A 115,343-nucleotide genomic window follows, 5' to 3' on the forward strand; every position below is an offset into this window, starting at 1 on the left:
GCCGAATTCGAGAAGATGTTTTTGGAAATCCTGCGTTCCAGGTACCAGAAAGAAATTCTCGACCCGCTGAGCAAAGGTATTCTGGACGAGAACGTTTCCAAGCTGCTGGAAGAAGTGGCGGGCGACGTGGCACAAACGTTTAATTAGTTTATAAAGTTCATCGAGTTTGTAAGGCTTAAAATGGCTTTACAGGCTTTACGAACTTTATAAACCTTATGAACTTATAAATATGGCATCAACACGAGAACTGAAAGGGAGGATAGGTTCGGTACATTCTTCTCAAAAGATTACCGGGGCGATGAAGATGATTTCGTCGGCGAGGTTAAGGAAGGCTGAGAATGCGTTAAACAACGCTCGACCTTATATGGAGCAATTACAAAATATATTGGATCACATCGCGACAATGACGTGTGAATATCAGTCGCCGTTGAGTCAGGAAAGAACGGTTCAGCGGGTGGCAGTTGTTATTTTTGCTGCCAACGAGGGATTGTGTGGTGCCTTCAACTTGACGCTGTACAAGAAGTTGTTGGAAACGTTGAAGGAGTATAGCACACAAGTAAAGTCCCCGGTACAGGTCTATCCGGTAGGCAAAAAGATCGTGAACGAGGTAAAACGGACTGCAGGAGTGGAAACGATGGAGATTCCCGAGTTCTTCGATGCGAAACAGTATGCAGCGGGATGTACGGCGTTGGCGGACGAGTTGATCCGTCGTTTTATAGTCAAGGAAATCGACCGGGTGGACGTGATCTATTCCCATTACAAGAGTATGGGGACGCAGATTATTACCCGGGTACAATTACTCCCGTGGATTCCTCGAGAAACGAAAACCCTTTCCGGGAGCGAACTGAATAAGGTGTATATCTACGAGCCGGGGTGCGAAGAGATTTTAGAAACGGTCTACCCGTTGGTGATTCATTCCATCATGTACCGGTACCTGCTCGAGAATCAGACCTCTGAGCAAGCATCCCGTATCCTTTCCATGCAGATGGCAAACGACAATGCTATCAAGCTATTGAAGAGCCTTCAGCTGGAATACAATAAACTTCGGCAGCAGAATATCACCGCCGAGTTAATGGACATCGCCGGGGGGGCGCTGGAATAAAAAATTTATTGATTTTAGATTTTCAATTGATAAGTTTTCAATTGTTTAAAATTTTAATTTTGTGAGGTTTAAGGTGAGATTTAGAAACATAATGCTGCAAATATAATAGTATATGGCTGTAACCCTGATTATTTTAGCTTTATCGGCTTTCTTTTTTGTGAATGGTAAAATCCGGTCTGATGTCGTCGCCCTTTGTGCTTTAGTCCTTTTGATTTTATTTAACGTGTTGACCCCGGAAGAAGCGCTTTCCGGTTTTTCCAATTCGATCGTGATTATGATGATCGGGTTGTTTGTTGTCGGGGGAGCGATATTTCAGACGGGATTGGCTAAAATGATTAGTAGCAAAATATTGAAACTCGCGGGAGAGAGCGAGTTGAAGTTGTTCATTCTGATTATGCTGGTGACCTCGGCTATCGGAGCTTTCGTGAGCAATACAGGGACGGTAGCGTTGATGCTTCCCATCGTGGTGAGTATGGCGGTGAGTGCGAAGGTCAGCCCGAGCCGTTTTCTGATGCCTTTGGCTTTTGCCAGTAGCATGGGAGGTATGGCAACTCTGATCGGTACCCCGCCGAACTTGGTGATTCAGAATGTTCTGGTGGGAGCTGGATACGAGGGGTTGTCGTTCTTTTCGTTCACGCCCGTGGGTATTATTTGCGTGCTCGTGGGTATCGTGGTGTTGATCCCGTTGAGCCGGATTTTTTTGGTGAAGAAGGATAATAAAAAGGTGGAGAAGAAAGTAAAAAACAAGTCGGTGAAGGACTTGGCTTACGAGTATCAGATTGCACAGAACCTGTTCCGGGTGGGGGTGAAGAAAAGTTCGGCATTCTGCGGGAAGACGCTGTCGGAATTGAATATAACGGGGAAGTATAACTTGACAATCTTGGAAATCCGCCGGGAATCGAATACCCAGAATCCTTTTATGAAGACGATCGACCAGCGATTGGCAGGTCCGAATACGGCATTGCAGGAAGGTGACGTTCTTTACGTGTTGGGACAGTTCGCGCGGGTAGAATTGTTGGTGGGCGAGAACGGGTTGGATTTGCTGGATGCGCATACCGTCGAAATCTCTGATAAGCACACCAAACGGGATGTTAACTTCGGGGAAATCGGGATTGCCGAGGTGTTATTGATGCCGAATTCGCAGTTGATCAACCGTGCCGTGAAGGATTCCGGTTTCCGGGAGAAGTATAGTGTCAACGTCCTGGGAATACAACGGGGCGGAAGGTACATATTACAAGATCTGAAGGACGAGAAGATGCATTCCGGGGATGCCATCCTGGTACAGGGCACATGGCAGGATATTGCCCGTCTGAACGAGATGCAGTCCGAGTGGGTTGTGGTCGGTCAGCCGTTGGCTGAAGCGGCTAAAGTTACCCTCGATCACAAGGCTCCTGTTGCGGCGGTGATTATGTTGTTGATGATCGTGGCGATGGTTTTCGATTTTATCCCGATTCCTCCCGTGGCAGCGGTGATCGTGGCGGCATTATTGATGGTACTGACGGGGTGCCTGCGGAACGTGGAGGATGCGTACAAGACAATCAACTGGGAGAGTATCGTGTTGATTGCCGCCATGCTCCCGATGTCGTTGGCTCTGGAAAAGACGGGAGCTTCTTCTCTGATTTCCTCCGGACTGGTAAGTTATTTAGGGAGCTTCGGTCCCGTGGTCCTGTTAGCAGGTATTTATTTTACCACGTCGCTGATGACCATGTTTATCAGCAACACGGCGACGGCGGTACTTTTAGCCCCGATCGCATTGCAAGCTGCGGTAAGCACGGGGGTAAGCCCTTACCCGTTCCTGTTTGCCGTGACGGTTGCTGCGAGTATGTGTTTCGCTTCGCCTTTCTCCACGCCGCCTAACGCACTGGTAATGTCAGCTGGAAAATACACGTTCATGGATTACGTGAAAGTGGGTCTGCCCTTGCAGGTCATCATGGGCGTGGTGATGGTACTCGTGTTACCGCTGTTGTTCCCGTTTTAATAATTGAAAATGAACTCCTCTGTCAGCGTAGCTGACATTTTCTCTATAAAAAGGGGGCTGAAAAAATCCTTACAGGAAATTCGCCCCCCGGTTGAATATGCTCTCGAAGGCGGCATATAGCAATTCCGGGGTTGCGCCCGTGTTCGTCGGGAACGGATTCTGGTGCGAGTATTCATACGGGAAGTCCAGTTCTTCCAGAATCTTCCCGGCGCTGCGGGAGCCTAGGGCTTCCACGACGCCGCAGGTTGGCATGACCGAATCTTTTTTCAAGCTGATGATCCGCAGGCGGTCTTGTGCCCGTTCAAAGAAGGTTTCCCGGTAATCTTGCATGATTTCAGGGCGTATCATCGCTTTGAAGGCTTTTTCCATGAAGTCTTCTTCGTATAGGACGGGAAGCATACGATGTTCTTCGTCCTGCTTCAGGAAATCGTTCATGAAATAGTTTTTCACCCGTCGATATGCCTCGTAATCCATGATGTCCCGTGCGCTGCCGTCCATTTGGCTGAATATCGAGCCCCCGCAAAACAGGAACAGGCGGCTTGCGTCCAGTAGCCCGTCGGGGTTCGCTATCATCAGTATTTGTGCGAGAAAAGCCCCGATAGAGTAAGCAAAGATGTTTACCGAGGTATCCCTTTTGAACAAGGGATGCTGCCCGGTTTTAATCTCCGAGAGTAGTTGCCACAGGTTAAACATGGATTCCTTGCCGGAAATAAAGAAGCGGAGGGGTGTAGCCGAAAGTCGGTAACTTAATGCCACATTGACAAAGGTGGAATTATCTAGGTATTTCACTTCTTGCTTCCGCCGTGCCACCCAGGGCATCAATGCCCGCGGGTTGTACCAGTTGCTCGGGGTACGATTCATGTGGAATGCAATTGGGAATAGAATTACAGCTTTGCCTGTGGCAAGCGCCAGGTATTCTGCCCACGTCAGGTATTTATCCCAATTTCGCTCGTTCAGCCCATGCAAGAGCAGGATCGCCTGATTCATCTTTCGGGCTCCTTTCGGGGTAAAAATAGTGTAGGGAAAACTTTTGTTCTCTTGGATATTGTTGTCCGGGACGGAACAGAATTCGCTCGTCGGGATTAATTGCTGGTATTGTTCGATCTCCTTTACCCCGATGTTCTGGGTGAAGTGATACGGGCGGATTTCTAGAGGTCTGTCCTCTATTTCTATCTTCCTTTCATAAGAGAAAATAGCTTTTAATTGTTTATTCCTAGTGTTGATTTCCATGGTGTTACGATTATATTTTAAAACAAGGACGAATATGGGGTCCTTGTAATGAAATTTACGTGTAAAGGGTAAAATTGTTGGCAAAAAAATGTACTTTTGTGGAGAAAAAGTTAAAATTATAAAGCCGTGGGGAGAAAAGACATAACGGTTTCGAATAGAAGTGAGAGGCGGAAATCACGTTCACCAAGAAGATTAAAGGTTGTGAAGCGTATTTTCGTGTACGCGTTCGTGTTGCCTCTTTTGCTTTGTTGCCTGGGGATTCTTTTTTGCAATTACCGGATTACCGGTTATGCCAAAGGTCGGATTTTCCGTGACACGACGCTAATCCCGTACAACAAAGTCGGATTGTTGTTCGGTACTTCGCCCCGTGTCAGAAGCGGGAGGAGCAATCCTTATTTTGACAACCGTATTGCTGCTGCGGCAGCTCTGTACGAGGCGGGCAAAGTGAAATATATCCTGATTAGCGGTGACAATCGTCGCCATAATTACAATGAGCCGCAGGCAATGAAAGATTCCTTGCTGAAAAGGGGCGTGCCGAAAGAGGCACTCGTGCTCGACTTCGCCGGGTTGCGCACGCTGGATTCCGTGGTGCGTTCCAAGGAGATATTCGGGCAGGATAGCGTGACGGTAATTTCCCAGCAATTCCATAACGAGCGGGCCATCTTTCTCGCCCGGCATTACGGGATTCATGCCATTGGCTACAATGCCAAGGACGTCGATATTCAACAAGGCTTTAAAACCCAACTACGCGAATTGTTGGCTCGGGTAAAAGTGTACGTTGATTTCTTCACCAGCAAACAACCCCGCCATTTAGGTGAGAAAATAGAGATTCCGGAGTGAAAAAGAATAAAATGAAAGGAGGTGTGTCTTGACACACCTCCTTTCATTTTCAATTGTTTATTTGACCCACACGTTGAGGATTTCCCCGATGAACATCTTGTGCATGGCTTTGCCCGCCCATTGTTTTTTGAGTTGCGGGTCGGAGATGCCGTCGATGTTGATGGTTTGGGAGATCATTTTGCGACACTCGATAATCATCCATGCTTCTGAGAACGCCTTGCTTCCGGAAGGGGTGGTGATGGTGGTCAACCCGGCTCCTTTCACTTTGTCGGCGTCTTTGCCGGAGTTGTGACCGCAATAGTTCAACGCTTCCCGGTAGGTTTCCGTGTAGAAAGTGAGCGTGTAGGTTTCGCCGTTATCCATGAGGTCGTAGGTATAGCGGGCGGGGGAGATGAAACAGAAAGCCACGGGTTTGTTGTACAGGTATCCCAAGCCGCCCCAGCTTGCTGTCATGGGATTGTATTTCTCGCCGTTGCCTCCGGTGATGAGCATCCAGTCCTCGGAGAGCATTTTGATAATGTTGCCGGGGATTTTGTCCGGGGCTATCCGTTTGTATCCTTGCAGGGCGTCGCCCGACGTGGCGGCAATGTTTTCCACGGTTTGTGCCGGAGGGGCCACTACCGGGGCTGCGGCTATCGCTTGGGTTGCCGAGGGTTGTACGCCGAGGCTCTTTTCCGCGCCTTCGAATAGGTTCTCGACCATATCCACGGTTTTGATGCGGAATTTGGCGATTCGCTTGATTAGTTTCGTCTGGTCTTTGTTCATGGCTTGCTCGTCGGTGATCCAATCTTCGGCGGGAAGGCGGTCTTTGCTGTCTTCCGGGTAGATATAATGGATGTTCGTGATTTCCATGTCACATTTGCCGGGGGTGCAGATGAAGTTCACCCGGTAGTTCACTTTTGCCCGGTCGAGGGAGAAGGTCTTGTCTGCGAATACCATGTGTTCGCTGCCGTAGCAGGCGATTTGCCCTTCTTCCTTGTTCGAGTACGCTACTTGTCCCCAGTTGCCCTTGTCGGTTTTGAACCGAGTGTTCGCCCATGCTTGCACGGCGTCAAAGATTTGGTCTTTGGATAGGTTGGGGGCTTTGATTTCTTTTTTGAACAACACTTTGCCATTCACTACCGGAACGGCTCCTGCCATGTATTTGATGTCAGTTTCTTCCTGCGCGAACGCGAATGCCGGAAGGAGGCAGAGAATAAATAAAAGACGTTTCATCATAGTATGTCTGTTTTAATAAATATTTCAGTACGGGTAATGCCCTACACCACTTTATTGCCGCCCCGTCAGACCGGGCGAAACAATAGAAGCTGCACTCAAAGTTAAAGAAATATTTTGTATTCAGCCAATAGAATTTGTAATTTAAGATTTATGATTTACGATTTACGATTATAGACGGTTTCGGGCATATTTTTTGGTACGTGGGGAAATAGAGGTGTTTTTCCACAAGTTGCGGGGAGATTCCACATCTTCCCGCGGATTCTTTATTTTATATATTATTGAAGTCAAGTTCGTTGTATTCTTCCTGTTATTCACGGTACAATCTTTGAGCGATACTCGAGTAAGGTTATAGAAAATAGATTATAAAAAATTGTATGAAAAAAGTGAAATCTACATTAGCCAATTCGTTTTTATGGATCTTTCTTTTATCGGCATTGCCTTTCACTTTATCCGCGCAAGAGGGTGAAGCGAAAGAATTGCGACGTTCCATAAAAGGCAGGGTTCTCGATGAGAATAGGGAGCCTATGGCGGGAGTTCTTATTTTGATAAAAGGAACGACAAGAGGAAGTGCTACCGGAGAGGATGGCAATTATACCTTGAATTTAATGCCACAAGACAGTATCCTTGAATTTAGTTTCCTGGGATATGAATCCAGAACCTTCAAGTTGTCGAAGTCACAGAAAACGTTGAACGTGACCTTGCGCCCCGTCCGCATCCGGATGGACGAGGTGGTAGTGGTGGGTTTCGGAACGCAGGCACGCGAGAAGGTAACTTCCGCCATCACGAAGTTGCCGCTGGCGGCATTGGAGAACGTGCCCTACACGAATCTCGCGTCAGCCATGCAAGGAAATGTTTCCGGGGTGCAGGTGCAGAGTATTTCCGGGCAACCGGGGGCGGCGCCGCGGGTGATTGTTCGCGGGGGTACTTCCATTAATAACATGAACGGCGCGACGCCGATTTATATCGTGGACGGGATTATCCGTACCGACCTTGCCGACTTGAACAGCAATGACATTGAGTCGCTTCAAGTGTTGAAGGATGCCGCTTCCACGGCGATCTACGGGGCAAGGGCTTCCAACGGGGTGGTTATCGTGACCGCGAAAAGCGGGAAGCCGGGAAAGATACAGGCGAATTACTCGTTCGGGCTGACGGTGTCCGAGCCGGGGGAAAAGTACGATTTGGCTTCCGGGCGGGAGTATATCGAGTTGAACCGGAAAAGTATGCAGTATGCTTCCCGCTACAATGCCAGCGCGATGGGGCGGCTCGGGGCGGCTCTCGGTTTCGGGACGGGAAACGACCTGACGAACAACACGGCTTACACGACGCAATACCTGACGGACGCGAATAAGCACAAGCTGAATGAGGGGTGGGAGAGTATGCCCGACCCGATCGATCCTTCCAAGACGATTATTTTCAAGGATACGGATTACCAGGATTTGATCTACCGGACGGCTTACACCTATTCCCATAACCTGACCGTGTCGGGAGGGAACGATAAAGCCTCGTTCTATGCCGGGCTCGGGTACATGGATAGCGAAGGTACGGTAATCACGACAAAATACCGCCGTCTTACGTTCAGTTTGAACGGTAGTCTAAAATTGCGGGATAACCTGAACGTGTTGGGACGGGTGATGTACACCACGTCGAGCAACAACGAGGTGTACGCGCTGGCTGATATTTTCTACCGGGCGGCATCCCTTCCTCCCACGGCGAAATACACGTACGAGGACGGTACGCTGGCGCCCGGGCAGAATCGAAGTATCGGTAATCCCGTCTACCACCTGAATAACGATAAAGCGAAGAACAGCAAGGATAACCTGGCTCTCTCGATTGCAGCCGACTGGGAGTTCCTGCCGGGATTCAGGTTTACCCCGCAATTATCTATGTACAAGTACACGACGGACGGTTATTCCTTCATCCCTTCCTACTGGAACGGTTCGATGACTTTCAACGATACGCGGGAGGCGAAAGGTTTTTTCACGAAGACGTTGCAGGGACAGATGGATTTGGTGTTGGGGTATAACAAGCTGTTTGCCGAAACGCATAACGTGGACGTGAAAGCCGGGTTCTCTTATTTTGGCAGGGAAAAGTCGACGCTGAACGCCGTGGGACAGGGTGCGGCAACCGACCTGATCCCCACGTTGAACGCTTCCGCCTCGGCAAAAAGCGTGAAAGGGGATGAAAGCACGCAAGTGATAGCCGGATTTTTCGGTCGCGTGAATTACGATTACAAAGATCGGTACTTAATCTCGCTGAGCGCCCGTTTCGACGGGGCTTCCAACCTGGGTGAAGACCATAAATGGGGATTCTTCCCGGGGGTATCTGTGGGTTGGAACGTGCACAACGAGAAGTTCTGGGAGCCATTGAGTGCTTTCCAGCTGAAATTGAGAGGTAGCTACGGGGTGACTGGAAATATCAGCGGGTTGGAAGATTTTCAAGCCCGGGGCACCTATGCCGTGGGTAAAATCTATGACGGCACCTCGGCAATACAGAACACCGTGATCCCGAACTCGGAATTGAAATGGGAGCAATCCAAGACATTGGATATTGGTGCGGATATCGGTTTGTTCAACCAACGCGTGGGTATCCTGATCGATTACTACCGCCGTGTAACGGATAACCTGATTACCCAACTTTCTTTGCCTCCTTCCACCGGATTCCCTAATATTTATACCAATTTGGGACGTTTGGAGAATAAGGGGCTCGAGTTGGAAGTGAACGCTAATATTCTCCCGGGGTGGAGTGCCGTGCAATGGACTATGGCTGCCACGGTGACGAAGACAAAGCACAAGATATTGAAATTGCCGGAAAACGGGGTAGAGAATAACCGCATCGGTGGGGAATACGTGTGGGTGCCTTCCCGGGGTGAATACGCCTGGATGGGCGGCACGCAGGAAGGCGGGTGCGTGGGGGATATATACGGTCACGTGATCGACGGCATTTACGCTACCGACGAGGAGGCACAAGCCGACCCGACCGTGAATACCTTGATCCCGGGTAACGATAAGACCAAGTACGGCGGTTATTCCATATTGCGGGATGTCGACGGGGACGGGCAGATCGATTCCAAAGACAAAGTGTATCTCGGGAATTATTATCCCAAGTGGACGGGAGGTTTTTCAAGCAAACTCTCGTTCCGCCGGTTTACTTTCTCTTTCCGTTTCGATTACACGCTGGGGCACAAGATATACAATTACGCCGCCCGTTTCATGAACAGTAACTTACAGGGTGACGGTAACCTCACGAAGAATATGGCGGTGAATTCGTGGAAAGAACAGGGCGACGACGCTTCCATGCCTTGCTATATCTGGAACAATTCGTACTGTCTGCCGGAGAGAGTGAATATTTACGTGGAAAAGGGTGATTTCCTTTGCTTGCGGGAGGTTTCCTTGAGTTACGAGTTCCCCAGGCGGTGGTTGCGGAAAGTGGGGCTTGCCGGGGTGCGCGCGCACGTGACGGGAAATAACTTGCACTATTTCACGAATTACTCCGGATTGAACCCGGAAGAAGGCGGAGAGGACAAAGGACGTTATCCTATCCCGAGAAATATCATTACAGGAATCTCTATCACATTTTAAACGAATCGAGCCATGTGTAAATTGAAAAGACATAACTATTTGGTAGCCCTGGTAATGGGTATGGGACTCACGATGGGGGCTTGCGACATACTGGACGTCGATCCCACGAGCGTTATCACGGCGGATTCCTTCTGGAAGACCGAGGCGGATGCGGAAGGCGGATTGGCAGGAATGTACGTGTACCTGCGGGATAATACCACGGATAATCTTTTTATCTGGGGGGAGATGCGAAGCGAAACGCTGGAATCGGAGGCTATCGTGGGCGATAATTACAAGAAATACCGGGATAACGACTTGAGTGCCAGTTTCGGTCCGACGTGGGAGAAATTCTATGCCACGGTGAACGCCGCGAACCTGATCTTGACGAAGGTGCCGGAAATTCCTTTCACGGATGAGTCCAAGCGTAACTTGATTCTGGCACAAGCCCATGCCATGCGGGCGTACGTTTATTTCACGATGGTGAAGATATGGGGCGGGGTTCCCCTGCGGACGGAGGCAATGGAGGGATACGATGCCTCGAAAGTGCAAAAAGCGAGAGCCACCGAGGAAGAGTTGTTCACGTTTATCAAGGACGATATCGAGGATGCCTTGAAGTTATTCCCCTCCACGGATTTCGAGAAGGGAAGAAACCATTGGTCGAAAGCATCGGCTTACGCCTTGAAGGCGGATGTTTACCTTTGGACGGCTCGCAGGAAAAACGGGGGTGATACAGATTTCCGCGAGGTTCTGGCGGCTTGCGAGGAAGTGCAGAAGATCGCGGGGATTCGCCTGTTGCCCGAGTTTAAAGACGTGTTCGCTTACGAGAACAAAGGGAACGACGAGATATTGATGGCCGTGAGTTACAAGCTGAACGAGGCGGATAATAACTATTTCGACATGATGCATATTTCGCCAGCTACCGTTTCTCCCGATATTGAACCGGATATACTGGCGACAATCGGTGCCGGGGGCGGGCTGATGGAACAGTCGCCATCCAAGCACTTGCGGGAGCAATACGCCCCGGGGGATAGCCGGAAAGATGTTACTTTCTTGGAAATATACAAGAATATAGAAGGACAACGCACGTATTACGGGACGATGGCTATGAAGGGACGAGGTACGGTTGTTTCGGGGGTACGTTATTTCGTGGACGACATTATTCTCTATCGTTATGCCGACGTGTTGTTGATGAAGGCGGAAGCGAAAAACGGGTTGAAACAAGACCCGACGGATGAAATGAAAGAGATACGGGAACGTGCTTACGGGGAAGACTACGGGAATCACGAGTTCGTGAACGGCAGCCCCGAGGAAAACGACGTTGCCATATTGCAGGAAAGATTGCTGGAATTCGCGTTCGAGTGCAAGCGTTGGTGGGATCTGGTGCGCTTCGACAAAGCATTCGAGCTGGTGCCCTCGCTCGTGGGACGCGATGACCCGGATTTGCTCTATTTCCCTATTCCTAACACCGTTCTGAGCCTTGAACCGCTGGTGGAACCTAATCCGGGATGGCCGTTGTAATGCGGGCTAATGCCTTAGCCCGCTGGGTCGAAGGTTTGTAAAGTCCCGGGTGTCCTTCGGACAGTATTGACTTTACGAACGAATCGGTCGGAAGTTCTTTTTGAATTTTCGACCGATTTTCATATTTTAGCACTTTGAAATAACTGAAAAAAGATGTAACTATGAATGTAGAGGTGCTTGAAAGGCTAAAAGAAGAATACGGGGAAGACGGCGACGTGATTCAATTGTACGAGGATTGGGGGGATACTCCCTATTTACACGAGATTTTCCAAATCTTGGATGGCATTGAGCCCGATTGGACGCTGGAACGGGAGTTGGGTAGTTGGGCGGCTGAGTTTATACTGGATATTTTACAAGAGCAGGAGGACGAGTTGGATAGTTTGTCCGCGGAAGAGCGGGTGAAGTTATTTCAGGAAGAGGTCGACGAACGCTATGCCGATTTTAAAAGTTGCCACCAGTTCGCGCGCGTGAACAATCTCTCCATGCAATTTGAAGAAGACGAGGACACCGATTGCCAAGAATTGGACGAGTATATTGCCGAGGACGGCGAGGAAATAGGTTTTCCCAGGTATTAGCTAGAATCCTGTGTGTTTCCCCGTGTCTTCTCCTACTCTTCTCCAACTTTTACCTATCTTTTGAACGGTTGTTATTCGATTGTTATTCGATTGAAAAACGAAATAATGCGTTTAATACTTGTTGTATAATGGAATTTTTCCTACTTTTGAGATAGGGAAGAGTGGGGGAAGGATTAGGGAAGTGAGCGGGAAGAATGAGTAATAACCTTTAAACGATAAAACGATGGCAATCATAAAAAGCGATCTTTTCAATGAAATGTCGGGACGTGTGGGACGCAACCTGTTCGCGTATACCCGTATGGGGCAAGTCATCCTGCGGCGGGGACCGGGACCGCGAAAGAAAAGCAGCCAGGCGCAGGAGGTATGCATGAGTTCCGTGACGTGCATGAATATGTTGTATTCGGCTGTGCGAAGGATCATGAAGTGGGAGGTGTGGAAATTAGCGGGAGCCCCGCACGGGAAGATGGCGAACAATTATTTCGCGCGGGTAAACAAGGGAATATTCGACGAGCGGCGGCAAATCAGGAGCTATTCCCAGCTGGTGCTGACAGAAGGAACGTTATGCAATCCCGCGGGGATGGCGGTAAACTACACGGGGCAGGGACTACGGTACGAGGTAACCTGGGTGGCGGAAGACGGTCCCGGGGCGAGAGCGGGGACAAGCGAGTTACAGGTAATCCTTCTGTTGGATCACCCGCGAGAAGATTTTTTCGGCTTTTACCAAGATTGGGCGATTGACGTGGAGGGAACGAGGGACGGGGGATGCGGCGGCTTCACCGTGGCGGAGGATTTTGCCGACTTAGCTCGCCAGAAAGGCATAGCGACGCTGCAAGTCTATTGCTTCTTTGCCGCCCCGGACCGGAAGGCTTTTTCCCGGAGCACGCATTTTGAGATACGGTTGGACAACGTTGCTGTTATTCACCAGGAATAATTATCTTCGCGTCAGTTTAAATTTATGTGATTATGAAACGAATTTGTAGTATTTTATTCATTGCTTTTTTCGCGTTTTTTGTGTCTTGCTCGGACGACGACAACGACGAGGTGCCGGTACCCGACCGGAAGGCGGAACAAATCCTCTCGACGAGTTCCCTGTACCAGTCCTTGAGCCGCCAGCCGGAGATGTCCGGGAGTTTGATGATTGCTACCGCCAAGCTGGCACAATACGATGACATCACGGCGCTTCTTCCCTTGGACGACAAGGCGGAGGAGGAGCGGGGGATCGCCCGCGGGCGATGCCTCTCCGAGTGTTTTGAGGCTATTGCGCGCCAGCCGGAGGCTTACGACCTGATCGACAAGGCGGCGGAGAAATTCCTGGGGAGTACGGCGACGGAAACTATGTCCGCTAAGATACTGGAGTATTCCCGCCTTTACGCGCTGGCGGGCTTGAACTCGGGTTTGTCACGTGACCCGGAGATTGTGGAACTCTACGGCAAGTTCAGCCAGAAGTACCTTGGCGTGGCGCTAGAGTTATAAAGCTTGTAAATTGTTGAAAAGTGAATAGGGTGTGTTTTTGATACCACACCCTATTTACGTTATAAATTTCGTTGAACTTGTTAATCGAACCTGCTGTTTGGGAGGAGGAAGGGAAACTTGTGCTCCGTGCCGTCCTTGAACGTGCATATCCAGTTATCGGATTTGTCTCCGCTTCTCCGGATTATCATTCGCCACTCGCCGATTTTCTCGTCGCGGTCGGTGAACACGACCACGTTTTGGCGCATGTTTGCCTGGAAGAGCTCGTCGCACATGTCTAGGGTGCGCTCGTCGTCCTGGCCAAGCACGTTATTCAGTAACGAGACGATGTTATTGAACTGGAGAAACTTCGAGCGGAGGCGGACGTTGTTGTATTCCATCGTGATGTTGGCGTCGTTCTCCGTGGAGTCCAGCCGGAACAAGTAGGAGCTTCCCCCTTCTTTGCTGTAGTTTATCTCGTTGATGGTGTATCGGGCCCTGGAAACGATGTCGCTAGAGGATATCGTGTGCTCGATGTGCATGTAATAAGGGGGATATTCTCCCGTCATGCCGGTTGTTTTCCCCGAGTTCGTTTCTTGACGCGTGAGCGCGCACAGGAGTTGCCCGTCCTTGAATGTCTTTTGTGACACGTACAGCCCGGAAGAGTGGTCGACCGCAAAAACGAATTCCAGGTCATTCCTCGAGTCGTCGGTGACGGACGAGGGGAGCAGTGCGGTCATGAACCCGTTGGCGTCGATCGTGGTGTCGAAGTCCTGCTTCTGCCTGTTCCAAGTCAACCGCACGCCGGTGAAGCCCGTCGTTGCGCTTGTTTCCGGGGCGGCGGAGCGTGCCAAGGAGTATATAGGCATTTCCAGCCCGTAATGGTCGATGACGTCTTGCAACTTGGTGTCGGTTTCCCTCATGTGTTCGTTTATTTCCTTGTATAACTCCTCGCACGAGTGGATGTTTCCATTGATGAGCTCGATGAGTTCGGCGGGGGTGTGGTTGCCGTACGGTTTGTCAAAATCGGTGATGACTTTCTCGTCATCGTCGTCGTTGCATGCGGCGAAAGCGAGCAGGCATAACGCGTACAATAGTTTTCTCATGAATGTTCCGTTTTAAATTGTTTATCAATACGTGTGATCGGGAGGCAAAAATAACGATAATTATTGGTATCATGAAATAAGGGGTTGTGTTTTGACACAACCCCTATTTCTATTTTGGAAGTTAAGGTTATAGTTTTTCGATTTCGATTAATTTAGCCCCGGCACTGACTGATTTGCCTTCTTGGGTAAGAATACGTTTTACTTTACCGTTGTAGTCGGATGTGATGTTGTTTTCCATCTTCATGGCTTCGAGTACAAGCACGTTCTGTCCTTTGGTCACCATGTCGCCCGGTTTCACCAGGATCTTGAAGATGTTTCCCGGCATGGGAGCCTCGATAACCTTTCCCGTGATGGGTTCGTCTTTTTGAATATCTTCTTTCTGTTGAGTTTGTCCTTCCTTGTGTGTGGCCAGGTAACGGGCTTCTTTTTGTTTCGTCAGGAAGGTCTTGGCAACAGCGGGGAAGAGTTCCAGCAAAAGAACTTCTTTTTCGTTCTCGGCTAATTTCACGCCACCGAATTCGGTCAATACAGGATTTTCCTGCATTTTGTATTTAGAAGTGTCATACGGGGTTTCCTCGCGGGTACCGGCAATTTTCAGACGGAATTCCGGATCAACCGGCACGGGAGTTTTACCGTATTCTCCTTTTACCAGGGCAACGAATTGGTTGGAGGTGTTGGAGTACATTTGTTTTTTGTTTTTGATATCCAAAGCGCAGTTCACGGCTTGGGCGCCCACGATCTGGCTGGTCGGGGTTACCAGTGGAGGAAGACCTGCCGCCAAACGAACGGTGGGGATCAATTTCATGGCGTCCTCGAGAATGTCCATGGAGTTCAGTTGTTTCAATTGGGCAACCATGTTGGTGTACATACCCCCGGGAACTTCGGCTTTTTTCACGAGTTCGTTCGGTTTCGGGAAGTTGAAGTAAGCCTCGATGGCGTGGCAAGCTTGCAACAAGGCTTCTTCGTTGTTGCTCTTGGCGGCGGCGATGGCATCGTCGAACAATTTGTCGATGTTAGCCGGCAACGTGTCCGTGAGCGGGTTGAACGGATTCGGGAATTGTTTAACAGCGTCGAACGCTTCCAATTCTTTCCGGATGTTGTACAGCTCTTTATTGATTTTGGCAACAGCTTCCATGTTAACGTCCATCTCGATGCCTAATTTCTTGCAGAAGATGTAAATCAACTCGATAGCCGGGGCCGCGGGACCACCCGCGAAGTTCCAGATATTGGTATCCACGATGTCCACGCCGTTCACGATAGCGCTGAGCACGGCGCCCAGACCGTAACCGGGGGTACAGTGGGTATGGAAATCTACCGGGATTTTCAGGTTTTTCTTGAAAAGCGGAAGTAATTCGGCAATGCGGCTCGGGTTGATCAATCCACTCATGTCTTTGATGGTAATCATGTCAGCGCCGAGGGCTTCCATTTCTTTTGCCTTATTCAGGAAATATTCATTCGTGAACACGGGTTCCGGGTTCTTTTTGCCTTTCAGCTTGTCCATTAGGCTAAGCTTCGGGTATTTGGGGTCGATCGTGTAGCAAACGGCGCAATCCGCCATGCCACCGTATTTTTTCACGTATTTGATGGTGGATTTCACGTTGTTCACGTCGTTCAAAGCATCGAAAATACGCATGATACCTAGACCGGATTCGATGGCGTTCTTGCAGAATCCTTCGATAATCTCGTCGGTATAAGGAGCGTAACCGAACAGGTTACGACCTCTGGATAGGGCTGTCAATTTGGAAACATCACCGACAACAGCTTTGATTTTTTCCAGACGGTCCCACGGGTTCTCGTTCAAATAACGCATCACGGAGTCGGGTACAGCACCGCCCCATACTTCCATCGCGTAGAATTTAGCGTCTTTATAGAAAGGTAACACGCGGTCCACTTGATTTTGATTCATTCTGGTAGCGAATGAAGATTGTTGACCGTCTCTTAATGTCAAATCTCTGATGAGTAATTTTCGTGTCATGTTTTATAAGAATTTAATTGTTATGTGTTTATTCTATTTTTAATGCTTCAAATCTATTGAAAAGAAAGGAGTTTTCCTAATAAAATTCTCGAAAAAACGAAGAAAAACTAACAAATTTTTGGATAATTGACAAAGATGATTTTAATTTGTAACTTGAGATCGGATGTTTTATTTTAAAGCATCAAGTGAATTATAAAAAATGCGTCATGGAAAGAATTGCTGTGTTCCCGGGATCTTTTGATCCGTTTACTATCGGTCACGAGGAAATCGTGAGAAGAGGGTTGAAAATCTTTGATAAAATCATTGTTGCCGTGGGTATTAACGCTGTAAAGCGAGAGTTCTTGGATGTCGATACCCGTATCGCAATTATCGAAAAGGTATTCAAGGGTGAGGATAAGGTAAGCGTGATGAGTTATTCCGGTTTGACTGTGGATTTCTGTGAGCAACAGCATGCCGGTTTTATTATCCGGGGATTGCGTACGGCTGCCGATTTCGAGTACGAGCGGGCAGTGGGACAGATTAACAAGGCGATGGATTCCAATGTGGAGACTATGTTCTTGCTGACCTCGCCCGAGCATACTTTTATCAGTTCGACGATTGTCCGGGATGTGTTTATGAATGGTGGCGATGCGACTAAATTTCTGCCTTCTCATGTTACAACGGAGGATTTACGACAATAAGGAGACCTTTTGATTTAGATGGGTTATTATCGGATATAAGCTAAAGAGGGCGTTCGGAAACGCCCTCTTCACGTGTGAAATTGAGTAATTGAATATTAAACGAGAGTATTTATATAGTTGTCTAGAAACTAAATCCGCTCTGGAATATATTCGACTGGCTATATGGAACCAGATTGCCCGAGAAGGTTAATTCCCGTCCGTTCGTGTTGGAACTTACGGTGGCGGTAGCGTAGTTACTGCCGTAACTCATACGCACGGTTACTTGGGCAAAAAGGGCGGCTCCCATGACGTTGAACGTGTAGGTGATGTTGCCGTTTTTATCCACTCTCTGGTTGATGCTGGAAGGCCAGCCGGTCAACGTGATTCCGCCTAGCCCGTTTGGTCCGGGGTTAAACCCGTTGAATGCCAGTTGCACGGATACTTGGTTGTTGTCCATGGCCACGAAGTTCGTGTTGTTGGTAACAGGTATTGCTCCCCCGAAATTGTTGAACAGGGTGTTGGCTTGTAATACCCAACTGTTGCTTTTGAGGGCTTTTACGGCATCCTGATAAGCGATCATATTTTGTTGTTCACGTACCATTTTCCGGTGCATACGCATACATGCCCTGTGTGCTTTTCTCTTTTCCCTTGTTTCTTTTTTGGTTTGTGCCTGCATGGCAAAGTCACTGAAAAGGAATGTAGTCATTGCCAATAAAAAAATAACTTTTTTCATAGCGTCTCTTTTTTGTTTTTATTAATTAGTTTAGCTTGTTCTATGGCATATACGACAATAAGAGCGAGAGGGTTTAATTTCTCGTTGAAAAAAAGTTTAATAATTTATGGTTTCTGTGTTTTAAAGCGGAAAAATAATTTCTAAAGTTGGAAAGAGAGGAAAAAAGTCTATTTTTGTATTCTTGATGAGGGATAGGTTTCGGGGGTGATGATTTGGGGTCGTAAATCGATGGGCTGCATGGAAGAAGCGGATAAAATATTGGTGCTTTTGAAGCAGGGGGATAAACATGGGCTGGAATTACTTTTCCGGCATTTTTATCGTCCCTTGGTGATGCATGCCTTGAAATTTTTGCCGCGGCAGGAGGAGGCGGAGGACGTGGTACAGGAAGTGTTTATCAAGTTTTGGGAACGGAAGCGTTTCGATATGATCGATCATTATTTGCGCTCTTATTTGTACCAGGCTGTGCGGAATCGTTGCCTGAATATTTTGGAGTCTCGGGCGGGAATAACCATGAAGCCGGTGGAGTCGCTGCTAGAGTTTTCCGACACGGAAACCCCGGACGATGCGGAATGGAATGACCGGGTCGAGGAGATCTACCGTGAAATTGACCGCTTGCCCGACCGTACACGGGAGATTTTTACTGCTATCGTTCTGGATGACAAGCGCTATAAAGAGGTGGCGGAAGAATTGGGCGTTTCCGTTAACACGGTGAAGACGGCGCTTTCCCGGGCTTTGGCTACATTACGGTCTAATTTAAGCGAGGGGGCTTATCTTGTTGTTTTATTGTTGGTTTTAGGAGGTAATTGATTTTTTTCGTAATTTTTTATTGATTTTTGTCACCCATTTTTTTCTTTTTCCTGTCGTAGGGGCAAATTTATAGGATAACCAAAACCAATAGGATTATGAGGAAAAATAGAAAATGGTGTTTATCTTTTGTGTTTTCCGTGTTAGCCGCGGCTTGTACCGTAGATGCTTACAATGTATCCTCTTCGAAGTCGGAAGCGGAGGAAAACAAACCTTTGAGTGAAACCTGGAGCGCGAGCCCGGAAGATCATTATTGTCTGAATGTGGTGTATTACGTGCCGGCGGATATGGACACGTTGAGTTTGTGGCACAAGCGCTTGTCCGGACTTACCTTGAACACGCAAGCCTTTTTCAAGGACAATATGGCGCGTTATAAATATGACAAGACGTTCGGGTTGGTCGTGAACGACTCGAACAAGAATTATATCCAGATGTCGTATATCAAGAGCAAGCGGGAATCTGCCATGATGAAACTTGCCGATGCGCGGGAGATGGCGAATGAGGTGATGGAATATTTCACGGCGAATCCTTCGGAAAAGCGGAGCAATCATTTTTTGGTGTATATGCCCACCTATACCGGGTCGTTTATCAACACGGTGTACTTGGATCCGAGCGGGAAGGGAGTGACGGATCACGCGATTACTTTTGCCGGGTGTGATGCCGAAAAATTCGATTCCAAGTTTTTGAAGTCTGCCCGGGGACGTGCGGCTTATCTGAGGAGTTTAGGCCAAGTGATGTACGAGCAGCTGTATTCCTTCTTGATTGCCGGCAATAATGGTCTGGTGACGGATTCCCGTTTTTCTCTCGGGGGAAGAGTGGGCGACGTGGTTAGTAACATGCTTAATTATACCAGATATTATGACGTTCCGGACAAGATTACCTTGACGCCGATCGACGCCTTTTGGTTGAATGAGATACAAGTGTTTAATAAAATAAGCGACCAACACGAATATATACCCGTGGAAGACGTGGAGATTGACGACGTGAAGTTCTCGTGGCTGGATGCCGAAGAAGGTATTTTCGGGCGGGATTCCTTGCTGGTGGAGTGTACATTCCGCAGTTCGGATGATTTGATCGGGGCGGTGATGTATCTTGACCCGTGGAGAGGCTTAACTGATGTCGCGCATAAAGACCCGAACCAACGGACGGATGAGGATGCCATGGCTTATTTGAAGAATAGCAGTGAATTTGAAAAGGTGGGTGAGAATACGTATAAAGTTTCCTTTTTGTTGTTGTGGAGCGAGATGAATCCGAGGAATGTAGACTATGTTCCCGGGACGACCGATCCGACTTTGTCAAATGTAGACGATCCTTCCACTCCATACATTGAAACATGGCAAATTTGTAAAGCCGAAATCCGTTTCCGGTTTATCGGGAAGGGCGGAATGGCTTACCCGCAACCGGGCGTGTCGTTGAAAGGAGATTGGGACTCTAATTTCCGCTGGTATTTCCAAATTCGACGTTACCGTACAAATATTATTACGATAAATGTAAATGTGCCGGATATTGTAGAACGTTATACAGAATAATTTAATATAAAAAGGGATGAATAGAATTTTGTTTTTAGTAGTGTTCGCGTTTATCGGAGGAAGTTTGTACGCGAACAGCGGAAAGAGTTTGTCAGAAAGAGAGTGTAAATCGGTTGCAACGGATACGGTCAAAAAGGGAAATGTAGATTTCCAGAAGTTGTTCCAAGCGGTGGCGGCTTCGGGGCAAAAGCCGAAGTTCCGTTTGACACAGAATATTACCCCGGTGAACGTCTCTTCCACGAATAAGCAAGTGAAGGTGTTGAAGTACGTGATCAACGATTCGATTTGCATGGTATGCCTGGATGTGAGCGGTTGCAAGGGAAAGCTGAGGGGGATTGACACGACGGCTTATTTGCGGACGGGAAGCCCGGAACGGACGTATAAGATTAAATCCGTGCAGGAAGGGAAGTTGCCCGTGAACACGAAGACGGCGTTGACATGGGATGCCAAGCATGACGTGGTGACGCTGGTGTTTCCCCCGGTAAAGTTTGTTCCCGGCGAGTGGGATTGGGATCTGGTGTTGTCGACGGCAAAAGATGGCGTGAAGATGAAGACGACATTCCAGAAAAGGTAGAGTCCTGGGGAAGATAGAGTTAAAGAATTAGCATGATGAATAAAAGTATTTTTATTGTGCTGCTGTTACTATCCTGTTTCAGCGGCATGGGGCAGACTCGTGTTATCGAGAAGCCGTTGTTCACATGGCGGACGTTGGATAACGTGGAGGTCCGGAAGGTGGTGTTGGGTCCCGAGGAGACGGTGGTGACCTTGGATGCCTCGGCTTGCGGGGGACGGTTGACGAAGGTGAATAGCGGGCTTTACTTGCAAGCGGACGGACAGCATTACGCGTTGCGGGAGTGCCGGGGAATAACGTTGCCCTCGAATATTATCAGTGAGGTGAAAATGGATGCGGCTCACCCGTGTTTCGATCTGGTATTTCCCGCTTTGCCGAAATCCGTGAAGTCGGTGGATTTGATTTTTTACAAGAATCTAAAAGGGGGATCTTATGAAATTCTGGATATCCAGTTGGAAAAGAAGCGAGCCGACGTGTTGAAACGGGTGCCTGCAGATTTGAAAAAGTATAAATTTGACCATACCCGCTCGTGGGAGAAGCCGGTGTACCGCTCCGGGCGAACCCGGTTGGAAGTGCATTTACTGGGTTACAAGCCGGAGATGGGCGAGTTGTTGAAGATTTCGTGGGACGGGTTGATGCCGGGCATGGAGGAGATACTGGTGGGCGAGGACGGTTCGGTGGTGTTGGAGGTGAACCAGTATATGACCACCTTGTTCCAGGTGCATTGCGGTGTCCGGAATATCGGCGTGGTGGTGGATCCGGGGGAGAATGCCGAGTTGTATATCGACTTGCGGGAAGCTAATTTGCGGTACAGCACTTATTTCCGGGACGGGAAGCGTCGCGCCGCGGGGTATTTCCGGGGTAATCGGATGGATTTGAATCAACGGTTGTTGGCTCGCCTGGATTTAAAGGCGGATACCGGTGATTTGTCCTGGGATAAGGATGTCACGGTGGATTTCGATAAGTATATTGATCTTTGTTTGAAGGCGTACCGGGAGGCTCAGGAGGCATTGGCGAGTGATCGTTCCTTGAGCGAGGAGTACCGCTATTATGCCGGCTTGGAGCTCCAATTGGCTTGCGTGAATCGAATTCAACGTGTTCGGGCGTGCATGGTGAACGTGTATGGATGGGGAATGGGTGATGAGCGTTTGCCACGGGTCACGTCGGGGTGTTTCGAGCGGTTAGGGGGGATTGATTTGAATAATTATGATTTGATGTTGGCGGATTGGCCGGGAAAAGACAATTTTTTCCGGTTGTTCAAGTCGGAAGAGGACGTGAAAGATGTTTTTGGAACGGGGTATATATTAGATGCTTACAAGGCATTGGCGTGCCAGAACCGTATCGCTCTCCGTTTGCCGTTGCGGGAACAGGAGATGACCGTGGCGCGTACGATGTCCAATCCGGATGTGGTGAAGGCATTTGAGACGGCATACGCGGAGGGGCCTGCCTTGTGGAAGAAGCATATTTCCAAACCGGGTTACCGGATATGCACGTTGCCCAAAGATATACCGGGCGAGCGGGTGTTCGAGGAAATTTTGAAGAATTACCGGGGGCGGGTGGTGTTTATCGATTGCTGGGGTACGGCTTGTGTGCCTTGTATCAAGGCCATGAAGATGATGCATCCCGTGGAGGAGGAGTTCAAGGACCGTGTGGCTTTCGTGTTTTTGACGAATGAGGCTTCGCCGGAGGAGTTGTGGCAACAGATGATTCCCAATATCGGGGGCGATCATTACCGGTTGCCGAAAAAGCAGGATCGAGCATTGGTGAAGCAATTTAATATTCAGGGAAATCCTTATTATATTTTGGTGGGGAAAGACGGGAAGGTACGGTACGAGTCGTTGGGATTCATGGGATGCGAGACGTTGCGGAAGGTGTTGCGGGAGGCGGTGGAGGATTTATGATTTAAGATTTATAATTTAAGATTTAGGATATGAAAAAGTTTGTATTGTTTGTATTTGCGGTGATGTTGGTCGCTGGGGTGAAGGGACAGGAGAAGTTGGAGTGGTATTTTGAAAAGGGAATGGTGAAGTCGTTTCTCGGGAAAAAGGCTCCTAAATTGGTCGTGGAGGAGTGGGTGTCAGCCAAGGCGGATACGGCAGGGAAGTTTATCGTGTTGGAATTGTGGAAGATCAATTGCAATCCCTGTGTGAAGAATATGCCTCATATGAATGAATTGAGCAAGAAATTCAAGCAGGAGGTGGCTTTTATCGCTTTGGGGTCCGACCCCGCGGAGAAGGTGAGGACGACGGATCGAGTGAAGATCGAGTTTTTCAATGCCGTGGACACGAAAAAGACGACCATGCAGGCATTGGGGTTGAAATTCGTGCCTTACACGCTGGTGATTGACCCGAAAGGAATCGTGCGTTGGGAAGGAAGTCCGGCTAATTTGACGGAAGAGGTATTGAAAGAAATTATTAAAAAATACAAGAAGTGATGAGAAGGATTGTTTTGCTATTATTTGCCTTGATCCTGGGTGTGTCTGTTTCCGCGCAGAAGAAAAAGGATAATAAAGATCAAGTGTACAAGTACGTGAAGTCTTACTTGAATCAGCCGGCGCCGCCGTTGGTGGTGCGGGAGTGGTCGACGGAAGTTCCGGATACCACGGGGAAGTTTATCCTGTTCGAGGTGTTTGGGACACATTGTCCGCCTTGTTGGAAAGCGGTGCCGAGGCTGAACGGGTTTCACGCGAAGTATAAAGACCGGATGGTGATTATCGGGGTGAATCGAAGTAACGCTCGTTTGCCCCAGGAACCGCATGCCGATTATTATAAAGGGGTGGATAAGGAAGGGACGACGTATAATGCTTTGCAATTGAAGTTTGTTCCCTGGGCGTTGTTGGTCGATCCGAGCGGTATCGTCCGCTGGGAGGGGAGCCCCAATGATCTGACGGATGAGATTATCACCAAGATATTGAAGAAGTATAAAAAGAAGAAAAGCAGAAAGTAGTGTTCACCGGAACGCGGATTGTAAATTTTGTATGTGATGAATAGATATTTATTATGGATAATCCCTTGTCTGTTCGCCCTTTCGGGAATGGGACAGAAGGTCAACTACAAGTTGGCGGAACGGTTCACGGAGCAGAGTTTGAAAGCGCTGGTCGGCACATTGCAAGTATCGCCTACTTTCATCAATCATGGAGATAAGTTCTGGTATCGTTACACGACGACGGAGGGATGCCGTTATTATATTGTCGATCCCCGCAAGAAGTCGCACCGGGAAATGTTCGATCGGGAATACATGGCGGGAGAGATTAGTAAAGCAACGGGGGACGTGTTAAATCCGAAGGATTTGAAATTGTTTTTTAAGTTTTTCGAGGGTAATGACGATGTTTGTTTCATCGAGTGGGGGAATAAGGCTTTTAAGTATGATCTGAAGAGCCGGAAGGTGGTTTGCCTGGATTCGATGCCCAAGGAACCACGGAAGGTATCAGCGTCCATGCCGAAGAAAAAAACGTACGTGGGGACGTATTCCCCGGACAGCACGTACGTGGTGTACGTGAAGGAACATGACCTTTATTTGCTTTCCGTGGCGGACTCGGTGGAGACCCGCTTGACGACGGACGGGGCGAAGGAGTGTTCGTTTGCGGTGCATGACAAGGGGAAAAATCCTGCCAAGGGGAATGTCACCTGGTTTGCCGGAGGAAAAAGTTTTATCGCGGAACGCACGGATTACCGGAATTACAAGCCGCAGAAGTTCGCCGTGGTGAACAGTTTGGGGAAGCGTCCCACGTTGAATGAATACGAGTTTGCCGTTCCGGGGGATGATTTCGGGAGCCAGCCGGAGGTGTTTTTCTTCCGCGTGGACGAGAAGAAACCGGTGAAGGTTGCCACGGAGAAGTGGAATAGCCAGAAATACCAGCTTTATCTGCCGGTCAAGTACGCGACCGTGACGAAGCACGTGTTCTTCACCCGGAAAAAGCGCACTTGCGAGGAGATGGAATTTTGTAAAATCGATCCGGAGACGGGCGAGGTGAAGGTGCTCATTCATGAGGTGAGCCGGCCTTATTTGAGTGATGACTATTTCCATGTTTCATTTTTGCGTGAAGGGAATGATATTATCTGGTGGTCGGACCGTACCGGTTACGGGCATCTGTATCACTATGACAGTGACGGGCGTTTGTTGAACGCGATCACCGCGGGCAATTGGACAACGAGCCGGGTGTTGAAGACCGACACGGTGCGCCGGGAGGTTTATTTCGAGGCTTACGGGCAGGTAGAAGGAGGCAATCCTTATTGTGCCCGGGTGAATAAGGCTTCGATCGACAAGGAGAAAGTGGTGATGTTGACCCCGGAAGAGGGTATGCACGAGGTCTATTTCTCGGAGTCGTTTCGTTATTTGGTGGACAATTATTCCCGTCCGGATTTGGAGCCGCGCAGCGTGGTGAGAGATAATAACGGGAAATTGATATGCGAGTTGGCTTCTCCCGATTTGTCCCGTTTGTACGCGACGGGGTGGAAGATGCCGGAACCGATCAAGGTGAAGGCCGCTGACGGGGTGACCGATTTGTACGGTTACATGTGGAAGCCGGTGGATTTCGATTCGACGAAGAGCTACCCGATTATTTCGTACGTGTATCCCGGTCCACAGGCCGATGCTGTGCCGAGGAGGTTTAATCTTACCGGGTATTTCAATATGCCGTTGGCTCAAGTGGGATTCGTGGTGGTAACGTTCGGCCACCGGGGCGGAGTGCCTTTCCGGGAAAGATGGTATCACACGTTCGGGTACGGCAATTTGCGGGATTACGCTTTGGCAGACGATAAATACGGCATCGAGCAATTGGCAGACACGTATTCCTTTATAGACCGTGACCGGGTGGGAATATTCGGGCATTCCGGGGGAGGATTCATGTCGGCGGCGGCTATCTTGACTTACCCTGATTTCTATAAGGTGGCGGTGTCGGCTTCCGGGAATCATGATAACACGATCTACAACAAATGGTGGGGCGAGACGTTCCACGGGATCAAGGAGGTGGCCGCGAAAGAGACCAAGCGGGAAAAGAATATGAAAACCGGTAAGGATTCGAGCACGGTGACCGAGAAGATGAAGTTTGAATTCAAGGTGCCCACGACCATCGAGTTGGCGAAGAACCTGAAAGGGCATTTGATGCTGGTGACTGGCGATGTAGACCGGAACGTGCACCCGGCACACACGCTTCGCCTGGCGAATGCTTTGTTGTTGGCGGGAAAGAATTTCGATCTGGTGATTTTGCCGGGGCAGGAACATGCTTACAATGGCACCCATTTGGATTTCTTCGAGCGGAAGATGTGGTTCCATTTTGCCAAATACCTGTTAGGGGATTATTCGTGCGAGGAGTTTATCGAGTTGGATGATTATTTAAGAAAGTAAGATATAGTATAGTATGGATACGAGAATATTTATATCGTGTGTTAGTTTCATTTTTGCGGCTTATGCCGCTTCTGCCCAGCCGAAAGGCGGGCAGAAGCCCAAAGTCTTGCCGGCGCAATACTGGCAGATGGGATCCATGGATACCGAGAAGGTATTCGGGGCGGAGATTTGGAAAGCGTATGATTATTTGAAAAAATACGAGCCGAAGGCAAAGACGGTCGTCGCGATTATCGACGGGGGTGCGGAATTGGACCATGAAGATTTGAAAGATGTGCTGTGGGTGAACCGGGACGAAATTCCGGGAAACGGGATTGACGATGACGGGAACGGGTACGTGGATGACGTGCACGGGTGGAATTTCGCGGGACGGAAGGATGGCACCCAGCTGGAAACCGGAAGTCTGGAGGCGGACCGGGAATACCTTGTCCTGTCAGAAAAATTCGAGGGAAAGGATATTGCCCGTTTGTCGAAGAAAGAGCGTCGGGAATATCGTTATTTCAAAGAGGAGGTAGAACCGATTGCATCTATCGGTCAGGCAAAACGAAACATCGTCGGGGCAAAGGCAGCCGAGCGGTACGCGGAGCAATTTGAAAAGGAATTGCGGGCGACAGACCCGGATCGGAAAGCCTTTTCCGGTAAGGATTTAGCCTCGATCATGAAGGAAGATGAACCGGATGCCGACCGGGTTGCGGCTTACGAGTTTTTTCTCCGGAAATTGCGAAGCAATCCGCTGATGTCCTGGACGAAATTGTATGCCCAACGGGGCGGTTTCGTGCAGGAAGCCGAAAAGGAGTACCGGAAACGGATCGAAGTGACGAAGATTTCCGAGCAGGAGCGCGCGGCTTTGGGTGACCGTCTTCACGATGGTGCCGACCGGAAATACGGGAACAACCGTCTTGACGGGAAAAAGAGTTCGTTGCACGGGATGCACGTGGGAGGCATCGTGGGGGCAGCCCGGAATAACGGTGTCGGCATGGACGGCGTCGCCGACGTGGAGCTGATGTTTATCCGCCTGCACGAGGGAGATGGCGATGAGCGGGATAAGGATGTGGCGGCGGCTATTTATTACGCGGCGGACAACGGCGCCCGGGTGATCAACATGAGTTTCGGGAAACGTACTTCACCCGGCCGGGAGATGGTGGAGAAAGCGTTGCGCTATGCCGAGAAGAAAGGCATTTTATTGGTACACGCGGCAGGAAATGACGGGGCGTCGATCGAGAAACATCATTTATACCCGTCGAAACACGCAACCGGGAAAAAGGATTTGAAGCATTGGATTGCCGTGGGTTCTATCGGGATGTCGGGACAGCCGGCAAGATCGTCCAATTACGGGAAACGGGAAGTCGATCTTTTCGCTCCCGGGGATGGCGTTTATTCCACCGTACCGGGCAATAAATACAAGAATTTACGGGGAACGAGCATGGCGGCTCCGGTGGTGACGGGCGTGGCAGCCCTGATTTGGAATTATTTTCCGGAATTGAGCGCCCGGGAAGTGAAACAGGCGATACTGGAAGGAGTGACTTCCCGGAAAGGGGAGATGGTGACCCGGCCGGGATTGAGCGGTACGCTGGAGCAAGTTGATTTCGGGGAGTTGTGTGCCACGGGGGGCGTGTTGAATGCCTTGGGAGCCGTGAAGATCGCGGAAGAGATGCATGTAAAAAAGTCAAAATAGACGGCAGATGAAGCGGACATTATTAATTATCGGAATAGTTGTTCTTGCCGCTGTCACGGTTGCCGTGTTCCGGATTTGTACCCGGGAGAAAGGGGCGGTGGTGGAGGATGTTACTCCTCTGCTGGGTATTTACGAGGGGGAAGCGACGATCGTTTTGCCCGATCATTTGAAGAAAATGGCGGCAAATATGACGGCGAACGGGCAGAAACTTTTGCCGGACGGACCGATTCCTTGTAAAGTGGAAGTGAAGTTGAACGGGAAAAAGGAGGTGTGCATGGAACTGGTGGATTTTAAGATGCCCGTGGAGGGGATTACTCTGGAACCGTCTGTCTGTACGGTGACTCAGGCTGAATCGATTTACCGTTTGGAGGGGAAGGGGAGCGTGAATTATAACACGCAAACCTTGAATTATTCCCACCAGGGAAAGATTCAAAACCGGGAAATGGAGGTTTTGTTGACTTTGGTGGTTGTCCCGATGGTGGCGGAACCGAAAGTCGTTTTTAAAGGGAAAAAAGTATAATGTTTTATTTTAACCGATACATACTTATGAGAGAAAATTGTACCTATTTTTTACACGGGAAAAGTTCGGCATCTGCTCGATGGAGCGGGATGGTGAAACTGATCGTGGCGTTTGTGATGCTTTCCGTCGGGACGCTGGCCCACGGTTCGACCGGAGCGGGGTATTCCGCCCTGAAATTTGACGGGCAGGCATTGCCGCAAGCGAAATTGAAAGTATTGACGGGCGTGGTACTCGGGCAAGACCGGGATACTTTGCCGGGGGTGAATGTGGTTATCAAAGGGAGCACGCGGGGCGTGGTCACGGATGCCCATGGGAAATTTGTACTTCCGTTGCCGGAGAAGACGGACGGAATAATTATTTGTTTCTCTTTTATCGGAAAAAAGCCAAAAGAGATTAAATTTACCGGGCAAACCGATCTGCAAGTAATCATGGAAGATGAAACCCAGGAAATAGAAGAGGTGGTGATCACCGGATACCAGAAAATCGAGAAACGGCACTTGACGAGTTCCGTGACTTCATTGAAGATGGACGACATCATGATGCCGGGGATTACTACGGTAGACAAGATGCTGGAGGGGCATGTGCCGGGCATGATCTTTATGCAGAATTCCGGGCAGGTGGGTGCCGCCCCGCGATTGAGAATCCGGGGTACTTCCACGATACTGGGGACACAGGAGCCGTTGTGGGTTTTGGACGGTATTCCATTGACCGATCCCGTGAACGTGAGTCCGGAACAGATCAATGACTTGGATTTCGTGAATCTGTTGGGTAACGCGATTGCCGGGTTGAACCCGAATGATATCGAGCAGATCGACGTGTTGAAGGATGCTTCCGCCACGGCATTGTACGGAACGCGGGCGGCAAACGGGGTGATCGTGATCACCACGAAACAGGGAAAACCCGGTCCCCCGACCGTGTCTTACGGTTTTACGGGAACTTACACGAGACGTTCCCGTTATTCGGACCGGAATGTAAACGTGATGAATGCCTTGGAGCGTATCGATTATTCCCGCGAGGCGATAGAAAAAGGATTGAGTTATTCGAACATCAGTTCGTGGGTGGGGTACGAGGCAGCTTTGATGGATTATTATAGTGGTAAGCTTACTCACGATGAATTCGTGGAGAAGGTTAGTTTTTACGAGAGTAATAACACGGATTGGTTCGATATTATTTGCCGGGATGCGTTCTCTCACAATCACAGTTTGTCGATTTCCGGAGGATCCGCCAATATGAAGTATTACGCCTCCTTGGGATACAGCCGGGAGAACGGGGTATTGAAAAAGGAACAAGGAGACCGTTATACCGCGATGATGAGGTTGAATTTGAATTACGATAAATTTTCCATGTCATTCGGTTTGTCCGGGAATGTGCAGGAAAAGCACTATACCCCCAACGAGGTGGGGTTGATGGGCTATGCTTACAATACCAGTCGCGGTGTACCTGCGTACAACGAGGACGGGTCGATGTGGTATTATCCGAAACGGTTAGAGGGAAGAAATTTTGATGTGAATTATAATATTTTGCAAGAACGGGACAATACGTCACAGGAAATGAATTCCAGCGGATTGTCTTTGACGACACAGTTAGGATATAAGATTTTCCCGAATCTGAAGGCTGAAGCCACATTCTCGTACACGATCAACAATTCGGACCAGGAAACCTATTTCGGGGAGAAATCGGCATACGCGGCTGCTTTGGCGGGTAAGGTATATAACGGAACCCAGTTTAAGGAAGTGTTGATGCCTTTCGGTGCCGAATTGCGGAAAGAGAACACGAAGAACACGAACTATATGTTGCGGGGACAGTTGAATTACTCGAAATTCTTGGATGAAGCACAAAATCATATGATCACGGCTTCCGTGGGAGGAGAGCTTTCCTCCACGAAATACACGGGAATCAAGCAAACGCACCGGGGATACTTGAAAGAGCGAGGCCTGTTGATTTCCACGTTTGATTCCGGTAGTTATCCGGATTTTGAAAAATGGCTGGTTTCCACGCAGGATGCCCGCGGAATACTGAAAGACCAGTTGACGAACTCGGTGTCGGGGTATGCCACGGTGTCTTATTCCTACCAGAACAAGTATATCCTGAATGCCAATATGCGTATCGATGCTTCCAATAAGTTCGGTAGCCGGGCGAACGATAAATTGTTGCCCGTGTGGTCGGTTTCCGCCCGTTGGAACATGAAGGAGGATCTGTTGCCGAACTGGGGATGGGTGAATGATCTCTCCTGGCGGGCTTCGTTCGGGTACCAGGGAAATATGTTGGATTCGGAGAGCCCGGAACTGATCATCAAGAAGGGCGATCTACATACTCAGATGGATAATTACCGGTCAACGATTTATAAATTCCCCAACCCGAATTTGTCGTGGGAAAAGACAGCCAGTTTAAACACGACCGTAGATTTTGCCTTCTTTAAAAACCGGGTGAAAGGTAGTTTCTCCTATTTCTATAAAAAGACCCAAAATGCTTTCCTCTCGAAAAAGATATCCGTGATCAACGGTGTACGCCAGTACACGGTGAACCAGGGAACGGTGGAAAATACCGGGGTGGAATTTGCTTTCCAGGTGTACCCGATTCCCCCGGGGTTGGGAGCTGCCGGCGGCGGGAAACGGGGTTTTACGTGGCGTATCGACCCGCAGTTGGGGCAGGTGTTGAACAAGTTGATCAACAAGGTGACGGAGAACAAGAAAGGGGATCGGACTTTGCATGATGATTACACGTATGAAGATTACCTGAACGGAAACGCACAGGTGTCGGGAAGACCGTTGAATTCGTTCTTCTCGTATGAATTTACCGGCTTGGACCCGCGGAACGGGGCGCCTACTTTTGCCCGGATCGGGGAGGAAAATTGGGAGCAATATGCCGAAATGACGAATGACGAAGTGTGCCTGACGGTGATGGATTATTCCGGGTGCCGGGTGCCTTATTTGCAAGGTAGTATTTCCAACACATTCGGTTACCGTCAGTTTACCTTGAGTTTCAGTTTGGCTTACAGCATCGGTTCCAAGATACGTTTGATGAAGCTGTATGACAACACGAGTTCCAACGTAAGCGCCCCGCAACCGGTGCAGAACTTGCGCCGCGAGTTAGTGGACCGTTGGAAAAAGCCGGGAGACGAGAAAAGGACCAATATCCCGGGCATTTTGTCCTCGGCGGATTACGCGGAAACCGTGGACAAGCCTTGGTGGAAAAATGAAAACTCTTATAAATTCGGGGAGAATATCTGGCAAATGTATAATAATGCCGATATTCGGGTCGTGAGCGGTAATTATTTGAAATTGCAGAGTCTTAATTTTCGGTACAATCTTCCGGAGGAGTTGTGCAAGAGAATGCGGGTGAGCGCCATGTATCTTTCGTTCTCGACTTCCAACCTTTTTACCTGGAGTTCCAAGAAGTTGAAAGGACAGGATCCGACCTCCCAATCGGGATCCGCATCGTCGATATCGGTTCCGGTGCTTCCGAGTTACACGTTAAACCTGAATGTATCATTTTAAATAGGGAATTATGAAAAGATATACGATTTATATATGGTGTTTTTGGTTCCTGTTGAGCGGGTGCGGGGATTTTTTGGAGGAGCAGTCACAAGATTTGACTTATGCCGTGAATTGCGCGGATTTGGAGGAGTTGTTGGTCGGGAACGCTTACGCATACGGTTTGCCGGCGTCGAAAACTTTGACGTCTGCTGCCTTGAAGAGTACGGATCCGAAGACCGGCGGATATTATTTCCCGGGTCTTCACGTGATGGACGATGACGTGACTGCCAACGTGTTCGGGCAGGAACAGAAGGTGTCCACCCAACCCTATTCGCTTTTGGGGGCGTTTTACCGGTGGGATGAGAACACGAACCACGACGGCAGTTCGGAGTATGACGACCCGAACTGGATCCGGTTGTACACGCATATCGGGGTGACGAATGCCGTGTTGTCAAAGGTGGATGAGTTCACGGAGGAGCCGGAGGCAGACCGGAACCGGGTAAAAGGTCAGGCCCTCTTTTTGCGGGCGTATTACTACTATTTTCTGGTGAATCTGTACGCGAAACCTTATTCAGCCATCACGGCGGACACGGACTTGGGAGTTCCCTTGAAGACGTTTGCTTACGTGGATGACCGTTACTGGGGGCGTGCTTCGGTGGACAGCGTGTATCACCAGATCGTGCGGGATTTGCAAGGAGCGGTGGCTTGTTTGGAGGGCATGGAGATGAAAAATCGTTTTTGGGCGAATGAAGATGCCGCCCGTTTGCTGCTGGGACGGGTGTACTGCTACATGGGCAAGTGGGAGCTGGTGCCTGAATTGTACGAGAAGTTGTTTAGAAAATATGCATTGGCAGACATTGTTGCCGATAATAAAGCTCCTTATATTTCGGTTACGAGCCCGGAATTGATATTCACCATGGGGCAGGATTGCCGGGAAGCTATTTTTAAAGGTCCGTCGAATTCGACCGGTACTTCCGCTTTCGGCATTTCGAGCGAACTGGAGCAATTGTACAAGACCGGGGATGCTCGATTGATGGTGCGTTGCTCGACGGAACTGGAATCGGGCCGGATTTACCCGAAGAGGATGGACCCGTACGCGTCGGATATGTTCACGTTGCGTATCTCGGAGGCGTATCTGAACCAGGCGGAGGCGCTTGCCATGACGGGGGATGAAGCCGGAGCGCGGGCGTTGATCCAACAGTTGAGAGAAAAACGGATCGCGGCAGGAAACGTGGGTACCGTGACGGAGAGCGGGGAACAATTGATCCAATTTATCCGGGAAGAGCGGAGGAGGGAACTTTGCTTCGAGGGGCACCGCTGGTTCGATTTGAGAAGATATGCCGTTTGCCCGAATTACCCGGAGAGCAAGGAAATACGCCATATATCCTACGTGCACACGAGCGGGTCGAAATATCAACCGGGAATGAACGAGGGGTATTATTTGCTGGACGCTTACCCTGCCAAAAACTGGGTGTTGCCTATTCCTGCCTTTGATGTCGAGGAGAATCAGGGCCGATTGGAACAGAATGAACGAAATAAAAGTATCCTTTACTAAAACGAACGCTTATGAAAACAAGAATATTAGTGATTAGCCTGTTGTGCCTGCTGGGGTTAGCGGGATGCGAGGAGGACGATGCTTTGGCGCCTTCTTACAAGGACCGGAACTGGTTGACGGTAGAAGACGATCCGAATGACCCGTTGACGCATTTGCGGTACCGGGTTTACACGGAGCAGGGGGTGAATATTTTGTATAATGACACCTTGGGAAGCGAGGAACGGTATGACTCGCAGGGAAATTTGTACATGTATTATGAGGTGTGGCGGCCGGGATATGCCGTATCCAGTAACAGCAAACCGAAATACGTTTTGCCAGACGACCGGGCGGATGTGCTGGCTATGGCAGAGATGATGGATAAGTATTTGTTTGATTATTTGCGCAAGGATAAACGTCCGCTGGTCTATTTGTTGGCGGATACCCTGTGGCAAAGTTCTTTTAACACGACAACTCCCCCGGAACGGTATATGAAATTCCTGACCACGGTTTGTATCGGGAGAATCGAGGAAGCCCGGCAGATGAGCGATAGCGCACAGAAGAGTTTTATGGCGGAGTTGGCCGGTTTGGAATACGTGGACGACGTGAAAGGGTGTGAATTGAATGAGAAGTTGTATGCCGAGTTTGATTCGGTCAGGTATAGGGTGCAATTGTCGAATGACTATAGTCCGGTTAATTGGTTGAGGGGTATCTTGAGCAAAGGGACGAGTACGGTCAAAAAAGTGCCGGAGCCGGAGCTGTTCGGATTCCTGTTCTATTCTTACCGGGCCGTAAATCGGATATATGCCCCCTCGGAGCAACAGGAGAGGGCAAGTTATATCGGGTTGATATTGAGTTGCACGGATGCGGAGATCCGGGAGAGGTACAAAAAGTATCCTGCCGTAATCGCGAAGTATGAGGTGATGCGGGAGATGATGGTGAATGCGGGTATATTGGAGAAATGATGAAGAGGATAAATCGGTTAAGGCATCCTTTGGCGGGATGCCTTAGCAAAACCCTTGGCCTTTTTTTCGGGATTTTGGTCAGCGGCGTGCCCGGACGGGTGGCCGCACAGGAGCGGATCACGATAGAACAGTGCCAGCAATGGGCCCTGGAGAATTACCCTGCCATCCGGCAGCACGGGTTGTTGGAGCGGGCGCGGGAATACACGTTGTCGAATATTTCGCGGGCGTATATGCCGGAGTTCAGCCTGACGGGGGTGGCATCGTGGCAGTCGGAGAAGACGGAACTGAAGTTGAAATTGCCGGAGAAGGTGAATATCGCGGTGGATTTGAATCAAGTGGCTTCTGATAATAATACGACGTTGCCCGGTAATGTGACGACGTTGCCGACCGTGAATGTGCCGGTGTCGATCCCGAATATGACGATTCCCGTGAGTGACCAGGACCGTTACAGCGTGTCGCTGTCGTTGAAGCAGGCGTTATGGGCGGGAGGAAGAGTGAAAGCCGGCAAAGAGATGGCAACGGCGGAAATTGAGATGATGCATGCCGGGCTGGACGCACAATTGTACGAGATCAAAGATAAGGTGAAACAATTGTATTTCGGGTTGCTGACGATAGACGGGCGGGAAAAGCAATTGAACCGGGCGGACGAGATCCTGGACAGTTTGCGGAGGCGTGCCGAGATCGCGTTGAAAGAGGGTATCATTTATGAAACGGATTTGGACGTGATTGACGTGGAGCGCATTAAATACAGGCAGTTGCGGATGGAGTTGAATGCCAAGCGAGAGGCTTGCCTGGGTGTGTTGTCGAGTTTGATCCATCGCCCCCTGACGAAAGAGACCTTGCTGGAGATGCCTAGGGGAATGGCTTCTTTGAGAAAGGAGGAGATCAAGCGTCCGGAACTGGAGTATATGGACCGGAAGATCAAACGCCTGGATGCCGACCTGAAAATGGTGAATGCCGAGAATATGCCGAAGCTGGGGCTGTTCGCCCTGGGAGGATACGGGAAATCGGGATTGAACACGTTCGACAGTGATTTTAAACCTTATTTTGTCGGCGGTGTATTGCTGAGTTGGAATTTCGGAAAGTTGAACACGTTGAGGAATGACCGGAGGCTGGTGAAAGTGCAGCAGGAAAGCGTGGAGATCATGAAGGAGAGTTTCGTGTTTAACACGCGGATGGAGGTGTTGATGCAGGACGCGGAGATCCGGAAGTTGCAGGAGATGGTGAAGAGTGACGAGGAAACCGTGCGTTTGCGGGAAAATATCCGGAAAGCGTCCGAGGTGAAGTACGAGAACGGGGTGTACACAATATCGGAATTAATCATGGATGTGAATCAGGCATTGATCGCGCAACAAGAGAAAGTGCTGCGGGAAGTGGAGCTGGAGATGATGGTGTATTCCAAGAGGGTTACGATGGGGGATTTATGATTTATGATTGACGATTGACGATTGACGATTGACGATTTACGATTGACGATTTATGATTGACGATTGACGATTTATGATTGACGATTGACGATTTATGATTGATGATTTACGAATTTAGAGCTAAATATTTGGGGAGATGAAGAATAAGATTTTGAGTATAGTGGTTTTGGTTGTTCTGGGAGTTGGTTGCAAGGATCAGGCGGAAGAACGGGATGGTTCGGGAATGTTCGAGGCGAGGGAGATCATCGTGTCGTCGGAGATTAGCGGAAGGCTTGAACGGCTGGATGTCATGGAGGGGGATTACATCGAGGCGGGCAAGGTGGTCGGGCTGGTTGACACGATGCAGTTGCATTGGTTGAAGGTGCAGGCGCAACAGGCGGTGAAGGCCGTGGACGAGCGGATACCGGATTTGAATAAAGTGCTGGAAGTGTACCGGTTGAAGTTGGCGAAAGGGGAGAGAGAGCTGAAGCGGGTGGAGCGTCTGCTGCAAGGAAAGGCGGCGACGCAAAAACAGTACGATGACGTGAAGGCGATGGTGGATGAGGGACGTTCGATGTTGAAGGGACAGACCCATCAGGCGGAAGTCATGATCGCCGGAGCCCAAGCGGAAAGTGAGGCGATCGCCTTGAAAATCGATCAGGTGAATGACCAGATCCGGCGTTGCCTGGTGGTGAATCCGATAGACGGCACGGTGCTTGCCAAATATTCGCAGGAGAAGGAACTGGTGGCCCCGGTGAAGGCGTTGTATAAAATAGGGGATCTGAAGAACATGCACCTTCAGGTTTATTTGGAAGGAAAACGCATGGTAGGTTTGAGAGTGGGTGATCCGGTACGGGTGTTTGCCAAATTGGGTGGCGGCCAGGAACGGGAGTACCGGGGAAAGATCGCCTGGATCGCCTCGGAAGCGGAGTTTGTACCGAAAACCGTACAGACGGAAGATGACCGGGATAATCTGGTGTATGCCGTGAGGGTACACGTGGAGAATGACGGTTTCCTTCGGATAGGCATGTATGCTGACGTGAAGTTTAATACGTTATAAACGGTGTATGATTGTAGCGGAGAATATCGGGATGGTTTACCGGCAGATGCTGAAAGAGGTCGTTGCCTTGAAAAATGTTTCCCTGGAGGTGAAAAAAGGGGAAGTGTTCGGTCTGATCGGTCCCGACGGCGCGGGAAAAAGTTCGTTGTTCCGGATATTGACGACCTTGTTGTTGCCCACCGCGGGTCGGGCTTTCGTGGGGGGGCATGACGTGGTGGACCAATTCCGGGAAGTGCGGAATATCGTGGGGTATATGCCGGGAAAGTTTTCTCTGTACCAGGATTTGTCGGTGGAAGAGAACCTGCGCTTTTTTGCCCGGGTATTTGATACCACGGTGCAGGCGAATTACGGGCAGATTAAAGATATATACGAGCAATTGGCCCCCTTCAAGAACCGGCGGGCGGGCGCCTTGTCGGGCGGGATGAAACAGAAACTGGGGTTGTGTTGCGCGTTGATCCACAAGCCGGAGGTGTTGTTCCTCGATGAACCGACCACGGGGGTCGACCCGATTTCGAGGCAGGAGTTTTGGGATGTGCTGAAGCGCCTGAGCGGGGACGGGATTTCGGTGTTCGTGTCGACACCTTACATGGATGAAGCCCGTTTGTGTGACCGGATCGGGTTGATATTCAAAGGGGAGATCCTTGCCGTGGATGAACCGGACAAGCTGGTGAAAAGGCATGACCAGAAACTGGTGGCTTTCCGGGGACGGAATATGTACACGTTGTTGCAGGATATCCGGCAAGAGGCGGCGGTGTATTCCTGTTTCACGTTTGGCGATGCGTTGCACGTGACATTTCACGATCGGGAATATGTTGTCGACGAGTTGGTCCGGCGTTTGGAGGAGCGGGGGCATGAAGGCGTGGAATGGTGGCCGATAGAGGCGGGCATAGAGGATTATTTTATGAAACTAACTAATGACAGGTGTGATGGAAAAGGTGATTGAGGTGGAACGCCTGGCGAAAAAGTTCGGAAGCTTTACGGCTGTTGACCACATCTCGTTCGAGGTGTACCGGGGGGAGATCTTCGGATTCCTCGGGGCAAACGGGGCGGGGAAGACGACGGCGATGAGGATGTTGTGCGGGTTGAGCAAACCGAGTTTCGGGACGGGACGCGTCGTGGGTTTTGATATTAGCCGGGAAACGGAAAAAATAAAGAGCCGGATCGGATACATGAGCCAGAAATTCTCGTTGTACGAGACCCTGACGGTGAGGGAAAATATACGTCTTTACGGGGGAATCTACGGCATGAGCCGCGCGGATATCCGGAAGAAAATGGATTTGGTTTTAAGTGATCTCGGGTTGTCGGAAGAACGGAATACGCTGGTGCGTTTGTTGCCGCAAGGGGTGAAACAGCGTCTGGCGTTTTCCGTGGCGACTTTTCACGAGCCGCAGATTGTTTTCCTGGATGAACCGACCGGCGGAGTGGATCCTGCCGTGCGGAGGATGTTCTGGGAATTGATCTACCAGGCGGCGGCGAACGGGATCACCGTGTTCGTGACGACTCATTACATGGACGAGGCGGAGTATTGCGACCGGGTGTCGATCATGGTAGACGGGCGAATCGAGGCGTTGGACACGCCGTCTGCATTGAAACAGCGATATGGGGTTCCGGGCATGCAGGAGGTGTTTTACCTGTTAGCCCGGAAGGCACAAAGAAAAGACGGATAGTATGAAGATAAAGACATTTATAGATCAGTTTTTTGCTTTCACGCAGAAAGAGTTTTTCCATATATTACGCGACCGGAAGACGTTGCTGGTGTTGATCGTGTTGCCCATCACGCAGTTGTTGATCTTCGGGTTCGCGCTGAACAGCAATTTGACGGAGATGCCCACGGCTGTACTGGATTTGTCGAATGACCCGTTGAGCCGGCAAGTGGTGGCGGAACTGGATGCCAGTACCACGTTTCACGTGATCGGGCGGGTGAATTCGATGGAAGAGGTGGACGAATTGTTCAAGGCGGGCAAATTGTCGCAGGCATTCGTGTTTATGCCGGGGTTCGAGAAAAGTATCAAGCAGACCGGGACGGGAAATATGCAGGTGATCATGGATGCCAGCCTGGGGATCAATTCTTCAACCTTGGAATCGCATATATTAGTGATTCTACTGAAGTTCCAACAGCGGATGAATGCCGACCGGGAGATCCCGATACAGATCATCCCGGAAGTGAAGATGCGGTATAACCCGGAGTTGAGCAGCGCCTTTCATTTCGTGCCGGGAGTGATCGGCATCGTGTTGATGCTGGTGTGTTCGATGATGGCTTCCCTTGCCATCGTGAAAGAGAAAGAGTCGGGGACGATGGAAGTGTTGCTCGTGTCGCCGATACGTCCGCCCGTGATTATTCTGGCGAAACTGGTACCTTACCTGATCGTGGGCATGTTCAATATCGTGATCATCCTGTTGATATCGGTATTCATATTGAAAGTGCCGATCGCGGGGAATATTATCCTGCTTTTCTTTATCGGCACGATATTCACGTTGTCGTCCTTGGCATTGGGTATCATGGTTTCGGTGTTGACCAAAACGCAACGGAGTGCCATTATCGTTTCCATCGCGGGATTGATGCTCCCGGCAATCGTGATGTCCGGGTTTATATTCCCGCTGGATGTGCTGTCGCCCGCGATGCGTGTTGTCGTGCATTGCATGCCGGTGACGTTGTTCATCTCGGCGGCAAGAAATATAATGATCAAGGGGTTGGGGATGGTTGCCGTTTACCGGGAATTGATCTGGATGGCAGTGATAACGGTCGTTTTGATTGTTATTAGTATCAAATGTTTTAAAAATCGTTTGTCATGAGAATGTTGGGCTTTTTGTTGCAGAAGGAATTTATTCAGATATCGAGAGATAAAATGATTTTATTGCTTTTGTTCCTGATCACGGTGATCCTGTTGTTTATCCTTCCCCCGGCGGCGAAAGTGAAAACATCGAAGATTGCTTTAAGCGTGGTGGATCATGACCGTTCCACCACATCGGCAAGTTTCTTGCGCAAGCTGACCAGCTCGAACCAATTCGTGATCGGGGCTTACGTGAATTCTTATGACGAGGGATTGGCGGTGATGGAAGAAAACAAAACTTCCGGTATTCTGGAAATCCCGAAGGGGTTCGAGAAAAATATCATGGAACGGACCGCGGCACCGATCCTGTTGGAGATTGATGCCGTGAACGGGGTGACGGCAGGACTTTCGTCATTTTATTTCCTTCAGATCATGGAACGGTACATTTGGGAGTATATCGATGGTTTCGGATTCCAACCGGGATTCCGGCTGGAGTCGCAAGAAGAGATATTGGCACGGGTGGAGGCGGAAGCCCAGGCGGAGATGATGAAACGGGCCCGTGCGGAGGCAGAATCGCAGGCCCGTATGGCCCGGGAGCAATCCTTGATGATAGCCCGGGCTGAAGCCGAACAGGCACAGATGGAGGCAGAGGCAAGCCAGCAAAAGATGCCGGAGTCAATAGAAACAGCGGTGACAAGGAAGGTGAACGAGGGGATGGGGGCGGAAGCGGTTGCCGTGCCGGGATTCGCGATGAACACGAACGTGCCGGATGTCGACATACCGCTTATCGAGAAACCCGCGGAAGCTAATTTCGAGCAGGTAAGAATGATCGTCAACAACCGGTATAACCCGGACGGAGAGTCGAGCCTGTACCAGATCCCCTCGATATTGGCGATACTGGTGTGTCTGATCGGGACGGTGTTGTCGGCCTTGAATATCGTGACGGAAAAAGAAAACGGAACGATAGAACAGATGAACGTGAGCCCGGTGAAGCGGAGCGCTTTTATCTTCTCCAAGATCATTCCTTTTTGGGTGATCGGAATGGTGATTTTGACGATCGGCCTGATTATCGTGTGGCTGGTGTACGGGATTGTACCGCGAGGGAGTTACGGGAGTATATACATTGTTTCTTTCTTGTTTCTGGTTGCCATGGTGGGATTCGGGATATTGATCTCCACGGCTTGCCGGAATCAGCAACAGGCGATGTTGCTCTGTTTTTTCTTCTTGTTGATTATCTGTTTATTATGTGGTATGTGGACGCCGATAGACAGTATGCCGGCATGGGCACGGGTGATTGCTGATATCAATCCATTGCGATATTATGTCCAAATGATGCGACTTTTTTTTGCCTATGGCAGTGAATTGCGTCACGTGTTGCCTCAGATCGGAATGTTGTGCGTGTTTATAGTTGTGTTTAACGGATGGGCGATTTGGAATTTTCGAAAAGCAAAATAGTTTAATATTAAATTTTAAGAGTATGAGAAGTATTGTATGTTGTTTGATTTTCACGTTGTTTACTTTCGTGGGATTTTCTCAGGAAGGTGGGGTCGTTTTCGAGGAATTGACCTATAAAGAGGCTTTGGAAAAGGCAAAAAAAGAGAACAAGTTGGTATTCCTGGATGGTTACACGCAATGGTGCGGACCTTGCAAGGGAATGGCTCGGGCGATTTTCCCGTTGAAGAAAGTGGGTGATTTCTTTAATCCCCGGTTTGTTTGCGTGAAATATGATATGGAAGCGGGAGAGGGTATTGAATTGGCAAAGAAATTCAATATAAAATCGTATCCTACTTTTTTGATTATTCGACCGGATGGAACCGTGCAGCACCGGATTAACGGGGGAACGCCTAAAGCGGAGGATTTTATAGCCTGGGTAGAGATGGGATTGAACGAGGAAACTGCCTTGTATCCCTTGTCCCAAGTGTATGCATCCGGGAAGATGACGAAAAAGCAAATGGCAAATTACCATGTGGCGTTGGTCTATGGCGGATTTAAGGAAAAAGATGCGGAGATTAAAAAAGAATTGGCTGGAAAACTGACAGACAAGGAGTGGTTGCAGAATGACTTTTTCTTTTTGTTGAAAGAAAACGGGTACGGCACGGAGAGGTTCAATTTCGCGGTAAAGAATATATCCACCTTGCGGAAAAATATGGAAAACCCGGAAGAAGTTGATTCTTGGCTGTTCTATGTTTACCAAGGGGCGATAAGACCTTATTTCTCGTCAGAAAAGTTTAAGACTCCGGAAGGAATAAGCGATCTTAAAGAAATCGGTAAGAGTATGAAATCTGTCAAAGCGGATCAACTGGAGTTGTCGAAATCCCACTATGCTTTGGTAAACGGGTATGTAAATAAAAATGTAGAAAGCGTTATGTCCGCACTGAAAGATAAAAAGTTTTGCATGAATGGGGATAATGTACGGGTTGTCATGAAAGTGTTGGAGTATATGGCGGACCAAAGTCAGGAGCAAGCCCAAAAGTTGGTAGCCGCGGGAGAAAAAATGGTACCGGAATTGGATGTGAGATTGAAAAAGAATTTGAATGACTTGATAGCTAAATACAAACAGTAATTTCAAGAAAAAACGACATAGCGCCGGGTAACAAGTGTAATTATCGATCGAATCCCAACAATCTTTTTTTTAATTTTACGAGTTGGCTTTTCATTGGGTTCGCGGGGGGAGATGGGTAATTGCACGGGTTACCTGGTTGCTTTTCCAAAAAAATATCTATATTTGTTGTCACCCATTTTAGGATTTTTCCTGTCGTAGGGGTGAGAAGAAATATATTGTTATGAGCGAGATGCCGGAAGATATAGTCCGTTTGGTTTTGAAATCTTTAGAAGAGTGCCTGACGGAGGACGAACAGAAACATATAGACGAATGGTTGCAGGCTAACCCCGGAAGGGTGGAGGAAATGCAACAATTGAAGCGGTATGCGGCAGCGGGGCGTGATATCCGGACTTTTAGGCAGATTAATATAGATGATGCCTGGAAGCGGATAGATTGGCAAACAGAAAAGGCTCCGGGATGGAAGCGCAGGCGTATGGCTCCTTACTGGTGGAGTGCGGCGGCGGTTGTTGTGTTGGTTATCGTGGGAGTTCTCTTTATGAATCGTCCGAAAGAGCCCGTGAGTACTACGTTGATAGCTTCCTCGGCGGGTTTTAAACCGGGGTCACAGAAAGCCACGTGGGAATTGCCGGGAGGAAAACTGATCGAGTTGGAAGAAGATGGGGTTCGCTTGCTCACGGGAGAAGACGGGAGTGTACTGGGGCGGGATTCTGCAAATACATTAATTGTCGGGAAAGGTAGAAAAGGAGAGGTGGAACAAAGCGTGATCCGGGTTCCGCAAGGAGGTGAGTATGGAGTGGTGTTAGCCGATGGAACCAAGGTTTGGATTAATTCGGAGAGCGAGTTGAGCTTTCCTTCGGCTTTTGAAGGAAAAGATCGTGTCGTGGAATTGAAGGGGGAGGCTTATTTTGATGTGGTTAAGGATGCCGGACATCCGTTTATCGTGAAGACTGGAGAAACAGCGATACGTGTGTTAGGGACATCATTCAATATATGCGGTTACGCCGAAGACGGGTACCAGCAAACCACATTGGTATCGGGTTCGGTAGAAGTGGATTACCGGGGAAAACAGTATCGGTTGACTCCGGGAGAGCAATTGGAAGTTCGGGAAGAAGGCGGGGAACCGGAGATCAGGAAAGTTGATGTCCGGTTGTACACTTCTTGGAAAGACGGGATGTTCCGTTTCTTGGATATGCCTTTGGATGAATTGACCGTGAAATTGAAGCGGTGGTATGATGTGAATTTTGTCTTTGAAAATGAGGCTTGTAAAGCCTATCGATTCTCGGGTGCCGTGCGAAAGGACGTTGATTTTAACGAATTTATTCAATTGGTGGAAACAACCACGAATGTGAAATTCGAGATTGACGGGGATAATATTGTTATAAAAGAAAAATGAGGAAATTAAAAATTTTGAATAGTCCCTGTTTATAGCTATATTTATAATCAAAATATTCGCTTGCAGGAGTGAATAATAAAATACTTTACAATAAAGCGGGAGTATTATGAGATGGACATGGGTGTGGGTCATCGTGCTCGTTTTTGGAGTATTAGGAAAGGGAACTGCGCAGACGGTAAAAATGACAGATTCGGTGCAGACCTTACGAATGGTGTTCGACGAAGTCGAGCAGCAGACAGGTATGCTCACGCTGTTCAGCAATAACGAGTTGGATATGCACCGGGAGGTGAAACTGGAATCCCGGGAATACACGCTAAAAGAGTTGTATGAATACTTGTTGAAAGGCACTGGTCTGGAATTCGAAATATTGAATCACTACGTGGTCATCCGTCCTGTCCGCCGGAAGAATGAGGACGGGAAAATGCTGGAAATAAAAGGAAAAGTATCGGATGAAAGGGGCGAACCGTTGCCGGGAGTAAGTATCGTGGTCAAGGGTTCGAGCCGGGGTGTGATTACTGATGCTAACGGCGAATACCGGATTTTATTGCCGAAAGTAAAAAGTGTAATATTGCTTTTTTCTTTTATCGGGAAGCGAATGAAACAGGTGATGTATTTGGGCAAGGGAGATTTGAATATCGTTATGGAGGATGAGAATCAGGAAGTGGAGGAGGTGGTTATCACGGGGTTCCAGAATGTTTCCAAACGCCATCTGACGAGTGCCGTGACTTCGATGAAGGCGAGCGAGATCATGTTGCCGGGAGTGACGACGATAGACCGGATGCTGGAAGGACAGGTGCCGGGAATGATTTTCATGCAGAATTCCGGGCAGATAGGAGTTGCCCCGAGATTGCGTATCCGGGGAAGTTCCACGATATTGGGAACGCAGGAGCCTTTGTGGGTGATTGACGGCATTGTGCAAAACGATCCGGTAAACGTGGATGCCGGACAGATTAATGATCTGGATTTCGTGAATCTGTTGGGGAATGCCATTTCCGGGTTGAACCCGAACGACGTGGAACGGATCGACGTGTTGAAAGATGCTTCGGCAACCGCTTTGTACGGGGTGAGGGCAGCAAACGGCGTGATCGTGATCACGACGAAAAAGGGGCAGGAAGGTCCGTTGAAAGTAAATTACAATTTCACGGGCTCATTAACTACACGTTCCAGGTACACGGATGCTTCTGTTGACGTGATGGATGCCTTGGAGCGTATTGATTATTCGCGGGAGATCATAGAAAAAGGGATTGTACTCTCGAATATCAGTTCGTGGGTAGGGTATGAAGGGGCATTGATGGAGTTTTACCGGGGTGAGATTTCTTTTACGGAGTTTCAGGAGAAGGTGGGATATTACGAGAAAAATAACACGGATTGGTTTGACGTGATTTGTCGGGATGCTTTTTCGCATAATCATAATTTGTCCTTGTCGGGTGGAACGTCTTTAATAAAGTACTACGTGTCGTTGGGGTATAACCGGGAGAATGGGGTGTTGAAAAAGGAGCATGGGGATCGTTATACGACAAGTGTATGTTTGTCCGGAAGTTATAAGCGTTTCGGTTTTTCGTTCGGGATGACCGGTAACGTGCAGAAAAGGCATTACACGCCATTGGAGGTGGGATTGCTGAATTATGCTTATAACACGAGTCGTGCCGTCCCTGTTTACAATGAAAACGGATCACTGTGGTATTATCCCCGGCAGGGAACAACGTATATGGTGAATTATAACGTGTTGAATGAACGGGATCATAGCGGGCAGATTGTGGAAGGGAAAGGAATATCGTTGAACATGAGTCTGGATTACCGGTTAACGAATACATTGAAAGCGGAAACCGTGTTGGCTTATCATTGGAATAACACGGATCAGGATATTTATTTCGGGGAGCAAACGGCTTATGCGGCTGATTTGCGGGGGGATTTGTACGACGGGGGACAGGTGCGGGGTGTACTTCCTTTCGGGGGAGAGTTAAGGAAGGATGACACGAAAAGTTATAGTTATACCCTGCGGGGACAATTGAATTATAGTCCCTATTTGGATAAAGCCGGGAATCATTCTTTCTCGGTTGTTATCGGGGGAGAGGTAGTTTCCTCAAAATACACGGGAAGGAAACAAATATATCGGGGAGGACTGTCCGGGGATGGGAAATTGATTGAACCCGTGGATGTGGAGGAATATCCGGCATTTGGCAAATGGTCGTCGGAAACCCCGGAAGTACAAGGAATAGCAAAACATCAGGTGACGAATATGGCTTCTTTGTACGGTTCGCTAACCTACTCGATACGAAATATATATATATTTAATATGAATGCACGTATCGATGCTTCCAATAAATTCGGGAAGGATGCCAACAAGAGGCTTTTGCCTATCTGGTCTGTATCCGGGCGTTGGAATATGAAAGACGGGGTATTGCGTAACTTGAAATGGGTAGATGATTTTTCGCTTCGCTTGTCTTTCGGTTACCAGGGAAATATGTTGGAGTTGGAAACTTCGGAGATGGTCATTGAAAAAGGCGAGTGGGATGATCGGATGGAATCGGATAAGTCTTATATTTATAAGTTCCCGAATCCTAACTTGGCTTGGGAAAGAACTTCTTCTTTAAACTTGGGAACAGACTTTTCGTTTTTCGAGGGGCGGTTGCGGGGAACGGTTTCCTATTTCTATAAAAAGACTCGGGATGCCTTCCTGAAAAAGAAAATATCTGTTATCAACGGAGTTCGGGAATATGTCGTGAACCAGGGAACGATAGAGAATCAAGGGGTAGAGCTCGGGTTAAGTTGTTATTTGGTTGCCTCGAAAGGAAAAGGAACTTTCTCGTGGCGGGTGGATCCCCAGTTGAGCAAAGTGTTGAATAGGTTGGTGAATGAGGATAAAGGGCGAGATCAAGTGATGCACAACAGTTACGGTTATCAAGACTATATCGATGGGAATGTTCAGATCGTGGGACGCCCGTTGAACTCGTTCTTTTCTTATGAATTTACCGGGTTGAGTTCTAAAGATGGTAGACCTACATTTGCTAATATCGGGGAAGAGAATTGGGAGAAATATGCAGAAATGACCCATGAAGATGTTTTTCAAACCGTGATGAGTTTTTCCGGTTGCCGGATGCCTTATATTCAAGGGGGTATCGGGAATACGTTTACTTATCGGAATCTGGCATTAAGTTGTAATTTCACGTATAGCGTGGGATCGAAAGTTCGGTTGCTGAAATTGTACAATAATATAAAAAGTGTTGTACCTCAACCGGCAGAGAACCTGAGACGGGAAATGTTGAATCGCTGGAAACGACCGGGTGACGAGAAGTACACGAATATACCCGGGATTTTGCCGAATGCCGAGTTTTCCGAGACGGTGAATGCACCATGGTGGAGAAACGAATTGTTCAAGTTTGCAGAGAATATTTGGCAGATGTATAATGACTCGGATATTCGGGTTGTTAGCGGGAATTATTTGAAATTGCAACAAGTGAGTTTGCGTTATGCCCTGCCGGAACGTTGGTGCAAGGCAATGCAAATGGATTCCTTGCAACTTTCCTTCACGACACTTCATTTAGCGACATGGTGTCACCGGGCGTTGAAAGGACAAGATCCGGGTACACAGACCGGCACGTCTTCTAATATTAATGTTCCGGTGCGTCCTTCTTACACGTTTAGTTTGAACGCAACATTTTAATGTGATCGTGCAGATATAAAAAGGAGAGGAAAATTAATTCCAGACCTTTTTATAATTCATGTGCCTATTTGCTTTTTTTGTTTTTTAGCGGTGTTTCATGCGTCGCTTCTTCTGCCACGTAAGATGGTACATGTTTTTTGTCTTTGCTTTTTTTCGGTTTTTTGTTACCAGCAGCACCCATAATAAATCCTCCTAATAATTTAAAAATTAAAACTATAAATTTAAAATGAGTAGAAATCGGTTATTCGGAAATAGCTGTTCTATTCACGGGGAGGGGAAAGCAAAAAATATGCCAAACAGGGATGTGTCGTCAAGTAATTAATTCGTATATTTGTGGTGAAAATTAATTTATATGAAGCATAATTGGAAACCGGGGAACATGATCTATCCCTTGCCGGCAGTGTTGGTAAGCTGCGGAAGCGAACCGGGGGAATATGCCGTATTGACAGTAGCGTGGGTGGGAACGATATGTACCAATCCGCCGATGTGTTATATTTCCGTGCGACCAGAACGGAATTCTTACCCGATCATTCAGAAAGATATGGAATTTGTGATTAATCTCACGACCAAGGATATGGCGTATGCCACGGACTGGTGCGGGGTGCGTTCCGGGAGGGATTACAACAAATTCGAGGAGATGAAGTTGACACCCGTGCCGGGAAAGGTTGTGAAGGCTCCCATCATCGAGGAAGCGCCCGTTTCGATCGAGTGTCGCGTGAAAGAGATTGTACCGCTGGGGTCGCACCATATGTTCATTGCTGACGTCGTCAACGTGCAGGCGGACGACCGTTATCTGAACCCGGAAACCGGCAAATTCGAACTCGCCGATGCGGAGCCCTTGGTATATCTGCATGGCGGTTATTTTGAATTGGGAAAGAAAATTGGTAAATTTGGTTGGTCAGTGGAGAAGAAAAAGAAACGATGAACGATATAACTTGAAGTGAATGATAGATACAATAGAAAGACACCCTTTGGAACCCTTCCTGCCTGCTAATGCCCGATTGTTGATGCTTGGGAGTTTTCCCCCGCCGCAGGCACGTTGGTCAATGGATTTTTACTACCCGAACTTGCAGAATGATATGTGGAGGCTTTACGGGTTGTTGTTTTTCGGGGATAAGGACTATTTTCTGAAAGAGGGGAAAAAGTCTTTTGATAAGGAACGGCTTATCGCTTTCCTGAGTGAAAAAGGTATCGCCTTGTTCGACACGGCAATGGAGATCATCCGGCACAAGGGGAATGCTTCCGACCAGTTTCTGGAAGTAGTGACCCCGATCGATCTGAAACGGGTGTTGGATCGGATTCCCGGGTGTTGTGCCATCGTGACCACCGGGCAGAAAGCCACGGATACTCTGTTAGAGCAGATTGAGGCGGTTTCACCGCGGGTGGGAGGGTATAGCGAGTTCATGTATGACGGTCGCCCGATGCGTCTTTACCGGATGCCCTCGTCCTCTCGGGCTTACCCGAAACCGTTGGAGGAGAAAGCGGCGGATTACCGCGTGATGTTTCATGATTTAGAAATGTTGTAGGGATATGAAAACACTGTTGTTTATCGTGGATATGCAAAACGACTTTTGCTCGCCCGGCGGTTCTCTTTATGTGCCGGGTGCGGAAAAGGACGCAGAGCGGTTGGGAAGGTTGATCGACCGGAAGGGAGAGGAAATCGACAAGATTATTCTTACTTTGGATCAGCATCACGTGATGGATATAGCCCATCCTGCGTATTGGCAGAATGCCAAGGGTGAACACCCCGCGCCTTTCACGACCATATCGTGGTGGGACGTGTTGTCCGGAGCATGGATACCCTTTGGTGACAAAACGTATGTCGTGGAATATTTGCGGCAACTGAAAGAGACGGGGGAGTATCAACACATGATCTGGTCAGAACATTGCCTGAAAGGAAGCGAGGGGGCAGCCATCATTCCGGAGTTGTTTGAGGCTGTTGTCCGTTGGGCTTGCGGGGGACGTTATTACGAGACCGTGGAAAAAGGGCTTCACCCGGGCACGGAGTTCTTCGGTGCATTCCGGGCAAACGTGCCTGTAACGTCTGCACCGGAAACCACGTTTAACATGAAGTTGAAAGAGGAAATGGAGCAGTACGACACGATCTGGCTGGCAGGGGAAGCCCGGACACATTGCGTGGCGAACACGTTGAAACAGTTGTTCGATTTCCCGGAAATCATCCGCCGGATGGTCATCCTTGAGGATTGCATGAGTAATATCCCGGGATGCGATGAACTGGCTGTTCCGATATACGGGACGGCAGCACGCCTCGGGGCACGTTTCGTGAAGTCCGATGCCTTGTTGTTGGAATAAAATAGAAAGATGATAATACATGACTTTTTAGATAATGATTTGTACAAGTTCACGACGATGAACGCCATCCAGAAGAAATTCCCGGATGCGGAAGTGGTCTATCGGTTCGTGAACAGGGGAAACACACTATTTCCTCCCGGTTTTGCTGAGGCGGTGAAAAAGGAAGTGGACGCAATGGAGAATTTGGCATTATCCCGTGAGAACGAACGTTTCCTGCGTGGGAAGTGCTATTATTTTGATTCTGTGTTCTTCGATTTATTGAAGGGCTTCCGTTTCAATCCGGAAGAGGTGAAAGTAAGTCAGCAAGGAGGTGTCCTGGATGTAGAAATCCGGGGATTATGGTACCGGACGGTATTATGGGAAGTGCCTTTGCTGGCAATTATCTCGGAATTGTATTTTCGGCTGACGGGACAGGAAGCGCGAGGCATGGAGGAACGAGCTGCGATGAAAGCCCGGGCTTTCGCGGAACTGCGCGCGGAGATTTCCGAGTTCGGCACCCGTCGCCGCTTTTCTTTCGAGGTGCAGGATCGGGTGATTGGCATATTGAAGGAAAATATGAAAGAATTATTGAACGGCACGAGTAACGTCTACTTTGCCATGAAATACAACCTGACCCCGATGGGAACCCACCCGCACGAGTGGTTCATGTATCACGGGGCGCATTTCGGTTATCGTTCGGCGAACGCTATGGCACTGGCGAACTGGGTGGATGTGTACGACGGATCTCTCGGAATCGCCTTGTCGGACACGTACACCTCGGATAATTTCTTCAATAGTTTTGACACGAAGTACGCCAAGCTCTTTGACGGTTTGCGGTGGGATAGCGGTGATCCTTTCGAGTTCACGGAGAAAGCGTTGCGTCATTACTGCCGGCATCGGGTCGACCCGACGAGCAAGACCGTCGTGTACAGCGATGCCCTCGACCTGGAAGGCGTCAAGAAGATCAAGGAGTATGTCGCCGGGCGGCTGCACGACGTGTACGGTATAGGCACGTATCTCACGAATGATGTGGGCGTGACGCCCTTGAACATCGTGATTAAATTGTTCGAGTGCCGCCCGAAGGGAAGCGACGTGTTCCTGCCCACGGTGAAATTGTCGGACGTGGCAGGCAAACACACGGGCGATCCGGATGAAATAGATTTATGTTTGAAAATGTTGAGATTGGAAAAATGAAAGCGTATTTGTTTATAGAGTATCCGGCGTGTGGGACTTGCCGCAAGGCTAAAAAATGGTTGGACGAACAAGGTATCGGGTATACGGATCGCCACATCGTGGAGCAACGCCCCTCGGTGGAAGAATTGAAAGAGTGGCAGGTGCGGAGTGGTATGCCATTGAAGAAGTTTTTCAACACGAGCGGTTTGTTATACAAGTCCATGCAACTGAAAGACAAGTTAGACGGGATGAGTGAAGACGAGCAACTCTGCTTGTTAGCTTCCGACGGGAAGCTGGTAAAACGTCCTCTGGTGATCGGTGATGGTGTGGTACTCGTCGGTTTTAAGCCCGAGGAATGGATAGAACGGTTAAAATAAAGAAAAAATGTTAGTTACATACGAGGATATTCGGAACGACGAGAGTATCAAAACATATATAGATGAGGCGGACAAGGTGTTGCTCGCCATGGGGTACACGGAACATTCTTTCTCACACGTGGTGAAAGCGGCGAAGATGGCGGAGATGATTCTGTTGACGTTGAATTACCCGCAGCGCACGGCGGAGTTAGCCAAGATCGCAGGGTATATGCATGACATTGGCAATATCGTGAACCGCATCGACCACGCCCAAAGTGGAGCGGTGATGGCATTTCGTTTGCTTGACCGCATGGGAATGGATCCGGCAGAGATCGCCCAGGTCATTAGTGCAATCGGTAATCACGACGAGGGAACAGCGGCCGCTGTCAATCCGATCGCTGCGGCACTGATCTTGGCAGACAAGACGGATGTACGCCGTACCCGGGTGCGCAATCAGGATTTTGCCAGTTTCGACATTCACGACCGCGTGAATTATGCCGTGGAGGAATCCCGCATTTACTTTAACGAGGATAACACGTCTATTATTCTGGACTTGAAAATTGATACCTCGATCTCTGCCGTGATGGATTATTTCGAGATATTCTTGGGACGTATGCTATTGAGCCGTAAAGCCGCCGAATACCTGAAGATACGTTTCGAGTTAATTATTAACGGGCAAAGACTGCTATAACCCCGATTCATTTTAGATCTCACTCATTTCCATCCCCCTCCAAGGGTAGAGTACAGGTTGACAACGGAAATCAGTTCATCACGGACAGCATTGTTAAGGCTGATTTGGGCGTCGAAGTAACCACGTTGGGCGTCGAGAACATCGAGGTAACTGATAACACCGTTGATGTATTGCAGGTTGGCAAGTTCCATGTACGAGCGGGCGGCTTGTTCCAGTCGTGAGCGCGATTCTCGGATTTCACGTATCTTGTAGAAAGTGGTTAGGGCATTATCCACTTCCTTGAATGCTGTGAGGACAGTTTGTTGATAGTCGTAGGTGGCGGCTTCGAGGGCGGCACGGGATGCCCGGAGTTTTGCTCGGTTGTTGCCTGCATTCAGCAGGGGAGCGAGCAATTTGCCACCGACGTAGAAGTAAGGGGCGGAGAGAAAGTCGCTCAGTTGGCTATCCTCTCGTCCGTAGCGGGCGGTGAGTGTCAGTTGTGGGAACATACTCGTGTAGGCAACGCCCACTTTGGCGTTGGCGGCTTTTAGTTTGTATTCCGCTTGCCGTAAGTCGGGACGGCGTTCCAGCAGGGACGAGGGCAGTCCCACGGGTAGTTCGGTCGGCAGGGTTTGTTCGTCGATGTTCTTGCCGCGGGGAATGCTACCGGGATAGTGCCCCGTGAGCAGGGATATATCGTTTTCCTTAAGGCGTATTTTTCGCTCGAGGTCAGGGATGAGGGTGCGGGTCTTGGCAAGCTCCACTTCTGCCTGGCGGTATGCTGTCTCGGAAGTCAACCCGCCCTCGAAACGGAGTTTGGCGAGGCGTACGCTCTCGGCTCGGGCGTCATAAGTTTGCCGCACGATGGAGAGTTCCATATCGAGAGCCTGCAACTCGAAGTAGGCTTGTGCCACTTGTGCCACGAGAGTCATTCGCATTGCCCGTTGTCCTTCCACAGTCTGAAGATAGGCGGCAAGGCTGGCTTGTGAACCCCAGCGGAGTTTCCCCCAGAGGTCGAGTTCCCACGAGAGAACGGCTTCCACGTTGTAGGTATTGCCCGGCGAACGGTCATATTCCCGCTCTCCCAAGGCGTCGGCACTCAACTGGGGAAACAATTTTGACTTCTCCACACGGTGGGCAAATTGGCTTTCTTTTACCCGTGCCGCTGCTGCCAGCAAATCTTTGTTATAGGCGAGCGTGGTGCGAATCAAACCTTGTAGCACGGTGTCTGTGTAGATTTCCGACCATTGGATGTCGGCGACCGTCAGCGTGTCGGTGATAGGCTTGTCGGAGATTTTCTCCGGCAATTCGAGTTCCGGGCGGGTGTACTCTTTGCCTAGCTTGCAGGAGGAAAAAAAGGTGACTCCGGCAAGGAATAAGAGTATGATGGTGGTATATCTTTTCATGACTTTTTCATTTTGTGAACTACTTTCTCTATTTGCACGAAGAAGAAGGGTACGAGGACGATGCCCACGGTGATGGCGACGAGCATACCGAAGAAGATTCCGGTACCGATGGAATGGCGGCTGGCAGAACCGGTACCGCTGGCAAGTACCATCGGAAGCATACCCAGCACGAAGGCGAGGGATGTCATCAAAATAGGACGGAAACGGGCACGTGCGGCGGTGATTGCGGCGGTGACTGCATCAATTCCTTTGTCTACCTCAACTTTGGCGAATTCTACAATCAAGATGGCATTCTTCGCCGCAAGACCGATCAGGGTAACTAACCCGATCTGAAAATAAACGTCGTTCTCCAACCCGAACACCCACACGCCGAGGTATGCGCCTAAGGCGGCAATCGGCAGGGAGAGCAACACGGCAACGGGTACCAGCCAACTCTCATAGAGGGCGGCAAGGAAAAGGAACACGAATATAAACACAAGTGCCATGACCATTCCGGTTTGTCCCTCGGCTTTTTTCTCCTGGAAGGACAAGCCGCTCCATTCAAGTCCGATATTGTCGGGCAGGTGTTGACGGGCTATCTTTTCTATCGCCCGCATGGCATCGCCGGAACTGTACCCGGGGGCGGCTTCACCGTTAACGACGGCGGTCGAGAACATATTGAAACGGCGGATGGAGCCAGGACCTGTGGTGTATTGCGGGGCTCCGAGCGCAGTGAGGGGTACCATGTCGCCTGCCGAGGTCTTGACGAAAAACATGTTCAGGTTTTCCTTCTGCATCCGGTAGGGTGCTTCCGCTTGCAGGTACACTTTGTATACCCGGTTGAACATATTGAAGTCATTGACATATACCGAACCGGTGTATGCTTTCATTGTCGAGAAAATATCCGCCAGCGGGATGCCAAGCAGTTGTGCCTTGTCGCGGTCGACGTCGAAGTAAAGTTGCGGGATTTCCGCCTGCAACGACGAGGATACCCCGGCAAGTGCCTTGTCTTGTGCTGCATATTTCACCAGCGTGTCTACGGCGGAAACAAGGTTCTCGAAGGTGGCTCCGTTACGGGCTTCCACTTGCAGCTCGAAACCACCGGACGATCCCAGACCAGGGATGATGGGCGGCGTGGAGAGGAAGACCTGTGCTTCCGGGTACTTGAAGAACTCGGCGCGGATGTCGTCCATCACGTCCTCGATAGACATATCACCTTTTTTCCGGTCTTCCCACGGTTTGAGAATCACGGTCAGCTCGGCGCGCGATTGTGCCGTCCCCACGCGGGGGCTGCTCCCCGTCACGTTCTGCACGTGGGCGACGGCGGGATGTTGTTTGATATATTCTATGGCTCGGTCAGTCACCTTACGTGTGCGTTCGAGCGTGGCTCCTTCCGGCAAAGCAAGTTCTACTTTAAAGTATCCCTGATCTTCCTCGGGAAGGAAACTGCTCGGGATCACCCGGTTGAGCACGAAGATAAACACCATGGCTATCCCGAATCCGGCGACGATGCGGCGGGGGTGGGAGAGTGCCCTTTGCAGAAGGTGTATGTATTTGTTATTCCCGAGTGCCAGCCATTCGTTGATCTTGCGGAAAACGTAGCCTTTTTTACCTGTCGAAGGGCGCAATAATAGGGCACACATGGCAGGGCTTAAGGTTAGTGCCACGACCAGCGAGATCAGCACGGATACGACGATCGTGATGGCGAACTGGCGGTAGAGCATTCCCGTGATACCGGGCAGGAAACTCACGGGCACGAACACGGCACCCAGCACGAGCGAGGTGGCGACAAGCGCACCCGTCAATTCCTTCATAGCTTTACCCGTTGCTTCACGGGGGGATAATCCTTCTTCTTCCATGATGCGTTCCACTCCCTCGACGACGACAATTGCGTCATCGACGACGATACCGATAGCCAGTACCAACCCGAGCAGGGTGAGCATATTGATCGAGAATCCGAACGCCAGCATAAAACCGAAGGTACCGACCAGCGACACGGGCACTGCCACGAGCGGGATCAACGATGCCCGCCAGCTTTGCAACGAGAGGAACACGACGAGGATCACGAGGAACAATGCCTCGAACAAAGTTTTGTACACCTCATGAATGGATTCGGCTATATAAGTGGTGATGTCGAACGGGATATTGTATTCCACGCCCTCGGGGAAGTCGCGGCTGATCTCTTCCATCGCTTTTTTCACGTTGTTGGCAACTTCCATGGCGTTTGCCCCGGGTAGCATGAAAATACCGAGGATGGCGGCATTCTCACCGTTCAAACCGCTCTCCGTGTTGTAGGAACTCGCCTCAAGCGATACCCGGGCGATGTCCCGCAGGCGGATGATGGAGCCGTCCGGGTTGGCACGCACGACAATATCTTCAAATTCTTCCACCGAGGACAAACGTCCCGGTGCGGTGATGGGAATGGTGATGTCGACGCCGGTCATGGGTTGTTGCCCCAGCACACCCGCTGCCGACTCGCGGTTTTGGTCTTTGAGCACGCTTTGCAGGTCTTTGATGGTTAACCCGAAGTTCGCCATACGATCGGGAAGAATCCATATCTGCATGGCGTAATAGCGGCTACCGATGTTGGAAACCCGTCCCACGCCGGGGATACGTTTCAACACGTCGAGCACGTTCATCGTGGCGAAGTTACTGAGGTATATCTCGTCGAAACGGGGGTCTTCGGAGGTTAGCGCAAGGGTCATCAATTGGCTGGCGGATTGTTTCTCCACCTTGATACCGTTCTGTACAACCTCGGCGGGCAGGCGCGATTCAGCTAGTTTTACCCGGTTTTGCACGTCCACTGCTGCCAGTTCGGCGTCGGTGGAGATGTCGAAAGTGATTGTGATGGATAGCCCTCCCGAGTTGGAACTGCTCGATTCCATGTATAGCATACCCGGCGTACCGTTTAATTCCTGCTCGATGGGGGTAGCCACGGCTTGCGACACGGTGACGGCGCTTGCGCCGGGGTATGATGCCGAGATCTTGACCACGGGAGGCGTGATCTGCGGGTATTGGTCGACGGGGAGCTGAAACAAGCCGATTACGCCGACAATGACAATCAGTATGGAAAGTACCGCCGAGAAAATCGGTCGGTCTATAAAGAAGCCCGGTTTCATGGTTGTACCTCCTCTTCTTTCTTGATAGTAACCATGATCGGGTCTACCAGCGCACCCGGTGTCAGCTTGTGGTATCCTTCCACGACGACAAGTTCGTCCGCTCCCAGCCCTCGTTCAACGACGGTGGTATTATTTACCTCGGGTCCGATCTCGATAAAGCGTTTTTCCGCCGTGCTATCTCTTCGCACAACATATATATATGCGCCGCCTTTCTCGATAATAACCGCTTTCGTAGGCACGACGATAGCACTTTCCCGCACGTCAAGCAATAGTTTCACTTTCGTGAACTGACCGGGAAGCAGTTTCCGGTCGGGATTCGGCAATTCGGCTCGCACGCCGAAGGTCCCCGTCTTGGGGTTTACCTGCGGGTCGGCAAAGTCGACGATACCCGTGAGCGGGTAGACCGAGTTGTCGGCAAGCGTGATGGTCACGTTGGGCTGCCAAGAACGGTTGGCGTCTTTTTCGCCGAGCGTCACGTTACGTTTTTGGCTTTTCAGGTAGTCGAGTGCGGGGAGGCTGAAATCCACCAGCACTTCGTCGCTCTCCACGACGGTTGCCAATTGTGATTTCCCGCCGGGACCGACGAGCGAACCGATGTCGGCGTTCCGTTCACTGATATACCCGTCGATGGGGGAACGCACGGTGGTGTAGTCCAGTTCCATTTCCGCCTGCTTCAAGTCTGCTTCGCTCATCGCCACGTTTGCTTTGGCACTCTCGTGAGCGGCAACGGCGTTGTCCAGGTCAAGCTGGCTTGCGGCTTTCTGCTCGTATAGCGGACGCAAGCGTTCCTCATCACGTGCCGACTTAGCAGCTTGCGCCCGGTCTTTCGCCAGCTGCGCCTTTGCCTTGTCCACCCGTGCTCGATACAAGTCGCTGTTTATTTTAAAAAGAGGCTGTCCCCGCTTCACGCGTTTTCCTTCCTCGAAAAGCATCCCCTCGAGATATCCTTCCACGCGTGCCCGGATTTCTACCGAACTCTTGGCACGGATCTGCCCCACGTATTCACCATAAATCTCTACATTGTCCGTTCCCGCTTTCTCTACCGTCACGATTTGCCGCACGGGAGTCTGTTTGTCTTTACAAGCCCCGATGACTACTATTACCGCAAGAACTATTGTTGCACGTTTTATCTTCATGTTTCTTGTATTTTTCATTTTGTGTATTCTATTGAAAATTGTATGCTACATTGTACGTGAAAATGTAAAAATAGGTTATTTGCTTGATAGCCAATAGATGTTTTGTCATTTTTCTTGAAAATTCTCTATAATCGTAAATCGGGGAATCGTGGAATATTGCCACGGGGTGTGGAAAGAAGTGTTGATTTTATTCATTGTAACATCACATATTAACCTTGTCGCAAAGGTATTAATATTTTAGATGTATTTTCCAGATTTAATAATTGCCGATTTGTAATTCTCATGAATGAATCACTAAATCGGCAATCAACAAATGTATTAATTCTTACATCCCAAAGCTGAACGTCCCGATGCTCTCGTAGACGATGCTTAGAACGCCCACGCCGAGGATACCGGCACTGCACGCCAAGAGGCTGATGCGGGTGTAGCCGTCGGAACGGAAGGATTCGATGGGTATTTCGCTTTTGTTGATAAACATGGCTTTTACTACCCGGAGATAGTAGTATAGCGAAACGATCGTGTTCACCAGGGCGATGAATACCAGCACGTAGTATCCTTGTTGGGCGGCAGCTGCGAAGATAAAGAACTTGCTGAAGAACCCGGCGAACGGGGGGATACCTGCCAACGAGAAAAGGGTAATCATCATCACGAAGCTAAGGCGGGGATTGGTACAGTAAAGTCCGTTATAGTCGTCGATCGTGATCTTGCCGGAACGGTGTTCCACGATAGCGATCACGCCGAAAGCTGCGAGGTTGGAAAGCATATACACCAGCACGTAGTACACCAGTCCTGTCATACCCATCGCCGTGCCGCTGATGACACCTAGCATGATGTATCCGGCTTGCGAGATGGAGGAATAGGCGAAGAACCGCTTCAAGTTCTGTTGGCGTAGTGCGAAAAGGTTTGCCAAAGTGATGGTGGCAATGATTACCCAATAGAGGATGCTTTGCCATTCGTACACGAGCGGGGCAAATACCTTGTAAAGGATTGCCATAAGCACGAAGGCTGCCGAACCTTTGGAAATCACGGAAAGGTATGCCGTTACGCTTGTCGGGGCTCCCTCGTAAACGTCGGGTGTCCACTGGTGGAAGGGAACAAGCGATAGTTTGAAGCCTAGTCCCACGAAGAAGAACACGAACGCCATCAGTTGTATGGGACTACCGGTGATGCCGGCGGGAATATCCTCGAAATAAAGGGTTCCCGTGGTGCCGTAGATCAAGGATATACCGTACAGCGATAACCCGGATGCGAAAACGGCTGTAAGGATATATTTCGCTCCCGCTTCGGCTGATTTTTGCTTGTACTTGTCGAATGCGGCAAGGGTTGCCATTGGGATAGAGGCTGTTTCCAACCCGATAAAGAACATCAGAAAGTTTCCGGCAGAGATCATGAAATACATACCAAGCAAGGTCGCAAGGGTAATCATGTAAAATTCGCCCCGGCGGATGATGGTACGTTCACTGGCAAGCCAGTTGTTCGCCTGCATGAAGACGAGCAGCGTCCCGATATTGAGAATGGTCTTCATGACGCTACCCATGGGCACGTTGTGGTACATCCCCCCGAATGCCGTAATCTCGATGTTGGGCGAGAGGTTCAGCAAAGTGTGGATTCCCACGAGCACGCAGGCGATGGGCTGGAAATACTTCAAGCTCTTCTGCGAACCGAATATATCGTAGACAAGGAGTATGACAATCACCGCAACGAGTGATACTTCCTCTTTCATTAGTAAGAAATTAGCGTAAACCATGTTGTTATTTTAGATTTAACGATTTTATTGATTCTGTGATTTAGTGTAACATCGAGATGAGCGATTGCAACGATCCGCTAATCATGTCGGATAACCACAGGGGAGCTAGACCTATGCCAGTGATGGCGAGAATGAGCACGATGGTTGAAAAACGTTCGTACCAAACGGCATCGGTGAGAGCCAGGTGGTGATCGTTAACCACTTTCCCGTAAAGCAATTTGCCAACTACCCGCAGGATATATACCGCCGTGATGACGATAGAGGTGCAGGCAATGATAGTAAATACCCGGTGGAATGTGTCCGTGTTTTGGAATGCCCCCACGAAGACGGTCATTTCAGCCACGAATCCGCTTAATCCCGGCAACCCGAGGGAAGCCAGACCGGCGATCACGTAACAAACACCGAGGAAGGGCATGATACGCATCAATCCGCCCATTTCCCGGATGTCCCGCGTGTGGGTACGCCCGTAGATCATGCCGATTAACGCAAAGAACAGCGCTGTCATCAACCCGTGGGAGAGCATTTGCATCACTGCACCCGTCATGGCGGTCTGGTTTAGCATAAGGATGGCGAAAAGCACCAACCCGCAGTGGCTCACGGAAGAATAAGCGTTGATATATTTCAAGTCTGTCTGCACGATGGCGGAATAAGCCCCGTAAACGACACTGATACCCGTAAGAATGATAAATATCCATGATAACTCCTTTGCGGCTTCTGGCATGAGGTAGATAGCTACCCGGAAACACCCGTATCCTCCCAATTTCATCAATACCCCAGCGTGGAGCATGGAAACGGCGGTAGGGGCGGAGGCATGACCGTCGGGCGACCACGTGTGAAACGGGAACAAGGCACCCAGCACCCCGAAACCGATAAATACCAACGGGAAGAACCAGCGTTGCAACGCTAACGGCATGGCGTGGGAGTGTGCTATTTCCAGCAAGTTCATGGACGGCATTCCGGTACCTGCGGAATTAAAGTATATCCCGAGTATCCCGACGAGCAGGAAGGCAGAACCACCCATCAACATCAGCGTTAATTTCATGGCGGCGTATTCCTTTTTGCCACTGCCCCAGACACCGATCAGCAAGTACATGGGAATCAGCGCAACCTCGTAGAACATAAACATGGTGAATAGGTCTATCGAGATAAAGAACCCGAACACCCCGATGGATAGTAGATAGAACCAAAGGAAGTATTCTTTTTGCAGAAACTCCATTTTCCACGAGGCGAATGTCCCGGTGAAAACGATGATGGCAGAGAGTAGCAACATGGCTACCGAGATGCCGTCTACCCCGACGGAGTAGTGTATGTTCAAAGGTGCGTACCACATTGTGTCGGCAGTGAATAGCATCTCGGCAGTGTTACCGGCACCTCGTTCCCCCAGATAGGCGAACACCAATCCCACGGCGAGAACCAGCAACAGCGAAGCACCCGTGGCAACCGCTACACGAATCTGTTGTAGGTTCTTCGAGAAGAACAGCCCGCACATCGAGAGGATCGGTATTAGAACGAATAAGGATAAAAAGTTCATATTTATTAATTTTAGATTTATCAACTAAATCAATACCAGTATTAAAATCAATATCGTTCCGAACAGGATCACGTAAGCGTATTGCTGCACCTGACCCGATTGCAAGCCCCGGATATTGTAGGACACCCATTGTGACATGGAAGCAAGTCCGTTTAGGCTTGCGTCGATCACGTGGCGGTCGAACCAAGCGATGGGACGGGAAATACAATTGAAGATAATCCGCTTCGTGATAAAGAGATATACCTCGTCAATGTAGAACCGCCGGTATGCCGCACGGTGCAATCCGCTGAACGTCGTAGCCAGCCGATCGGGTATCGGGTTCGCCTTCCTGTAAAAATAAGTAGCCAGAGCAATGGAGATACAAGCCACGATCACGCTGGTGATAGCTACCGACCAATCGAGGTGGATGATGTACTCCTGACCGTTGCTGCTAACGAACTTACCAAAAGGTATAAAACCGGCGAAAAGGGTCACTACGGCAAGGAACACGAGCGGCAGAGTCATGAACTTCGGTGCCTCGTGCGGGGTATGCTCGTGTGCGCTCTCTTTTCCCCAAAATATATTATAGTATAACCGGAACATATAGAATGCGGTAAGAGCGGCGATGAAACTCATCACGACTCCCATTACCGGACTGAACATGAATGCGGCGGCAAGTATCTCGTCTTTACTAAAGAATCCGGAGAATGGCGGAATACCCGAGATGGCAAGGCAAGCCACGAGGAAGGTGATGTGCGTCACGGGCAGGTATTTGCGCAGACCTCCCATGTGGCTCATCTCGTTACTGTGCACGGCGTGGATAATAGCTCCCGCCCCGAGGAACAATAGTGCTTTGAACATGGCATGCGTGAACAGATGGAACATAGAAGCCATGTATCCCAGCCCGGCGTGTCCGTCCATGCCGGAAACCCCGAGAGCTACCATCATGAACCCGATTTGCGAGATCGTGGAGAACGCCAGCACCCGCTTGATGTCTGTCTGTACACAGGCTACAACGGCGGCGTAGAGCGAGGTGACCGCCCCGACGACGGCTATAAGTACCAGCACATCCGGAGCTTCCAAGTAATAGACGGGGAACAACCGAGCCACGAGGAATACCCCGGCAACCACCATTGTGGCGGCATGAATCAATGCCGATACGGGGGTAGGACCTTCCATGGCGTCAGGTAACCAGATGTGCAAGGGGAACATCGCCGATTTTCCGGCACCTCCCATGAAGATCAGCGCCATTGCCCAGCTTATCACGGAGCAACCCATGAACGTAGTTCCTGCTGCTCCGGTGAAGATGGAAGCATCGCCCGAGGTCAATATCTCGAACGAGAACGTCTTCGTGTAATAAGATAATAATAGTATTCCGATCAGGAAACCGAGGTCTGCGAACCGGGTGACGATAAAGGCTTTCTTGGAAGCCGCCACTGCCTCGGGTTTCGTGTAATAGAAACCAATCAGCAGATAGGAAGAAACTCCCACGAGTTCCCAGAAGATATACATCTGGAAGATGTTCGTGGCAACCACCAACCCCAGCATGGAGAAGGTAAACAGGGAGAGGAATGCGTAATAACGTTGGAAACCTCTTTCCCCGTGCATATATCCCAGACTGTAAACGTGTACCATAAACGACACGGTAGTAATGACGACGAGCATCATGACCGAGATCGGGTCGAGCAGGATACCTAGGTCGATATGCAGGTATTGCGTGAAACGCAACCATTCAAAGTTCAGCGGAATAACGGGTGCGTGTACCCCGTCTACCCGTGGTATCGAGAAATATTGCCATGCCGTGCTGTAAGCCAGCAGAACCACTACGGCTAACGAAAGCGTCCCGATACATCCGGCTGTGAAGGGCTTCAGTTTTGTCCCCAGCAGTCCTAACACCAGAAACGTTAGCAGTGGTAGTATTAATATGAGTGTTGTGTATTCCATGTTTTAATTTTAAATTTAACGATTGTAGATTTTAGATTTCTCCCCGCTTGCCAACGCTTCTTTCATTCTACATTCTTAATTTTTATTCACCGACTCCGGGTCGAGTCACTAGTTCCTCCTCTGTTTATGGAGGAGGTGTTGGCGTGCCGACGGAGGAGTGCATTTTCAATTATTTAGTGTTTCATCTCACTCAAGTTCTTCACTTGTATATTCCGGATGTTCCGGTATATGTTGATAATGATGGCTATGGCAACAGCCGTTTCGCAAGCGGAAACCCCGATAGCGAACAGGGTGAAGAAAAAGCCTTCCATCTGTTCGGGAAAGAGATAGCGGTTGAACACGGCGAAGTTAATATCTACCGAGTTTAGTATCAACTCTATGGAAATCAGCACAGCCAGCAGGTTCCTCCGGGTAATAAAACCGTAGATTCCTGCGAAAAGCATAATCGTGCTAATCACCAAGTAATATTCCATGTGTAGTTCCATATTCTGATTTTAGATTTAATGATTCTGTGATTTAGTGATTTTAGGTTCGTGATTAATCTCTTAATCATAAATGGGCAATCACTGAATTGTTTCATCTTTTTCTCGCTATCATAATTCCGCCGATAATACACGTTAGCAACAGGACACTAATTACCTCGAAGGGGAGAAGGTATTGATATTTCTCCGTACCCATGAGGGCAGTTCCGATGACTTTCATGTTTATTTCCCCACCCACGAAGCGGGATGGTCCGAACGAGTGTGTTAACGTGATGTAAACACATATAGCCGCACCTGCCAGCGCCGTGATTAATCCGGCAAACATCTTGCTGTTTTTCAGTTTCGAGACTTTCGTCTTGTCGACCGTGGTCAACAAAATCGAGAAGACGTACAAGATGATGATACCCCCGGCATAGATCGTCAGTTGGACAGCCCCGAGGAAGGAGTATTCCAGCTGGAAATATATTCCGGCAGTGGCAAAAAGCACGAAAAGCAGGTAGGTCGCCGATCTCAAGATTCGGTTTGTCGTCACGGTCAGTATCGAGAAGACAGCGATAGCCGCTGCTAGGATGCAAAAGACCGTTTCTTGTAATTCTGCTGTACTCATATATTCATTTTAGATTTAATGATTATGTGATTCTGTGATTTCGGATTTTGTGATTAATCACTTAATCGGCAATCACTTAATCGCTTATTTTTTATTATCGTGGAGCATCTTCACCAGCTTATCTCTCGTGAACACGGCGTGCTCGAATGTTGGCACGAAGTGGATGGCGTCTTGCGGGCACATCTTCACGCAGAGTTGGCAGAACATACAACTACCTAAATCGTAGCGGTACTTCACCAGCACCTTTTTCTTTTTCCCGGCTTCGTCGGTGACGAACTCGGAAGTGATCTTGATCGTACCGTTCGGGCAATTCATCTCGCATATCCCGCAAGCGATACACTTGTGGTTGCCTTGTTCGTCGTGTGGCATCACGAGTTCGCCCCGGAAACGGTCGAACATCTTCAACGTTGCCCGGTTCTCCGGGTACTGTTCGGTCGTCTTCTTGGTAAAGAACTCCCGGAGAGTCACCTTCATTCCTGTCAGTAACGAGAAAAGTCCCTTGAAGAACGAGGTAAAATATCTTGCTATACTACTATTCATATTCTTCCGTCTTTAAAAATGTAGTTTAAACACGACTACGATCACCATGAGGAAAAGATTGAGCAAGTTGAGCGGCAGCAGGTAGCGCCACTCCAATCGGAGCAACTGGTCGATACGCAACCGCGGGAACGTCCATTTAAACCACATGATAATGAATATCACCACTCCGGTTTTACCGAAGAACCAGAAGATAGAAGGAATATAATCCATGATCTGGTTGAAACTCTCCCAGCCGGGAACGTGCAGCGGCATCCATCCGCCGAGGAAAAGCGTGGTTGCCACGGAAGCTACCACGAACATATTCAGGTACTCGGCAAGGTAAAAGAAGCCGAAGTGCATACCTGAGTATTCCGTGTGGTATCCTGCTGTCAGCTCCGAGTCGGCTTCCGGTAAGTCGAAAGGTCCCCGGTTCGTTTCGGCAGTTCCGGCGATCAAGTAAACGATAAAGGCGATGCACGCCGGGATATGTCCCTTGAAAAGCAGCCACCCGTCAGCCTGTCCTTCCACGATGGTCGAAAGCTGCATACTTCCGGTAAATACAACCACGGTAAGAATCGACAACCCGATCGACAGCTCGTAACTGATCATCTGCGCCCCGCTTCGCATGGCACCGATCAACGAGTATTTGTTATTACTAGCCCATCCGGCAAGGAGGATACCCACGATACCGATGGACGATACGGCGATCAGGAAAAAGATTCCCACGTTGAAGTCAATCACGTGCAGTCCCTTCGCGAACGGGATACACCCGAAGGCAAGTACCGAGGCGATGATTACCACGAAAGGAGCGAGGTTGAACAGGAAACGGTCGATATGGTTAATATCGATCAACTCCTTTGTCAACATCTTAATCATATCGGCTACACTCTGTATTGTCCCGTAGGGTCCCACCCGGTTCGGTCCGATACGGCATTGAAAAAAGGCACAAACTTTACGCTCTGCGTAAATCAGCACCAGTGCGATAAGGGCATATCCCAGTAGCAGGCACAACCCGATGAGTATACACTCCACCAGTGTTGCTGTGGCGTGAGGAAGGAAACTTCTCAGAAGTTCATCAACCCAATGTGTTATTGTTGCAAAGTCAAACATTATCCGTTTTATGATTTAGTGATTTTAGATTTTAGATTCCCACCGCACAATCCACGTTCTTTCTAATCCTAAAACCTTTTTACATTTTCAATTCTCAATTGTTTGTTATCTGTCCAAGTCCGGTACCACGTAGTCCAGCGTTCCCCCGATGGCGATCAGGTCGGCAATCTTGTTGCCTCTTGCTAGCTGGTCGACGATAGACACGAGGGGTAGGCAAGGGGAGCGGAACTTCACCCGGTAGGGGAATTTGTCGCCCCGGCTTTCAATGTACACCCCGAACTCGCCTCGGCTGGCTTCCACACTCTTGAAATAGTGACCTTCCGGCAGCTTGATTAGCGGTTTCGTCTTCACGGCGTAATCGCCCTCGGGAATGTTATCCACGAGTTGTTCCAGGATATGCAGGGATTCCATGATCTCCTCCACGCGCACGATGTAACGGGAAAACGAGTCACCCTCGGTATGGATGATCTCCTTGAAGTCCACCTTGTCATACACCCCGTAAGGCGTGTGTTTGCGGACGTCGCACGACCATCCGGCGGCACGTCCCGTCGGTCCCGAAGCCCCGTAAGCGATAGCGTTTTCACGAGTAAGGATACCCACGCCTTTCAGGCGTTGTTGTGCGATCACGTTACCCGTGAATACCTCGTGATATTCCTTAATCATCGGGGGCAGGTACTTGAGAAACTCTTTTACGCGGTGTATCAGGTTCGGGTGGATGTCAGCCATCACCCCGCCGATTACGTTGTAGTTCTGTATCAGGCGTCCGCCCGTGGTTTCTTCCATGATGTCCAACACCTTTTCCCGGTCGCGGAAACCGTAGAAGAAAGCTGTCAGCGCCCCCATGTCCATGCAGAGGGTCGACCAGAACAACAGGTGGGATGAAAGGCGGTTTAGCTCGTCCATGATCGTGCGGATATACTTCACCCGCTCGGGCACTTCCAGCCCCAAGGCTTCCTCAATACACATACACAGCGCGTGGCGGTTCTGGTGAGCCGCCAGGTAATCCAGACGGTCGGTCAGCGCTAGTGTTTGCGGGTAAGTCAGGCTCTCGCACATCTTCTCGATACCCCGGTGTATATACCCGCAGTTCACGTCCACTTTCTTCACGATCTCGCCTTCCAGCGACACGCGGAAACGAAGAACCCCGTGTGTGGCGGGATGCTGTGGTCCTATATTTACCACGTACTCGTCTTCCTCGAAAAGCACGTTTTCTTTTTCACTCACTTCGCCCCCGTGTGACGTCGCCTCGAACGAGGGAGTCACGTCGAAGGTTTCCTCGCTGTACAACCGTACCGGATTCACCTCCGGGTTTGCGTCATAATCCTTGCGCAGGGGATAACCCACCCAGTCGTTGCGCAGGAATAACCGTCGCATATCGGGATGGTTGATAAACCGTATGCCGAGGAAGTCGTACACTTCCCGTTCGTTTAGATTCGCCGTTTCCCAGATGTCCGACACCGTGGGTAATTCCGGATTCTCCCGGTTGGTCGTGAAAGTTTTCAGGAACAACTTGTGTTCATGCCTCGTGGATTGCAGTAGGCTGATTACGCCCAGTGAATCGCCCCAGTCCATCCCCGTCATGCAGATCAGGAAGTCGAAAGCCAACCCCCCGTCGTTCTTCAGGTATAAAGCCAATTCCCTGTAACGCCCCGTTTCCACGGTAATGGTAAGGAGTGCGCCTTCCTCGATCGACGCCTCTGGGAATTTATTTTTAATATTCTCTAGTATCATACTTCTTCTCCCTTCTCGTTTTTACTTCTTTTTTCTTTCCTGTTTTTACCACCCAAAAACCTTTCTACCTTCACCTTCCGTTGCAGCTGGATCATCCCGTACATTAACGCTTCTGGTCGGGGAGGGCATCCGGGGATGTAAACGTCTACCGGGAGTATCGTGTCCACGCCTTGCACCACGTGGTAGGAATTGCGGAACGGACCGCCCGACACGGCGCAACCGCCCACGGCAATCACGTATTTCGGTTCTGCCATCTGGTCGTAGAGGCGTTTTAGCACGGGCGCCATCTTGTGGACGATCGTCCCGGCAACCATGATGAAATCGGCTTGCCGCGGGCTGGCTCGTGTTACCTCGAACCCGAATCGGGAAAAATCATAACGTGCCGCTCCCACTGCCATAAATTCGATACCGCAGCAGCTTGTTGCGAACGTGAGCGGCCATAGGGAATTCGAGCGTCCCCAGTTGATAACCTCGTCGAGGCATCCCACCACCACGTTGGTGCCGGATGCCCGCAATTGTTCAAGATATTCATTATCGTTGAACTCCTCATATTTCATGGATTTGATTTTTACTTCCATTCCAGAGCTCCTTTCTTCCACGCGTAAGCCAATCCCAGGATAAGAATCAGCATAAAAAACAATACATTCAGCAATCCGTCAATCCCCGCGTCCTGCACGGTGACCGCCCACGGGTAGAGGAACACGGTCTCCACGTCGAACATCAGGAACAAGATGGCGAACAGGTAATACCCCGCCTTGAATTGCATCCACGATTTTCCTCGTGTTGGCACGCCACACTCGTAGGCTTCTCCCTTTTGCTTGTTGTAGGAGCGGGGAGAAATAAGCCTGGCAATACTCATGGCGGCGACTACTAGCACGATAGCCGTGATCAATACGACCACAAATAATGTAAGATTCATAATATTAAAAAGTTACAGGTTACAAGTTAAAAAGTTACAAGTTAAAAAGTTACAAACTATCTATCCCGCAAGTTGCAAACTTGTAACTTGCAACTTACAGAGCCGGAGGCTCCGGCTTGTAACTTGTTTTGCGTCAGCTAAACAATGATTTTCCTCAGGGCGAAGACGTAGTATTTGGTTTTGCCCAAGGTCGAGAAAGGGTGAAAATACCAGTTCCGTTTGGAATGATCGGAAACGGTTATCTTGTCTTTATTGTATTTCTGTATGAAGAACAACACGAGGTAAGTCTTCGTGTCGGGAGTGAAATGCGTGCTTCCGAGTATGATCTCGCACTCCTCCGTGAGGAACACGATAAACGGAATCAGCGACGACGTGCTGAGTACCTCGTTCCTGCATGAACCTCCCGTCTGTATTTCCTGAAAGGATAGTTCTTGCCCCTGGACTGGCTTGCCGGACAGACCTACGACGGCTAAAAACAGGATTAATATACTACTCTTCAACACGTTCTGCATACTATATCTTAACTTAAGGCACGCAAATATAAGCTAATTTTAAATCATGCCTGAATATCCCGTGATAAAGAATGTTAATCTTTCATGTTAAAGCAAGCGGATACACTTATACTTATTCTTCGACGAATCCTTTCAGGTGCAACAGGTGGCGTTCGGGTTCCGTGTTGCAGATCATCTCCACGGTTTTATTGAACTGTCCCAGCGAGTTCGCCTTGAAATCGACTGCGAGCGAGTCCGTCTTACCCGGTGCAATCGGTCTTTTGTTCCACGTCACTTCTGCGCACCCGCACGACGACACCACATTTTTGATAATCAGCGGTTGTTCGCCCGTGTTGCGGAACCGAAACACTGTGTGTTTCGGTTCTGCGTAAGGAAACGTGCCGAAGTCCGTGCTGTCGGTAGATAATTCTATCGTCGTGCGAGGTGCGTTCGCCTCGCTATACATATCTCGTTTCCCCCAAAAAAGATAAATTCCCCCGGCAAGCAGGATACCTATTGTGATTATAATAGTAACGATTTTCTTGTTCATCTTGATCTATCTTATAATTTGAAATCAAAAGCCTCCCTAAGCCGGATTAGTATTCCAGCTCCTCCTCTGTTTATAGAGAAGGTGGCACGAAGTGCCGGGGGGAGTTCAATCTAAAATTCGTTTTTCCTTTCCGGTAAAGATAATAAATCTTCATAAACTTTCACGCTTCCCTATATGATATATCCGTCGTTTTTTATTAATTTTGTAGCCACTAACAATCAATATTTATGAGTGATACCATCCATCATGAATGCGGCATTGCGCTGATTCGCTTGTTGAAGCCGTTGGATTATTACCAGAAAAAATACGGCTCATATCTTTACGGTTTAAATCGGTTATATATTTTAATGGAAAAACAACGCAACCGTGGGCAAGACGGTGCGGGAGTAGTGGGAGTGAAGCTCGACATGGAGCCGGGCTACAAGTACATGGATCGAATGCGGTCGTGTGATGCCAACCCCATTCAGGAAGTGTTCGATAGGATTCATGCGAACTTTCAGTCCGACCTCGTGCAGGGCAAGGATGTCGCTTGGGCGAAGCAGAACCTGCCTTTCGTGTCTGAAGTTTACCTCGGGCACTTGCGTTACGCCACCTTCGGCAAAAACAATATAGACTACGTTCATCCGCTGAAACGGGCGAGCAACTGGCGGAGCCACAATCTGGCTCTTGCGGCGAACTTCAACCTGACGAACGTCGACGAGTTATTCGACAGCCTGATTCGGGCGGGGCAACACCCGCGGAATTATTCCGACACGGTGACTTTGCTCGAGAAGGTAGGCTATTTCCTCGACGACGAGATACAAGACCTTTATCATTTCTTCAAGGACAAGGGATTCTCCAAGCAGGAGATTACCCCGTTGATCGAGCAGGCGATCGACCTCCCCAAGGTGTTGGCACGGAGTAGTGCAGACTGGGACGGCGGTTATGCCGTGGCGGGCGTGCTCGGTCATGGCGACGCTTTCGTGGTGCGTGATCCGTGGGGAATTCGTCCGGCGTATTATTACAAGGACGACGAGGTCGTGGTGGTCGCTTCCGAGGGATCGGTGATACAGACCGCTTTTCAAGGCATGAACATGGATATTCAGGAGATCAAACCGGGCTACGCCTTGATTATCAAGAAAGACGGCACGGTCACAGAGGAACTCGTGCGTCCCCCATTGAAACGAAGCAGTTGTTCCTTCGAGCGTATCTATTTCTCCCGCGGCAATGACCGCAATATCTACCGGGAACGCAAAAAGCTAGGCGAACTGCTCACGCCGCAAATCATCCGGGCGGTGGACGACGATCTTGACAACACTGTATTTTCTTTTATTCCCAATACCGCCGAAACCTCCTTCTACGGCATGGTGGCGGGTGTGCAGCAATACATGGTGGAAGAGAAGAAGCGGCTGATACGCGAGGGCAAAGCTTCGTGGTGCGAGGAAACACTGGATGCTATTATTTGCCGGGAACCTCGTGTAGAAAAGATCGTGATTAAGGATGCCAAGTTGCGCACTTTCATCACCTCTGATTCCGGACGTGACGGGTTAGTGGGACACGTCTATGATGTTACCTACGGGGCAGTCGGGGAAAACGACAACCTCGTGGTGATCGACGATTCTATCGTGCGCGGTACCACGCTTCGGCGGAGTATTTTGCGTATTCTCGACCAGCTGGGACCCCGGCGGATCGTGGTGGTTTCTTCCGCCCCGCAAATTCGCTATCCCGACTGCTACGGTATCGACATGACCCGCATGAACGAGTTTATAGCCTTCAACGCCGCTATCGAGTTGCTTCGCGAGCGAGGCATGGAAAGCCTGATTGACGAGGTGTACCGCGATTGCAAGGCGCAACAGGGTTTGCCTAAGGAGCGGATCGTGAACCACGTGAAACGTATATACGCCCCCTTCACTGACGAGGAAATCTCCGACCGGGTGGCGCTGATGGTGCGTGACGAACGCCTGCGTGCCGAGGTAAAAGTAGTCTTCCAGACTGTCGAGAACCTGCACCGGGCTTGTCCTAACGACACCGGCGACTGGTACTTTACCGGCAATTATCCCACTCCAGGGGGCAACAAGGTTGTCAACACAGCCTTTATCAATTGGATGGAGGGAAGGGATGAAAGGTCTTACTAATTTTAGATTTTATGACCTGCTAATTTTAAATCGCTGTCCTTTTGGGCGGAAGTGAAGAATCTCCCGCCAATATCTTGTGTTGTGGCGGGAGATCTTTTGCAGGCTCAGGGTGACAGCAATCTAAAATTGATCCTTGTCTATCTCACGAAGGCGTAGATGAACGAGGATATTCCGGCGAAGATGAAGCTAAGTCCTGTCCAGACGATGATGTTCAAGATACCAAATATGGGGTAGAACACGATCATGAAGGAGAAGACAAGGGTGACGATACCTGCAAAGAGTATCCAGCCCCAGCCTCTGACCTGTAGCGAGGACATCTCGAGGGATTCGGAAATGAAATCGATGCTCTTGAACATGAGGATGAACCCGACGATATAAGGAAGAATATCTTCGGCGATGGCGGGATGGATGAGCAGGACGAACCCGATGATGAAATCGATAATCCCGACCACGACTCCCCACCCCCAGTGGCGGGAACTTCCGCCTGCGAGAGCGTTCATGAATTCGCAGACACCGATCACGATGATAACGATGCTAAAGTATAGTGCCAGCCCGAAGTAGGAGGCGGCAGGGTGGCGCAGGATGCCTACACCGAAAATGAATAGTACGATAGCCAGAAGGATGTATAACCATCTGAAACCCCTGGGGCCAGCCGTTGTAGTCGCAATTCTTGTTGTCATATCTCTTAATTTTTTGTTTAGTTTATATCCTTTATATGTGAATTGTCCTCGAAAAGTTGTTGTATTGTCTTGAAAAATGAATAACTTTATCAGGAGGAGATACGTTTCACGATTTAAAACAAGGTTATGAAAAGAGGATTGGTGATATTGATGTTGTTTCTGGTAAATTACACAATTATGGCACAAAAGAAAGAATTGACGGCAGACGAGAAGCAGGTGATACTTCATAAAGGGACAGAACGCCCGTTCACGGGTAAGTATTATGATTTCAAGGCGAAAGGCACGTATGTCTGCAAGCAATGCGGGGCGGCGTTGTACCGCTCGGAGGACAAATTTGATTCGCATTGCGGGTGGCCGAGTTTCGACGACGAGATCGAGGGGGCGGTGAAGCGGGTGCCAGATGTCGACGGGTTGCGTACGGAGATCATTTGCGCTCGTTGCGGGGCGCACCTCGGTCACGTGTTCATGGGCGAGGGCTTCACTGCGAAGAATACCCGGCATTGCGTAAATTCGATCTCGATGGAGTTCGTGCCCGCCGCAGATGTGAAACTGGACACGGCGATATTTGCGGGAGGATGCTTCTGGGGTGTGGAGTACTACATGAAAAAAGCCCCCGGGGTGCTTGCCGTGGAGTCCGGCTACACGGGCGGCACGGTGGAAGACCCTTCCTACGAGGAGGTGTGCGAGGGGGGTACGGGACATGTGGAAGCGGTGCGGGTGTTGTTCGACAAGTCGAAGACGGATTACGAAACGTTGGCAAAGCTCTTTTTCGAGTTGCACGACCCGACGCAGGTGAACCGGCAGGGACCGGATTACGGCGAGCAGTATCGTTCGGAGGTATTCTATAACAGTCCGGAGCAAAAGGCTATTGCCGAGAAGTTGATCCGGCAGTTAAAAGAAAAGGGATACAAAGTGGTTACGAGGCTTGCCTCGGCGTCTACTTTTTGGGTTGCCGAGGATTATCACCAGAATTATTACGAGCGAAAAGGGACTCAGCCGTATTGCCACGGGTACACGAAAAAATTCGATTAATTTTAGATTTAATGATTAACGATTGGGTGATTTTTAATCACTTAATCATTTAATCATTTTCTTCCTGTAAGTACCACGTCCAGCCGTTGAGGATGACGCTCACGCTTAGCCAGGGATTGGTGGAACCGGAAAGGTAGAATACCACGTCGTAAGAGTCTTTACGATCAAGATACTCTTGGTCTCCCCATTTGTTTTTGTGCTCTTCATGACGGAGCAGAAGGAAGAAATCTGTCAGGTCTACCTTGAAGACGGTATTGCCGGAAGTTTTGTCTTTCACGGCGAAATGATTCAGACGGTCGGTCATCAGCCGCATGGTGTTGAGTTCGATAACACCCGTGGTGGCGGAGGACTGTGCCATGTAGTAAGGTTGGTAACTCAGCACGTCGTCGGGCTTCAAGGCGTTGTCGTGCCCCATGTAACCGTTCGATTCGGTGAGTTCGTAGGTGTAGTCGTTCACGTCGAAATTGCTCCTGCCCTGGTTCTCGAACACGAAACGAATCGTGTTTGTATTCTTGATCAGGTTGATGGTGGTTGTCGTGTTTTCTATTCCGGTGAAGTCCACGTCTGCCAGTTCCCCGTACCAGAGGGGTTCAACTTGTTTGTCGACGACGAGCGATGACTCGCGTTTCAACTTGAGTTCCAGCTCGGTGAAGGTGGACGTGCCGGGTTCGAGGTCGGTCACCTCGTATGATCCGTGTACTCCCGCCCACGCGAGTAGTTTGTATTGCCCGATAGGGAGAAGTAATTCCATGCGGTAGTCGCCGGTTGTCAGTGGAGTGCCTTCCTCGGATTTCATGAATAGAAACTTGCCCTCTCCGTCAAACACGTATAGATCCACTTTATCGACTTGCGTGTGGAACGCATCGGTGGAGAGCATATTGTAGTCGTACTTGAACCGAACAAGTAAGCGACATTCGTCGAGGTCTTCCCGGATACTGTCGCAGGAATGAAATATTCCTGGGATTAGTACAAGAATACCCAATGCTATTTGACGGATTAGATTTCTAAGTTTCATTTTTCTATCTTTCTATTATGATTAAAGGAAATAAACGTTTGGGTAAATTAAGTATGGGACGAATCCCATACTTAATATCACGCGTAGAACGCTTATAGATTTTCTTCTTGAACGTACCATGTCCACGGGTTAACACCGATTTCGATAGCTAACCAAGCTTCAAATTCATCTTTCTTGTCCGGATCCGGCTCGATAACGATCGGGTAGCCCGGATTGTTGAATGATTTTACAGCGATGTCGTACATGGAGTTACGAACCACACCGAATTCTCCGAATTCATTGTTAGAGTTATCTGTGTCGTTATCGTGTTTGATAGCGATCGCGTAGTAACTGATACCGGATTTGTAGTATTTCACGATAGGGTCACCATTCACGTCCTTATTCACGTCCGCGCCGTGAGCCACAACACCTGCTTTTTGGTTTTCAAAATCCTGTACAATTTCTGCAACTGTTCTAACTCCGGCTACATCCGGGATAACTACTTCCTGCACGGCAGCTCCCTTGCCTTGGAGATACTTCAGGTAACTGTTGAAAGCGGTCGTCACGTTTGTAACGTATCCTGCCGGGTTTTGGTCTATGTATTTGTTCGTCAATTCTCCCTCAATCCATTCCATCATCACGGCGTAGGTGTAGAAACCACCATTGATGTCCATCCAGTCTTTGTTACCTTCTTGTACATCGGTCATGCTGCCGTCAAACTTCTTGTACTTGGGCAAGTAAGTTGCTTTCAGCAATACTTGGGTCGTGTAAGCATACGTGTTGTCCTCCTTACGCTGGGTGTTTTCCGCACAGTATTGGGGTTTTCCACCTTGATTAGGATCTGTCGCGTGGCAGGGTGCAATCCAGACAATGCTGTTATTATCCACGTCTGCTTGCGTGTAGAAATTGTATTGCTCGTCAAAATCTGCTGACGGGTAAGGAATGTTCGTGTGATCGAAGTTCGGGTCTTTACGGTATGAACCTAATCCGTATTCGTCGAATGGGGTCGCTGTACCCAAGAAAGTTTGAGTTCTCTCGGACACGGGATAGTACCATTTGTTCGTGAGGTTTACAACCCAACTTGCGTTCTCTATCACGGCAGCCTCGGTAGAAGCGTAGGTTACGAATACACGTACTTTTGCCACAACACGGTCTACATTGATTTTTAAAGCATTACCCGGTAACTCTGCATCGTTTTTAGACGTGAACAATGGCAAGCCGGCAGCGGGAGAACCGTCAGGTAATGAAGGTTCCAAACCACCTTTGGCGTTGGTCATCATGAATTGTTTGTCCGTGTAAATGTCCGGAATTGTCTTAATAGCAGCATTTACCGTGGCAAAGGGTTGACCTTTGGTGAAATCCGGGAAATTGCTGGGCGGGTTTATAACAATCAATATAGATTTAGAGTTATCCGCAACAAGGAATGCATCGCTGATATTAGAAGCGTTGAGTGTGATTTTCTTCACGTCGGTTACCACGCTTGTCGCATCATATCCGTTAAAGAAAATAGCTCTGACTTCTTTTATCTCTGTTTCCTCGGGACTAGTAGAAGGATACTGGTCTGGGGTGTTCAATGCACGTCCCAAATTGGTATTGGGGTTGATTATTCTAAGTGTAGTCCAGGCTTCGCCGGCGGGTGCGATTTCGTCGCCGTCCTTTCCGGTCTTGTCATCGTTACATGCTGTAAATGCAGTGAATGCTAACGCTGCAAATACTAATGTAAAAAATTTGTTCATTCTTTTCATTTTACAAATTGTTTAAGATGTGATTAATAATTGATTTTGTTATCTATTCTTTTTTTAATTTCAATAGCATTGGCTTTTTTCTTTGCCAATTCTTCTAGGTTCTGCTTGGCGACTTCCAGCCCTCGGGCGGCTGCCGTTTGCAGATAGGTTTCCGCTTTCTCGTAATTACCTTGCAACAGGGCGAGTACGCCCATCACGTTGTTATATTCTGCCGGATAGCCTTCCGGGGTTATTCTGTTCAGGTAATGTTCAGCCTGTGCCAAGTCTTCGCGTGCGATGGCAGCGACGGCGGCGTTCAGGTTGGCGATCTCGTCCTTCGGGAAGATACGGACTGCCGTCTCGAACACGTCGACGAATTCCCGAGAACCGTACTCGTAGGTGTTAGCCACGTGGAACATCTCGTTTAAGCTCAGGTTTTGCGGGCTGGTCCCGATGACCGCTTTCGCTTCTTCCACGTCGAAGTTCTTCACGTTGTAGTCCACCTTGCAGATGGCGACACGCAAACTCGGGTAGATCGTCCGCAGCATAGTGCGGTAGGGGATACCCCCGGCTAATTGTTTCAGCTTGACTTTCCTATCCTCCGAGGAAGAAGTGTATTCCAGTATATCGAGAATCTCGTTTTTGTATTCCATGTGACCTGCTTGCACGGCTTTCGTCAGACCTGCCCAGTTCTCGCCCCCGAAGAATATATGGTATATATTGTGCGGGAAATCGTACTGCGAGGCAAGGTAGTTTGCCAGTGCTCTGGAGCGTCCTTCCGACAGGCGCTGGTTGCCTGCGTAGGAACCTTCCGGGGAAGCGTATCCCGTGATGTCCAGACGGTTTACCGTGACACTGGCATCGTTTTTCAAATCGTCGATCATGTCATGGATTTTCGCCAGTTCTTTCGGGTTGTTCATGTAGTCCGGGCGGATCACGGTTTGATTGACCACGAAGTCAAGGAAACATTCTGCCACGATCTCCCGGCGTTTGATCTCCTCCTTTGGCGGTTGGATATATACCAGGTAAGGGGTCACGATGTATTCTTCCACGGGCGGGATGGGATTCAGAAGGCGTTCCACTCTCATCAGTTCCGTGTCGCCGCAACCGCATTCATCGTATTGCACGTCGAGTGCTGCGTCAGCCATCCACGCCTCGTAGGGAAGCGAGTAACGGTAGTTGAGCACGCCGTTTTTCTTTTTCGTCACTTTTTCCACCACGTAAGCCTTGTCCGTGTCCACTTGCGGGTTGTAGCCGATCAGGGCTAGTTTGCGTTCGTGGGACAAGTATTCGTCCCGTCCCTTGAAGGACACCTTCGGGAGGTTGTACGTCCGTTCCGGGGTTACCAGTTGCGGGATGATATCCATGCCATGTGCCGACTTGATTTTCATCTCGTTGAAGATGAGATCCAAATCCACGTGGAGTATGTTCTCCTCTCGTTCCATCCGCAGGGCTTTCACGGTGACCGTCCCCGTGTAGGAACGGGTTTGAGCTGCCGCGGGAGCTATGTCCAACTGGAACATTACCAGTATCGTTGCTATATAGAGTATAATCCTGTTCATCACTTCCTTAATTATTTAATGAGATACACTAATGTGATTCCTACTTTCGTGGGACCAAAGTAATTTTTGCTGTCCTTTTTCAGTTTAAGCCCACAATCGGCGCACGGGTATTTGTCATATTTTATATGCGCGTATCCCAACCCGACGACGGCTTCGATGCTCCAGCGTTTCTTCAGAATCCACGACCGACCGAAGCTGAATCCCGCCCCGTAGAGTTCGCCTTGGTAGCGGTTGTTCTGCATATTCTTGCTGATGAACGACCAGTTAGGCCAACCGCCCACGTTGAAATCTGCGTAATGCGCGTGCAGCCCGATAAACGTGCGGGTGAAGCGCTCGCAGAACCAATAGCGTACTTCCGGTTGAACGCCGAAGTGTGCCAATCGCCTGCCGTTAGCGGGTTTCCACGGGTTGTAATTGAAGGGTACTTCCAACGTCCACTTGCGTGCCAAACCGATTTCCACCCCCAAATTCATTGTTGCCGTGGCGTCGTACAACAGGTTGCTTTTCACGGCAACTTTTTGTGCGTTTGCCTCGGGTAGAATCCACCCGACTATGAACAATGCTGCTATCAGTACCTTTTTCATTAATATCGTCATCTTTATTCTTGTTTACACGTTGATTACTTCTCTTTGCGTTATATATATTTTGATCCGGATGATCTGGCTTGTCGGCGATCCTGGGTCTTTTATCGTTGTCAGGTAAACCGTACCGTATCTTTGTCCGCTGCCATTTCTTTCCACGCGTATGTTTATAACCCCGTCTTCCACGATAATTTCGTCAGTAACATCCCGCATACCCGAGGAAGACATCAGTTTCAACCAAGTTTTGGCATCATCTTCTTCCACGTAGGCGGAGAGGCAATAGAATTCCGGGAAGGTGAGCGTGTTCTCTAACCGGCTTATTCTATCCCGTCGCTCGACACTCACTGTCTTTTCCAGGTTACCCAGTTCCAGTTGAACGGTACCGGCGGAAAACCCGGCTCCCAGTTGTATCTTGACCTCTGTCTTTAGCGGACTGGTGTTCGTCACGATAGGTAGTGCCACGCTGGTGCCTGCCGCGGGACTGCTGATTTGCAACCCGGTTGATGCCGTGATGGTTCTTTTATCCGGGAATGGGCGTATGCAGTCCGTCGCTAACGTAAACGCGTGAAATTCTTTGGTCGTACCTGCATCGGCGTACACGATGTAGTGTGAATTGCTGACTCCCATATAATAATCGTTGTTGGAGATGATTTCATAGGAGGCTTCGTCCCGCACGGTGATCGTGTAATCCACTTGCGTGTTCGACGGCAGAGATACTTTCGCGTCACCTACCGTGGAATACCCCGGACCCTTGACCTTCGTGATCGTGAATATGTATCGGTGGTTTCTCTCGATGTCCAAATGATTCTCGTTCTCGCCGATAAACGCCAGTTTATAAAAATATTCTTTACCATCATATATCCCGCGGATAATGATGTACATATCGTATGTTGTACTTGCCTCGTAAAGGTATACGGGATTTTCCGTTGTGGTTTGTTCCGTGCCGTTCACGACAGCTTTTGCAATATCGTCCGAATATGAGTTATTGTACCTGTATTCCACCCGATTGCTAGCCGGGGTAATCGCATTTCCGTTTTGCTTGTGTAGTAAACCTTGTTTGGCTGCATTTGCCACCATCGTTATTCCTTTAAAGTCAAAGCCGGTTTCCTGGTCTATCACTTCCACCCGAGCCACAACCCGAAGCATTTCCAGTTGTTGGGCATCACTTCCGATTTTGGTGTTTTTATTTATTCCACCGGGAAGGTCAACCACGTGACTCATCGGTAGTAATTGTAAATTAGCAAACGGGATTGAGGTTTGCGGGTTACTCAGCGGTTCGGTACACAACGCTTGGCAGGCGGCATCCAGGGACATATTCTGCAATGCTGTTGCGAATGTACCGGACGAAAACGTGTAGTTCTGTGTTGCGTTCATGTAGAATCTTGTCTGGGGATTAGCCAGTATCAGTAATTTGCAGGCTTCAGCCTGTTTGGTCAGTATAACATATCGTTTGTTGGTACTGTTGATTGTCAACGCTTGAGCGGCTTCCACGAATTTCATGTCGTTACCCTTGAACACTAGCACCCATGGGGTCATATCCACGCCGTCTTCGTTTGCAGAAGAGCGGGACTCCGGAATCTTATACGGGTCGATCCTCGTGAACAATTCGAGTTGCACTTTATCATCGACAACGATGGGCTCTTTTTCGGGAGCTACCGTTTCGTCGATACAGGCAAAACAAATGATTCCAAGGAATACAGTTATCCCTATTAATATATTCTTTCCCATTTTACTAAAATGTCCCTCCATAATACTTCAAATTCCCGATCTTTTTTGTCGAATGCTTCATGCTATTTGTTGTACTTCGACTTTTTGCTTCCGGTTTCGGGAAACTCCCGGAAGGAACCTTACCCTTAATAATTTGTCAAAAATACGCTATGAGTATTAATTAACGATTATCAATATTTCCCTTTTTGTTTGCAATTTTCTCCATTTATATAATGCTAGCCCTAATGTTACTAGGGGTTTTGCCTAATTCTTTTTTGCAAAATTTCGTGAATTGTGCAATGGTGCTGAACTCGTTTTCGAAAGCGATCTGCTTGAAAGGCTTTCTAGTAGAGGTTATTTCGGCATGAATTATCTTGGCTCTTCCCGCTTTCATCCACTGGTAGGGCGTTTCACCGAAGATGTCCACGAACTTTTTGGCAAATTGTTTTGTCGATAGGTTCATGGCATCTGCTATTTCCTTTACTGTCCGGAAACGTTGACTGTTAAGTCGCACGTATTCCGAGAATATCGTGTCTTTTGTCAGTATTTGTTGAAAGAAATCGTGAATTTCCTCTTTCGAGTAGTAGGTACGCAAGAGTAAAAAGAATTCCTTGATCTTTAACTCAAAATAGTAATTACCGTCGATCCCGTCCCTGAGGCAATTGTTGATCCCATCCAGGAAATGCCACAAGTGCGAGTTGATCTGTAACATATTTAGCTTCTTCATCCGGGATTTGCAATTTTTACCTGAAGCGATAGTTTTTAAATCAAATAGTTTTTCCACGGGATAATTGTCACATAACTTCAAAGGACCATGTAACCTGAACACCATAACAATAGCATTCACGGGTGCCCGATAGAAGTAACGTCCGCCGACAGGCAGGAATAGGATGTATCCTTTCTTGCTCTCGTGTTCGTGGAAATCCCCAAAAATGAATTTCAGGCGTCCTTCCATGAAGAATGCCACTTCATTGTGATGAAGTTCAAGACATCCTGTCGCTCCTTTCGGAATACGAACCATCTCTACCTGTGGCGAATTCGAGTTGTTCATTGTATGACAACTCGGATATTCTATTATTCCCTTGTTCATACCAGTCATAATTATCTGTTGTTTCTTTAAAATTTTGGCACAACAATCCCTGTTCACGAACATTTGTTGTTAAAATCCTACAAGCGTAATTTCCAAAAACTGTTAATTGTTACTTGTTTGTCTTTTAGCCATCCTGTACGCTAAATTATTCTCAAATGAATTTGCTATATTTGAATATTAATTTACCTCTACTGCATTTTAATGTTTTGGTGTGTATTTTACTTCCATTTTGTCCCTCCTTTCCGAAGTAAAAACATCACGTTTTTTAATTTCTTTCTCTTTTAAATTCATCCCGTGAAGCTGCCTTTTTGAAAGCATTTACGCGGTGTAATTATCTTCCCAATACAAAGTTATAAATAATAATGAATATCGCAATACATTGTATGGAATGAGAAAATTGGTAATCAGATAGTTGCGAATACAGTGTTATTTTTATAAAAAAATGTATCTTGATTCGAATAGAATAAATATACAGTTTCGATTATTGATACAATTCCGGGTTAGGAGGGAAGAAAATGCTTTTTCCTTGTTTTAAATAAAAAAGCACTACCTTTGCTCCATATATGATAAAAGGTGATTTTTTTCAGTAGAACAATTATAAAAAGAGAGGAATTAAACCATGAAGATTGCTGTACCAACGAGAGATAATATGGTAGACGACCATTTCGGACATTGCGAGTATTATACTTTATTTACTACCGACGATGCGAAGAACATCACGGGGGTAGAAACTTTGCCATCCCCGCAAGGTTGTGGCTGTAAATCGGATATTGCAGCCGTGTTGCGTGAAAAAGGGGTTTCCGTTATGCTTGCCGGGAGCATGGGCGACGGCGCTTTGAATAAATTGAGCGAGCAAGGCATAAAAGTCCTTCGCGGCTGCAAAGGCGACGTGCGGAAAGTCACGGAAGGATACCTCAAAGGATTCTTGCTCGATTCGGGGGTTGCTTGCCATCACGAGTGCGGGGAGCACAAGGAATAAATTTAAGTGTTAAAACGTTTTGTAGTATTTATAGATTATTCTATATTTGAAAAGTTTTAAATAGCAAGTCGTTTTTATACAAAAGATACCATAAAGACCAATAATGTTGCAAGGTGTTGATGGTGTGAGAGTAAGGAACTTGATTCAAGTCCTTACTCTTTATTTATTTTAACGAGTACCTTGTCGATTCGGGCACCGTCCATATCGACGATTTCCAGCTCAAAATTGTACCATACCAGTTTTTCTCCCGTGCGAGGGATGTGTTCCAGAATTTTTAAGATCAACCCGCTGAGCGTGTTGTAATAATGGTTCGTGTAGAGGAATTCCATGTCGAAATAAGCAAGAAAATCGTAGAACGGGCATTGACCGTCAACAAGATAAGTGCCGTTGTCACGTCGTATGATGTCTGGCTCCTCGCCAATCTCGGGTACGTCGCCAATCAAGGCTTTCACGATGTCTTTCAACGTGACGATTCCCTCGATGCTCCCGAATTCATCCGTCACTAGCCCGTACTTGAGATGTCCTTGTTTCAAGTGTTCCAGGGCATTGTACACGCTTTGGTTCTGCGGGAAGTATTGCGGGGGACGTACAAGTGCTTTCAGGTTGAAGTTCGGGGCGTCGATCTTGCCGAAAAGGTCTTTCAAAAAGACAACCCCGACAATGTTATCCAGTTTGGTGTCCGACACGGGGTAAATTGTGTGCAAGTGCGTGTGAACGGTTTCACGAATTTTATCATTGGAGTCCGTGATGTCAAGCCACACGAGATCGCTGCGGTGGGTCATGATAGAAGCAATATCCCTGTCACCGAGGTTGAAGACGCGTTCCACGATATCCTGTTCTACTTCTTGAATCTCACCTTCCGCGGTACTCTCCTGAATGATAGCCTTGATTTCTTCCTCGGTGATCTTGTTGTCATTCATTTTATTTAAACCCAAAATCCGCATCATGAGCGAGGTACTTGCTGAAAGCAACCACACGAAGGGAGAAGCTATCCGGGAGAGTATATCCATGGGGGCGGCGATGATCTTTGCCATGCGCTCGGCTGCCACCATACCGATGTGCTTGGGCACCAGTTCCCCGAAAATAAGGGTGAGATAAGTCACCACGATCACGATGATCGTTTTGGAAATAAGCAGGGCGTGGGGTTGCAATGGCTCTATTTTTTCTACCCACACGGCAAGGTCGCCAGCGAGAGCCTGCCCCGAGTAAAGACCAGTCAGTATACCGATCAGAGTGATACCGATCTGGATCGTCGACAAGAAACGATCCGGTTCATTGGCGAGTTTCAATGCTCGCCGGGCGGATTTATTGCCCGTTCTGGCTTCCGTTTCCAGACGGGATTTACGTGCCGATACCATGGCGATTTCCGACATGGCAAGTACTCCGTTTAATAAGATAAGCCCTATGATAATGAAAAATTCCATATTTAATTGTTTGTGTTTTCTACATTAATTTGAGGTCGTATAATCAGAAGCGAAGGCAGTTTGGCAAACGTGTTCTGATCTTTCGATAATTTTTGGCAAGTGGCGTAGCTTAAAACCAGCAGGCTTTCTTTTTCCCCGACGAGGGGATTGGTTGCCAAAGGTTCGTCCAGAATAAATTTAGCGGGATCCCGTTGCACAAAATCTTTTGTAATCCGGGTGAGTACGGATTCATTCGGGTGCTCGTTGATAAAGCAGATCCGGATAGTCATACTTTCTTCACCTAGCCGGGTTTGTGCGTAAGTGAAGAGGAAAAGATCTGCTTCATTGTCCACCAGCAACAGGATGTAGGATGCATGCGTGAATCCCCGGTTGACAAAGATACCCACGGAGCAATCCACGTGCTCCATTATAGATTCCAGTTTCTGTCTTAGCAGCGTGCCCGGCAAATGCAGCGGGTGGTTTTTTAGTTGTTTCAGCCAGCGGGAAACCGTCGTGAACTTCTTCCCGAATGTTCCCGCCGGAACGTCGTTCCCCATCATAAATTGTTGCCCGGCACCCAGGAAAAGGTAATCCACATTTTCCTTCCGGGCTATTTTCACCATTTCGGGGATAAGGTGGTCTGTTACCTGATAGCGTTCCTGCACTTGTAGTTGCAATTGTTGCGCTTCTTCCCGCAAGGGAATGAAACTCTCCTGTTCGTACTCGTCCGCTTTTGCCGGGTTGAGGTCTGTGCCCAGCGTGAAGTGGTTTCCGATGATCTCGCTGGATTGCAAGCGGTGTCCCAACATCAAGTCGGCTATATTCAACAAGGTTCTTCCCGTTTCCGGTCGACCGAAAGAGAGCAACACTTTCTCCCGGTGTCCCCGGCTTTCCTTCTTTTTCGCGAATACCCGTTCGACGAGCGATAGCATCGGGGTTGCCATGAACGTGGTTAGCAGCGACATCAGCAGCAACACGACAAACATCTCCGAGGTGAGGATACCCATCTCGAACCCGATGTTGAGTGCCACGAGTTGCATCAGTCCCCGCGTATTCATCAGCGTTCCCACGATAAGGCTGTCTTTCCAACTTTCACCGACGGCACGGGCGGCAAGTGTACATCCCCCGAACTTCCCGGCTATGGCTACTACAATGAACAGCCCGCAGACGTACCACAATTCGGGCGTGTTAATCAAACCGATCTCCGTGTGCAAGCCCGAGAAGGCAAAGAACAGCGGAAGGAAGAACACGAGTGCGATGTCTTCTACTTTTTCCATCATCACTTTGCGAAACCCAATATTCGTGGGCATCACCACCCCGGCGATAAAAGCACCGAAAAGAGCGTGAATGCCTATAATCTCTGTCGTTACCGACGACAAAACAAGGATGATGAAAATGAACCCCACGAAAGCTTTGTTGATGACTTCCGAATATGCGTAGGTTTCCCCGATCTTTCGCAGGAAAGGACGCATCACGAGGAACATGAAGGTGATATAGACCAGCGTTAAACCGATGGTGTAGAGGGCGCTGATGAAAGACCCGGCTTTGGCGAGGGCGATGACAATAGCCAGCAGGCACCATGCCGTCACGTCGTCGTTGGCTGCCGAGGCGATGGAAAGCATCCCCACGGAAGTTTTCGTCATGTTGCGTTCCTGCACGATGCGTGCCAGCACGGGGAATGCAGTGATACTCATGCATATCCCGATGAAAAGGGCGAAGGGCAGGAATTCTGTTTGTCCGGAAGCGTAATCCTCGTATACCCAGATAGCCGCCACCACACCCAAGAAAAAGGGCACGACGATGCCGGCATGGCTGATGACGAGCGTTTCGTTCAATTTGTTCTTTAATACACTGAAGTCCAGTTCCAAACCGATCACGAACATGAATAGTATCAACCCGATCTGGCTGAGCAGGTTGAGGTTGTCCAACGACTCGGCGGGAAACAGGTTTGCCGAGAATTCCGGGAAGAAGTATCCCAACAGGGAAGGACCGAGGACGATACCCGCCACGATCTCACCCATAACGCCCGGTTGCCCGAGGTATTTGAAAAGAAAGGAAAATAACCGGACCGTGAGCAAAATCACGATAATTTGTAACAACAAAATAGTCAGTGAATTTGTCATGTTGTCGGCGACGATGTTGGCAAATAGCTCGAATGCCCCGATATTCGGGTTCATCGTGCCGTTTCCTGTCTGGTGGTCAAACCGCTCGCCCGAACAGAGGGCAAGGTAGATCAACACCCCGAACACGGTAATCATCCCGAGATATATCCAGTAGTTTGTCCTGTTTCTTTTCATGGTTAATTAGTTTATATTTCCTCATTTCCCATCTTTCCTCCTTTTTATTGCCCTGAATATTTCGCCTACCCAGAGCACGAGTGAAGTGGATGCCGTGATCCATATCCATTCCGTCCACGAGAGGGGAACTGTCCGGAACACGCTGCCCCCGAAGTTTACCACGAGGATTTGTCCCACGACAATGGCAAGCCCGACGGCGAGGAATCCTTCGCTCTTGAAGAGGTTCTTGAAGGCAGATTCGTTCGTGCCGAAGGTTTTAGCGTTAAACATATTCCAGAACTGCAACATCACGAACACCGTGAAGAATATCGTCAGGTTGTCCAGCCCTTCCGGCGTGGAAGCGTCGATGCCTCCTGCGTAGTGTGAAAGCACGTAGAGCAATCCCAGCAAGATGCCGACGAAGAGGATACCCGTGGCGAGAATCAGCGTCCTCATTTGGGGCACGATGATAAATGCGTTCGAATCTCTTGGTTTCCGTTTCATCACGTCCGGGCTGGGCGGAAGGGAAGCGAGAGCCCCGGCGGCAAAGGTATCCATGATCAGGTTGACCCACAACATTTGCGTCACCGTGATCGGCAATTCGGAGCCGAACAGGGAACCTACCAGCACGATGATTAGGGCTGCCACGTTGATGGTCAGCTGGAACAGCACGAACCGTTGTATGTTCTGGTACACGGAACGTCCCCACATGACGGCAGAGGTGATGCTGCTGAACGAATCGTCGAGCAGGGTAATGTCACTCGCCTCCTTGGCTACCGATGTACCGCTACCCATGGACAATCCCACGTGGGCGTGGTTAAGGGCGGGGGCGTCGTTTGTCCCGTCGCCGGTGACTGCCACGATTTGTTTCTTCTGTTGTAATAGTTGTACTAACCGTTGTTTGTCTAGCGGGCGAGCCCGTGACATGATTTTCAGGTCGAGCACCCTGTCGAGGGCTTCCTCGTCAGTCAGAGCGGCAAATTCCACCCCGGTAATCAAATTGCGTTCCGTGTCTTTTTCCGTCCACAGCCCGATTTGCCGCCCGATCTCTTTAGCCGTTCCGGGCGTGTCGCCCGTTACCATCTTGACTTGGATACCTGCGTCGAAACAGCGGTGCACGGCGTCCGGCACGTCCGGACGGATGGGGTCGGATATGGCAACGATGCCGAGGAAGGTCAATTCCGTGTTATACAATTGCCCGTCCTTGAAGTGCGATTCGTTGTCCTCTATGATCTGGTAAGCAAACCCGAGGGTACGCATGGCTTGATTCTGGTATTCCAGCAATTGTTTTTCGATTGTTGGTTGCTGGGAGGCGAGGGGCACGGGGGTGCCGTCCACGATCACATCCTTGCAGTGACCAAACAGGATTTCAGAGGCACCCTTGACGTATAGTACCTTTTTCCCCAGCGCGGGCGATTGCACGAGGGTCGCCATGTATTTGCGTTCGGTGGAGAAGGTCAGTTGCTCTACCACCGTGACGCTTTCCCGCGCTTCCGCGTAGCTGATCCCTTGGTCGTTCAGCCACAGTAACAATGCCGCCTCGGTAGGATTGCCGAGCGTCTTCACCCTTTCCGGGTCACTGAAGTCCAAGAAGGCGGTCGTGTTCATCGCGATACCTTCCGCCAGAATCTTAGAATATTCATTATCGGATAATTGCCCGTCCTGCAACCCGTAGAAATTGGTCTGGTAGACGGTCATTTGATTCTGAGTCAGCGTGCCTGTTTTGTCCGTGCAGATCACGGTTGTGGCGCCCATCGTTTCGCAAGCGTGCATTTTTCGCACGAGGTTGTGCGATTTCAACATCTTCCGCATACTCAGCGCGAGGCTTAGGGTAACGCTCATGGGCAGACCTTCCGGCACGGTCACCACGATCAGTGTGACGGAAGCCATAAAGGCTGAAAGTATCTTTTTCCCCAACCCGAGGGGAATCCACGCGTGCGGGTCCCAGGGTTTTACACCGAATGCCAGACCGATGGCGAGCATAACGGCTAACGCCACCAACCCGTAGAGAATCCAGCGTCCCCAGTTTCCTTCCCCGACAGCACGGGGGAGAGGTTTGTCTTTCCCTTGTAGTGCGTAAACGTCATATACCACGGGCATCCATACTTTGGTCAGCATGATGACAGCTGCAATGATAACGGCACCGATCAACCCTAGTTGCCCCAACCCGGGGGTGGGGTAAACCGGGTTGAAGAACAATCCTTTTATAAACAGTATCGTGAACATCAAGGCGGCTCCGCAGAAGCCGATGATCCCGATAAACTTGGCAAGTGATTCGAGTTGCGTGTCAAGCGGGGTAGGTTCCTCGCTCTTCTCGGACGATTTCTCCGCCACCCGCCCGAATTCGGTAGCGTCACCGACGGCGAGCACTTGCATCACCCCGTGACCGTCAGCCACGGTGGTACCCCGCATCACGTGGTTGGAGGGGTAGGTGGCTTCCATGCTGAATTCTGATTCGATCGTGGTCTTGTTGGCGATCGGTTCTCCCGTGAGGCTCGATTCGTTGACCTGCAACGAGAGCGCTTCCAGCAGTACCCCGTCAGCGGGAATCTCTTCGCCTTGCTCGAGGATCACGATGTCGTCGACCACAATGTCCTTCTTGGGCACCTCGTGCACGTTGCTGTTGCGGATGACTTTTATCAGCGTGTCGTCATTGACTTGGTTCAGCACGTCGAATTTCTTGTTGGCGTCCCACACGAACCACGTGGCAACGCCCGTTGCCAGCAGGATGGCTATGGCGATACCGATGGTTTCGGCTATCTCGACAATGCCTTCCGAGAAATACATTGCCGCGGCAATTCCCCCGGAGAGAAATACCGCTACCATTAATATACGAATAACCGGGTCTTCGAAATTCCCGATAAATACCTGCCACAAGGAGTCCCTTTTCGGGGGAGTCAGTACGTTTGCCCCGTGCTTTTCACGACTTTCCTGTACTTGTTTATCGGTGAGTCCCGTGTAGTGTTTGCGTGATTCCATTTTATGATTTTGTGTTTGATTTGTTTTTTTTACGAATATTCTTCAAAATAAGATACCCGAAAAAGCAAAAACCTACGATTAACATTGCGACAGATATTTCCGTGAAATACCTTTCCAGTAGCTCTTTTCGGGTGTATAAAAAATAGCCGGCAGTAGCGAGAACCAAGTTCCATATGCCACTTCCCGCTGCCGTGTAAAATATAAAACTGTTTAACGGCATTTTTACAATCCCTGCCGGGAGGGAGATAAAACTCCTTACCCCGGGAGTCAATCGCCCGATGAAGGTAGAACTTTTGCCGTATTTCAGGAAATATTGTTCGGATTTCTCTATTTTTTCTTTGCTTAGCCCGCATATCTTCCCCCTGCGTGATTCCGCCAGAGTGTAAATAAATTTCCGCCCGAGCGTGCAGGCTAACACATAATTAGCTAGTGCGCCGAGCACCGAGCCGATGGTGCTGAATACAACAACCAGAATGAAACTGAGCTCCCCGTTTGCAGCTTTCCAGGCTGCCGGGGGCACGATTAGTTCTGCGGGAAAAGGGATGATGGAACTCTCAATGGTCATACAGACGAGAACGCTCCAGTAGTTCACGTTATGCATATACCAATCGAGAATGGATTGAAGCCAATCGACCATATTATTATTTCAGTTTACAATATCTTATATTCAATTAATTATACGTGCAGCAAGTATAATTCCCGTCATAACAAGAGTTCCTTTAGCGAGTAGATATAGAAACCTTGGCTATGACGAATGGTTAAATATTGAATAAAATGTTTTGTGTTTGCAAGGGATGCCAACTTGGGCGGTTTGTTTTTCAATTCGCTGGCGTGGTTCCGGAAATACACGTTCGTTTTCGTAGTTTTGTTCAACCCGAAACGCCGCCCGTGGGTTGTAGTGATCCCCTCGTCTGCTCCCAATTGATGAAAAAATCCGGGATGGGAGTGAAGGTCCGCGTGGTTTTCCGGGATGGAAAGTTGTTCGTTCGGGCTGTACATGGTAGTTTCTCCTTCGGTCATTGCCTCTCGCAGTCCGGTGACAATGAAGAATAAAGAAAAGAGAAAGATAGGTATGTATAGCAAAAACAGCCTTTTCATTACGATGTAATTTTCAGTCCCAAAAGTAATATAATTTATTAAAACTATAAAGGCTTTTCTTTCTTTTCACGTTTAAAGCCTGTTCCCGTACTTTTCCCCCATTTCGTCGCGAGCCAAAGAGGTGGTGCGGCGGATAAAGTCCGTCTTGGCATTCGTGTAGGCATCTCGGTCGTGTTTGTACCTGACGGCGTGTTGCTGTTTCAATTCACCGTAGGTTTTTGTTGCCGCCGGGTGGGTTAGCAGGTAATCCCTGAAATAGAGTTCGTCCCAGTCGCCCGGGTAGCGCACGTGCAGGTGGATGACTTGTCCCCGGAACCCTTGCGGCGTGTATCCTTTCATGAACATGAGGTGGGGAGCCGGTTTTGACGGCTGTTTGTCACAAATATACCCCGTGGCGACTAGTGTGGCGATAAGTTTTTGGGTGTCCGTGCCGGGACGGATTTCCAGTAAAATGTCTATCGTCGGTTTGGCAATCAGACCGGGCACGGCAGTACTCCCGATGTGGTTGACGCGAGTAATGTTTTCTTGCCCGATGGTGTCGCGGATGAGTTTCTGTTCTTTCCGGTACTCTTCTTGCCATTTGTCTTGGTGTTCGCTCAACAGGATCGGGAATAGCGCCCAGCGTTCCTCGTCAGTCATGTCTTGAAGTGATTTAGTCATGGGGTTGTGTATATCTTTATTTGTCGTGTAAAAATAATGAAATAAGGGAAATGATACGTGGGGCGTGTTTTTCGTGTACGTTAAAAAAGTATATTTTTCGTAAAAACGTGGGCGAAGAGTGGGTGAACAGTAGGCGATGAGTGGGCAATGCCGCCTAAAAGCCGCCTAAAAGCCACCTAAAAGTCGCCCGACAATATAGATAAAGTATTGTTTATTCCCCGTTCAAGGGTACGGAAATCTTGTTGGCAGATTTAATTGATAAGTCCTTTTAATCGCGTACTTTTGCGATAGAATAAGTAAAATACACAGGTCATGACAGTAAAAATGATATTAGGATGTATCGTGGCTCTTTTGGCGTTAGTAAACCCGGTACAGAAAGTATTAATAGTAACCTCTTTGCAGGAGAGATTCTCGTTGAAGGAATTGCGCTATATTTCTATAAAGTCGACCATCACGGCTGCGGCGATCCTGATATTTTTCCTTTTCCTCGGGGAGATCACGTTTAACTATGTCTTCCATGTTGAGCTGTATTCTTTCCAGATTACTTGCGGTGCCGTGTTGATGTACAACGGGTTGTCCGGTCTGTTGAAGGGATTCTTCTTGAAAGTGGACGAGCATATCAAGTTGGCTGACCTGACCACCGTGCCTATTGCCATTCCCATGATAGCGGGACCCGCCACGATCACGGCTGCCGTTACTTTCCCCGTGCAGTACGGGAGGGAGATTACCATCATATCCATATTGCTGGCGCTTGCCGTGAATCTTTTCTTTATGCTGCAAGCTCGCCGTATCGGAAACTTTCTGATTAAGTATAATTTCATGAATCCCCTGATTCGCATTATCGGCTTAATCGTCGCCACGATCGGGTTGCAGATGATATTCGACGGGATCACCTTGTTTATAAAATCTTTGACTGCAGGAGTGTAGATCGATGATGTGATTTAGTGATTGCCGATTCCTTAATCATAGAATCGGCAATCACTAAATTTATTCGCTTTAAATTTTAGACTTTTAGTTTAGTTGGAGATTTCTGCCACGCAACGTACCGCTTGTGCAAAACCTTGGTATGAAACCCTGAAATTCATGGAATTGTACGCGGATTCGAATGACCAAGCACCGTAACGAACTCTCCGGTCATTCGGAGCTACGGTTAATTCACTTCTCGTGTATGCCGGACTAGCGCTGGCAGACCAATAATAGCCGGTACTGCCCGGACTTTCCAACTTCCCGGTAATGTTATTTAGACGCCCGGTAGCGGGGAAGAAGATCGAAGCGTAAGTCGTGGGATTGAAATACAATACCCCTTGGTAGCCAACCTGACTGTTGTCTATCGATACGCCGTAATTGCCACTTGAAGGTTCTTTGATCGGTCGTCTGTCGAAGAATCCGTCCGAATAAAAAGTAAAGGTCGTGTTTCTCAACTGCTTGCGGGCGATACCACTTGTGCCGTAGGGATACGTTCCCGGACCGGTTTTCGTTCCCACCACGTTGTCGTACACGGTTTTATAATCCGCGCTTGAAGCGGCATTACCCGCGAAGGGTACATTAAATAAAGAAACCCTGAACTCGGAATATTCCACGTCTGTTAAATGATTTATACCGGGAGTACTGGCGGCGGGCAAATAGTCATAATACCCGTTGTAAGATATTTGATTGGTATATCCATCGGTTGGACGGCGGTAGCCCGTGGGGCAAATCTCGAATGTATTTTTGTATACGGCTATTCCGGTTGCCCCGTCCCACATGATGGGGAACTCGGGGTAATCCCACGGGAAGCCTGTTACAAGAAACGAGCGGCTCGGGTTGAAGCCTCTCCGGTAATAATTAGTCATACCGGTTATCGTGCCGTTTAAATCGACAGCCCATTGGAAAAGTGCTCCTGCTTGCGACGGGAAATCGACAAAGCGAGCTCCCTTGATACCCACGTTCTCGTAATCCGGATCTGTGTACCCGGATAACTTGGTCGTGGTTAGGTTATAAGGCGCAAACTTAGCCGCTTTTCGGCGTGTATTCGATGAGGTAAGGCGCATATCCGACCGGACTTGTGCCGTAATATCCGTGTTGCCGTTCCATCCGTTGTGCACGACATCCGGAATGGGATCGGTGGACGTGTATATGTACGCGGGTGCTTCGCCTTGGCGGACGTAAATCCTCATGGTGGTTTGCCAGCCTCCGGGATAATATGTCAGATCGACATACCCGAACTTGGGTGTGGAAGTTTCACTGGGCACGTAATTGGCGCTCTCCTTGACGCCGATGCGGAAATAGATGCGCCCGTTGATATTCTTGATTTCTTTACCATCTTTCTCTACCCTGTATTGATTAGGGATCACTTGATAGTGTTCGGCATCTCCGGGGTATTCGGTGCCGACCGCGGGGTCGAAACTAGGCGTGGCACTTACTACAAGCCAATCTTGAAAGGCATCGGGAATCTTTACTGACCACGGACGATCCACGGCGTGTTGCCCGGTGATGATGCGTTCGCCTTTCTGGTCGTGCTTGAAGAATACGGCGTTAAATAACCCGTGCTGGTTTGCCGTGGGGTTATGCACGAACCGTAATCCGGTCTGCGTTACCGTGACAGTGATCGTTCTTTGCAACGGTTTTTTGCCGTTAGCCTCTTCAGCCGACAGGATCAGCGTGTATTTGCCGCTCATGTTCTCGGTTCTGTCGTGCGGGGTACCCGAAATTCGGTTGGTGCCGTCAATCAGCAAGTCCATATAGCCGCTACCCGTGGTCGGGTCGAATTCAAACCGGTAAGGATTGGGGTTATTGGCGTCCACGGTCAGGCAGTTGAAAACCTCGTTGGTGGGACGTTCGGCTGCTTCTCCTTCTTTTTGCACGGTGGCAAGGACTTTGACTACCGGCATATTCGACCAGAAAGAGATTCTGACCCCGTTCTGGTCGGTCATCTTGACGTCGGTTTGCGACACGTTGAGTTTGCGGATACCCGCTATTTCCCATTCTTCCTCGATCCGGGTCCACGGCGCAGGCTTGATGTTCACTTCAAGCGGTTCCTGTATGTTCCCGATCAATTCGAGCCGGGCGTTGGCAGGCAGCCTGTAATCCGGGTCGGACAGAATTTTTAATTTGCACGACGGGCTATATTTGTTGATTAAATTCACCGTGAAAACTACCGCATTTCCTTCAGCCGATTTGGTGGTGAAGAAACTGGAAGGTATGATTACTTTTTTTACTTTCACTGCCCACACGAAGCCATTTGCCTTGTCGGCTGCCGAGAGAAGGGTGGGGTCTACGTCGAAATAGTCGGCATTGTCCGCCATCGTGAACTTGCGTTCCACGCTTCTGGTTATAGCCGTTCCGTTGTATGTTTGGGTAGGATCGTCATATGCCCATGTTCCTGCGGGATGGTCACTGGGTAAGCCATGCACGAGCGGCACCCTGTCCGGGAGGTTCGTGAAAGCGATACCATCAAATTCACTGTTGTTGTCAACACCCCAGTCAATCTTTGATTTAAGCACGACATCGACACGGGCGGCAAGTCGCCGGAGTCCTATCGTTAGTTCCGAATTTATGTTGCCGCCGATCTCGAATTTCCCGTCGGTCAATATTTTTACCGCGTTATTTTCCGCGATCATCGGGATAATTTTGTCCGAGTTGAAATATTCCGCCGGGAAGGAGATGGATTTTATTCCGTCGTAATCGGCAATGTTGTCGAGAATCGCCTTGATGCCCGTGTTAGGGGGCTCATTGGCTAAAAAGATAAAGTTATACTCGCCTTGGTCGATAGGGTGGCGCAGCGTGTTCTCGGATAACGCGGAACCGTAGTACAGGACGTTGCTCTCGAGTGTCCCGTCCGTTTTGAACGCGATAATACGAAGTGTTTCGACTTTGCTGTCTATTCCGTCGCCCGGGAAGCTTCCCTCGTAACTACGGGAGTTGATACCTGAAAATGTTATAAATCCTTCCTGTGTGTCATTTTGCAATTTTTCGTCAATACAAGACATGAATAACAAAACGATGGCAAAAAACGGCAAGCGTGAATAGTGTTTCAATCCGTTGATAAGCATATATACTCCTAATTTTTCATCCTACAATATTACCTCCCCGGGTATAGCATTCCCCCTCTCTGTTCTATGCTAAAAGACCCGTCCATCCATTTTTCCTGCATTCTCTTTTGCAGGTCGTGTTTCAGATGGTAAATATCATTAAATTAGCGTGAACAAAAAATTATAATTGTTTCTAATAGAAGTAGTCAAGCGGGTGAGATGAGACTAATAATAAAACCGGGATAAATAATTTCTTGAAAATAGATAAATCACTGGCTTTTGAGAGATGATTTTTTGTTATTCAGTGCGAATGAATATTCATGTTTCGTTAAATGAAAAAATAGATAAAAGAAATACTTTACCAATTAACATCTTTGAGCAAGACAGAAACACACAGGGGTAATGCGACCGTAGTAAGTCCACGTGATTATTAATTTTGTCTTGTTGTCAAGAGGTACACCAAGAGTATTAGGTAGAAACCTAGGCTTGATAGTGCGCAAATAAACCTGTGATTTCTTTTTTTGTGTTGGACTTGCGAAAATTTGCATATGAAATAAAATACAGGCTTTCGGATCGAGTTGAACCTTGCACTAATGATTTTCTTCTATGTTATTCTGTAACATTATTCTCATAAAATCATCGGCATACGCCCGTCCTATTGGAATTTCAGCAAAATGACAACTCAATATTAAATTTCTTTTTGTGAAACTGATTATTTTATGAAGCGAAACAATATATGATTTGTGTACCCTTATAAATTCTTTACGAGGAAGCATTTGGTTAATTTTTTTCAAATTCATTTGTGAAACAATAGGACGAGAATCGATCGTGTGTATTTTAATGTAATTATCCATAGCTTCTATATATTGTATATCCGCAATTCTGATTTTTACATTCTGATATTCTACTTTAATCGTTATTTCCTTACTTGCAGAAAGTTTTTCTTGTACAAGTTTCTGCATTTGAAGCAAGTCTCTTACTTTCTGAACAGCTCTTTCAAAACGAGAAAAAGAGAATGGTTTATACAAATAATCAACCGCATTAAGTTCAAAGCCGTCCAATGCAAATTGGGCATAAGCTGTTGTAAAAATCAAATAAGTTCCCTTGGGCAAGGATTTGGCAAGTTCAATTCCTGAAACTCCATTTATATCAATATCAAGAAACAGAATATCAGGATTGGTTTCGATGACATTATTTATTCCTGAGATTGGGTCGCTATATACCGACAATTCAATATTCCCTATACGTTTGCAATATTGGCTGATAATGGAAAGGGCAACCGGTTCGTCATCAATAGCAATACATCTCATATTATATCAAGTTTATGGTTAATGCCACTTTATGAATCTTCTCTGTTTTTACAATATTCAACGTGTAAGCACCCGAATAGAGCAAATCTAACCGCTTACGACAGTTACTAATTCCAATTCCCTCTTTCGGGGGCAATAGTTTTTTCTGTATTTGATTATAGGTCGCTAGTGAAAGAATGCCATTTTTCATCTGTATATCTATTGATATAACACCATCTGAATAAGAGGATGTACCATACTTGAATGCATTTTCTATAAATGTTATTAATATCATAGGTGCTATTTCGATTGAAGCATCATCTTCGTTATGTGTAAAATATACTTTAGTGTGCTCGTTAAGTCGAAGAAGTTGTAAATCAATATATTTTGATATGTAGTTGATTTCTTCTCCAATTGATGTTTTATCTTGTGTACTATTGGAATAGATATATCTCAACAATTCGGTAAACTTTAAAAAAGCGGATTCTGCTTTCTCGGATTGCGAAATCATTAAACCATAAATAGTATTCAATGTATTAAATAAAAAATGCGGATTGATTTGTGCCTTGTACAACGCTAGTTCTGCTTTGTTTTTTTCATGTTCTACAGCTTGGTGGGCTAAGGTACGCTTGTGCAGCTCTATTAAAAAACCGATCATGAAGCTGAAACAGGTAATCATGAAAAAAATGAACCAGACGCTCAATCTGCGTATCCGGCCTATTGCTTTGTTGGCAAAAGGGTCTTCCAAAGGTGAAATGTCACGAGAGTAAAGGATAAAGCAATATGTGACAATAATCGTAAAACACACCCATAACAATGCTTGAAAAATTTGTTTCTTTCGAAACAACATTGGCGTGCAAATTCTTCGGTTAATAAAATAAATTCCATACAGCCATATTATAATCAGTACCACAAATAAAGGCTTATCCGGAAACCAATATTCTACGGGCATAAACATAATCATTGCCGGAAGAAGAATAACACAGCAGGCAATATCAATGGCAATCAGTACTTTTTTATCAGTCATAACGGTAACTATTGAATACATTGCAAAGTTACATAGATTTTGTGTGATAATTAAGTTCTTGACAGTCCGTTTACAACGACATTGGTGTCGTTCACAACGACATGCTTTTGTAAAATATTGTCTCTCTTTATTTTTACAGCAAATAAAATTCAAAAATTTATGGAAAAGACAAACACTCATCGTACTTTTTTAGTGTTTTTTTTAGTTATGATTGTTGCCATAATGGCATCATGCAGTAGTGAAAAAGCACAAGAAGAAAAAACGGGCAACTATCAGATAATGGTTGTCAGCCGAGAAAACAAAGTATTGGAAACCAATTATGCGGCTATTGTCAGAGGGAGGCAGAATGTGGAGATCCGCCCACGGGTAAATGGTACAATCACGGAAATTTGCACAAGAGAGGGGGCGTTCGTCAAAAAAGGAGAAATATTATTTATTATTGATCAAGCCCCTTACGTGGCTGCTTTAAAAACAGCTAATGCCAATGTGAAAAGTGCAGAAGCAAAGTTGGCAAATGCACGTCTTACCTATGAGGGGAAAAGAATTTTACGTCAAGAAAATATCGTTTCCGACTTTGACCTGCAAACAGCACACAACGCCTTATTGGAAGCAGAAGCCTTTCTGGAAGAAGCTAAAGCACGGCAAAGCAATGCTGCAACCGATCTTTCATACACAGAAATAAGAAGTCCGGTAAATGGCATTGCAAGTATGATTCCCTACAGGGTTGGTGCTTTGGTAGATAACAATATTACGGAACCCTTGATTACCGTATCTGATGATGAAGAGGTACATGTCTATTTTTCTATGACAGAAAACCAAATGTTGGATATCATTCAAAGGCAAGGAGATTTGAACATGAATGAGGTTACAGAAATAAAATTTCGTTTAAGTAACGGAAACATTTATAACCATGCAGGAAAGATTGATGCTATTAGTGGGATGATTGACTATAATGTCGGAACAATCAGTATTCGTGCTACATTCCCAAATCCGAACAAAATGTTGCGCAATGGTGGAACTGGGCAGGTTATTCTGGCAATACAAAAGAAAAATTGTATTGTTATTCCACAAAGTGCTACTTATGAAATCCAAAACCGCTTGTTTGTCTATAAAATTGTGAACGGGAAGACCAAATCAACGAGTATTGAGGTAGAAAGTATCAATGACGGAAAAGAATATGTTGTTACTTCCGGCTTGCAGGAGAAAGATACGATTATATCCGAAGGTGCCGGATTGGTACGTGAGGGAATTGTTGTTGCAAACAAATAAAATCAAACAGATATGAGTGTACAAACTTTTATAAATCGTCCTATACTTTCAGGAGTGCTTTCGGTGTTGATTGTCATTTTCGGTTTAATAGGATTATCCCGTTTACCATTGGAACAATTTCCTGAGATAGCACCACCTACTGTACGCGTGTCGGCTACTTACACGGGTGCCAATGCGGAGACCGTACAAAAAGCGGTTGTCGTTCCGTTGGAAGAAGCAATAAACGGAGTGGAAAATATCAATTACATGACATCTTCGGCGTCGAATAACGGTTCTGCCACTATCACCGTCTATTTCCGTCAAGGAACAGATCCGGATATGGCAACCGTCAACGTACAGAACCGCATTGCTTCTGCACAAGGATTATTACCCGCAGAAGTGATAAATACTGGCATTACTGTCCGGAAAAGCCAAAACAGTACTGCTAAAATCATAGCTTTGTATAGTCCCGACAATTTCTATGACCAAAAATTCTTATACAATTATTTCAAGATAAATATAGAACCGCAACTCGCCCGTATTAAAGGCGTGGGAGATATTACCGTATTTGGTTCGGAATATTCATTGCGTATTTGGTTGAAACCACATAAAATGGCTCAATATAAATTAGTCCCGGCAGATATTACTGCCGTATTGCAAGAACAGAATGTAGAAGCTGCAACTGGTACATTAGGGGCTGATGCAGAAAACACGTTCCAGTATGTATTAAAATATAGGGGACGATATGATCAAGAAGAAGAGTTTGAAAATCTTATTATTAAGTCGCAGGAAAATGGCGAGATTCTACGCTTGAAGGATGTTGCAGATGTAGAATTAGGGTCGTTAAGTTATATGGTAAAAAATGAGTTGATAGGATATCCCGGAACGAATTGCATGATTGCCCAAACACCCGGTTCTAATGCAAATGAAATTGTAAAAGATATTGATAAAGTAGTTCGGGAAATATCATCAAATCTGCCACAAGGTATGAAGCTGGTTGATTTAATGAGTATAAAAAGTTTTTTGGATGCTTCTATTAAAAATGTGGTAAGAACTCTGTTTGAGGCTATTTTGTTGGTAATCCTGGTTGTCTATGTTTTTTTGCAAAATATTCGTTCTACATTCATCCCGTCAATGGCTATCATAGTTTCTTTAATCGGAACATTTGCGTTCTTGTATATTGTGGGTTTTTCATTAAATATGCTTACTTTATTTGCATTAGTGCTGGTTATCGGTACTGTGGTTGATGATGCAATAGTTGTGGTTGAAGCAGTACAAGCGAAATTTGACGAAGGGTATGAATCCTCTTATTTGGCAACGGTCGATGCCATGAAAGGGATTAGCTCTGCGTTGGTGACAACCTCTTTGGTTTTTATGGCGGTATTCATTCCAGTTTGCTTTATAAATGGAGCAACGGGAACTTTTTATACACAATTCGGTATGACTATGGCGGTAGCTGTCTGTATTTCGACCTTTAATGCCCTGACATTAAGTCCAGCACTATGCGCTTTGCTAATGACACCGCATAAAGAAAACGAATTAAAGAAAAAAATGAGCTTTTCCTCTCGTTTCCATATTGCATTTGACATCGCTTTTAATCGCATTGTTGGAAAGTACAAACGAGCTATTTTATTCTTTCTTAAACGGAAATGGATCGTCGGTATTTCGCTTGGCATTGCTCTGTTAGGATTCTTTTATCTATTGAACACAACAAAAACGGGATTAGTACCAGATGAAGATACCGGAACGATTGTGGTTGATGTACAAACAGCACCGGGTAACAGTCTTGCCCAAACAGAAAAAATATTGCATAAAATAGAGAAACGTATAAAAGATGTTCCGCAATTCCAAATTTATTCCAAATCAATTGGAATGGGAATGATTGCAGGGCAAGGGGCATCTAACGGTACATTTATTATACGTCTGAAACCGTGGGACCTGCGTACGGGAAAGTTTGATGATAACAGATCAGTAATTGCACAAGTTTATAAACGACTTGCAGATATAACAGAAGCAAAGATTATGGTTTTTGCTCAGCCGATTATATCGGGCTATGGAGTTACTAATGGCTTTGAAGTACATGTACAAGACCGCATGGAGGGTAACGTGGAAAATTTGTTCAATCATACACAACGGTTTATAACAGCTTTGAATGAAAGACCCGAAATTGCAAGGGTACAAACCAATTTTGATGCAAAATATCCGCAATATATCGTGGAAGTTGATGCTGCAAAATGTAAACGTAACGGAATTTCTCCGGCAGAGATTTTGAACGCTTTATCCGGTTATATCGGTGGAACTTATTCGTCCAATATGAATAAATACTCCAAACTTTACCGGGTGATGGTGCAGGCATCACCCGAATATCGTCTAAATACGCAATCTTTAGACAACATATTTGTGAGGACAGCAGGTGGAAAAATGTCACCGATAAGCGGATATCTGACTTTAACAAGAGTGTATGGTGCTGAAATGCTTTCCCGATTCAATCTGTTTTCTTCTATTGCTATCAATGGAACTCCGGCTACCGGGTATAGTTCTGGTCAAGCTATCAAAGCTATCCAGGAAGTAGCAGCACAAACTTTACCCAGTGGTTATAGCTATGAATTTGGAGCAATGACAAGAGAAGAAGCGACTACAGAAAATACTTCCATTTTTATTTTTGGCATTTGTATCGTGTTCATTTATCTTATTTTGTGTGCATTATATGAAAGCATATTTATTCCAATGGCTGTGATTTTGTCCGTTCCATTTGGATTAGCAGGTAGTTTTCTGTTTGCTAGATGCTTCGGGGTGGAAAACAATATTTATATGCAGACAGGTGTGATTATGTTGATTGGACTTTTGTCTAAAACGGCTATTCTGCTAACGGAATATGCTTCACAACGGAGAATGCAAGGGGTGAGCATAACAAAATCTGCCATGTTGGCTGCTAAAATGCGCTTGCGTCCAATTTTAATGACTTCGTTGACAATGGTGTTTGGACTAATTCCGATGATATTTTCATCAGGTGTCGGTTCTAATGGGAGCCGTTCGCTTGCAGTAGGAACGGTGGGTGGAATGTTGACAGGAACACTTGCCTTGTTGTTTATCGTGCCAGTATTATTTATCTTCTTCCAACGGTTAGAAGAAATTATCCGTCCAGGCAAATTTGAATACGCAAATAAAGCCATAGCAGAAAAGCAAGAAAACAATTTATAAAAGAATGATGAAAAAGATATTAACAATTAGTGTTACAATACTGTCATTGACAGCTTGTAATGTATATGAACCATACACTCGTCCTAAAATACAGGCTGAAAATCTATACGGTATGGAATACTTTCCCGAAGACACACTGTCTATGGTTTCTTTGTCATGGAAAGAGATTTTCACGGATACGCTTTTACAGGATTATATAGAAAAAGCCTTGTCACAGAATGTAGATGTCCGATCAGCACAACTTCGTATAGATGAAGCGAAAGCCCAACTTTCTGCTGCTCGTTTGACGCTTTTGCCCTCATTCGCATTAACCCCTCAAAGTCATATCAGAAGTCTAAACGGAGAGAAGGCAACACAGGCCTATCAATTACCCGTAACTGCTAACTGGCAGATTGATATTTTTGGCAGGCTATCTAATGCTAAAAAACAAGCAAAAGCCTTGTTTCTTCAAAGTCAGGATTACGCACAAGCTGTACGCAGTCAATTAGTGGCTAATGTGGCTAACACCTATTATACATTGATGATGCTTGACCGGCAACTTGATATTGCCAAATCCACAAAACGAAGCTGGTTGGAAAATTTAGCATCCACTCGTACATTGAAGTCGATCGGAGGAGCAACCGAAATCGCCGTAAGCCAATCGGAAGCAGCTTGTCAATTTATAGCTATTTCTATTTTAGATTTGCAGGAACAAATCAAACAAGTAGAAAATAGCTTTTGTTTGTTGTTGGCAGAAGTACCACATTCTATAAAAAGAAATTGTATCAAGAACCAATACCTGCCAACTTCCGTTAAGATAGGAATACCAATGCAGTTGTTAATCACCCGTCCGGATGTTCGTGCGGCTGAACGCTCGCTTGAAAATGCTTTCTATGCTACCAATCAAGCCCGTTCTGACTTTTATCCAAATATTACATTAAATGGAACTGCCGGATGGACAAATGCGGCAGGGGAATTGATTGTTAATCCGGGGAGTTTTTTGGTATTAGCCATAGGTTCTCTTGTACAACCTTTGTTTGCTAATGGGCGATTAACCGCACGGTTAAAAGTTGCTAAATCTTTACAAGAAAGAGCGACTTTAAACTTTCAACAAGCATTACTGAATGCGGGTACGGAAGTTAATGATGCTTTATGTCAATATCAAACGGCACATGAAAAATCGAAACTGTATGAACAGCAAATAGCGTTTTTGAATGCTATTGTAAGAAATACGGAATTATTAATGTCTTATGGGAATACAACTTATTTAGAAGTTCTTACTGCACGACAATCACTTTATAATGCAGAATTAAACCAAGTAGCTAATCAAATGAAAGAATTGCAATCTGTTGTAAATCTATATCAAGCGCTTGGTGGTGGAGTGTGAATATCTAAAGATAGAGTGTTGTGATGAAAGAAGGGAAGGACAAATATACAAAGAGAGTTAGCCTTCGTGGGCTAACTCTCTTTTTTCGGTCGATTTCGCGGAGAGGGAGGGATTCGAACCCCCGGAACCTCGCAGTTCAACGGTTTTCAAGACCGCCGCAATCGACCACTCTGCCACCTCTCCAAATGCGGATGCAAAGATAACGACTTTCTCTGGCTTTCAAAATTATTTTTGTGTTTTTTTATTCAACATGTGTTTTAAGTATAAGTAACCGCATACACCCGCAAATAGCGAGCCCCCGATGATTCCGATCTTAGCTTGGTTGAGTAGCATGGCGCCTTCTTCTCCCATGCCCGAGTACGAGAGGTTGGCGATGAACAGGGATACTGTGAAACCGATTCCCCCGAGCAGGGATACCCCGAAAAGGAGGTGGTTATCCATCTTGTCGGGCATCGTGAGCCAGCCAGCCTTGATGCTAAGGTAGGTGAAGGAGAATATGCCGATGAGTTTACCGAATACTAGCGAGATAAAGATGGTGACAGATACTCCGTGTAGAGAGGCGAACGTGAAACCTTCGAACGAGATGCTGGCGTTGGCGAAAGCGAAAAGCGGCATCACGATGTAATTCACGAGGGAACGCAGGTCGTCGTCCATGGCTTGCAAGGGGCTGACTACCTTGTCTGATGCTGACTCTATGCTTTTCAGTATGGATAGTTCTGAATTACTTAATATGGGATCGTCTGATTTTTCCGGCAGGTGTTTGAGGCTTTCGCGGATGTTGTTGACGTATTTGTATATGTGCAACTTTGGACGGGCGGGTACGGTGAATGCCACGATGACCCCGGCGATGGTGGGGTGTATTCCTGCGTTGAGGAACAGGCTCCACACGGCGATCCCGAAGAAGATGAAGAATAATTTGTTGTGAATACCTCGTCGTCCGCCGATGTATAGTAGGGTGACGATCATGGCGGCAGCAATGAGGTAATTGACCACGAGGTGTGAACTGTAGAAGAGGGCGATGACGATGATGCCCCCGATGTCGTCAACTACGGCGAAGGCGGTAAGAAATATCTTCAGGCTAAGGGGTACTTTTTTCCCCAGCAAGGAGAGAACTCCCAACGAGAAGGCGATGTCTGTTGCCATTGGAATGGCGGCTCCCCGCATGGCGAGACCGGGTTGACCGATCAGCCGGAACAGAATAACTGGGAGTATCATTCCCCCGCAAGCGGCAACGACCGGGAGAAGGGCTTTACGTGGGGAGGAAAGTTCCCCGACGAGTAGTTCCCGTTTGATTTCCAACCCGACGGAGAAAAAGAAGATTGCCATGAGGGCATCATTAATGAAGTCCAGTAGTGTCATCGGGTTACCGTCATGGCGGTCGAAGAGGTTAAAACTTCCGATGGTGAGGGAGATGTTCTTCGAGAGAAGGGCGGTATAATGCTCTTGCAGGGGGGAGTTCGCAACGAGCATTGCTACGACTGCCACGAATAGAAGAATGATACCCCCGTTTACTTTGGTTTGTATCAATTTCCTGATGGAGAATTTGAATATTTCTTTGACCATTTTACAAGTAGTTTATGGAATTAAATTCGTCGCGAAATTAATAAAATTGCAAACAAATTAAATAATTGAAAATTGAAAATGCAAAGATTGCCGAAGCTGGAAACTATTTCAATTTCCAATTGTTTCATTTTCCGCTCTCTCCGTGTATATTTCTTCTAGTTCGTGTTGGTGGTAGAGATAGCCGGGGTCATCGTAGTATTTAGCGTTTCGAGGGCATTTTTTGATGCAGGCTCCGCATTTGATGCAGATGCCCGTGATTTCTTTCACGTTGTCGGGGTTGATGGAACCCATGGGGCATACTTTGACGCATAGCCCGCAGTCGTTGCAGCGGTCATTCGTGAGGGGTTTCACCTTGCGGATGTCTACCGGGTTGCCATGGCGATCCCGTGGGGTGTAGTATCCCCGGTAAGGATAAGGAGTGCCAGGCACTTTCACTAGGGGTGGGGGAGTCTTGGCGTCGAGCGTGCTGCATTTGGCGGCTATGTCGAGGGCGAAGGCGGTGGCTGTTTCGATGTCTTTCGTGTCGGGGCGGTCTTTCGCTAGCATGCGGGAGAATGAATGTTCACCCACGAAAGCGGCGGCAGCAATGGGGTATAGACCTCTCCGGTAGAGAATATCCCGGAGTTCCACGAGGGCGTCGTCGTAATTGCGGTTGCCGAACACGGTGACCGGCACTGCCAGCGCCCCGTTGCCCGTGATCGTGTCGAGGTATTTGAGCAACACGTTGGGCACCCGTCCGGCGTAAACCGGGGTGCCGAAAACGACAAGTTCGTTGTCGGCAAAGGTCAGCGGAGTGGTTCTCGCCCGGGGAAGGGTGAAGTCATATTCCTCACAAGTGGTGTGCAGTGCTTTTGCGATGCCTTTTGCCACGGCTGTGACCACCCGTCGGGTGGTGCCTGTCGGGCTGAAATAGATTGCCTGTACCCGTTGTATCGTTCTCATTTTTTGTAATATTCTTTGAACCATCGTGCGAAGCGGGCAATCCCCGTTTCCAGTGAAGTGTAAGGCGTGTAGCCGTAATCTTCTTGCAAGCGGGTGGTATCCGCCCATGTTTGGTAAACGTCGCCGGCTTGCATCCCCACGAATTCCTTGCGAGCCTCTTTCCCCATGTTCTCTTCCAGCAGGCGCACGAAGTCCATGAGTTGCATGGGATTCCCGTGTCCTATATTATATATGGTGGCAGGTGTGCCGGGCACGTCTTCCCGAAGAATGCCGGGAGTGGTGACGATCCTTTCGATGCCCGTGACGATATCATCGATATACGTGAAGTCACGCGATAGGTTGCCGTTGTTGAAAATACGTATCGTTTCGTCGTTTTGTATGGCGCTGGCGAAAAGCATGGGAGCCATGTCCGGGCGACCAAAAGGTCCGTACACCGTGAAGAAACGCAGACCGATGGTTTGCAGCTTGTAGAGGTGTGCGTAAGTGTATGCCATGAGTTCGTTGCCTTTCTTGGTGGCGGCGTAGATGCTGATGGGGTGATCCACGTTGTCCGTTTCCTTGAAGGGCACGGAGGGATTGTTCCCGTACACGGACGACGACGAGGCGTATATGAATTTCTTGCAATTCGTTTTTTTACTTGCTTCCAGCAGGTTGAGAAATCCCACCACGTTGCTTTGCACGTAGCTCTCGGGATGGCTCAGGCTGTATCTTACCCCGGCTTGGGCAGCGAGGTTCACCACGCAATCGAAGTGGCGAGCCTCAAACAGGCGATTCACCGCTTCTGCATCACAGAGGTCTATCTGGCAAAAAGTGTATGCCGGGTATTTTTCCGACATGATTTCTTTTTTCGGTTCCGGATAGTCGATACCGCACTCGTGCAGGCGGTCGAGTTTGAGTGAAACATCGTAATAATGGTTGATTGAGTCGATACCGTACACGGTGTGCCCCGAAGCCAGTAGTTTCTGCACGAGGTAAAACCCGATAAAGCCCGCCGTTCCCGTTACTAGAATATTCATGTTATTTCGTTATTTGAGTTTGTTCTATCGTTCCGTTCAAGTTATCATTCTCGTTTAGTGTGCCCAGCCTGACGGGCACGATCCGGTTCGCCAGCGTCCGGTCGTAAGGAAGTTCCACCCGGATATAGTTGTCCGTGAATCCGCAGATCGACCCATTCGTGTCGCTATCCTCGAACAGCACGGGGCGCACCTCGTCATGGTGAGCCGCGTAGAAGGAGTGCAGCTTCTGTTCGGACACGTCAAGCAGGACGTTTACCCTCCTGTGTTTTTCTGTTTGCGTTACGATGTATGGTATTTCGAGTGCTTTTGTTCCGGAGCGTTCCGAGTAGGGAAACACGTGCAGTTGCGACACGTCGAGTCCTTCGATAAATTCCCGTGCGTCCTCGAATGCCTCCGGGGTTTCCCCGCGCATTCCGGCGATGACGTCCACGCCGATGAATGCGTCGGGCATGAGAGTCTTGATCTCCTGTACTTTCATCGCAAACAGTTCCCGCTCGTAGCGGCGTTTCATGAGGCGTAAAACCTCGTTGTTGCCGGATTGCAGTGGCACGTGGAAGTGTGGCATGAAACGGCGGGACGATGCCACGAAACGGATAATCTCGTCGGTCAGCAGGTTTGGTTCGATGGACGAAACGCGGAAGCGGTCAACTTCCTCCACTTCGTCGAGAGCCTGCAATAGCTGGATGAATGTTTCTCCCGAGCCTCTCCCGAAATCGCCCGTGTTCACACCCGTGAGGATGATCTCGCGAATACCCCGTGCCGCCGCATCCTGTGCTGCTTCGAGTACGGCTTGTATCGAGGCGCTGCGGCTGCGCCCGCGGGCGTAAGGGATCGTGCAATACGTGCAGAAATAGTCGCATCCGTCCTGTATCTTGAGGAAACTGCGGGTGCGGTCGCCGTACGAGTAGGCAAGGTCGAAACCGGCTACCTTGAAGATGTCGCACGAGTGCGGTTCCTGTTTTTCCTGTTCCTCGAGGTGGGTGAGGTAGTGAGCCACGTTGAATTTGTCACGGGCACTGAGCACGAGGTTCACTCCCTCGATAGCCATGATCTCCCGTGCCCGTAGCTGGGCGTAACATCCCACAACCACAATATAAGCGCCGGGGTTACGGTGGATGATTTTCCGTATCATCTGCCGTCCCTTTTTCTCCGCTATGTCGGTGACGCTGCACGTGTTGATAACGAAAATATCCGCCCCATCCTTCTCCCCGACAGTCACGGCACCCGCTTGTTCGAGGCTATGTTTGATGGTGGAGGTCTCCGAGAAATTCAATTTGCATCCTAACGTGATGTACGCTACACTCTTCCCTGCTATATTCATGCGTGATTGTTTTATGTCTTGAGTGGACAAAGGTAGTAAATAATTGAAAATTGAAAATTGAAAATTGAAAATTGATTTTGTGACCGTGTAAAAAACTTGTAACTTGCAACCTCAAAACTTGCAACTCGCCGAAGGCGATAAAACTAGGAGTAGATGAAGTATTACGTTATTGCCGGAGAGGCATCGGGCGATCTGCACGCCTCGAATTTAATCAAGGGTCTGAAACGTCGTGACCCGGATGCGCTGGCGCGAGGCTGGGGGGGCGATCTGATGCGTGCTGCTGGCTGCGAGATCGTGCGCCATTACAAGGATACCGCCATCATGGGGTTCCTTACCGTGTTGAAGAACCTCGACAAGATCAAGGCGAATATAGACGAGTGTCGCCGGGATATTTTGGCGTGGCGCCCGGATGTCGTGATTCTCGTCGATTACGGGGGATTCAATCTCCGGGTGGCGAAGTTTATCAAGGAGGCGGGTATCCCAGTCTATTATTATATATCGCCTAAGATATGGGCGTGGAACACGGGACGGGTGAAGAAGATCAAGCGCCTCGTCGATCGGATGTTCGTTATCTTCCCCTTTGAGGTCGGGTTTTATGCCCGGTATGATTATCCCGTTTATTACGCGGGTAACCCGCTGGTGGATGCCATCCATGACCGGGATCACAAGGACGAGACGTTCGAGGAATTTACCCGGCGGAACGGGTTGTCGGGAAAGCCAATCATCGCCCTCGTGGCGGGTAGCCGGGCACAGGAGTTGAAACACGTGTTGCCGAAGATGTTGTTGATGATACCCCACTTCCCGGGGCACGAGTTCGTGATTGCCGGGGCTCCCTCGATGATGGATGCCGACTATGCGTCTTATATACAGGGAACGGGAGTGCGTATCGTGTACGGGCAGACCTACCGCCTCGTGAAACAAGCCCGTGCCGCACTGGTTACCTCCGGGACGGCGACGTTAGAAACCGCCATACTGGGAACCCCGCAGGTGGTTTGTTATAGCGGGGAGGGGGGAGCTTTCAGCTATTTCTTGTTCAAGACCTTCGTGAAGGTAAAATTCATTTCGCTGGTTAACTTGATCGCGGGGAGAGAGGTCGTTCCCGAGCTGCTGATGCAGAAGTTGAATGAGCGGAACATCCTGCACGAACTGTCTGCCATCTTGCCCGACGGGGAGAGCCGTGCTGCGATGCTTGCCGGTTACCGGGAGGTAAACGAGCGTCTCGGGGAACCGGGTGCCTCGGATCGGTTCGCGGAGATGATGATCGGACAATTGAAAGAGAATGTCACTTCAAACAAGGATAAATCAAAATAATCAAGACCATGAAAACGGTTGTTATATCTATGCTGGTTTTACTTTCTCTATGCGTCATGGGGGAGAACAAATGGCGGTTTACTGCCAAGGAGAAAAAGGTGATAGAGAAGGTTGTTTCCGAGATTCCGGATTCTACCCGGAAGACATTCGACAAGCGTTACAAGGCTTGGAAGGATGCTTACATGAACAATCATGAAATACGGCTTAGCAGTCGGACGGAGTCTTCCAAAGAGGTGCCGGAATACAAGGAGCTCGTGAAGATGGGCGACCGGATTATTCCCTTGTTGATTCAGAAAATGAGCGAAGATATTGACCTTAATTTCTTCGATCTGGTGCCGTATCACGACCTGCAAACGAACGAAAAATTGAAAGTCCGCGGGATGATGAGCGAACAGGACAGGGCGTACCAAACCGTGTTGCTGTGGGTGAAGTCTATTTCTTTTCCTTGAACAGGAACTTGTTGCCGTCGAAGAATGCCTCGATAAGGTCGAAACGAATGAATCTGGCGAGGATCGTCTCCGCTTTCGGGCGGGAAACCCGTGCAAGGCGGCAGTATTGGTTGAGGCTGATGGTGTCGTGGTGTGCGAGATGGTCGAGCAGTATTTGTTCGCTTTCGGTGTAGCGCACGAGTGAACCGAGCGGGGTTCCTGACTGTTGCCATACCTTGAGGTGGACAGGCGTGGCGAGGATGTTCTCATCCTTCACGCGGACGTATGCCCACCAGTGGTTGTCGTGGTCTTTGGCGTAATACGGTTTCTGTTTTCCTTCCGGAATGATGACTTCCAGCACGGTGCGTCCCTCGATGCGGTAGGTGTGCATCTCGCATTCTATCTGTGGTTTGCAGTAGAGCGAGGTGGCGGCTTCGACCATGTATATTTCTTCCTCCGAGCGAACCCCGGCTATCTTGCCGTTGTCCTTAACCCCGACAAGCAGCCTGCCGCCGTCGGTGTTGGCAAAGGCGGAGAGTGACCGGGCTATTTTTCGGGCATCGGATATTTCAAATTTGAAATCCTGTTGCTGGTGTTCCCCTTCCTCTATTCGGTCGTGTATGTAGTCAGATGGTTCCCGTGCCATGGTCTGCTTCTTGTTTGTGGCGCAAAGATAAATAAATTCTCTGTATTTTTCCGGTAGGGTAAACACGCTTTTGCCCGGGGAAGAACTGCTGTCAATCTGCCTTTGTATCTTGTATTGTTGGTAGCTTCTTGTATTTTTTTGCTTTTTATTTCGTGTGCTTTTTTTATACATTTGTATTCAAATACAGGAGACGTAAATCTATATACCCAGGAGGGGTGTGGATTTACGTCTCCTGTTTTTTTTGCGGGGGGCGTAAGAGTTTATTCATTTATAAACCTTTATTTATTTGATACATGAGTAACAAAAGAAAAAGTCAGAGAGTGGCGGCGGCGGGAAAAGGTCAGTTGTGGCTGAGCGCTGAGGGTGTAGATGCGGCTATCTGGGCGTATCGGAAGGCTATGTTGTCGGATGGGAGGGCGTATGTCGTGATCCGGGAACTGATGTTCCTCGGTGATTTTGCCCGGGAATTGGGGCGGGAAACCACGGCGGTGGAGGCGTACCGGGAGGCGTTGGAAGCCTGCCTCGGTGGCGGGCGGGTGTACGCCTGCCGCTATTGGCGTGATGCGTACTATTGTGCCTTGATGGTCGATTCTATCTTGGGCAACGAGGGTTGCACGGAAATGGATCGTGTACTGGACTTTTTTAACAGTGCCTCCAGGCGCTGTTAAACTTTTATAGATACCCGTCTGTTTCCGGTCCCATGTTAAAGAGTAGGTCTATGATGCTGAGGTTCGGGACAAAGGGAAAACGCTCGGCGAAGGTTTGGTGGTAAGGCTTCGGGGTGAAAGGGCGTTCGGCACGGCGGCGGGAGGGCTTGGGGTGAATGACATCGCGCAGGTCTTCGTGGTTTTCGGGGGTCGGGTAGTAATCTTCGGTGAATGACAGGGGACGGTGAAGACCGATGTTCTCCATGAGTTCACGTAGAATCTTAGTGTTGAGGTCGAGCAAATATTTCTCTTTCCGCTCGAAAAAGGGCATGAAATTATCCATGTAATAATCGTAGTAGGGAGAGTTCTTGTAGGCGGATTCGATGCCTTTGAAATGGAGTTTCTGCCAAGGGGTGGAATAGTCCACGAGTACGTCTTTTGTCAACATCTTCAGCGAGGCTCCTTTTACGACGGGGACGGAGAGGGTCATGACGCCGTTGGCGGTCATGATGTCGCAGCGGTTGCGGTAACTTTGTTTGCCATAACTTTCATACTGTTCTACGAGTATTTCCGAACAGCCTTTGATCTCCGAGAAGTACTGTACCGGGGGAAAATATGCCGTGTTGACTAGAATGTTGCTCATGATTTATTCATTACAAATTACGGGTTCGCAAGTTACGCGTTATTTTGACTCCGTGCAAGAGGAATACCTGGGCAAGGTGTGGTTGCGGGCGTGCAAAACAGGCTTCCTCGGGTTGTGAATGCCCAAGAGTGACTGTTCACGTGGAGTTAAGGCGGCGTTAAACTGCAAAAGAGCTTAATATTTTTCACTTGGGCGGAAATCTGTATTATTTTCTCTTCTTTAATGAATTTATACCAAAAAAGTATGGTTTTTGGTTCGATTGTTGTATCTTGTAAAACAATTAACAAAATGTCCGGGTTCGGTAAAGGACTTCACGGGATAGGCAAGAAAGGAGAATAATTTTTACCCCGCGAATAGAACAAAAGCCATGATTCCACGTAAATTAATGGTAACAATATCCTAACCGGATTGTAACATAAAGACGGTTTATTTGAAAGATTAAAATATAAAAAAAGATATATGATGCTAAAACTCGAGGAACAAGATAAATTATTACAACCATACGCGGGTGTGATCGAGAGAAGACACCAGCAAGTGTTGGATATGGAGCGGGAGTTCACTTACCGGACGACGCGGCTGGCGGATGCGTGTAACTCGTACCTCTATTACGGGTTGCACCGCGTGGCGGACGGTTGGGTGTTTCGGGAATGGGCGCCGAATGCCACGGCGGTTTATTTCTTGGGGGAATTCAATGACTGGCGCAAGCATCCCGACTACGCGCTGACAAGAGCTGGAAGCGGGAACTGGGAAATTCGCCTGCCGGCGGACGCGTTGGCGCACGAGATGCTGTACCGTTTGCTGGTAGAGTGGGACGGGGGAAGCGGCGAACGCTTGCCGTCGCACGTGAGGCGGGTGGTACAGGACGAGTACACGAAGGTGTACAGCGCACAGGTATGGGAACCGGCGCAACCTTACCGGATGCGTTACGGCAGACCGCCGCGGGCGGAGAATCCCTTGATTTACGAGGCTCATGTCGGAATGGCGACGGAGCACCGGAGGGTGTCGACGTTCACGGAGTTTCGCCTGTTCGTGCTACCGCGGATCGTGGATTTGGGATACAATACCATCCAGCTGATGGCGGTACAGGAGCACCCGTATTACGGGTCGTTCGGTTATCAAGTGGCTAATTTTTTTGCGGTGAGTTCCCGTTTCGGGACGCCGGAAGAATTAAAGGCATTGATTGATGCGGCGCATGGCTTGGGCGTGCGGGTAATCATGGATATAGTGCATTCCCATGCGGTGAATAACGAGCTGGAAGGGTTGAGTCGTTTTGACGGGACGACAGACCAGTATTTCTATCCCGGTGCACGGGGACGCCACCCGTTATGGGATTCCCGTTGTTTCGATTACGGGAAACACGAGGTGTTGAATTTCTTGCTGTCGAATTGCAAATATTGGCTGGAAGAGTTTCAGTTCGATGGATTCCGTTTCGACGGCATCACGAGTATGTTGTACTGGGATCATGGGATAGAACGCAATTTCACTGAATACTCTATGTATTACGACGGGAACGAGGACGAGAATGCAATCACTTATCTGGCGCTGGCTAATCGGGTGATCCATCAAGTGGCACCGGAAGCGATCTCCATAGCCGAGGACATGAGCGGTATGCCCGGCGTGGCTTCCCCGGTAGAAGACGGGGGCATGGGGTTCGATTACCGGATGAACATGGGTACGCCGGATTACTGGATCAAGTTGCTGAAGGAGAAGCGGGATGAAGAATGGCACGTGGGAGACCTGTTCTACGAGTTGACGAACAAGCGGGAGGAGGAACACACGATTAGTTACGCCGAGAGTCACGATCAAGCTTTGGTGGGTGATAAAACGATATTCTTCCGGTTGGTAGACAAGGCGATATACTCGTCGATGAGCGTGTTTGATACGAGCGTGATTACCGATCGGGGGATGGCGCTTCACAAGATGATCCGTCTCGTGACGATAGGTACGGCAGCGGACGGGTACTTGAACTTCATGGGCAATGAGTGGGGACACCCGGAGTGGATAGATTTCCCGCGGGAAGGGAACGGTTGGAGTTACGAGCACGCTCGTCGATTGTGGAGCCTCGTGGACGACGAGAGTTTGCGCTTTCGCTTTTTGAACGTCTTTGACAAGGCAATGTTACAGGCGGTGACGGACAACAATATCTTCGAGTGGCGCCCGGAACCGCTGGTGCGGGATAACGAACGGCAGATATTGATTTTTATGCGCGGGGACGTGATGTTCGTTTTTAACTTCAACCCGGAAAAGTCTTTCCCGGATTACAAGTTCGATGCACCCTCCGGAAAATTTACTTATATACTGGACACGGATGACAAGGCATTTGACGGGGCGGGACGGATAAACCCCGAGACGGAACATTTCACCTGTTACGTGTCGCCCGGAAGGGGACAGTTGAGTTTATATATACCCGCTCGGACGGGGCTGGTTTTACGTCGAAGTTGAATAATTGAAAATGAACTCTTCCGTCGACAAAGCCGAAGACGGTAAGTATTTTAGCTCTTCCTCTGTTTATAGAGGGAAATCGGCGAGTAAGCAAGAACAGACAGGAGCTTGCTCCGTGTTTGTCGAGCGAGAGCCGATTCGAGACTGCCTCGGGCTCAATACCCCTAAGGGGGGAGTTTTTAGAGATAAAAGATAAAAAAAATAGGAATTTAGAGAGGAAAGAAGCGTTGACACGAGCGTGGAAATCTAAAATCATCAAATCTAAAATTAAGATATGAGTTACTTGAATTTCAACAAAGAAGAATTGGTTAACTTGGAATATTCCTTGAAAAGAGAGGTGCTTTCGACCAATAGGGCGGGGGGATATTCTTCGACAACCATAGTCTGTTGTAACACGAGGAAATATCACGGGTTATTAGTCCTGCCGATCAAGGAGTTCGACGGGGAGAACCACGTGTTGTTGTCCTCGCTGGATGAAACGATCATTCAACACGGGCAGGAGTTCAACTTGGGCATACACAAATACCCGGGAATATACGAGCCCCGGGGGCATAAATATATCGTGGATTTGGAATACGATCCGTTGTTCACGTTGACCTACCGGGTGGGAGGTGTCGTTTTGAAAAAAGAGATATTGATGGTGCACAATGAAGCACAATTGATGGTTCGTTACACGCTGGAGGATGCCCATTCGGAGACGTACTTGCGGTTGAAACCATTCTTGGCTTACCGTAACGCACATTCACTGTGCAAAGCGAATATGATGGCGAACACGAAGTACGAGGTAGTGGAGAACGGTATCCGTTCCAAGCTGTACGTCGGGTTTCCTGCATTGAATATGCAGTTGAGCAAGGCGAACGAGTTCGTGGCGGTGCCGGACTGGTATTATAATATAGAGTACCTGGAGGAGAAAGCCCGCGGGTATGATTACAAGGAAGACCTTTTTGTTCCGGGCTATTTCGAGGTTCCGATCAAGAAGGGGGAAAGTGTTATTTTCTCGGCATCGACAGAGGAGGCGAAGACCTCCGGGTTGAAACGCAAGTTCCAACAACTGGAAGCGAAACGGAAACAACGCGATGATTGCGAGAATTGCCTGACGTATTCGGCTTCACAGTTTATCGTGCATGACGGCAAGGACACGGAGGTCGTGGCGGGCTACCCGTGGTTCGGTCGTTGGGGGCGCGATACTTTTATTGCCCTGCCCGGTTTGACGCTGGCGGCTTGCCCGGATCTAAAGACCTGCAAGGAGGTGCTTGACACGATGTCCCGACAGTTGCACAACGGGTTGTTCCCGAATATCGGCAAGGGGGATAAGGCGGCTTACAACTCGATCGATGCCCCGATGTGGTATTTTTGGGCGGTGCAACAGTATGACGAGGCTTTGAACGAGCCGGGAGCGATATGGAAGGCTTACGGGAATAAGATGAAAGCTATTCTGGCGGCGTTCCGGGACGGGATCAATCCCGGTTTGCACATGGATAAGAACGGATTGATATGGGCTGCACAGCCCGGCAAGGCACTGACGTGGATGGATGCCGTGGTTCGAGGAGTCCCCGTGACGCCGAGGGCTGGATATGCCGTGGAGATTAATGCCTTGTGGTATAATGCCGTGTGCTACTCGCTGAAGCTGGCGGAAGAGGAAAAAGACAAGAAATTTGTGGAAGAATGGAAAGAGATGCCCGAGTTAATCCGGAAGTCGTTCGTGGAAACCTTCTGGAACGAGGAGAAGGGATATTTGGCAGACTACGTGGATTTGGAAGGGCAGAACCTGTGGGTGCGACCGAATCAGGTTTTCGCTTGTTCGTTGGCTTATTCCCCGATTACCGATGACATGAAGGAAAGCGTGTTGAACGTGATTACCCGGGAGTTGCTGACTCCGAAAGGACTTCGTACGTTGTCGCCCAAGAACCCGAATTATCACGGGCATTACGAGGGCGACCAGAACCGTCGTGACGAGGCTTATCATCAAGGAACGGTATGGCCTTGGTTGATCGGGGCGTACATCGAGGCGAACTTGAAGTTGCACGGGAAACAGTTTTTACCCGAGGCGAAAGAGTTGCTGGACGGGTACGAGGAAGATATGACGCTTTACGGGGTGTGCTCGATTGCCGAGGTTTACGACGGCGATCCGCCACATAACCCGAATGGAAGTATATCGCAAGCATGGAGTGTGGGAGAAGTTTTGAGAAGTATGGAATTAATTAGAAAATGTGAAAATTGAATTTACACATTGCCACACATATAAATTATATAATATGAAAGTATTGATGTTTGGGTGGGAATTTCCACCACATATTGCAGGGGGCTTGGGAACGGCTAGCTACGGTTTGACGAAGGGTCTTGCCAAACATGGAGTCAAGATCATGTTCGTCATGCCGAAAGCCGGTGGTGATGAAGACCAGAGTGTTGCAA

At 48.5% G+C, this 115,343-nt stretch carries 90 protein-coding genes, 1 tRNA gene and 1 pseudogene (2 of these 92 running past the window's edge); 49 read left to right on the plus strand and 43 right to left on the minus strand.

Features of this window, described 5'->3' with window-relative positions; translation table 11 throughout:
- The 3 genes from atpA to A3CY_RS0100535 all read left to right on the plus strand — a co-directional run.
- On the plus strand, positions 1–147 hold the end of the coding sequence (atpA, locus tag A3CY_RS0100525; protein ID WP_018335923.1) for a F0F1 ATP synthase subunit alpha. It extends 1,428 nt beyond the left edge of the window; the window shows 147 of its 1,575 coding nt (coding positions 1,429–1,575); its start codon lies beyond the left edge, outside the window; it ends in the stop codon at positions 145–147.
- Between the two features lie 82 nt (positions 148–229).
- A complete protein-coding gene (gene atpG / locus A3CY_RS0100530) occupies positions 230–1,102 on the plus strand; it encodes an ATP synthase F1 subunit gamma (protein ID WP_018335924.1) in 873 nt (290 codons plus the stop codon).
- A gap of 112 nt (positions 1,103–1,214) precedes the next feature.
- A complete protein-coding gene (locus A3CY_RS0100535; protein ID WP_018335925.1) occupies positions 1,215–3,080 on the plus strand; it encodes an SLC13 family permease in 1,866 nt (621 codons plus the stop codon).
- A 69-nt stretch (positions 3,081–3,149) separates the two neighbouring features.
- Here the strand turns inward: A3CY_RS0100535 and A3CY_RS0100540 are convergent, their stop codons facing one another.
- Positions 3,150–4,310, minus strand: coding sequence for a DUF6051 family protein (locus tag A3CY_RS0100540; RefSeq protein WP_018335926.1), 1,161 nt, complete (start codon positions 4,308–4,310; stop codon positions 3,150–3,152).
- 201 nt (positions 4,311–4,511) lie between these two features.
- On the opposite strand from A3CY_RS0100540, the gene A3CY_RS0100545 reads away from it, so the two are divergent.
- Positions 4,512–5,150 carry a SanA/YdcF family protein gene (locus tag A3CY_RS0100545; protein ID WP_018335927.1) on the plus strand — a complete coding sequence of 213 codons (639 nt, stop codon included), beginning with the start codon at positions 4,512–4,514 and terminating at the stop codon, positions 5,148–5,150.
- 57 nt (positions 5,151–5,207) lie between these two features.
- Here A3CY_RS0100545 and A3CY_RS0100550 read toward each other — a convergent pair whose 3' ends face one another.
- A complete protein-coding gene (locus A3CY_RS0100550; protein ID WP_018335928.1) occupies positions 5,208–6,368 on the minus strand; it encodes a DUF4468 domain-containing protein in 1,161 nt (386 codons plus the stop codon).
- Positions 6,369–6,742: 374 nt separating this feature from the next.
- Here A3CY_RS0100550 and A3CY_RS0100555 point away from each other — a divergent pair, with 374 nt between their 5' ends.
- From A3CY_RS0100555 to A3CY_RS0100575, 5 genes are all read left to right on the plus strand, one after another.
- Positions 6,743–9,946, plus strand: a complete 3,204-nt coding sequence (locus A3CY_RS0100555) for a SusC/RagA family TonB-linked outer membrane protein (protein ID WP_018335929.1) — start codon at positions 6,743–6,745, stop codon at positions 9,944–9,946.
- A 12-nt stretch (positions 9,947–9,958) separates the two neighbouring features.
- Positions 9,959–11,443: a RagB/SusD family nutrient uptake outer membrane protein gene (locus tag A3CY_RS0100560; protein ID WP_205619905.1), complete on the plus strand. Its 1,485-nt coding sequence runs from the start codon at positions 9,959–9,961 to the stop codon at positions 11,441–11,443.
- Between the two features lie 161 nt (positions 11,444–11,604).
- Positions 11,605–12,018: a hypothetical protein gene (locus A3CY_RS0100565; RefSeq protein WP_018335931.1), complete on the plus strand. Its 414-nt coding sequence runs from the start codon at positions 11,605–11,607 to the stop codon at positions 12,016–12,018.
- A gap of 223 nt (positions 12,019–12,241) precedes the next feature.
- Positions 12,242–12,949, plus strand: a complete 708-nt coding sequence (locus A3CY_RS0100570; RefSeq protein WP_018335932.1) for a hypothetical protein — start codon at positions 12,242–12,244, stop codon at positions 12,947–12,949.
- A 32-nt stretch (positions 12,950–12,981) separates the two neighbouring features.
- Positions 12,982–13,491: a hypothetical protein gene (locus tag A3CY_RS0100575; protein WP_018335933.1), complete on the plus strand. Its 510-nt coding sequence runs from the start codon at positions 12,982–12,984 to the stop codon at positions 13,489–13,491.
- 80 nt (positions 13,492–13,571) lie between these two features.
- On the opposite strand, the gene A3CY_RS0100580 is transcribed toward A3CY_RS0100575, so the two are convergent.
- Positions 13,572–14,573: a hypothetical protein gene (locus A3CY_RS0100580; RefSeq protein ID WP_018335934.1), complete on the minus strand. Its 1,002-nt coding sequence runs from the start codon at positions 14,571–14,573 to the stop codon at positions 13,572–13,574.
- 127 nt (positions 14,574–14,700) lie between these two features.
- On the minus strand, positions 14,701–16,548 hold the full coding sequence (locus A3CY_RS0100585) for a biotin/lipoyl-containing protein (RefSeq protein ID WP_018335935.1): 1,848 nt from the start codon (positions 16,546–16,548) through the stop codon (positions 14,701–14,703).
- Positions 16,549–16,754: 206 nt separating this feature from the next.
- Between A3CY_RS0100585 and coaD the strand changes: the two genes are divergently transcribed.
- Positions 16,755–17,228, plus strand: coding sequence for a pantetheine-phosphate adenylyltransferase (coaD, locus tag A3CY_RS0100590; protein WP_018335936.1), 474 nt, complete (start codon positions 16,755–16,757; stop codon positions 17,226–17,228).
- Positions 17,229–17,349: 121 nt separating this feature from the next.
- Here coaD and A3CY_RS0100595 read toward each other — a convergent pair whose 3' ends face one another.
- On the minus strand, positions 17,350–17,940 hold the full coding sequence (locus tag A3CY_RS0100595) for a DUF4251 domain-containing protein (RefSeq protein WP_018335937.1): 591 nt from the start codon (positions 17,938–17,940) through the stop codon (positions 17,350–17,352).
- A gap of 237 nt (positions 17,941–18,177) precedes the next feature.
- Here A3CY_RS0100595 and A3CY_RS0100600 point away from each other — a divergent pair, with 237 nt between their 5' ends.
- The 26 genes and pseudogenes from A3CY_RS0100600 to A3CY_RS0100730 all read left to right on the plus strand — a co-directional run bounded on the left by A3CY_RS0100600 (position 18,178) and on the right by A3CY_RS0100730 (position 51,723).
- A complete protein-coding gene (locus A3CY_RS0100600) occupies positions 18,178–18,747 on the plus strand; it encodes an RNA polymerase sigma-70 factor (RefSeq protein ID WP_018335938.1) in 570 nt (189 codons plus the stop codon).
- Positions 18,748–18,842: 95 nt separating this feature from the next.
- Positions 18,843–20,273 carry a hypothetical protein gene (locus A3CY_RS0100605; RefSeq protein WP_018335939.1) on the plus strand — a complete coding sequence of 477 codons (1,431 nt, stop codon included), beginning with the start codon at positions 18,843–18,845 and terminating at the stop codon, positions 20,271–20,273.
- A gap of 16 nt (positions 20,274–20,289) precedes the next feature.
- Positions 20,290–20,847 carry a hypothetical protein gene (locus A3CY_RS0100610; protein ID WP_018335940.1) on the plus strand — a complete coding sequence of 186 codons (558 nt, stop codon included), beginning with the start codon at positions 20,290–20,292 and terminating at the stop codon, positions 20,845–20,847.
- Between the two features lie 35 nt (positions 20,848–20,882).
- Positions 20,883–22,745, plus strand: coding sequence for a TlpA family protein disulfide reductase (locus A3CY_RS0100615; protein ID WP_040371213.1), 1,863 nt, complete (start codon positions 20,883–20,885; stop codon positions 22,743–22,745).
- A 29-nt stretch (positions 22,746–22,774) separates the two neighbouring features.
- Positions 22,775–23,278 carry a TlpA family protein disulfide reductase gene (locus A3CY_RS0100620; RefSeq protein ID WP_155828144.1) on the plus strand — a complete coding sequence of 168 codons (504 nt, stop codon included), beginning with the start codon at positions 22,775–22,777 and terminating at the stop codon, positions 23,276–23,278.
- A complete protein-coding gene (locus A3CY_RS0100625) occupies positions 23,278–23,790 on the plus strand; it encodes a TlpA family protein disulfide reductase (protein WP_018335943.1) in 513 nt (170 codons plus the stop codon). The genes A3CY_RS0100620 and A3CY_RS0100625 overlap by 1 nt, the downstream gene beginning before the upstream one ends.
- A 36-nt stretch (positions 23,791–23,826) precedes the next feature.
- On the plus strand, positions 23,827–26,190 hold the full coding sequence (locus A3CY_RS0100630) for a S9 family peptidase (RefSeq protein ID WP_018335944.1): 2,364 nt from the start codon (positions 23,827–23,829) through the stop codon (positions 26,188–26,190).
- A gap of 13 nt (positions 26,191–26,203) precedes the next feature.
- On the plus strand, positions 26,204–27,862 hold the full coding sequence (locus A3CY_RS19925) for a S8 family serine peptidase (RefSeq protein WP_018335945.1): 1,659 nt from the start codon (positions 26,204–26,206) through the stop codon (positions 27,860–27,862).
- A 7-nt stretch (positions 27,863–27,869) separates the two neighbouring features.
- On the plus strand, positions 27,870–28,382 hold the full coding sequence (locus tag A3CY_RS0100640) for a hypothetical protein (RefSeq protein ID WP_018335946.1): 513 nt from the start codon (positions 27,870–27,872) through the stop codon (positions 28,380–28,382).
- 26 nt (positions 28,383–28,408) lie between these two features.
- Positions 28,409–31,879 carry a SusC/RagA family TonB-linked outer membrane protein gene (locus A3CY_RS0100645; RefSeq protein ID WP_240388106.1) on the plus strand — a complete coding sequence of 1,157 codons (3,471 nt, stop codon included), beginning with the start codon at positions 28,409–28,411 and terminating at the stop codon, positions 31,877–31,879.
- Positions 31,880–31,889: 10 nt separating this feature from the next.
- The gene (locus A3CY_RS0100650; protein WP_018335948.1) at positions 31,890–33,413 is read left to right on the plus strand and encodes a RagB/SusD family nutrient uptake outer membrane protein; all 1,524 of its coding nucleotides are present in this window, start codon (positions 31,890–31,892) and stop codon (positions 33,411–33,413) included.
- 11 nt (positions 33,414–33,424) lie between these two features.
- Positions 33,425–34,354 carry a hypothetical protein gene (locus A3CY_RS0100655; protein WP_018335949.1) on the plus strand — a complete coding sequence of 310 codons (930 nt, stop codon included), beginning with the start codon at positions 33,425–33,427 and terminating at the stop codon, positions 34,352–34,354.
- Complete coding sequence (locus A3CY_RS0100660) at positions 34,354–35,781, plus strand: TolC family protein (protein WP_040371215.1); 1,428 nt, start codon at positions 34,354–34,356, stop codon at positions 35,779–35,781. The genes A3CY_RS0100655 and A3CY_RS0100660 overlap by 1 nt, the downstream gene beginning before the upstream one ends.
- Before the next feature lie 136 nt (positions 35,782–35,917).
- Entirely contained in the window at positions 35,918–36,820 is a 903-nt protein-coding gene (locus A3CY_RS0100665) for an HlyD family secretion protein (RefSeq protein ID WP_018335951.1), read from the plus strand.
- 7 nt (positions 36,821–36,827) lie between these two features.
- Positions 36,828–38,487 (plus strand): annotated as a pseudogene (locus A3CY_RS23470) (ATP-binding cassette domain-containing protein).
- A 1-nt stretch (position 38,488) separates the two neighbouring features.
- Positions 38,489–39,613, plus strand: coding sequence for an ABC transporter permease (locus A3CY_RS0100675; RefSeq protein ID WP_018335954.1), 1,125 nt, complete (start codon positions 38,489–38,491; stop codon positions 39,611–39,613).
- Positions 39,610–41,046, plus strand: coding sequence for an ABC transporter permease (locus tag A3CY_RS21770; RefSeq protein WP_018335955.1), 1,437 nt, complete (start codon positions 39,610–39,612; stop codon positions 41,044–41,046). Before A3CY_RS0100675 ends, A3CY_RS21770 begins: the two co-directional genes overlap by 4 nt.
- Positions 41,047–41,068: 22 nt before the next feature.
- The gene (locus A3CY_RS21775) at positions 41,069–42,154 is read left to right on the plus strand and encodes a thioredoxin family protein (protein ID WP_018335956.1); all 1,086 of its coding nucleotides are present in this window, start codon (positions 41,069–41,071) and stop codon (positions 42,152–42,154) included.
- A 220-nt stretch (positions 42,155–42,374) separates the two neighbouring features.
- The gene (locus tag A3CY_RS19955) at positions 42,375–43,547 is read left to right on the plus strand and encodes a FecR family protein (RefSeq protein ID WP_018335957.1); all 1,173 of its coding nucleotides are present in this window, start codon (positions 42,375–42,377) and stop codon (positions 43,545–43,547) included.
- 106 nt (positions 43,548–43,653) lie between these two features.
- Positions 43,654–47,211, plus strand: coding sequence for a SusC/RagA family TonB-linked outer membrane protein (locus A3CY_RS0100695; protein ID WP_018335958.1), 3,558 nt, complete (start codon positions 43,654–43,656; stop codon positions 47,209–47,211).
- Positions 47,212–47,563: 352 nt separating this feature from the next.
- Positions 47,564–48,136 (plus strand): flavin reductase family protein, encoded by a 573-nt coding sequence (locus tag A3CY_RS0100705; protein WP_018335960.1) that lies wholly within the window; start codon positions 47,564–47,566, stop codon positions 48,134–48,136.
- Between the two features lie 19 nt (positions 48,137–48,155).
- The gene (locus tag A3CY_RS0100710; RefSeq protein WP_018335961.1) at positions 48,156–48,737 is read left to right on the plus strand and encodes a uracil-DNA glycosylase family protein; all 582 of its coding nucleotides are present in this window, start codon (positions 48,156–48,158) and stop codon (positions 48,735–48,737) included.
- A 4-nt stretch (positions 48,738–48,741) separates the two neighbouring features.
- Positions 48,742–49,524, plus strand: coding sequence for a cysteine hydrolase family protein (locus tag A3CY_RS0100715; protein ID WP_018335962.1), 783 nt, complete (start codon positions 48,742–48,744; stop codon positions 49,522–49,524).
- A gap of 9 nt (positions 49,525–49,533) precedes the next feature.
- Complete coding sequence (pncB, locus tag A3CY_RS0100720; protein WP_018335963.1) at positions 49,534–50,697, plus strand: nicotinate phosphoribosyltransferase; 1,164 nt, start codon at positions 49,534–49,536, stop codon at positions 50,695–50,697.
- Entirely contained in the window at positions 50,694–51,053 is a 360-nt protein-coding gene (locus A3CY_RS0100725) for an arsenate reductase family protein (protein WP_026207154.1), read from the plus strand. The genes pncB and A3CY_RS0100725 overlap by 4 nt, the downstream gene beginning before the upstream one ends.
- Positions 51,054–51,060: 7 nt before the next feature.
- Positions 51,061–51,723, plus strand: coding sequence for an HD domain-containing protein (locus A3CY_RS0100730; protein WP_018335965.1), 663 nt, complete (start codon positions 51,061–51,063; stop codon positions 51,721–51,723).
- Positions 51,724–51,746: 23 nt separating this feature from the next.
- Here A3CY_RS0100730 and A3CY_RS0100735 read toward each other — a convergent pair whose 3' ends face one another.
- The 15 genes from A3CY_RS0100735 to A3CY_RS19960 all read right to left on the minus strand — a co-directional run bounded on the left by A3CY_RS0100735 (position 51,747) and on the right by A3CY_RS19960 (position 68,952).
- A complete protein-coding gene (locus tag A3CY_RS0100735; protein ID WP_018335966.1) occupies positions 51,747–53,108 on the minus strand; it encodes an efflux transporter outer membrane subunit in 1,362 nt (453 codons plus the stop codon).
- Positions 53,105–56,206, minus strand: coding sequence for an efflux RND transporter permease subunit (locus A3CY_RS0100740; RefSeq protein ID WP_018335967.1), 3,102 nt, complete (start codon positions 56,204–56,206; stop codon positions 53,105–53,107). Before A3CY_RS0100740 ends, A3CY_RS0100735 begins: the two co-directional genes overlap by 4 nt.
- Positions 56,203–57,342: an efflux RND transporter periplasmic adaptor subunit gene (locus A3CY_RS0100745; RefSeq protein WP_018335968.1), complete on the minus strand. Its 1,140-nt coding sequence runs from the start codon at positions 57,340–57,342 to the stop codon at positions 56,203–56,205. The genes A3CY_RS0100740 and A3CY_RS0100745 overlap by 4 nt, the downstream gene beginning before the upstream one ends.
- A gap of 325 nt (positions 57,343–57,667) precedes the next feature.
- The gene (locus A3CY_RS0100750; protein WP_018335969.1) at positions 57,668–59,089 is read right to left on the minus strand and encodes an NADH-quinone oxidoreductase subunit N; all 1,422 of its coding nucleotides are present in this window, start codon (positions 59,087–59,089) and stop codon (positions 57,668–57,670) included.
- A 40-nt stretch (positions 59,090–59,129) separates the two neighbouring features.
- The gene (locus A3CY_RS0100755) at positions 59,130–60,620 is read right to left on the minus strand and encodes a complex I subunit 4 family protein (protein WP_018335970.1); all 1,491 of its coding nucleotides are present in this window, start codon (positions 60,618–60,620) and stop codon (positions 59,130–59,132) included.
- A gap of 24 nt (positions 60,621–60,644) precedes the next feature.
- On the minus strand, positions 60,645–62,543 hold the full coding sequence (nuoL, locus tag A3CY_RS0100760; protein WP_018335971.1) for an NADH-quinone oxidoreductase subunit L: 1,899 nt from the start codon (positions 62,541–62,543) through the stop codon (positions 60,645–60,647).
- Positions 62,544–62,716: 173 nt separating this feature from the next.
- Entirely contained in the window at positions 62,717–63,016 is a 300-nt protein-coding gene (gene nuoK / locus A3CY_RS0100765) for an NADH-quinone oxidoreductase subunit NuoK (RefSeq protein WP_018335972.1), read from the minus strand.
- A 103-nt stretch (positions 63,017–63,119) separates the two neighbouring features.
- The gene (locus A3CY_RS0100770) at positions 63,120–63,632 is read right to left on the minus strand and encodes an NADH-quinone oxidoreductase subunit J family protein (protein WP_018335973.1); all 513 of its coding nucleotides are present in this window, start codon (positions 63,630–63,632) and stop codon (positions 63,120–63,122) included.
- Between the two features lie 84 nt (positions 63,633–63,716).
- Positions 63,717–64,172 (minus strand): NuoI/complex I 23 kDa subunit family protein, encoded by a 456-nt coding sequence (locus tag A3CY_RS0100775; protein ID WP_018335974.1) that lies wholly within the window; start codon positions 64,170–64,172, stop codon positions 63,717–63,719.
- Between the two features lie 12 nt (positions 64,173–64,184).
- Entirely contained in the window at positions 64,185–65,261 is a 1,077-nt protein-coding gene (nuoH, locus tag A3CY_RS0100780) for an NADH-quinone oxidoreductase subunit NuoH (protein ID WP_018335975.1), read from the minus strand.
- Positions 65,262–65,366: 105 nt separating this feature from the next.
- Positions 65,367–66,992 (minus strand): NADH-quinone oxidoreductase subunit D-related protein, encoded by a 1,626-nt coding sequence (locus A3CY_RS0100785; protein WP_018335976.1) that lies wholly within the window; start codon positions 66,990–66,992, stop codon positions 65,367–65,369.
- Positions 66,989–67,570 carry an NADH-quinone oxidoreductase subunit B gene (locus A3CY_RS0100790; protein ID WP_018335977.1) on the minus strand — a complete coding sequence of 194 codons (582 nt, stop codon included), beginning with the start codon at positions 67,568–67,570 and terminating at the stop codon, positions 66,989–66,991. The genes A3CY_RS0100785 and A3CY_RS0100790 overlap by 4 nt, the downstream gene beginning before the upstream one ends.
- Positions 67,561–67,911: an NADH-quinone oxidoreductase subunit A gene (locus tag A3CY_RS0100795; protein WP_026207157.1), complete on the minus strand. Its 351-nt coding sequence runs from the start codon at positions 67,909–67,911 to the stop codon at positions 67,561–67,563. Before A3CY_RS0100795 ends, A3CY_RS0100790 begins: the two co-directional genes overlap by 10 nt.
- Before the next feature lie 137 nt (positions 67,912–68,048).
- A complete protein-coding gene (locus A3CY_RS0100800; RefSeq protein ID WP_018335979.1) occupies positions 68,049–68,423 on the minus strand; it encodes a hypothetical protein in 375 nt (124 codons plus the stop codon).
- A 112-nt stretch (positions 68,424–68,535) separates the two neighbouring features.
- Positions 68,536–68,952 (minus strand): DUF1573 domain-containing protein, encoded by a 417-nt coding sequence (locus tag A3CY_RS19960; RefSeq protein WP_018335980.1) that lies wholly within the window; start codon positions 68,950–68,952, stop codon positions 68,536–68,538.
- Positions 68,953–69,179: 227 nt separating this feature from the next.
- On the opposite strand from A3CY_RS19960, the gene A3CY_RS0100810 reads away from it, so the two are divergent.
- Positions 69,180–71,066, plus strand: coding sequence for an amidophosphoribosyltransferase (locus A3CY_RS0100810; RefSeq protein WP_018335981.1), 1,887 nt, complete (start codon positions 69,180–69,182; stop codon positions 71,064–71,066).
- A gap of 137 nt (positions 71,067–71,203) precedes the next feature.
- On the opposite strand, the gene A3CY_RS0100815 is transcribed toward A3CY_RS0100810, so the two are convergent.
- Complete coding sequence (locus A3CY_RS0100815; protein ID WP_018335982.1) at positions 71,204–71,746, minus strand: HdeD family acid-resistance protein; 543 nt, start codon at positions 71,744–71,746, stop codon at positions 71,204–71,206.
- 126 nt (positions 71,747–71,872) lie between these two features.
- Between A3CY_RS0100815 and A3CY_RS0100820 the strand changes: the two genes are divergently transcribed.
- Positions 71,873–72,778: a bifunctional methionine sulfoxide reductase B/A protein gene (locus A3CY_RS0100820; RefSeq protein ID WP_018335983.1), complete on the plus strand. Its 906-nt coding sequence runs from the start codon at positions 71,873–71,875 to the stop codon at positions 72,776–72,778.
- Positions 72,779–72,827: 49 nt separating this feature from the next.
- Here the strand turns inward: A3CY_RS0100820 and A3CY_RS0100825 are convergent, their stop codons facing one another.
- The 6 genes from A3CY_RS0100825 to A3CY_RS21780 all read right to left on the minus strand — a co-directional run bounded on the left by A3CY_RS0100825 (position 72,828) and on the right by A3CY_RS21780 (position 80,436).
- Positions 72,828–73,793, minus strand: a complete 966-nt coding sequence (locus A3CY_RS0100825) for a FimB/Mfa2 family fimbrial subunit (RefSeq protein WP_026207159.1) — start codon at positions 73,791–73,793, stop codon at positions 72,828–72,830.
- 92 nt (positions 73,794–73,885) lie between these two features.
- On the minus strand, positions 73,886–75,508 hold the full coding sequence (locus tag A3CY_RS0100830; RefSeq protein ID WP_018335985.1) for an Mfa1 family fimbria major subunit: 1,623 nt from the start codon (positions 75,506–75,508) through the stop codon (positions 73,886–73,888).
- 32 nt (positions 75,509–75,540) lie between these two features.
- The gene (locus A3CY_RS0100835; RefSeq protein ID WP_040371221.1) at positions 75,541–77,058 is read right to left on the minus strand and encodes a DUF3868 domain-containing protein; all 1,518 of its coding nucleotides are present in this window, start codon (positions 77,056–77,058) and stop codon (positions 75,541–75,543) included.
- 11 nt (positions 77,059–77,069) lie between these two features.
- Entirely contained in the window at positions 77,070–77,642 is a 573-nt protein-coding gene (locus tag A3CY_RS0100840; RefSeq protein ID WP_026207162.1) for a DUF3575 domain-containing protein, read from the minus strand.
- Between the two features lie 24 nt (positions 77,643–77,666).
- A complete protein-coding gene (locus tag A3CY_RS0100845) occupies positions 77,667–79,367 on the minus strand; it encodes a hypothetical protein (protein ID WP_026207163.1) in 1,701 nt (566 codons plus the stop codon).
- Positions 79,368–79,572: 205 nt separating this feature from the next.
- Complete coding sequence (locus A3CY_RS21780) at positions 79,573–80,436, minus strand: helix-turn-helix domain-containing protein (RefSeq protein ID WP_169503544.1); 864 nt, start codon at positions 80,434–80,436, stop codon at positions 79,573–79,575.
- Positions 80,437–81,055: 619 nt separating this feature from the next.
- On the opposite strand from A3CY_RS21780, the gene A3CY_RS0100860 reads away from it, so the two are divergent.
- Positions 81,056–81,415 carry a NifB/NifX family molybdenum-iron cluster-binding protein gene (locus A3CY_RS0100860; RefSeq protein ID WP_018335990.1) on the plus strand — a complete coding sequence of 120 codons (360 nt, stop codon included), beginning with the start codon at positions 81,056–81,058 and terminating at the stop codon, positions 81,413–81,415.
- Between the two features lie 152 nt (positions 81,416–81,567).
- On the opposite strand, the gene A3CY_RS0100865 is transcribed toward A3CY_RS0100860, so the two are convergent.
- The 6 genes from A3CY_RS0100865 to A3CY_RS0100890 form a co-directional block, all read right to left on the minus strand.
- A complete protein-coding gene (locus tag A3CY_RS0100865; protein WP_018335991.1) occupies positions 81,568–82,839 on the minus strand; it encodes a hemolysin family protein in 1,272 nt (423 codons plus the stop codon).
- A 2-nt stretch (positions 82,840–82,841) separates the two neighbouring features.
- Complete coding sequence (locus A3CY_RS0100870) at positions 82,842–85,115, minus strand: cation:proton antiporter (protein ID WP_026207164.1); 2,274 nt, start codon at positions 85,113–85,115, stop codon at positions 82,842–82,844.
- Positions 85,116–85,136: 21 nt separating this feature from the next.
- Positions 85,137–88,073 carry a calcium-translocating P-type ATPase, PMCA-type gene (locus A3CY_RS0100875; RefSeq protein WP_018335993.1) on the minus strand — a complete coding sequence of 979 codons (2,937 nt, stop codon included), beginning with the start codon at positions 88,071–88,073 and terminating at the stop codon, positions 85,137–85,139.
- 1 nt (position 88,074) lies between these two features.
- Entirely contained in the window at positions 88,075–88,710 is a 636-nt protein-coding gene (locus tag A3CY_RS0100880; RefSeq protein ID WP_018335994.1) for a DedA family protein, read from the minus strand.
- A 65-nt stretch (positions 88,711–88,775) separates the two neighbouring features.
- Positions 88,776–89,171, minus strand: coding sequence for a hypothetical protein (locus tag A3CY_RS0100885; protein ID WP_018335995.1), 396 nt, complete (start codon positions 89,169–89,171; stop codon positions 88,776–88,778).
- Between the two features lie 72 nt (positions 89,172–89,243).
- Positions 89,244–89,831: a GrpB family protein gene (locus A3CY_RS0100890; protein ID WP_026207165.1), complete on the minus strand. Its 588-nt coding sequence runs from the start codon at positions 89,829–89,831 to the stop codon at positions 89,244–89,246.
- 312 nt (positions 89,832–90,143) lie between these two features.
- Between A3CY_RS0100890 and A3CY_RS0100895 the strand changes: the two genes are divergently transcribed.
- Positions 90,144–90,758 carry a MarC family protein gene (locus A3CY_RS0100895; protein ID WP_018335997.1) on the plus strand — a complete coding sequence of 205 codons (615 nt, stop codon included), beginning with the start codon at positions 90,144–90,146 and terminating at the stop codon, positions 90,756–90,758.
- Between the two features lie 89 nt (positions 90,759–90,847).
- On the opposite strand, the gene A3CY_RS0100900 is transcribed toward A3CY_RS0100895, so the two are convergent.
- The 3 genes from A3CY_RS0100900 to A3CY_RS0100910 all read right to left on the minus strand — a co-directional run bounded on the left by A3CY_RS0100900 (position 90,848) and on the right by A3CY_RS0100910 (position 96,157).
- Positions 90,848–93,862, minus strand: a complete 3,015-nt coding sequence (locus A3CY_RS0100900; protein ID WP_018335998.1) for a hypothetical protein — start codon at positions 93,860–93,862, stop codon at positions 90,848–90,850.
- Between the two features lie 569 nt (positions 93,863–94,431).
- Positions 94,432–95,151 carry a LytR/AlgR family response regulator transcription factor gene (locus A3CY_RS0100905; protein WP_018335999.1) on the minus strand — a complete coding sequence of 240 codons (720 nt, stop codon included), beginning with the start codon at positions 95,149–95,151 and terminating at the stop codon, positions 94,432–94,434.
- A 1-nt stretch (position 95,152) separates the two neighbouring features.
- The gene (locus A3CY_RS0100910; protein ID WP_026207166.1) at positions 95,153–96,157 is read right to left on the minus strand and encodes a sensor histidine kinase; all 1,005 of its coding nucleotides are present in this window, start codon (positions 96,155–96,157) and stop codon (positions 95,153–95,155) included.
- Positions 96,158–96,316: 159 nt separating this feature from the next.
- Here A3CY_RS0100910 and A3CY_RS0100915 point away from each other — a divergent pair, with 159 nt between their 5' ends.
- The 3 genes from A3CY_RS0100915 to A3CY_RS0100925 are packed head-to-tail and all read left to right on the plus strand — an operon-like array spanning position 96,317 to position 101,972.
- Positions 96,317–97,426: an efflux RND transporter periplasmic adaptor subunit gene (locus A3CY_RS0100915; protein WP_018336001.1), complete on the plus strand. Its 1,110-nt coding sequence runs from the start codon at positions 96,317–96,319 to the stop codon at positions 97,424–97,426.
- A 12-nt stretch (positions 97,427–97,438) separates the two neighbouring features.
- Complete coding sequence (locus tag A3CY_RS0100920) at positions 97,439–100,606, plus strand: efflux RND transporter permease subunit (protein ID WP_018336002.1); 3,168 nt, start codon at positions 97,439–97,441, stop codon at positions 100,604–100,606.
- A gap of 4 nt (positions 100,607–100,610) precedes the next feature.
- Entirely contained in the window at positions 100,611–101,972 is a 1,362-nt protein-coding gene (locus A3CY_RS0100925; RefSeq protein ID WP_018336003.1) for a TolC family protein, read from the plus strand.
- A 98-nt stretch (positions 101,973–102,070) separates the two neighbouring features.
- On the opposite strand, the gene A3CY_RS0100930 is transcribed toward A3CY_RS0100925, so the two are convergent.
- From A3CY_RS0100930 to mtaB, 5 genes are all read right to left on the minus strand, one after another.
- A tRNA-Ser gene (locus A3CY_RS0100930) sits at positions 102,071–102,155 on the minus strand.
- 42 nt (positions 102,156–102,197) lie between these two features.
- Positions 102,198–103,535 carry a Na+/H+ antiporter NhaA gene (gene nhaA / locus A3CY_RS0100935; protein ID WP_018336004.1) on the minus strand — a complete coding sequence of 446 codons (1,338 nt, stop codon included), beginning with the start codon at positions 103,533–103,535 and terminating at the stop codon, positions 102,198–102,200.
- A gap of 108 nt (positions 103,536–103,643) precedes the next feature.
- Positions 103,644–104,477, minus strand: coding sequence for an EFR1 family ferrodoxin (locus tag A3CY_RS0100940; protein ID WP_018336005.1), 834 nt, complete (start codon positions 104,475–104,477; stop codon positions 103,644–103,646).
- Entirely contained in the window at positions 104,474–105,493 is a 1,020-nt protein-coding gene (locus A3CY_RS0100945) for a GDP-mannose 4,6-dehydratase (RefSeq protein ID WP_018336006.1), read from the minus strand. Before A3CY_RS0100945 ends, A3CY_RS0100940 begins: the two co-directional genes overlap by 4 nt.
- A gap of 1 nt (position 105,494) precedes the next feature.
- On the minus strand, positions 105,495–106,814 hold the full coding sequence (mtaB, locus tag A3CY_RS0100950; protein ID WP_018336007.1) for a tRNA (N(6)-L-threonylcarbamoyladenosine(37)-C(2))-methylthiotransferase MtaB: 1,320 nt from the start codon (positions 106,812–106,814) through the stop codon (positions 105,495–105,497).
- A gap of 153 nt (positions 106,815–106,967) precedes the next feature.
- Here mtaB and lpxB point away from each other — a divergent pair, with 153 nt between their 5' ends.
- On the plus strand, positions 106,968–108,125 hold the full coding sequence (lpxB, locus tag A3CY_RS0100955; protein ID WP_018336008.1) for a lipid-A-disaccharide synthase: 1,158 nt from the start codon (positions 106,968–106,970) through the stop codon (positions 108,123–108,125).
- Between the two features lie 8 nt (positions 108,126–108,133).
- Positions 108,134–108,574 carry a hypothetical protein gene (locus tag A3CY_RS0100960; protein ID WP_026207167.1) on the plus strand — a complete coding sequence of 147 codons (441 nt, stop codon included), beginning with the start codon at positions 108,134–108,136 and terminating at the stop codon, positions 108,572–108,574.
- On the opposite strand, the gene A3CY_RS0100965 is transcribed toward A3CY_RS0100960, so the two are convergent.
- Entirely contained in the window at positions 108,558–109,199 is a 642-nt protein-coding gene (locus tag A3CY_RS0100965; protein ID WP_026207168.1) for an AlbA family DNA-binding domain-containing protein, read from the minus strand. The two genes, A3CY_RS0100960 and A3CY_RS0100965, sit on opposite strands and share 17 nt — an antisense overlap.
- 293 nt (positions 109,200–109,492) lie before the next feature.
- On the opposite strand from A3CY_RS0100965, the gene A3CY_RS0100970 reads away from it, so the two are divergent.
- Positions 109,493–109,867: a hypothetical protein gene (locus A3CY_RS0100970; RefSeq protein WP_026207169.1), complete on the plus strand. Its 375-nt coding sequence runs from the start codon at positions 109,493–109,495 to the stop codon at positions 109,865–109,867.
- A 4-nt stretch (positions 109,868–109,871) separates the two neighbouring features.
- Here the strand turns inward: A3CY_RS0100970 and A3CY_RS0100975 are convergent, their stop codons facing one another.
- On the minus strand, positions 109,872–110,489 hold the full coding sequence (locus A3CY_RS0100975) for a WbqC family protein (protein WP_018336012.1): 618 nt from the start codon (positions 110,487–110,489) through the stop codon (positions 109,872–109,874).
- A 459-nt stretch (positions 110,490–110,948) separates the two neighbouring features.
- Between A3CY_RS0100975 and A3CY_RS0100985 the strand changes: the two genes are divergently transcribed.
- The 3 genes from A3CY_RS0100985 to A3CY_RS19970 all read left to right on the plus strand — a co-directional run.
- A complete protein-coding gene (locus A3CY_RS0100985; RefSeq protein ID WP_018336014.1) occupies positions 110,949–112,931 on the plus strand; it encodes an alpha-amylase family glycosyl hydrolase in 1,983 nt (660 codons plus the stop codon).
- Between the two features lie 274 nt (positions 112,932–113,205).
- Positions 113,206–115,152, plus strand: coding sequence for an amylo-alpha-1,6-glucosidase (locus tag A3CY_RS0100995; protein ID WP_018336015.1), 1,947 nt, complete (start codon positions 113,206–113,208; stop codon positions 115,150–115,152).
- Positions 115,153–115,186: 34 nt separating this feature from the next.
- A protein-coding gene (locus A3CY_RS19970; protein ID WP_051082660.1) for a glycosyltransferase family 4 protein crosses the window boundary here: on the plus strand, positions 115,187–115,343 show its 5' end (the start). 1,160 nt of this gene lie beyond the right edge of the window; the window shows 157 of its 1,317 coding nt (coding positions 1–157); it begins with the start codon at positions 115,187–115,189; the stop codon falls past the right edge of the window.

It is taken from the genome of Butyricimonas synergistica DSM 23225 (assembly GCF_000379665.1).
Lineage (GTDB): Bacteria > Bacteroidota > Bacteroidia > Bacteroidales > Marinifilaceae > Butyricimonas > Butyricimonas synergistica.

Bases quoted from the DNA above. Each gene is read 5' to 3' on its own strand.
- pncB (WP_018335963.1), top strand. From the start codon at position 49,534: ATGATAATACATGACTTTTTAGATAATGATTTGTACAAGTTCACGACG.
- A3CY_RS0100630 (WP_018335944.1), top strand. From the start codon at position 23,827: ATGAATAGATATTTATTATGGATAATCCCTTGTCTGTTCGCCCTTTCG.
- A3CY_RS0100960 (WP_026207167.1), top strand. From the start codon at position 108,134: ATGAAAACGGTTGTTATATCTATGCTGGTTTTACTTTCTCTATGCGTC.
- A3CY_RS0100965 (WP_026207168.1), bottom strand. From the start codon at position 109,199: ATGGCACGGGAACCATCTGACTACATACACGACCGAATAGAGGAAGGG.
- A3CY_RS0100645 (WP_240388106.1), top strand. From the start codon at position 28,409: ATGAGAGAAAATTGTACCTATTTTTTACACGGGAAAAGTTCGGCATCT.
- A3CY_RS0100600 (WP_018335938.1), top strand. From the start codon at position 18,178: ATGGAAGAAGCGGATAAAATATTGGTGCTTTTGAAGCAGGGGGATAAA.
- A3CY_RS0100605 (WP_018335939.1), top strand. From the start codon at position 18,843: ATGAGGAAAAATAGAAAATGGTGTTTATCTTTTGTGTTTTCCGTGTTA.
- A3CY_RS0100625 (WP_018335943.1), top strand. From the start codon at position 23,278: ATGAGAAGGATTGTTTTGCTATTATTTGCCTTGATCCTGGGTGTGTCT.
- nuoK (WP_018335972.1), bottom strand. From the start codon at position 63,016: ATGGAATATTACTTGGTGATTAGCACGATTATGCTTTTCGCAGGAATC.
- A3CY_RS0100985 (WP_018336014.1), top strand. From the start codon at position 110,949: ATGATGCTAAAACTCGAGGAACAAGATAAATTATTACAACCATACGCG.
- A3CY_RS0100585 (WP_018335935.1), bottom strand. From the start codon at position 16,548: ATGACACGAAAATTACTCATCAGAGATTTGACATTAAGAGACGGTCAA.
- A3CY_RS0100655 (WP_018335949.1), top strand. From the start codon at position 33,425: ATGAAAACAAGAATATTAGTGATTAGCCTGTTGTGCCTGCTGGGGTTA.
- A3CY_RS0100900 (WP_018335998.1), bottom strand. From the start codon at position 93,862: ATGCTTATCAACGGATTGAAACACTATTCACGCTTGCCGTTTTTTGCC.
- A3CY_RS0100810 (WP_018335981.1), top strand. From the start codon at position 69,180: ATGAGTGATACCATCCATCATGAATGCGGCATTGCGCTGATTCGCTTG.
- A3CY_RS0100840 (WP_026207162.1), bottom strand. From the start codon at position 77,642: ATGAAAAAGGTACTGATAGCAGCATTGTTCATAGTCGGGTGGATTCTA.
- A3CY_RS0100860 (WP_018335990.1), top strand. From the start codon at position 81,056: ATGAAGATTGCTGTACCAACGAGAGATAATATGGTAGACGACCATTTC.
- A3CY_RS0100770 (WP_018335973.1), bottom strand. From the start codon at position 63,632: ATGAGTACAGCAGAATTACAAGAAACGGTCTTTTGCATCCTAGCAGCG.
- A3CY_RS0100650 (WP_018335948.1), top strand. From the start codon at position 31,890: ATGAAAAGATATACGATTTATATATGGTGTTTTTGGTTCCTGTTGAGC.
- A3CY_RS0100970 (WP_026207169.1), top strand. From the start codon at position 109,493: ATGAGTAACAAAAGAAAAAGTCAGAGAGTGGCGGCGGCGGGAAAAGGT.
- A3CY_RS0100705 (WP_018335960.1), top strand. From the start codon at position 47,564: ATGAAGCATAATTGGAAACCGGGGAACATGATCTATCCCTTGCCGGCA.
- A3CY_RS0100750 (WP_018335969.1), bottom strand. From the start codon at position 59,089: ATGGTTTACGCTAATTTCTTACTAATGAAAGAGGAAGTATCACTCGTT.
- A3CY_RS0100660 (WP_040371215.1), top strand. From the start codon at position 34,354: ATGAAGAGGATAAATCGGTTAAGGCATCCTTTGGCGGGATGCCTTAGC.
- A3CY_RS0100975 (WP_018336012.1), bottom strand. From the start codon at position 110,489: ATGAGCAACATTCTAGTCAACACGGCATATTTTCCCCCGGTACAGTAC.
- coaD (WP_018335936.1), top strand. From the start codon at position 16,755: ATGGAAAGAATTGCTGTGTTCCCGGGATCTTTTGATCCGTTTACTATC.
- atpG (WP_018335924.1), top strand. From the start codon at position 230: ATGGCATCAACACGAGAACTGAAAGGGAGGATAGGTTCGGTACATTCT.
- A3CY_RS0100785 (WP_018335976.1), bottom strand. From the start codon at position 66,992: ATGATACTAGAGAATATTAAAAATAAATTCCCAGAGGCGTCGATCGAG.
- A3CY_RS0100945 (WP_018336006.1), bottom strand. From the start codon at position 105,493: ATGAATATTCTAGTAACGGGAACGGCGGGCTTTATCGGGTTTTACCTC.
- A3CY_RS0100575 (WP_018335933.1), top strand. From the start codon at position 12,982: ATGAAACGAATTTGTAGTATTTTATTCATTGCTTTTTTCGCGTTTTTT.
- A3CY_RS0100995 (WP_018336015.1), top strand. From the start codon at position 113,206: ATGAGTTACTTGAATTTCAACAAAGAAGAATTGGTTAACTTGGAATAT.
- A3CY_RS0100580 (WP_018335934.1), bottom strand. From the start codon at position 14,573: ATGAGAAAACTATTGTACGCGTTATGCCTGCTCGCTTTCGCCGCATGC.
- A3CY_RS0100695 (WP_018335958.1), top strand. From the start codon at position 43,654: ATGAGATGGACATGGGTGTGGGTCATCGTGCTCGTTTTTGGAGTATTA.
- A3CY_RS0100845 (WP_026207163.1), bottom strand. From the start codon at position 79,367: ATGGGAAAGAATATATTAATAGGGATAACTGTATTCCTTGGAATCATT.
- A3CY_RS0100910 (WP_026207166.1), bottom strand. From the start codon at position 96,157: ATGACTGATAAAAAAGTACTGATTGCCATTGATATTGCCTGCTGTGTT.
- A3CY_RS0100880 (WP_018335994.1), bottom strand. From the start codon at position 88,710: ATGGTCGATTGGCTTCAATCCATTCTCGATTGGTATATGCATAACGTG.
- A3CY_RS21780 (WP_169503544.1), bottom strand. From the start codon at position 80,436: ATGAACAAGGGAATAATAGAATATCCGAGTTGTCATACAATGAACAAC.
- A3CY_RS0100875 (WP_018335993.1), bottom strand. From the start codon at position 88,073: ATGGAATCACGCAAACACTACACGGGACTCACCGATAAACAAGTACAG.
- A3CY_RS0100745 (WP_018335968.1), bottom strand. From the start codon at position 57,342: ATGAAGATAAAACGTGCAACAATAGTTCTTGCGGTAATAGTAGTCATC.
- A3CY_RS0100775 (WP_018335974.1), bottom strand. From the start codon at position 64,172: ATGAATAGTAGTATAGCAAGATATTTTACCTCGTTCTTCAAGGGACTT.
- A3CY_RS0100825 (WP_026207159.1), bottom strand. From the start codon at position 73,793: ATGAAACTTAGAAATCTAATCCGTCAAATAGCATTGGGTATTCTTGTA.
- A3CY_RS19925 (WP_018335945.1), top strand. From the start codon at position 26,204: ATGGATACGAGAATATTTATATCGTGTGTTAGTTTCATTTTTGCGGCT.
- A3CY_RS0100725 (WP_026207154.1), top strand. From the start codon at position 50,694: ATGAAAGCGTATTTGTTTATAGAGTATCCGGCGTGTGGGACTTGCCGC.
- A3CY_RS0100710 (WP_018335961.1), top strand. From the start codon at position 48,156: ATGATAGATACAATAGAAAGACACCCTTTGGAACCCTTCCTGCCTGCT.
- A3CY_RS0100560 (WP_205619905.1), top strand. From the start codon at position 9,959: ATGTGTAAATTGAAAAGACATAACTATTTGGTAGCCCTGGTAATGGGT.
- A3CY_RS0100755 (WP_018335970.1), bottom strand. From the start codon at position 60,620: ATGAACTTTTTATCCTTATTCGTTCTAATACCGATCCTCTCGATGTGC.
- A3CY_RS0100920 (WP_018336002.1), top strand. From the start codon at position 97,439: ATGAGTGTACAAACTTTTATAAATCGTCCTATACTTTCAGGAGTGCTT.
- A3CY_RS0100890 (WP_026207165.1), bottom strand. From the start codon at position 89,831: ATGACTAAATCACTTCAAGACATGACTGACGAGGAACGCTGGGCGCTA.
- lpxB (WP_018336008.1), top strand. From the start codon at position 106,968: ATGAAGTATTACGTTATTGCCGGAGAGGCATCGGGCGATCTGCACGCC.
- A3CY_RS0100795 (WP_026207157.1), bottom strand. From the start codon at position 67,911: ATGAATCTTACATTATTTGTGGTCGTATTGATCACGGCTATCGTGCTA.
- A3CY_RS0100665 (WP_018335951.1), top strand. From the start codon at position 35,918: ATGAAGAATAAGATTTTGAGTATAGTGGTTTTGGTTGTTCTGGGAGTT.
- A3CY_RS0100735 (WP_018335966.1), bottom strand. From the start codon at position 53,108: ATGAAAAGATATACCACCATCATACTCTTATTCCTTGCCGGAGTCACC.
- A3CY_RS0100610 (WP_018335940.1), top strand. From the start codon at position 20,290: ATGAATAGAATTTTGTTTTTAGTAGTGTTCGCGTTTATCGGAGGAAGT.
- mtaB (WP_018336007.1), bottom strand. From the start codon at position 106,814: ATGAATATAGCAGGGAAGAGTGTAGCGTACATCACGTTAGGATGCAAA.
- A3CY_RS0100615 (WP_040371213.1), top strand. From the start codon at position 20,883: ATGAATAAAAGTATTTTTATTGTGCTGCTGTTACTATCCTGTTTCAGC.
- A3CY_RS0100620 (WP_155828144.1), top strand. From the start codon at position 22,775: ATGAAAAAGTTTGTATTGTTTGTATTTGCGGTGATGTTGGTCGCTGGG.
- A3CY_RS0100800 (WP_018335979.1), bottom strand. From the start codon at position 68,423: ATGCAGAACGTGTTGAAGAGTAGTATATTAATCCTGTTTTTAGCCGTC.
- A3CY_RS0100830 (WP_018335985.1), bottom strand. From the start codon at position 75,508: ATGAACAAATTTTTTACATTAGTATTTGCAGCGTTAGCATTCACTGCA.
- A3CY_RS0100870 (WP_026207164.1), bottom strand. From the start codon at position 85,115: ATGAAAAGAAACAGGACAAACTACTGGATATATCTCGGGATGATTACC.
- nuoH (WP_018335975.1), bottom strand. From the start codon at position 65,261: ATGTTTGACTTTGCAACAATAACACATTGGGTTGATGAACTTCTGAGA.
- A3CY_RS0100730 (WP_018335965.1), top strand. From the start codon at position 51,061: ATGTTAGTTACATACGAGGATATTCGGAACGACGAGAGTATCAAAACA.
- A3CY_RS0100925 (WP_018336003.1), top strand. From the start codon at position 100,611: ATGATGAAAAAGATATTAACAATTAGTGTTACAATACTGTCATTGACA.
- A3CY_RS0100550 (WP_018335928.1), bottom strand. From the start codon at position 6,368: ATGATGAAACGTCTTTTATTTATTCTCTGCCTCCTTCCGGCATTCGCG.
- A3CY_RS0100640 (WP_018335946.1), top strand. From the start codon at position 27,870: ATGAAGCGGACATTATTAATTATCGGAATAGTTGTTCTTGCCGCTGTC.
- A3CY_RS0100895 (WP_018335997.1), top strand. From the start codon at position 90,144: ATGACAGTAAAAATGATATTAGGATGTATCGTGGCTCTTTTGGCGTTA.
- A3CY_RS0100885 (WP_018335995.1), bottom strand. From the start codon at position 89,171: ATGAAAAGGCTGTTTTTGCTATACATACCTATCTTTCTCTTTTCTTTA.
- A3CY_RS0100565 (WP_018335931.1), top strand. From the start codon at position 11,605: ATGAATGTAGAGGTGCTTGAAAGGCTAAAAGAAGAATACGGGGAAGAC.
- A3CY_RS0100570 (WP_018335932.1), top strand. From the start codon at position 12,242: ATGGCAATCATAAAAAGCGATCTTTTCAATGAAATGTCGGGACGTGTG.
- A3CY_RS0100915 (WP_018336001.1), top strand. From the start codon at position 96,317: ATGGAAAAGACAAACACTCATCGTACTTTTTTAGTGTTTTTTTTAGTT.
- A3CY_RS0100905 (WP_018335999.1), bottom strand. From the start codon at position 95,151: ATGAGATGTATTGCTATTGATGACGAACCGGTTGCCCTTTCCATTATC.
- A3CY_RS0100540 (WP_018335926.1), bottom strand. From the start codon at position 4,310: ATGGAAATCAACACTAGGAATAAACAATTAAAAGCTATTTTCTCTTAT.
- nuoL (WP_018335971.1), bottom strand. From the start codon at position 62,543: ATGGAATACACAACACTCATATTAATACTACCACTGCTAACGTTTCTG.
- A3CY_RS21770 (WP_018335955.1), top strand. From the start codon at position 39,610: ATGAGAATGTTGGGCTTTTTGTTGCAGAAGGAATTTATTCAGATATCG.
- A3CY_RS0100675 (WP_018335954.1), top strand. From the start codon at position 38,489: ATGAAGATAAAGACATTTATAGATCAGTTTTTTGCTTTCACGCAGAAA.
- A3CY_RS0100715 (WP_018335962.1), top strand. From the start codon at position 48,742: ATGAAAACACTGTTGTTTATCGTGGATATGCAAAACGACTTTTGCTCG.
- A3CY_RS0100865 (WP_018335991.1), bottom strand. From the start codon at position 82,839: ATGGAATTTTTCATTATCATAGGGCTTATCTTATTAAACGGAGTACTT.
- nhaA (WP_018336004.1), bottom strand. From the start codon at position 103,535: ATGGTCAAAGAAATATTCAAATTCTCCATCAGGAAATTGATACAAACC.
- A3CY_RS0100595 (WP_018335937.1), bottom strand. From the start codon at position 17,940: ATGAAAAAAGTTATTTTTTTATTGGCAATGACTACATTCCTTTTCAGT.
- A3CY_RS0100535 (WP_018335925.1), top strand. From the start codon at position 1,215: ATGGCTGTAACCCTGATTATTTTAGCTTTATCGGCTTTCTTTTTTGTG.
- A3CY_RS19955 (WP_018335957.1), top strand. From the start codon at position 42,375: ATGAGCGAGATGCCGGAAGATATAGTCCGTTTGGTTTTGAAATCTTTA.
- A3CY_RS0100940 (WP_018336005.1), bottom strand. From the start codon at position 104,477: ATGAGAACGATACAACGGGTACAGGCAATCTATTTCAGCCCGACAGGC.
- A3CY_RS0100815 (WP_018335982.1), bottom strand. From the start codon at position 71,746: ATGACAACAAGAATTGCGACTACAACGGCTGGCCCCAGGGGTTTCAGA.
- A3CY_RS0100820 (WP_018335983.1), top strand. From the start codon at position 71,873: ATGAAAAGAGGATTGGTGATATTGATGTTGTTTCTGGTAAATTACACA.
- A3CY_RS0100835 (WP_040371221.1), bottom strand. From the start codon at position 77,058: ATGAACAGGATTATACTCTATATAGCAACGATACTGGTAATGTTCCAG.
- A3CY_RS19960 (WP_018335980.1), bottom strand. From the start codon at position 68,952: ATGAACAAGAAAATCGTTACTATTATAATCACAATAGGTATCCTGCTT.
- A3CY_RS21775 (WP_018335956.1), top strand. From the start codon at position 41,069: ATGAGAAGTATTGTATGTTGTTTGATTTTCACGTTGTTTACTTTCGTG.
- A3CY_RS0100555 (WP_018335929.1), top strand. From the start codon at position 6,743: ATGAAAAAAGTGAAATCTACATTAGCCAATTCGTTTTTATGGATCTTT.
- A3CY_RS0100790 (WP_018335977.1), bottom strand. From the start codon at position 67,570: ATGGAAGTAAAAATCAAATCCATGAAATATGAGGAGTTCAACGATAAT.
- A3CY_RS0100740 (WP_018335967.1), bottom strand. From the start codon at position 56,206: ATGAAACCGGGCTTCTTTATAGACCGACCGATTTTCTCGGCGGTACTT.